99 protein-coding genes, 13 tRNA genes and 3 pseudogenes (2 of these 115 cut by a window edge) are annotated in these 112,607 nt (G+C 62.0%); 75 read left to right on the top strand and 40 right to left on the bottom strand.

The annotated features are described in order from the left end of the window. From aroC to LJX93_RS06725, 3 genes are all read left to right on the top strand, one after another. Positions 1–178, top strand: the final stretch of a protein-coding gene (gene aroC / locus LJX93_RS06715; RefSeq protein WP_033700649.1) for a chorismate synthase. It extends 914 nt beyond the left edge of the window; the window shows 178 of its 1,092 coding nt (coding positions 915–1,092); its start codon lies beyond the left edge, outside the window; it ends in the stop codon at positions 176–178. Positions 179–255: 77 nt separating this feature from the next. Next, positions 256–1,410, top strand: a complete 1,155-nt coding sequence (locus tag LJX93_RS06720) for an MFS transporter (protein ID WP_186663032.1) — start codon at positions 256–258, stop codon at positions 1,408–1,410. Further along, positions 1,410–1,946, top strand: a complete 537-nt coding sequence (locus tag LJX93_RS06725) for an oxidase (RefSeq protein ID WP_033700647.1) — start codon at positions 1,410–1,412, stop codon at positions 1,944–1,946. The genes LJX93_RS06720 and LJX93_RS06725 overlap by 1 nt, the downstream gene beginning before the upstream one ends. 58 nt (positions 1,947–2,004) lie before the next feature. On the opposite strand, the gene LJX93_RS06730 is transcribed toward LJX93_RS06725, so the two are convergent. Beyond that, complete coding sequence (locus tag LJX93_RS06730; protein ID WP_033700646.1) at positions 2,005–2,277, bottom strand: DUF3509 domain-containing protein; 273 nt, start codon at positions 2,275–2,277, stop codon at positions 2,005–2,007. A 266-nt stretch (positions 2,278–2,543) separates the two neighbouring features. On the opposite strand from LJX93_RS06730, the gene LJX93_RS06735 reads away from it, so the two are divergent. Together LJX93_RS06735 and LJX93_RS06740 are read left to right on the top strand one after the other, a co-directional pair. Next, positions 2,544–3,068: an ankyrin repeat domain-containing protein gene (locus tag LJX93_RS06735; RefSeq protein WP_227696871.1), complete on the top strand. Its 525-nt coding sequence runs from the start codon at positions 2,544–2,546 to the stop codon at positions 3,066–3,068. A 59-nt stretch (positions 3,069–3,127) separates the two neighbouring features. Next, positions 3,128–3,658, top strand: a complete 531-nt coding sequence (locus LJX93_RS06740) for a hypothetical protein (RefSeq protein WP_033700644.1) — start codon at positions 3,128–3,130, stop codon at positions 3,656–3,658. Between the two features lie 122 nt (positions 3,659–3,780). Here LJX93_RS06740 and LJX93_RS06745 read toward each other — a convergent pair whose 3' ends face one another. Beyond that, positions 3,781–4,719, bottom strand: coding sequence for a ZIP family metal transporter (locus LJX93_RS06745; RefSeq protein ID WP_033700643.1), 939 nt, complete (start codon positions 4,717–4,719; stop codon positions 3,781–3,783). A gap of 127 nt (positions 4,720–4,846) precedes the next feature. Here LJX93_RS06745 and LJX93_RS06750 point away from each other — a divergent pair, with 127 nt between their 5' ends. The 4 genes from LJX93_RS06750 (at position 4,847) to LJX93_RS06765 (ending at position 8,309) form a co-directional block, all read left to right on the top strand. Then, the gene (locus LJX93_RS06750) at positions 4,847–5,038 is read left to right on the top strand and encodes a PLDc N-terminal domain-containing protein (protein WP_033700642.1); all 192 of its coding nucleotides are present in this window, start codon (positions 4,847–4,849) and stop codon (positions 5,036–5,038) included. 288 nt (positions 5,039–5,326) lie between these two features. Beyond that, complete coding sequence (locus tag LJX93_RS06755) at positions 5,327–7,399, top strand: LTA synthase family protein (RefSeq protein ID WP_033700640.1); 2,073 nt, start codon at positions 5,327–5,329, stop codon at positions 7,397–7,399. A gap of 158 nt (positions 7,400–7,557) precedes the next feature. Further along, positions 7,558–7,794: a hypothetical protein gene (locus LJX93_RS06760; protein ID WP_033700639.1), complete on the top strand. Its 237-nt coding sequence runs from the start codon at positions 7,558–7,560 to the stop codon at positions 7,792–7,794. A 182-nt stretch (positions 7,795–7,976) separates the two neighbouring features. Next, positions 7,977–8,309, top strand: coding sequence for a ribonuclease E inhibitor RraB (locus LJX93_RS06765; RefSeq protein WP_033700638.1), 333 nt, complete (start codon positions 7,977–7,979; stop codon positions 8,307–8,309). A gap of 38 nt (positions 8,310–8,347) precedes the next feature. On the opposite strand, the gene LJX93_RS06770 is transcribed toward LJX93_RS06765, so the two are convergent. Further along, positions 8,348–9,148, bottom strand: a complete 801-nt coding sequence (locus LJX93_RS06770; RefSeq protein WP_033700637.1) for a c-type cytochrome — start codon at positions 9,146–9,148, stop codon at positions 8,348–8,350. A 528-nt stretch (positions 9,149–9,676) separates the two neighbouring features. Between LJX93_RS06770 and LJX93_RS06775 the strand changes: the two genes are divergently transcribed. Then, positions 9,677–10,408 carry an amidotransferase gene (locus tag LJX93_RS06775; RefSeq protein WP_227696872.1) on the top strand — a complete coding sequence of 244 codons (732 nt, stop codon included), beginning with the start codon at positions 9,677–9,679 and terminating at the stop codon, positions 10,406–10,408. A gap of 32 nt (positions 10,409–10,440) precedes the next feature. On the opposite strand, the gene LJX93_RS06780 is transcribed toward LJX93_RS06775, so the two are convergent. The 3 genes from LJX93_RS06780 to LJX93_RS06790 all read right to left on the bottom strand — a co-directional run bounded on the left by LJX93_RS06780 (position 10,441) and on the right by LJX93_RS06790 (position 12,965). After that, positions 10,441–11,412 (bottom strand): magnesium and cobalt transport protein CorA, encoded by a 972-nt coding sequence (locus tag LJX93_RS06780; protein WP_033700634.1) that lies wholly within the window; start codon positions 11,410–11,412, stop codon positions 10,441–10,443. 63 nt (positions 11,413–11,475) lie between these two features. Next, positions 11,476–12,195: a lysophospholipid acyltransferase family protein gene (locus LJX93_RS06785; RefSeq protein WP_033700632.1), complete on the bottom strand. Its 720-nt coding sequence runs from the start codon at positions 12,193–12,195 to the stop codon at positions 11,476–11,478. Positions 12,196–12,275: 80 nt separating this feature from the next. After that, the gene (locus LJX93_RS06790; protein ID WP_227696873.1) at positions 12,276–12,965 is read right to left on the bottom strand and encodes a crotonase/enoyl-CoA hydratase family protein; all 690 of its coding nucleotides are present in this window, start codon (positions 12,963–12,965) and stop codon (positions 12,276–12,278) included. Positions 12,966–13,254: 289 nt separating this feature from the next. Here LJX93_RS06790 and LJX93_RS06795 point away from each other — a divergent pair. Beyond that, positions 13,255–13,344 (top strand) — tRNA-Ser (locus tag LJX93_RS06795). A gap of 126 nt (positions 13,345–13,470) precedes the next feature. Here the strand turns inward: LJX93_RS06795 and LJX93_RS06800 are convergent. From LJX93_RS06800 to LJX93_RS06815, 4 genes are all read right to left on the bottom strand, one after another. Further along, the gene (locus tag LJX93_RS06800; protein WP_227696874.1) at positions 13,471–15,603 is read right to left on the bottom strand and encodes a TonB-dependent siderophore receptor; all 2,133 of its coding nucleotides are present in this window, start codon (positions 15,601–15,603) and stop codon (positions 13,471–13,473) included. 89 nt (positions 15,604–15,692) lie between these two features. Continuing rightward, positions 15,693–16,073 carry a hypothetical protein gene (locus LJX93_RS06805; protein ID WP_033700629.1) on the bottom strand — a complete coding sequence of 127 codons (381 nt, stop codon included), beginning with the start codon at positions 16,071–16,073 and terminating at the stop codon, positions 15,693–15,695. 61 nt (positions 16,074–16,134) lie between these two features. Next, positions 16,135–17,346, bottom strand: coding sequence for an MFS transporter (locus LJX93_RS06810; RefSeq protein WP_095064145.1), 1,212 nt, complete (start codon positions 17,344–17,346; stop codon positions 16,135–16,137). Between the two features lie 91 nt (positions 17,347–17,437). Then, positions 17,438–18,187 carry a 3-oxoacyl-ACP reductase family protein gene (locus tag LJX93_RS06815; RefSeq protein WP_033700627.1) on the bottom strand — a complete coding sequence of 250 codons (750 nt, stop codon included), beginning with the start codon at positions 18,185–18,187 and terminating at the stop codon, positions 17,438–17,440. 118 nt (positions 18,188–18,305) lie between these two features. On the opposite strand from LJX93_RS06815, the gene LJX93_RS06820 reads away from it, so the two are divergent. Next, complete coding sequence (locus LJX93_RS06820; RefSeq protein WP_047583830.1) at positions 18,306–19,244, top strand: LysR family transcriptional regulator; 939 nt, start codon at positions 18,306–18,308, stop codon at positions 19,242–19,244. 120 nt (positions 19,245–19,364) lie between these two features. On the opposite strand, the gene LJX93_RS06825 is transcribed toward LJX93_RS06820, so the two are convergent. Together LJX93_RS06825 and LJX93_RS06830 are read right to left on the bottom strand one after the other, a co-directional pair. Next, positions 19,365–19,835 (bottom strand): GreA/GreB family elongation factor, encoded by a 471-nt coding sequence (locus LJX93_RS06825; protein WP_095064146.1) that lies wholly within the window; start codon positions 19,833–19,835, stop codon positions 19,365–19,367. 2 nt (positions 19,836–19,837) lie between these two features. Further along, positions 19,838–20,221 (bottom strand): hypothetical protein, encoded by a 384-nt coding sequence (locus LJX93_RS06830; RefSeq protein ID WP_033700624.1) that lies wholly within the window; start codon positions 20,219–20,221, stop codon positions 19,838–19,840. Positions 20,222–20,352: 131 nt separating this feature from the next. Between LJX93_RS06830 and earP the strand changes: the two genes are divergently transcribed. Together earP and LJX93_RS06840 are read left to right on the top strand one after the other, a co-directional pair. Beyond that, positions 20,353–21,486 (top strand): elongation factor P maturation arginine rhamnosyltransferase EarP, encoded by a 1,134-nt coding sequence (gene earP, locus LJX93_RS06835; RefSeq protein WP_033700623.1) that lies wholly within the window; start codon positions 20,353–20,355, stop codon positions 21,484–21,486. A gap of 48 nt (positions 21,487–21,534) precedes the next feature. Then, positions 21,535–22,107, top strand: coding sequence for an elongation factor P (locus LJX93_RS06840; RefSeq protein WP_095064149.1), 573 nt, complete (start codon positions 21,535–21,537; stop codon positions 22,105–22,107). A 57-nt stretch (positions 22,108–22,164) separates the two neighbouring features. Here LJX93_RS06840 and LJX93_RS06845 read toward each other — a convergent pair whose 3' ends face one another. The 3 genes from LJX93_RS06845 to LJX93_RS06855 all read right to left on the bottom strand — a co-directional run bounded on the left by LJX93_RS06845 (position 22,165) and on the right by LJX93_RS06855 (position 24,201). Beyond that, positions 22,165–22,593, bottom strand: a complete 429-nt coding sequence (locus LJX93_RS06845) for an organic hydroperoxide resistance protein (protein WP_227696875.1) — start codon at positions 22,591–22,593, stop codon at positions 22,165–22,167. Positions 22,594–22,734: 141 nt separating this feature from the next. Continuing rightward, positions 22,735–23,190, bottom strand: a complete 456-nt coding sequence (locus LJX93_RS06850) for a MarR family winged helix-turn-helix transcriptional regulator (protein WP_033700620.1) — start codon at positions 23,188–23,190, stop codon at positions 22,735–22,737. Between the two features lie 54 nt (positions 23,191–23,244). Next, entirely contained in the window at positions 23,245–24,201 is a 957-nt protein-coding gene (locus LJX93_RS06855; RefSeq protein WP_033700619.1) for a LysR family transcriptional regulator, read from the bottom strand. 113 nt (positions 24,202–24,314) lie between these two features. Between LJX93_RS06855 and LJX93_RS06860 the strand changes: the two genes are divergently transcribed. Continuing rightward, complete coding sequence (locus tag LJX93_RS06860; RefSeq protein ID WP_186659388.1) at positions 24,315–25,064, top strand: sulfite exporter TauE/SafE family protein; 750 nt, start codon at positions 24,315–24,317, stop codon at positions 25,062–25,064. 45 nt (positions 25,065–25,109) lie between these two features. Here LJX93_RS06860 and LJX93_RS06865 read toward each other — a convergent pair whose 3' ends face one another. Beyond that, the gene (locus tag LJX93_RS06865) at positions 25,110–25,961 is read right to left on the bottom strand and encodes a LysR substrate-binding domain-containing protein (RefSeq protein WP_033701497.1); all 852 of its coding nucleotides are present in this window, start codon (positions 25,959–25,961) and stop codon (positions 25,110–25,112) included. Positions 25,962–26,057: 96 nt separating this feature from the next. Between LJX93_RS06865 and LJX93_RS06870 the strand changes: the two genes are divergently transcribed. Beyond that, entirely contained in the window at positions 26,058–26,276 is a 219-nt protein-coding gene (locus LJX93_RS06870) for a DUF1127 domain-containing protein (protein ID WP_033700617.1), read from the top strand. Between the two features lie 13 nt (positions 26,277–26,289). Here LJX93_RS06870 and LJX93_RS06875 read toward each other — a convergent pair whose 3' ends face one another. After that, a complete protein-coding gene (locus LJX93_RS06875; protein WP_033700615.1) occupies positions 26,290–27,636 on the bottom strand; it encodes a class II 3-deoxy-7-phosphoheptulonate synthase in 1,347 nt (448 codons plus the stop codon). 116 nt (positions 27,637–27,752) lie between these two features. On the opposite strand from LJX93_RS06875, the gene LJX93_RS06880 reads away from it, so the two are divergent. Both LJX93_RS06880 and LJX93_RS06885 read left to right on the top strand, forming a co-directional pair. Beyond that, positions 27,753–28,508, top strand: a complete 756-nt coding sequence (locus LJX93_RS06880) for a spermidine synthase (protein ID WP_033700614.1) — start codon at positions 27,753–27,755, stop codon at positions 28,506–28,508. A 298-nt stretch (positions 28,509–28,806) separates the two neighbouring features. Beyond that, positions 28,807–30,523, top strand: a pseudogene (locus LJX93_RS06885) (DEAD/DEAH box helicase). A gap of 148 nt (positions 30,524–30,671) precedes the next feature. On the opposite strand, the gene LJX93_RS06890 reads toward LJX93_RS06885, so the two are convergent. Both LJX93_RS06890 and LJX93_RS06895 read right to left on the bottom strand, forming a co-directional pair. Continuing rightward, positions 30,672–32,026 (bottom strand): IS3 family transposase gene (locus LJX93_RS06890; RefSeq protein WP_156056779.1). Its coding sequence is split into 2 segments (ribosomal slippage): positions 30,672–31,553 and positions 31,556–32,026, totalling 1,353 coding nucleotides; the frame shifts between segments, so codons are not numbered across the junction. 86 nt (positions 32,027–32,112) lie between these two features. Continuing rightward, entirely contained in the window at positions 32,113–32,880 is a 768-nt protein-coding gene (locus LJX93_RS06895; protein ID WP_227696876.1) for a DODA-type extradiol aromatic ring-opening family dioxygenase, read from the bottom strand. Between the two features lie 111 nt (positions 32,881–32,991). On the opposite strand from LJX93_RS06895, the gene LJX93_RS06900 reads away from it, so the two are divergent. Then, complete coding sequence (locus LJX93_RS06900) at positions 32,992–33,642, top strand: thiopurine S-methyltransferase (protein ID WP_033700609.1); 651 nt, start codon at positions 32,992–32,994, stop codon at positions 33,640–33,642. A 57-nt stretch (positions 33,643–33,699) separates the two neighbouring features. Here LJX93_RS06900 and htpX read toward each other — a convergent pair whose 3' ends face one another. Together htpX and LJX93_RS06910 are read right to left on the bottom strand one after the other, a co-directional pair. Next, positions 33,700–34,587, bottom strand: coding sequence for a protease HtpX (htpX, locus tag LJX93_RS06905; protein ID WP_016715101.1), 888 nt, complete (start codon positions 34,585–34,587; stop codon positions 33,700–33,702). Positions 34,588–34,897: 310 nt separating this feature from the next. Next, on the bottom strand, positions 34,898–36,109 hold the full coding sequence (locus LJX93_RS06910; protein ID WP_033700608.1) for a pyridoxal phosphate-dependent aminotransferase: 1,212 nt from the start codon (positions 36,107–36,109) through the stop codon (positions 34,898–34,900). A 167-nt stretch (positions 36,110–36,276) separates the two neighbouring features. On the opposite strand from LJX93_RS06910, the gene msrB reads away from it, so the two are divergent. Together msrB and LJX93_RS06920 are read left to right on the top strand one after the other, a co-directional pair. Beyond that, entirely contained in the window at positions 36,277–36,672 is a 396-nt protein-coding gene (gene msrB / locus LJX93_RS06915) for a peptide-methionine (R)-S-oxide reductase MsrB (protein ID WP_033700607.1), read from the top strand. Positions 36,673–36,685: 13 nt separating this feature from the next. After that, positions 36,686–37,174, top strand: coding sequence for a glutathione peroxidase (locus tag LJX93_RS06920; RefSeq protein WP_033700606.1), 489 nt, complete (start codon positions 36,686–36,688; stop codon positions 37,172–37,174). Here the strand turns inward: LJX93_RS06920 and LJX93_RS06925 are convergent. Next, on the bottom strand, positions 37,164–39,521 hold the full coding sequence (locus LJX93_RS06925) for a response regulator (RefSeq protein ID WP_047583825.1): 2,358 nt from the start codon (positions 39,519–39,521) through the stop codon (positions 37,164–37,166). The two genes, LJX93_RS06920 and LJX93_RS06925, sit on opposite strands and share 11 nt — an antisense overlap. Positions 39,522–39,584: 63 nt before the next feature. Here LJX93_RS06925 and LJX93_RS06930 point away from each other — a divergent pair, with 63 nt between their 5' ends. Continuing rightward, on the top strand, positions 39,585–40,472 hold the full coding sequence (locus tag LJX93_RS06930; RefSeq protein ID WP_033700604.1) for an ATP-binding protein: 888 nt from the start codon (positions 39,585–39,587) through the stop codon (positions 40,470–40,472). After that, positions 40,473–40,955 (top strand): GAF domain-containing protein, encoded by a 483-nt coding sequence (locus LJX93_RS06935; protein WP_033700602.1) that lies wholly within the window; start codon positions 40,473–40,475, stop codon positions 40,953–40,955. A gap of 49 nt (positions 40,956–41,004) precedes the next feature. Here LJX93_RS06935 and LJX93_RS06940 read toward each other — a convergent pair whose 3' ends face one another. Continuing rightward, on the bottom strand, positions 41,005–41,772 hold the full coding sequence (locus tag LJX93_RS06940) for a hypothetical protein (protein ID WP_033700600.1): 768 nt from the start codon (positions 41,770–41,772) through the stop codon (positions 41,005–41,007). Between the two features lie 354 nt (positions 41,773–42,126). Here LJX93_RS06940 and LJX93_RS06945 point away from each other — a divergent pair. The 5 genes from LJX93_RS06945 (at position 42,127) to LJX93_RS06965 (ending at position 42,688) form a co-directional block, all read left to right on the top strand. After that, positions 42,127–42,202, top strand: a tRNA-Glu gene (locus LJX93_RS06945). 3 nt (positions 42,203–42,205) lie between these two features. Next, positions 42,206–42,281 (top strand) — tRNA-Gly (locus tag LJX93_RS06950). A 92-nt stretch (positions 42,282–42,373) separates the two neighbouring features. Continuing rightward, positions 42,374–42,449, top strand: a tRNA-Glu gene (locus LJX93_RS06955). 3 nt (positions 42,450–42,452) lie between these two features. After that, positions 42,453–42,528, top strand: a tRNA-Gly gene (locus tag LJX93_RS06960). Between the two features lie 84 nt (positions 42,529–42,612). After that, a tRNA-Gly gene (locus tag LJX93_RS06965) sits at positions 42,613–42,688 on the top strand. Between the two features lie 103 nt (positions 42,689–42,791). Here LJX93_RS06965 and LJX93_RS06970 read toward each other — a convergent pair. From LJX93_RS06970 to LJX93_RS06985, 4 genes are all read right to left on the bottom strand, one after another. Beyond that, entirely contained in the window at positions 42,792–43,877 is a 1,086-nt protein-coding gene (locus LJX93_RS06970; RefSeq protein ID WP_033700598.1) for a fimbrial protein, read from the bottom strand. A gap of 28 nt (positions 43,878–43,905) precedes the next feature. Next, positions 43,906–46,422, bottom strand: a complete 2,517-nt coding sequence (locus tag LJX93_RS06975) for a fimbria/pilus outer membrane usher protein (RefSeq protein WP_227696877.1) — start codon at positions 46,420–46,422, stop codon at positions 43,906–43,908. A 210-nt stretch (positions 46,423–46,632) separates the two neighbouring features. Further along, on the bottom strand, positions 46,633–51,705 hold the full coding sequence (locus LJX93_RS06980; RefSeq protein WP_227696878.1) for an RHS repeat-associated core domain-containing protein: 5,073 nt from the start codon (positions 51,703–51,705) through the stop codon (positions 46,633–46,635). A 28-nt stretch (positions 51,706–51,733) separates the two neighbouring features. Further along, positions 51,734–52,186 (bottom strand): hypothetical protein, encoded by a 453-nt coding sequence (locus LJX93_RS06985; protein ID WP_143500831.1) that lies wholly within the window; start codon positions 52,184–52,186, stop codon positions 51,734–51,736. Between the two features lie 241 nt (positions 52,187–52,427). Here LJX93_RS06985 and LJX93_RS06990 point away from each other — a divergent pair, with 241 nt between their 5' ends. The 3 genes and pseudogenes from LJX93_RS06990 to LJX93_RS07000 all read left to right on the top strand — a co-directional run. Beyond that, complete coding sequence (locus tag LJX93_RS06990) at positions 52,428–54,293, top strand: hypothetical protein (RefSeq protein ID WP_227696879.1); 1,866 nt, start codon at positions 52,428–52,430, stop codon at positions 54,291–54,293. A gap of 166 nt (positions 54,294–54,459) precedes the next feature. Beyond that, a complete protein-coding gene (locus LJX93_RS06995) occupies positions 54,460–61,206 on the top strand; it encodes an RHS repeat domain-containing protein (RefSeq protein WP_227696880.1) in 6,747 nt (2,248 codons plus the stop codon). A 136-nt stretch (positions 61,207–61,342) separates the two neighbouring features. Beyond that, a pseudogene (locus LJX93_RS07000) lies at positions 61,343–61,675 on the top strand (autotransporter outer membrane beta-barrel domain-containing protein); the annotation flags it as partial. Between the two features lie 633 nt (positions 61,676–62,308). Here the strand turns inward: LJX93_RS07000 and LJX93_RS07005 are convergent. The 4 genes from LJX93_RS07005 to LJX93_RS07020 all read right to left on the bottom strand — a co-directional run bounded on the left by LJX93_RS07005 (position 62,309) and on the right by LJX93_RS07020 (position 66,771). Continuing rightward, a complete protein-coding gene (locus LJX93_RS07005; protein ID WP_227696882.1) occupies positions 62,309–63,034 on the bottom strand; it encodes a molecular chaperone in 726 nt (241 codons plus the stop codon). Positions 63,035–63,100: 66 nt separating this feature from the next. Then, positions 63,101–63,640 carry a fimbrial protein gene (locus LJX93_RS07010; RefSeq protein WP_162525133.1) on the bottom strand — a complete coding sequence of 180 codons (540 nt, stop codon included), beginning with the start codon at positions 63,638–63,640 and terminating at the stop codon, positions 63,101–63,103. Positions 63,641–63,844: 204 nt separating this feature from the next. After that, positions 63,845–64,255 (bottom strand): PA2817 family protein, encoded by a 411-nt coding sequence (locus LJX93_RS07015; RefSeq protein WP_047583576.1) that lies wholly within the window; start codon positions 64,253–64,255, stop codon positions 63,845–63,847. 68 nt (positions 64,256–64,323) lie between these two features. Beyond that, entirely contained in the window at positions 64,324–66,771 is a 2,448-nt protein-coding gene (locus LJX93_RS07020; RefSeq protein ID WP_047583575.1) for an acyl-CoA dehydrogenase, read from the bottom strand. Between the two features lie 188 nt (positions 66,772–66,959). Here LJX93_RS07020 and LJX93_RS07025 point away from each other — a divergent pair, with 188 nt between their 5' ends. The 3 genes from LJX93_RS07025 (at position 66,960) to LJX93_RS07035 (ending at position 69,424) form a co-directional block, all read left to right on the top strand. After that, positions 66,960–67,583 (top strand): glutathione S-transferase, encoded by a 624-nt coding sequence (locus LJX93_RS07025; RefSeq protein WP_033700589.1) that lies wholly within the window; start codon positions 66,960–66,962, stop codon positions 67,581–67,583. A gap of 132 nt (positions 67,584–67,715) precedes the next feature. Then, the gene (locus LJX93_RS07030) at positions 67,716–68,648 is read left to right on the top strand and encodes an ABC transporter ATP-binding protein (protein ID WP_033700587.1); all 933 of its coding nucleotides are present in this window, start codon (positions 67,716–67,718) and stop codon (positions 68,646–68,648) included. Then, positions 68,645–69,424, top strand: a complete 780-nt coding sequence (locus LJX93_RS07035) for an ABC transporter permease (protein WP_033700586.1) — start codon at positions 68,645–68,647, stop codon at positions 69,422–69,424. Before LJX93_RS07030 ends, LJX93_RS07035 begins: the two co-directional genes overlap by 4 nt. A 12-nt stretch (positions 69,425–69,436) precedes the next feature. Here the strand turns inward: LJX93_RS07035 and LJX93_RS07040 are convergent. Beyond that, positions 69,437–69,934: pseudogene (locus LJX93_RS07040) on the bottom strand (DUF2062 domain-containing protein); the annotation flags it as partial. Between the two features lie 142 nt (positions 69,935–70,076). Between LJX93_RS07040 and LJX93_RS07045 the strand changes: the two are divergent. From LJX93_RS07045 to murB, 8 genes are all read left to right on the top strand, one after another. After that, positions 70,077–72,287 carry a DNA internalization-related competence protein ComEC/Rec2 gene (locus tag LJX93_RS07045; RefSeq protein ID WP_227696883.1) on the top strand — a complete coding sequence of 737 codons (2,211 nt, stop codon included), beginning with the start codon at positions 70,077–70,079 and terminating at the stop codon, positions 72,285–72,287. Positions 72,288–72,400: 113 nt separating this feature from the next. Further along, complete coding sequence (locus tag LJX93_RS07050; RefSeq protein WP_047583574.1) at positions 72,401–73,036, top strand: MotA/TolQ/ExbB proton channel family protein; 636 nt, start codon at positions 72,401–72,403, stop codon at positions 73,034–73,036. Next, positions 73,033–73,467 (top strand): ExbD/TolR family protein, encoded by a 435-nt coding sequence (locus LJX93_RS07055; protein ID WP_033700584.1) that lies wholly within the window; start codon positions 73,033–73,035, stop codon positions 73,465–73,467. The genes LJX93_RS07050 and LJX93_RS07055 overlap by 4 nt, the downstream gene beginning before the upstream one ends. Further along, entirely contained in the window at positions 73,467–74,477 is a 1,011-nt protein-coding gene (lpxK, locus tag LJX93_RS07060) for a tetraacyldisaccharide 4'-kinase (protein ID WP_227696884.1), read from the top strand. Before LJX93_RS07055 ends, lpxK begins: the two co-directional genes overlap by 1 nt. A 43-nt stretch (positions 74,478–74,520) precedes the next feature. Continuing rightward, the gene (locus LJX93_RS07065) at positions 74,521–74,706 is read left to right on the top strand and encodes a Trm112 family protein (protein ID WP_003247142.1); all 186 of its coding nucleotides are present in this window, start codon (positions 74,521–74,523) and stop codon (positions 74,704–74,706) included. Then, complete coding sequence (gene kdsB, locus LJX93_RS07070; RefSeq protein ID WP_033700582.1) at positions 74,703–75,467, top strand: 3-deoxy-manno-octulosonate cytidylyltransferase; 765 nt, start codon at positions 74,703–74,705, stop codon at positions 75,465–75,467. Before LJX93_RS07065 ends, kdsB begins: the two co-directional genes overlap by 4 nt. After that, positions 75,467–75,931: a low molecular weight protein-tyrosine-phosphatase gene (locus LJX93_RS07075; RefSeq protein ID WP_047583571.1), complete on the top strand. Its 465-nt coding sequence runs from the start codon at positions 75,467–75,469 to the stop codon at positions 75,929–75,931. The genes kdsB and LJX93_RS07075 overlap by 1 nt, the downstream gene beginning before the upstream one ends. Beyond that, positions 75,928–76,947 (top strand): UDP-N-acetylmuramate dehydrogenase, encoded by a 1,020-nt coding sequence (gene murB, locus LJX93_RS07080; RefSeq protein ID WP_033700580.1) that lies wholly within the window; start codon positions 75,928–75,930, stop codon positions 76,945–76,947. Before LJX93_RS07075 ends, murB begins: the two co-directional genes overlap by 4 nt. Positions 76,948–77,053: 106 nt before the next feature. Here the strand turns inward: murB and rne are convergent, their stop codons facing one another. Continuing rightward, positions 77,054–80,269: a ribonuclease E gene (gene rne, locus LJX93_RS07085; RefSeq protein WP_047583570.1), complete on the bottom strand. Its 3,216-nt coding sequence runs from the start codon at positions 80,267–80,269 to the stop codon at positions 77,054–77,056. A gap of 800 nt (positions 80,270–81,069) precedes the next feature. On the opposite strand from rne, the gene rluC reads away from it, so the two are divergent. From rluC to LJX93_RS07100, 3 genes are read left to right on the top strand one after another with little or no spacing between them, the layout of a single operon-like run. After that, positions 81,070–82,026 carry a 23S rRNA pseudouridine(955/2504/2580) synthase RluC gene (gene rluC / locus LJX93_RS07090; protein WP_033700578.1) on the top strand — a complete coding sequence of 319 codons (957 nt, stop codon included), beginning with the start codon at positions 81,070–81,072 and terminating at the stop codon, positions 82,024–82,026. A 3-nt stretch (positions 82,027–82,029) separates the two neighbouring features. Next, positions 82,030–82,689 (top strand): HAD family hydrolase, encoded by a 660-nt coding sequence (locus LJX93_RS07095; protein WP_033700577.1) that lies wholly within the window; start codon positions 82,030–82,032, stop codon positions 82,687–82,689. Positions 82,690–82,712: 23 nt separating this feature from the next. Beyond that, positions 82,713–83,702 (top strand): S49 family peptidase, encoded by a 990-nt coding sequence (locus tag LJX93_RS07100; RefSeq protein WP_156311426.1) that lies wholly within the window; start codon positions 82,713–82,715, stop codon positions 83,700–83,702. Between the two features lie 93 nt (positions 83,703–83,795). On the opposite strand, the gene LJX93_RS07105 is transcribed toward LJX93_RS07100, so the two are convergent. Beyond that, a complete protein-coding gene (locus tag LJX93_RS07105; protein ID WP_047583568.1) occupies positions 83,796–84,374 on the bottom strand; it encodes a Maf family protein in 579 nt (192 codons plus the stop codon). 95 nt (positions 84,375–84,469) lie between these two features. Between LJX93_RS07105 and LJX93_RS07110 the strand changes: the two genes are divergently transcribed. From LJX93_RS07110 to LJX93_RS07165, 12 genes are all read left to right on the top strand, one after another. Further along, entirely contained in the window at positions 84,470–84,997 is a 528-nt protein-coding gene (locus LJX93_RS07110) for a YceD family protein (protein WP_077068576.1), read from the top strand. Positions 84,998–85,010: 13 nt separating this feature from the next. Next, positions 85,011–85,193 (top strand): 50S ribosomal protein L32, encoded by a 183-nt coding sequence (gene rpmF, locus LJX93_RS07115; protein ID WP_016485486.1) that lies wholly within the window; start codon positions 85,011–85,013, stop codon positions 85,191–85,193. Positions 85,194–85,196: 3 nt separating this feature from the next. After that, on the top strand, positions 85,197–86,207 hold the full coding sequence (plsX, locus tag LJX93_RS07120) for a phosphate acyltransferase PlsX (protein ID WP_077068575.1): 1,011 nt from the start codon (positions 85,197–85,199) through the stop codon (positions 86,205–86,207). Between the two features lie 126 nt (positions 86,208–86,333). Continuing rightward, entirely contained in the window at positions 86,334–87,272 is a 939-nt protein-coding gene (gene fabD, locus LJX93_RS07125; RefSeq protein ID WP_033700573.1) for an ACP S-malonyltransferase, read from the top strand. 15 nt (positions 87,273–87,287) lie between these two features. Further along, entirely contained in the window at positions 87,288–88,028 is a 741-nt protein-coding gene (fabG, locus tag LJX93_RS07130) for a 3-oxoacyl-ACP reductase FabG (protein ID WP_033700572.1), read from the top strand. A gap of 203 nt (positions 88,029–88,231) precedes the next feature. After that, the gene (gene acpP / locus LJX93_RS07135) at positions 88,232–88,468 is read left to right on the top strand and encodes an acyl carrier protein (RefSeq protein ID WP_008096410.1); all 237 of its coding nucleotides are present in this window, start codon (positions 88,232–88,234) and stop codon (positions 88,466–88,468) included. A 184-nt stretch (positions 88,469–88,652) separates the two neighbouring features. Beyond that, complete coding sequence (fabF, locus tag LJX93_RS07140; protein ID WP_033700571.1) at positions 88,653–89,897, top strand: beta-ketoacyl-ACP synthase II; 1,245 nt, start codon at positions 88,653–88,655, stop codon at positions 89,895–89,897. Beyond that, positions 89,897–90,712, top strand: coding sequence for an aminodeoxychorismate lyase (gene pabC / locus LJX93_RS07145; RefSeq protein ID WP_033700570.1), 816 nt, complete (start codon positions 89,897–89,899; stop codon positions 90,710–90,712). Before fabF ends, pabC begins: the two co-directional genes overlap by 1 nt. A 4-nt stretch (positions 90,713–90,716) precedes the next feature. Further along, positions 90,717–91,907, top strand: a complete 1,191-nt coding sequence (gene mltG / locus LJX93_RS07150; protein ID WP_047583567.1) for an endolytic transglycosylase MltG — start codon at positions 90,717–90,719, stop codon at positions 91,905–91,907. A 9-nt stretch (positions 91,908–91,916) separates the two neighbouring features. Then, positions 91,917–92,549 carry a dTMP kinase gene (gene tmk / locus LJX93_RS07155; RefSeq protein ID WP_033700568.1) on the top strand — a complete coding sequence of 211 codons (633 nt, stop codon included), beginning with the start codon at positions 91,917–91,919 and terminating at the stop codon, positions 92,547–92,549. Beyond that, positions 92,542–93,528 carry a DNA polymerase III subunit delta' gene (locus LJX93_RS07160; RefSeq protein ID WP_162525132.1) on the top strand — a complete coding sequence of 329 codons (987 nt, stop codon included), beginning with the start codon at positions 92,542–92,544 and terminating at the stop codon, positions 93,526–93,528. Before tmk ends, LJX93_RS07160 begins: the two co-directional genes overlap by 8 nt. A 32-nt stretch (positions 93,529–93,560) precedes the next feature. Further along, the gene (locus tag LJX93_RS07165) at positions 93,561–94,343 is read left to right on the top strand and encodes a TatD family hydrolase (RefSeq protein ID WP_227696885.1); all 783 of its coding nucleotides are present in this window, start codon (positions 93,561–93,563) and stop codon (positions 94,341–94,343) included. Positions 94,344–94,575: 232 nt separating this feature from the next. Here LJX93_RS07165 and LJX93_RS07170 read toward each other — a convergent pair whose 3' ends face one another. Beyond that, complete coding sequence (locus LJX93_RS07170) at positions 94,576–95,709, bottom strand: aminotransferase class V-fold PLP-dependent enzyme (RefSeq protein WP_047583566.1); 1,134 nt, start codon at positions 95,707–95,709, stop codon at positions 94,576–94,578. Positions 95,710–95,781: 72 nt separating this feature from the next. On the opposite strand from LJX93_RS07170, the gene LJX93_RS07175 reads away from it, so the two are divergent. From LJX93_RS07175 to LJX93_RS07195, 5 genes are all read left to right on the top strand, one after another. Further along, the gene (locus LJX93_RS07175; RefSeq protein WP_019473685.1) at positions 95,782–96,417 is read left to right on the top strand and encodes a TetR/AcrR family transcriptional regulator; all 636 of its coding nucleotides are present in this window, start codon (positions 95,782–95,784) and stop codon (positions 96,415–96,417) included. Between the two features lie 117 nt (positions 96,418–96,534). Beyond that, complete coding sequence (locus tag LJX93_RS07180) at positions 96,535–97,503, top strand: GTP 3',8-cyclase MoaA (protein WP_156311422.1); 969 nt, start codon at positions 96,535–96,537, stop codon at positions 97,501–97,503. A 66-nt stretch (positions 97,504–97,569) separates the two neighbouring features. Then, positions 97,570–98,175: a DUF4823 domain-containing protein gene (locus tag LJX93_RS07185; protein WP_033700563.1), complete on the top strand. Its 606-nt coding sequence runs from the start codon at positions 97,570–97,572 to the stop codon at positions 98,173–98,175. Between the two features lie 10 nt (positions 98,176–98,185). After that, complete coding sequence (locus LJX93_RS07190) at positions 98,186–98,743, top strand: DUF1285 domain-containing protein (RefSeq protein ID WP_095064822.1); 558 nt, start codon at positions 98,186–98,188, stop codon at positions 98,741–98,743. Between the two features lie 103 nt (positions 98,744–98,846). Continuing rightward, positions 98,847–99,263 (top strand): cupin domain-containing protein, encoded by a 417-nt coding sequence (locus tag LJX93_RS07195; protein WP_047583565.1) that lies wholly within the window; start codon positions 98,847–98,849, stop codon positions 99,261–99,263. Between the two features lie 56 nt (positions 99,264–99,319). On the opposite strand, the gene LJX93_RS07200 is transcribed toward LJX93_RS07195, so the two are convergent. Both LJX93_RS07200 and LJX93_RS07205 read right to left on the bottom strand, forming a co-directional pair. Beyond that, positions 99,320–99,395 (bottom strand) — tRNA-Asn (locus LJX93_RS07200). Between the two features lie 73 nt (positions 99,396–99,468). After that, a complete protein-coding gene (locus LJX93_RS07205) occupies positions 99,469–100,665 on the bottom strand; it encodes an amino acid aminotransferase (RefSeq protein ID WP_047583564.1) in 1,197 nt (398 codons plus the stop codon). Positions 100,666–100,953: 288 nt separating this feature from the next. Here LJX93_RS07205 and uvrB point away from each other — a divergent pair, with 288 nt between their 5' ends. Beyond that, positions 100,954–102,969, top strand: a complete 2,016-nt coding sequence (gene uvrB / locus LJX93_RS07210) for an excinuclease ABC subunit UvrB (RefSeq protein ID WP_033700558.1) — start codon at positions 100,954–100,956, stop codon at positions 102,967–102,969. A 68-nt stretch (positions 102,970–103,037) separates the two neighbouring features. Here uvrB and LJX93_RS07215 read toward each other — a convergent pair whose 3' ends face one another. After that, positions 103,038–104,528: an MDR family MFS transporter gene (locus LJX93_RS07215; protein ID WP_177326508.1), complete on the bottom strand. Its 1,491-nt coding sequence runs from the start codon at positions 104,526–104,528 to the stop codon at positions 103,038–103,040. Positions 104,529–104,577: 49 nt separating this feature from the next. Beyond that, entirely contained in the window at positions 104,578–105,633 is a 1,056-nt protein-coding gene (locus tag LJX93_RS07220; protein WP_033700556.1) for an HlyD family secretion protein, read from the bottom strand. A 142-nt stretch (positions 105,634–105,775) separates the two neighbouring features. On the opposite strand from LJX93_RS07220, the gene gltX reads away from it, so the two are divergent. The 12 genes from gltX (at position 105,776) to LJX93_RS07280 (ending at position 111,920) form a co-directional block, all read left to right on the top strand. Beyond that, on the top strand, positions 105,776–107,257 hold the full coding sequence (gene gltX / locus LJX93_RS07225) for a glutamate--tRNA ligase (RefSeq protein WP_033700555.1): 1,482 nt from the start codon (positions 105,776–105,778) through the stop codon (positions 107,255–107,257). Positions 107,258–107,502: 245 nt separating this feature from the next. Then, positions 107,503–107,578 (top strand) — tRNA-Ala (locus LJX93_RS07230). A 72-nt stretch (positions 107,579–107,650) separates the two neighbouring features. Then, positions 107,651–107,726 (top strand) — tRNA-Glu (locus tag LJX93_RS07235). A 53-nt stretch (positions 107,727–107,779) separates the two neighbouring features. Further along, positions 107,780–107,855 (top strand) — tRNA-Ala (locus LJX93_RS07240). Positions 107,856–107,897: 42 nt separating this feature from the next. Then, positions 107,898–107,973, top strand: a tRNA-Glu gene (locus LJX93_RS07245). 65 nt (positions 107,974–108,038) lie between these two features. Continuing rightward, a tRNA-Ala gene (locus LJX93_RS07250) sits at positions 108,039–108,114 on the top strand. Between the two features lie 42 nt (positions 108,115–108,156). Further along, a tRNA-Glu gene (locus LJX93_RS07255) sits at positions 108,157–108,232 on the top strand. Positions 108,233–108,395: 163 nt separating this feature from the next. Further along, positions 108,396–108,935, top strand: coding sequence for a TetR/AcrR family transcriptional regulator (locus LJX93_RS07260; RefSeq protein WP_047583563.1), 540 nt, complete (start codon positions 108,396–108,398; stop codon positions 108,933–108,935). Between the two features lie 25 nt (positions 108,936–108,960). Further along, a complete protein-coding gene (locus LJX93_RS07265) occupies positions 108,961–109,794 on the top strand; it encodes an alpha/beta hydrolase (RefSeq protein ID WP_095064827.1) in 834 nt (277 codons plus the stop codon). A 76-nt stretch (positions 109,795–109,870) separates the two neighbouring features. Then, a complete protein-coding gene (locus LJX93_RS07270; protein WP_033700551.1) occupies positions 109,871–110,305 on the top strand; it encodes an acyl-CoA thioesterase in 435 nt (144 codons plus the stop codon). Between the two features lie 51 nt (positions 110,306–110,356). Continuing rightward, complete coding sequence (locus tag LJX93_RS07275) at positions 110,357–111,328, top strand: tRNA dihydrouridine synthase (RefSeq protein ID WP_033700550.1); 972 nt, start codon at positions 110,357–110,359, stop codon at positions 111,326–111,328. A gap of 148 nt (positions 111,329–111,476) precedes the next feature. Continuing rightward, positions 111,477–111,920: an Hsp20 family protein gene (locus LJX93_RS07280; protein WP_033700549.1), complete on the top strand. Its 444-nt coding sequence runs from the start codon at positions 111,477–111,479 to the stop codon at positions 111,918–111,920. A gap of 58 nt (positions 111,921–111,978) precedes the next feature. Here LJX93_RS07280 and LJX93_RS07285 read toward each other — a convergent pair whose 3' ends face one another. Then, on the bottom strand, positions 111,979–112,607 hold the 3' end of the coding sequence (locus tag LJX93_RS07285) for a bifunctional diguanylate cyclase/phosphodiesterase (RefSeq protein WP_033700548.1). The gene runs 2,668 nt beyond the window's last position; the window shows 629 of its 3,297 coding nt (coding positions 2,669–3,297); the start codon falls outside the window, past its right edge; its stop codon occupies positions 111,979–111,981.

A 112,607-nucleotide genomic window follows, 5' to 3' on the forward strand; every position in this document is an offset into this window, starting at 1 on the left:
TGTGAATGGTAATCCGGTCGAAGTGATCACCAAGGGGCGTCATGACCCGTGTGTCGGCATCCGCGCCACGCCGATCGCCGAGGCGATGATGGCCATTGCGCTGATGGACCACCTGCTGCGTCACCGTGCGCAGAATGCCGAGGTCAAGGTCAGTACTCCGGTGCTGGGCCAGCTCTGATTCGTCGGTGCCAGCCTCTTCGCGTGTTTAGCCGCGAAGAGGCCGGCACCGGCAACAACAAAACTGGCTGAGCCACCATGCCCCCGATTCCCTACTGGCGCCTGTCCAGCTTCTACCTTTTCTACTTCGCCCTGCTGGGCTCCACCGCCCCCTTCCTGGCGTTGTACTTCGACCACCTGGGTTTCTCCCCGGCGCGCATCGGCGAGCTGGTGGCCATCCCCATGCTGATGCGCTGCATCGCGCCCAACCTGTGGGGCTGGCTGGGCGACCGTACCGGCCAGCGCCTGCTGATCGTGCGCCTGGGGGCGTTGTCCACCTTGGCCAGCTTCGCCCTGATCTTCTTCGGCAAGAGCTACGCCTGGCTGGCGCTGGTCATGGCCTTGCATGCGTTTTTCTGGCACGCGGTGCTGCCGCAGTTCGAGGTCATCACCCTGGCCCACCTGCACGGGCAAACGTCCCGCTACAGCCAGGTACGCCTGTGGGGCTCGATCGGTTTCATCCTGACCGTGGTCGGCTTGGGTCGGTTGTTCGAGTGGCTGAGCCTGGACATCTACCCGGTAGCCCTCGTCACGATCATGGCCGGCATCGTCGCCGCCAGCCTGTGGGTGCCCAATGCCCAGCCGGTAGAGCAGGGAGAGCGCAGCGGCGCGGGGGGCTTCGTGCAGCAGCTACGGGCGCCTGGGGTTATCGCGTTCTATGTGTGCGTGGCGCTGATGCAGCTCAGCCACGGGCCGTACTACACCTTCCTCACCCTGCACCTGGAGCACCTGGGCTACAGCCGTGGCGCCATCGGCCTGTTGTGGGCGCTGGGGGTGGTGGCCGAGGTGCTGGTGTTCATGGCCATGAGCCGGGTCTTCGCGCGGTTTTCCGTGCAGCGGGTGCTGCTGGCCAGCTTCCTGTTGGCCGCCGTGCGCTGGCTGTTGCTTGGCACCTTGGCGGATGACCCGGCAGTGCTCGTGCTGGCCCAGGTGATGCACGCGGCTACTTTCGGTTGCTTTCATGCCGCTTGCATTGCGTTCGTCCAGGCCAGCTTCGGCGCGCGCCAGCAAGGCCAGGGCCAGGCGTTGTACGCGGCACTGTCGGGCACCGGCGGTGCGCTTGGCGCCTTGTATTCGGGCTACAGCTGGAACCTGCTGGGGCCAGCCTTCACCTTTGGTATGGCCAGTGCCGCAGCCTTGGCCGCAGCCGTTATCATTGCCCTTTGTTCGCAATCGACCAGGACCCGCCACTGATGAGTATCCTCAGCGTTTTCCACCCGTCCAGCCCGGAGCTGCCGAACAAGCTGCTGACCCACCACGACGATATACAGGCCACGCTGGCCGAGCAGGGCGTGCGCTTCGTCCACCGCCCGCTTGAGCTAAGGGTTCGCCCCGGCAGCGCCACAGACGAGGTCATGGCCGCGTGCGGCGACTACCTCGATCAACTGATGACCGGCCATGGCAGTACGGTCTTCGCGGTACTCAACCGTGACGGCGCGGACCCGCTGCAGGCCGATGTGCGTGATGAACACGTGCATGACGCCGAAGAGGTGTTTGCGGTCGTCAGCGGGCGGGCGCAGGTGGGCTTGCGCCTGGGTGGGTTCGTGTATTCGGTGCTGTGCGAGAAGGGTGACCAGCTGGTGGTCCCGGCCGGCACGCGGCGCTGGGTAGAGCTGGGGGAGACGCCGTTCTGCGTGGCGTTGCGGTTGTTTGGCAGTGAGCAGGGGATGCAGGCGAGGCTTACTGGGGACGAGACTGCCCGAGCGTTCTTGGGCATCGACGAGCTGTGATACGTGTACCGGTTTCTTCGCGGAGCAAGTCTGCCCCGCGAAGAAACCGGCAAAAGAATCAGCGATAGGTCGGCAATGCAAACCGTTGCTGGCTCTGCAGCATGGTAATGACGGGCAGTTCGCTCGCCTGTTCAGCCAGGTCACGGCGAATGGCGCTGATCGCCCAGGACAGCTGCTCGGCGCTGTGCAGTTGCCCGTAGGTCAACACGCGGCGGGTAACCTTGCCATCAGCGGCACGCAGGGTCAGCAAGACACCACCATCGGGGCGGGGCTGGGTAGCGACCTGGTAGGCCGAAAACACCGAGACGAACTTTTCCTGGATGAGGTCCATATCAACTCCTGACTGTTGTGTGGCAGACGTGAGTTGATGGTTGCAGCGACCGTGCCAAAAAACTTTCTAGCTAAAAGTCCTTTAAAATCAATGTCTTGAGCTTATTTCGCCAGGGCTGTCTCGTGCAACCTGCATGGTCGTGCATTTTGCACAGTGCATTTTGCACGAGCCCTGAGTTAACTATCGGCTCGATAGAATCTGAACCTTTGACCCGCCGGGCTTGCCTGACAAAAAATTAGGCAATCATTTCTGCCAGGAGGTTCAACATGTCCACCCAACCCGCGCCCGCCGCCATGACCGATGACGAAACAGCGGCCTTTGCCGAGCAGGTCTTCGAGCGTGCCCGCCAAGGCGATGCCGACATGCTCGGGCGCTTGCTTGCCAGCGGTCTGCCGGCCAACCTGCGCAATCACAAGGGTGACACCCTGCTGATGTTGGCCAGCTATCACGGCCACCTCGACGCGGTTCGCGTGCTGCTGGAACACAGCGCCGACCCGCTGCTTGCCAATGACAATGGGCAACTGCCGATTGCCGGCGCTGCGTTCAAAGGCGACCTGGCGATGATCCGTCTGCTGCTGGAGCACGGCGTGCCGGTGGATGCCGCCGCCCAGGACGGGCGCACCGCGTTGATGCTGGCGGCCATGTTCAACCGCCGCGAGATCATCGACTACTTGCTGGCCCAAGGTGCCGACCCGGCGCGCCAGGATGCCCGTGGCGCCACCGCGCTGATGGCCGCGCAAACCATGGGCGCAGTCGATGCGGTAGCGCGCTTGCAAGCGCTGGCCGGCTAACCCTGAGGGGGCGTTTGCGGCTATCCTTGGCGACTTTTCACCCGCCGCAGGCCCCCTACATGAAAAACCAGTTGCTCGAACTCATCACCCTCATTGGCGCCGGCTGCATGCGCGAGGAAGACATCGAGCGCATCGCCGACGAGGCCGCACAGGCCTACGCCGACCCAGCCGCCTTCCTGGCGGCCAATCCGGACATCAACTACGACGACAGCTTCCCCATTGCCTTGGGTGAGTGGGTCGTGCTCGGCAGCCTGCCGGACACCGTGTTGTTCCAAGCAGACAGCTACCAAGAGCTGTTCCAGAACATCACCGATTCGTTCGACAAGAGCGTGCCATTCACCCTCAAAGCCAAGCAGCTGGCGCGCACCGAGCCGCTGACCGCACTCAATCGTATCCAGGTGCAGATGGGGGCCTTGAACAAGGAGGCTGGTGGTTATGTGCTGCTCAATTTCAGCCAGTTGCTGGATGATGAGTTGCAGATGGTGATGGTGGGCCAGCACGACTTGGCACGGGTGCAGGAGCTGGGGGCCGAAGTCGGGATCAAGGTCGAGCCGGCTTTGGAGGCTTTGAAGGTCGCGGTTCACGTTTGACCTGATCGCTTGCTGTACCGGCCTCTTCGCGGGACAAGCCCGCTCCCACAGGTTTAGTGCACCTTCAGACTTGTGGGAGCGGGCTTGTCCCGCGAAGAGGCCGGCACAGACAACCGAGCGCTTCAGCCCAGCGCGGTATCCAGGAACATCATCACCCCGAACCCGCCCATCAACCCCAGGGTCGCCGCCGTCTGGTGGCCGTTGCGGTGGGTTTCTGGAATCACCTCGTGGGACACCACGAAGATCATCGCCCCCGCCGCCAACCCCATGCTAATCGGGTAGGCCAAGGCGAAGCCGGTGGAAATGCCCAGGCCGATGACTGCGCCCAGCGGCTCCATCAAGCCCGAACCGATCGCCACCAGCGCCGCCTTCATGTTCGACAGCCCCGTGGCCCGCAGGGCCAAGGCCACGGCCAGGCCTTCAGGGATGTCCTGGATGGCGATTGCGCTGGTCAGCGGCAGGCCGATGTTCATGTCGCCATTGGCGAAGCTCACACCAATTGCCATGCCCTCGGGCAGGTTGTGCAAGGTAATTGCCAGCACGAACAGCCACACCCGGTTGATGCGTTCTGCCTCTGGGCCGCATCGGCCAGTGCTTTCATGTTCGTGCGGGGTGAAACGGTCCAGGCCCAGCATCAGCAGCACGCCCAGGCCCATGCCCAGCACCACGGTGAAGGCCGCCGCCGGGCCGTTGCCGGTGATCTCGCGGGCGGCGTCCAGGCCCGGCAGAATCAGCGAGAATGAACTGGCTGCCAGCATCATGCCCGCAGCAAAACCGAGCATCACATCCTGGGTGCGCGCGCTGACATCGCGCAGCACCACGGCCAGGACTGCCCCCAGGGCGGTGGCAGCAAAACCGGACAGGCCGCCCAGCAACGCCAGGTGCAGGTTGTCGGCATGGTCACCGCTGACCGCGTTCCACAGGCTCGCCGCCAGCAGCACGACGACCGCTAGCAGGCTCAAGCCCAGGCCGGCGCTGAGCCAGGGGGTGTTCACCACCTGTTGTCGCCAGGCGCTCAGCAACGAAGGGGAAGTGGCCGTTTCGGTATGGGCGGGTGGCATGCGAACCTCGAATCAGTGAATACAGGCAGTCTAAGCAAGGACCCGCGCAATCGGCCAAGGATTCCCTTCTATCGACGTGATAGCTGGCTATGCTGTGCTGCAACGTCTTTGCAGGGGAGTAACGGGCATGGGGTCCACATTCAATGGCCTGGTTGGGCTGATCATTCTGGCGCTGGATATCTGGGCGATCCTCAATGTGATCAAGAGCGGCAGCGAAGTGGGGGTCAAGGTGCTGTGGATTTTGCTGATCGCGCTGCTGCCGGTGATCGGGCTGGTGATCTGGGCGATTGCCGGGCCCAGGGGCAATATACGCATCTGACGCCCTGTGTGTAGGAGCGGCCTTGCGTCGCGAACGGGCTGCGCAGCGGCCCCGGCGATTTTTGCTGCGCCACAGAACCCGGGGCCGCTGCGCGACCCGTTCGCGACGCAAGGCCGCTCCTACACACGCACACACACACACACACAGGCAACGGTCGTGAAATAAGCAGAAATGCGGCCGTGACAAAATTTTCACATTGGTTTAAACAGAATCCGCACCCGCACAATGCTGCGTTGGTATAAGCCAGCGCCATCTCCGCAAACCCGCAATCCTAGGACCTTCCCATTCATGGCTAACACGGATGCCTTGAGACAGGGCGCGCGAGCGTCGTTCGCGCCGACCCTGAAATCCCACCTGGCCTACACGCTGCTCAGCGCCCTGGTCATCATGCTGATGCTCAGCCTCGTGCGCCTGGCGCTGTTGGTTTACAACAGCGACATGATCGGCGATACGCCCTATGCGACCGTCGCCGAAGGCTTCCTCAACGGGTTGCGCTTCGACCTGCGGGTGGTGGTGTACATCAGCATTCCGCTGCTGCTGGCCATTCTCAGCCCCTGGGCCATGGCCCGCCGTGGCGTGTTCCGGCTGTGGCTGACCATCGCCTCGAGCGTGGTGATGTTCCTCGGCCTGATGGAGCTGGACTTCTACCGCGAGTTCCACCAGCGCCTCAACGGGCTGGTGTTCCAGTACATCAAGGAAGACCCCAAGACCGTCATGAGCATGCTCTGGTACGGCTTCCCGGTGGTCCGCTACCTGCTGGCCTGGGTCGTTGGTACCTGGCTGCTGAGCCTGCTGTTCAAGGGCGTCGACCGCATGACCCGTGGCAGCCAGTCGGCCGGCGCTACCCTGCAGCGCCCTGCAGCAAAGTGGTACAACCGGCTGGCGGTGTTCATGGTGATCCTGCTGGTGGCCGTGGTTGCTGCCCGTGGCACCCTGCGCCAGGGCCCGCCGATGCGTTGGGGTGATGCCTTTACCACCGACTCCAACTTCGTCAACCAGCTTGGCCTGAACGGCACCCTGACCCTGATTGACGCAGCCAAGAGCCGCTTCGGCGAAGACCGCGCCAATATCTGGAAGCCTGTGCTGGACCAGCCGCTGGCCACGCAGACCGTGCGCGAGCAACTGCTGACCGCCCACGATACCCTGGTCGACGCCGACGAGGCTGCGATCCGCCGTGACTTCGTACCGCCAGCCGAGCGCACCCTGCCGATCAAAAACGTCGTGGTGATCCTCATGGAGAGCTTCGCCGGCCACTCGGTAGGCGCCCTGGGCAGCCCCAACAACATCACCCCGTACTTTGACAAGCTGGCCAAAGAAGGGTTGTTGTTCGACCGCTTCTTCTCCAACGGCACCCATACTCACCAGGGCATGTTCGCCACCATGGCTTGCTTCCCCAACCTGCCAGGCTTCGAATACCTGATGCAGACCCCGGAAGGCGGCCACAAGCTGTCTGGCCTGCCGGCACTGCTCAGCGCCCGCGACTACGACGATGTGTACGTCTACAACGGTGACTTCGCCTGGGACAACCAGTCCGGTTTCTTCGGCAACCAGGGCATGACCACCTTCATTGGCCGTAACGACTTCGTCAACCCGGTGTTCTCCGACCCGACCTGGGGTGTGTCCGACCAGGACATGTTCGACCGTGGCGCCGAGGAACTGGCCAAGCACGACGGCAAGAAGCCGATCTATGCGCTGCTGCAGACCCTGTCCAACCACACCCCGTACGCGCTGCCCAAGGACCTGCCGGTAGAGCCGGTCACCGGCCAGGGCCGCCTGGACGAGCACCTGACCGCCATGCGTTACTCCGACTGGGCCCTGGGCCAGTTCTTCGAGAAGGCGCGCAAACAGCCGTACTTCAAGGAGACGCTGTTCGTCATCGTCGGTGACCACGGCTTCGGCAACCACCAGCAGGTCACCGAACTGGACCTAGGCCGCTTCAACGTGCCGCTGCTGCTGATTGCCCCGGGCATCCAGGAGAAGTTCGGTGCGGTCGACCACACCGTCGGTACCCAGGTCGACATCGTACCGACCATCATGGGCCGCCTGGGTGGCCAGACCCGCCATCAGTGCTGGGGCCGCGACCTGCTCAACCTGCCTGAGGGCGACCAGGGCGTTGGCATGATCAAGCCGTCGGGCAGCGAGCAGATCGTTGGCCTGGTGCAGGGTGACCGCATCCTCATCGAGTCCAAGGACATGAGCCCGCGCATGTACCGCTACCAACTGGGCAGCGAGTTCAAGGCCGAGCTGATCGAAAGCCCGGACCAGCCGGAAATGCTGAAAAAGCTTGAAGCGTACATCCAGACCGCGACCAAGAGCCTGTTGGACAACACCGCAGGTGTCGTGCACGGCACACCGAAGTAACGCTGCAACAGGGGCCGCCGTGCGGCCCCTCGTCGGCAAGTGTGGAAGCGGCCCGAACGCCACCACAGAGTCCTGCCAACTGAACAATTGCCCCCGCCCAAGGTCAAGCTATACAGACGTCACACACCCGGCGTTGTTTGATTGAGAGGGCTCGTCCAATGAAAGAGTGGGAAGTCATCTTTGCCGACCAGAAAGGCGAACCGACGTCATTGAAGCTGCGGGCCGAGCAGTGCCCCAGCGAAGAAGACGCGGCCCGTGCTATTCGCTCGCAGCTGTTTCCGGTCATGGATGAGCTGGACCTCAACGACTTCCAGGACCGCACAGTATCCCCCACGGCACGCTGGCTCAAGGAGCAAACTGGCGTGACCATCACCGATATTCACGAAGCGCCCTGATCCGTGCGTTGACGTGGTGCCTGCCCAGGCACTACGCTGGAGCCAGGTGCCAGCCTTTTCTGCGGGCCGGCACCTTTCAATTCGCGTCTTGCATCAGCTCTATACAACTCGATCTGCCCGGCACCGCCGGCAGGTACGTAGTGCCCGGAAAGTCTATCCATTGCTTTGCAGGAGGACGATTCATGAGCAGCCAGAACGACGATATCAGCAGCAATGTCCTGCGCCAGATGAAAGCTGGCGGTTTCGATTTCACCCGTATCCATCCCATCGAGTTCTACGCAGTATTCCCAGACGAAGCCGGCGCACGTCGTGCAGCCGGGCAATTTCGTGGCGAGTCCCTCAACGCCCAGGTGCGCGAAATGAAAGACGGCGCCTGGTACCTTGAACTGAGCAAGGTCATGTATGCCACTTATGGAGGGATTGGCGACTTCGAAGATACGTTCGAGCAGCTCGTGTCACCCTACGGCGGCGAAGTCGAAGGGTGGGGTGTCAAGCACGAGCGGTTGTGCGCCTGACACTCATGGACCGGGGGCTGCCAAGCAGCCCCAGCATCTCAGCGCTTGCGCCCAGCCATATGCCCCAGATAAGCCAATAGCGCATCCAGCTCCTGGTCGCTCAGCACACCCTCTGTAAACCCCGGCATCTTCGCCTGTGGCCAGCGCCGCAGGCTCTGTGGGTCACGTATCAGCTGGCGCAGAAACGCCGGTTGGAAGTACTCGGTAGGGTTGTGCGGCAGGTTCAGGTCCGGCCCCAGCTGGGCGTCACCTGCACCATTGAGGCGGTGGCAGGCCAGGCAGTTCTGCTGGAACAGCGCAAAGCCCTGGCGCACCGGGTGCTCGGCCGGCAGCTTCGGGTCTGGCAATAGCGCGGGGAAACGCTGTTCGACCGAGGCCAGGCGGCGGATGGTGGCGATCTGAAACGGCCATTGTTCCGGGCGTATGCCACTGGCTTGCGGTGCCGTCCATACCAGATAGAACGGCCCGGCACTCGGTTTGCCTTTGCCCAGCCCTGGCCACGGTTTGGCGGGGTCTTCGATCGCCAGCCAGGCACGTGCCGGCCCTTCCTGCAGCAGTGGGGCGGCGGGCATTTCGGCAGCAAAACCATCCAGGGCCACGGCTTGCAGGTGGGCGCTGGCGCCTACCCCCTGCAGCAACGCAGCCAGGGGTACGGCCCGATAGTGCATGGGGCGCTTATAGGAAACGTCCTGCTCGATGCGGATGTCCTGGGCCTGCGGGTGGCCAAGCAGTTCAGCGCTGCTCCACTGGCGCGAGTGTGCACCCGCCTCCAGGTGCAGCTGCGCCGCCGACAGTGGCAGGCTCAGTAGCAAGGCGAGTAGGGCAAGGCATTGGCGCATGGTTAATCTCCGACCATCAAGGCCGGCAGGTTACCTGTGCGTTGCCTGTTGGCGCCACAGCCGCCGTCAGCCGAACAAACGTGTCAGGTTCGGCAGGATCAGCAGTAAAGTCGTGGCAAAGACAATGAGCCCCGCTTGGCGTATTTTTGATTGTCTGAACATGGCGGACCGCCTTCTTGTTGTTATTCCTGAATACCCGTTGGCTTCCTTGTCGCGTCTCGGGTCGATCGCAGTGGCGACTGTTGTCGCCTGGTCTGCTTGCCTCTTGAACGTGCATATACAACCAACAGTAGGGTGTGTGGCATCCATGTTTGAGAACCCTTTGTTCTAATTGTAAGGTCAGTTAATTTCATTGCGTTATGAGGCCAATTGCCAGCTGGCTGGCATGCTCTCACTAGACCGCTGCGTTGGCGCCAACGATACGCCGGCAAAATATGACCGTTCGTCAGTGCGGCCTACTTGCTTGTACGTGCCTTTCGCGGCAGTCTCTACAGCAGATTCCCACCCATGTCGTTCAGGACTATCCCTATGTCGTTACGCATCTGCATCCTGGAAACCGATGTCCTGCGACCGGAGTTGACGGCGCAGTACCACGGCTATGGCAGGATGTTCGAGCAGCTGTTCTCGCGTCAGTCGATCGCCGCCGAGTTTCGTGTGTACAACGTGATGAACGGCGACTACCCCGCCGACGATGAAGTGTTCGATGCCTATCTGGTGACTGGCAGCAAGGCCGATTCGTTCGGTTCCGATCCGTGGATCCAGCAACTCAAGGCCTACCTGTTGAAGCTTTACGCACGCGGCGAGAAGCTGCTGGGCGTCTGTTTCGGCCATCAACTGCTGGCCCTGACCCTGGGTGGCAAGGCTGAACGGGCGGAGCAGGGCTGGGGGGTGGGTATCCACCGTTACTCACTGGCGGCACATGCGCCGTGGATGGACCCGCAGATGTCCGAGCTGACCTTGCTGATCAGCCACCAGGACCAGGTGACCGAGTTGCCGCAAGGCGCTACCGTAATTGCCTCCAGCGACTTCTGCCCAAACGCCGCCTACCACATTGGTGACCAGGTGCTGTGCTTCCAGGGGCATCCGGAGTTCGTGCACGACTACTCCAAAGCGTTACTGGATGCGCGCCAGGCGTATCTGGGCGATGAGGTTTACCACAAGGCCGTGGCCAGCCTGGCCACCGAGCATCAGGGCGACCTGGTGGGGGAGTGGATGTTGCGGTTTATTGAGCAGCCGGTGAACAAGGGTAATCTGGCGTGAGGGTTTGGGGTCGCCAAGCGGCCCCGGCAATCTCACAACCAACCCGATTTCTTGAAGCTGGCATACAACCCCGTGCACCCCAGCCCAATCACCCCCAGCACGCCAAAATACCCGTACTGCCACCCCAGTTCGGGCATGTTCTGAAAGTTCATCCCATAGATCCCGGCAATCGCCGTAGGGAAGGCCAGTATCGCTGCCCAGGCCGCGAACTTGCGCTGCACGATGCTCTGGCGCGACGACTCCAGCAACATGCCGATCTCGATGGTCTGGCTGGCGATATCGCGAATGCCAGCCAGGTCCTCCATCTGCCGCGTAACGTGAATTTGCACGTCGCGAAAGTAAGGGCGCATGTTCTTGTCGATGAACGGGAAGCTCAAACGCTGCAGTTCCTCGCTCACCTCCACCATCGGCGCCACGTAGCGGCGTAAGCGCAGAATATCGCGGCGCAGGCTGTGCAGGCGACGGATGTCATCTTCCTGCAGCGAGCCACCGAGCACGCTCTGCTCCAGCTCCTCGATCTCGCCATGAATGGCTTCGCTGACCGGTTGGTAGTTCTCGGTCACAAAATCCAATAGCGCGTACAGCACGAAGTCCTCGCCGTGTTCCAGCAGCAAAGGCCGCGCCTCGCAGCGTTGGCGCACCAGGGCATAGGATTTGGAGTGGCCGTTGCGACAGGTGATGATGTAGCCATTGCCGGCGAAGATGTGGGTTTCGATGAACTCCAGCTTGCCCTCATGACGCACCGGCGAATAGGTGACGATGAACAGCGCGTCGCCAAAAGTTTCAAGCTTGGGCCGGCTGTGTTTTTCCAGGGCATCTTCGATGGCCAGCTCGTGCAGGTTGAACTGGCGCTGCAGGGTGGCCAGCTCCTCGGCGTTGGGCTCCTCCAGGCCGATCCAGACGAAGTGGCCAGGCTTGCACGCCCATTCGCTGCCTTCGTCGATGCTGATATTGGTGACTTTTCTGCCGGCGCTGTACACCGCCGATGCCACGACTCGACCCATGGTTGTCCACTTATTCGGTTGAACACGGTTTACAGCTTGGGCTGTAAGGCGCTTGAGGGCAACCTAGTGGCTCGCCAGTTCAGCTTCCATGCGGTCGATGCACTGCTGCATCTGGCTGCGGCACTGCTCGATCAGTGCGGGGATGTCCCGCTGGCTCAAGCCTGCCGTGGCAATCGGTGGCAGCGAGCGCACGATCACCGTTCGCCGCCGCCAGCTGTTCAGGCTCAGGCGCCGGGCATAACGGCTGACGCACACTGGCACGATCGGCACGCCGGCTTCGATGGCCATGTGGAAGGCGCCTTTCTTGAAGGCCAGCAGGTGCTCGTCCGGGTTGCGGGTGCCCTCCGGGAAGATCCAGATCGAGGTGTCGTTATGCAGAACATGCGTGGTCTTTTGCAGTGCCTTGCGCGCCTGGTAGGGGTTCTTGCGGTCGACCAATACGTTGCCGCCCAGCCAGAACAGCTGGCCGAACAACGGGATCCAGCCCAGGCTCTTCTTGCCGATGGCCACGGTGCGCTTCGGCACCACCTGGCCAATGACGAACAGGTCGAAATTGGACTGGTGGTTGGCGACGATGACGCACCCGGGAGGGTGATCGAACAGCGGGCCGACTTCGGCCTTTAGCCGGATACGCATCAGCCAGGTGGCCGGCACGCTATAGAGCCGGGCGAAGAGCCGGCTGTTGTCGGGGTTGAAGGGGCGGCACAGGCCGATCACCAGGCCTATGCCGCCCACCAGCAGAAAATGCAGGCCTAACAGGAGCATGCGCAACGAATAAAGCATGACGAGACTCACACCAGACAGTCGAATTCCAGTGTACGACTGTACACTGGAAGAGGCAAATGTCGGGGTGGGTCTTTGGCTTAACCCATCGGGTTCTGGTCCAGCTCGATGGCTTTATCCAGGGCATCGAGCAGGCCCTTGCGCACCTTGAGCTTGGTGTTCTTGTGCGCGAGCATGTTCAGCTTCTTCAATTCACGGGCAGCGGCCAGCGCTGCTTCGTGCAGTTGCTCGGCCGGCACCACCTTGTCGAGGAAGCCGGCGTCCAGCGCCCCTTGCGGGTCGAAGATCTCGGCATTGATCACCGAGCGGTGGAAGGCCGAGCGGCGCAGGCGGTCACGGGCCAGCTCGATGCCGGCATGGTGCATGGTCATGCCGATCTGCACTTCGTTCAGGCACACCTTGTACGGCCCTTCGACGCCGATGCGGTAGTCGGCCGACAGCAGCAGGAAGGCACCTTTGGCCACGGCATTGCCAGGGCAGGCGACGATCACCGGGAACGGGTGCGACAACAGGCGGCGGGCGAGGGTGGAGCCGGCGGTGACCAGGCTGATCGCTTCTTTGGGGCCGGCGGTCATGACCTTGAGGTCGTAGCCGCCAGAGAGTATGCCCGGCTGCCCGGTGATGATGACCACGGCACGTTCCTGCTCAGCGCGGTCGAGGGCGGTGTTGAAGGCGATGATGACATCCGGCGAGATGGCGTTGACCTTGCCGTTGTTCAGGGTCAGGGTGGCGATGCCGTCTTCGGCGTGGTAGGTAATCAGCTCGCTCATGGCAGAGTCCTTTGGGTGGCGTGCTTGCGACGTTACCCAGCACTGCCTGCCAGGTAAAGCAGCAAGGCTGACTGGCCGGTCAGCGTTTGCCCGGCATGCCTTGGCGCGCCGGGGCAGGGCCTGTGCAGGCGGTAAAAGCGCAGGCGAGAATGGCAGCATTGCCCTGGCGACCTCGGGTTTTCAGTGAATTTGCATAAACGCATGAAATTTCTGAAAAAAATGCTTGCCAAAGAAAAGCTCTTCCACTAAATTAGCGCGCCTCGACAGGCTGAAAGGCTTGAAGAGAAACGGTGAAGTGTCCGAGTGGTCGAAGGAGCACGCCTGGAAAGTGTGTATACGAGAAATCGTATCAAGGGTTCAAATCCCTTCTTCACCGCCACATTCTACAAAAAGCCCCCGCGCTGAAAAGCGCGGGGGCTTTTTGTTTTCACAGCACTAATGGCGCTGCTGCGTGGCCCCTTGCCATCCTGTGGGGGCGAGTAACCCCGCCCCCACAGGCGGTTGATCAGTAGCTCACGGATGCCGACAAGCGTGCCGTGCGCGGCGCGCCCTGGAACAGGTAGTTGTCCCCCAGGTAATCCCCCACATCGCGCCAGTAGCGTTTATCGAACACGTTATCCACGGTCAACCGCAGCACCGTGTCATACCCCCCGATGCGCGTGCGGTAACGGCTACCCACATCAAAGACGGTATAACCTCCCACCTCGACATTGCCCGCCTGGCTGGCATATTTGCTGGCGCTGTAGCGCGCACCTCCGAGTAACGCCAGGCCCGGTACCGGCAGGCTGTATTCGGCCTGCAGGGCCGCACGCAGCTTGGGCACGTTGATGGCCTGGTGGCCTTCGTAAGCATCGGTCCCGCTGTTTTTTACCCGCGCGCGGATGGCGGCGGCGCTGGCCTGAACCTGCAGGTTCGAGGTCACCCAGCCGCTGGCACCCAGCTCCAGGCCGGTGTTCTTCTGTTGGCCTTGCTGGACGTAGGTGAAGTTACCCTCGCCATCCGGGCGTGCGTATTGGTACGCCTGGCGGATCTGGAACAGCGCGGCAGTGAAACTTAAGCCCTGCCAGTCACGCTTGATGCCCAGCTCCAGTTGGCGAGACAAGGTCGGGGCGAGGATTTCGGCAGCGTTGCTGGCAAACCAGGGGGCGGTGCCACCGGCCGACAAGCCTTTTGAGTAGCTTGCGTACAGCGTGGTGTCCGGGCTCGGCTTGTAGATCAGCGCGGCATTGGGCAGCAATTGGTACTGACGGGTATGGCGCCCGGCAACACCGGTTTCGTCCCAGGTTTTTTCGTCCAGGCGCACTTCGCGAGCGCCGATCACGGTCTGCCACTGCTCGTTGAAGCTGATGCGATCATTGACGAACAGACCGTACTGGCGGCTGTCCAGGCGTCGCTCGCTTGAGCCGATCGGCTTGTCGGAGGGGGCGAGGGCTGGCGCGCCGGTGTAGATGTTGCCGGTGCCCAGCCACTCGTTGTAATAGGGCCGTTGATCCACGGTACGGCGTTGGGCGCTGCCACCGACTGTCAGGTCGTGCCCCACGCCCAAGGCATCGAAGCGGCCATTGAGCGTGGCTTGTGCCTCATCGGTGCGGCGCGTGTCATCCGGGCTGCGGTAGTCATAGATGTCGTAGTCGCCATTGCTGGCGAAGAACGCGCCCTCGCTCGAGCCCCACGCAAACGCGCTGTAATCGTCGATCACCACCTTGCTGCGCGATGCACTCAACGTCCCGGTCCATGTCTCGCTGAAGCGGTATTCGAAGCGCCCACCCAGGTTCAGCGAATCGTTCTGCACCGGCTTGGCCCACTGTTGGTAGGCCAGGCGATCATCCGGGTCGATACCGTGGGGCACCTGCGTGCCGCCGAGCAACTGGTAACCGGGAACCGAGCGCTGCTCGCGGTGCTGGTACTCGGCGTCCAGCTGCAAGGTAGCATCCGGGTTGATCTGCCAGTCAAAGGCCAGCGAGGCGAAGTCGCGCTTGCCGTCGGCATGGTCGACATAGCTGCGGATGTCCTCATGGGCCAGGTTGGCGCGCAGGCCGAACTGCCGCTCACTGCCGAACCAGCCGCCCAGGTCGGTGGCCAGGTAGCGCTCGCCCTGTTCGTTGGTCGACACCGTCACGCTACGCACGTCTTCGGCGCGTTTGGTCACGTAGTTGATCAGCCCGCCAGGCTCCGAAACGCCACTCAGCAGGCCGGACAAGCCCTTGAGCAGCTCCACTTGCTGCTTGTTTTCCAGGGCCACGTTCTGCTCGCCAGCGAGGGTCTGGCCATTGATCCGGTAGCTGCTGGCGGCATTGAGCGCGAAGCCGCGTACGTTGAAGTTTTCGTAATAGCCGATGGGCGCATAGCTTTCACCCACCGAGGCATCGCTTTGCAGCACTTCGCTGAGCTTGCGCACCTGGCGGTCCTCCAGCAGTTGCTGGCTGAACACGCTGACTGAGGCCGGGGTGTCGAGCAGTGGCGCGGCCTGCAAGCCTGCTACCGACGCCTCGCGTACCTGGTAGCCGTCGTCGCCATAGCGGTCGGAAACCCGCAGTGGCTCCAGCATGACGCTGTCTTCGGCAAGACCATGAGGGCAATGCAAGGCCAGGCCCAGGCTGAGCAAGCTCAGGGGCAGGCGGGGGCGAAGCGGGGGCATGCGGGGCTCCTGAAGGCCGGTACGGGCCGTGAAAAAGGCGGCATCTTAACAGTCGCCTTCACCCTGAAACGATCAGGGCCTCGCGATATTCAGTGGTTGCTGGCCGGGCGCTTGTGCTGGCGCCAACTGTCGTCGATCTTCGACCAGGTCTTGCCATCGGTGACGGCCAACAGTTTGCGCCCATCCTTGAAGGTGGCAAGGAAGGTGGCTTCTTGCTCCTTGCCGCCCAGCCAGAGCCCGGCCAGCAACCCCACCGGGCCGGCCACCAGGGCGCCCGCCACACCCCAGCCGAGGGCAGTGCCCAGGCTGCGGCTGGACTCCAGGCTGGCCAACCTGAGGTCGCTGATGCGCGTGAGGGAGATCCGCTCGCCCGGCGAAGGGCTGCGCGGGGTCTTGAGTGTGAGCGATCCGTTGCGATACTCGCCTTCACCTTGCAAGAAATCGCCGGATTGCACCGTGAGTCTTGTCATTGGGTCGTCCTGTCAGAAGGGCATTGTCCAGCGCCTACTGAGCGCTGCCTGCCCTGGCAAGTCAACGGCCAAGCGACGGAGGGTAGTGCGTTGCAGTGTCGCGGCTCAAGCGCTTGCGCTCGGCCAGCGCCCAGGCCAGCAGCGCCACTGTACCGATCACCAGCCCGGCAACGACGATGCCGATCCAGCCTTGGCGCTGGAACAGTTGCGTGCCCAGCAGCGACCCCAGCGCACCGCCGATGAAGTAACAGGTGATGTAGCCGGCATTGAGCCGCGTGCGTGCCTCTGGCCGCAGCGCGATCACCGCATTCTGGTTGCTGACGTGCACCAGTTGCACTGCCAGGTCGAGCATCAGCACCCCCAGCAGCAGGGCCGGCAGCGAGTATTCGGCAAAGCCCAGCGGCACCCACGACAGCAGCAGTACCACCAACCCCACCGTGGTGCCCAGCGAGCCCTTGCCGCGGTCAGCGAGGCGCCCGGCCCAGTTGGCCGACAGTGCCCCCGCCGCGCCGGCCAGGCCGAACAGGCCGATTACCGCATCCGAGTAAAAGTAAGGCTCTTGTGCCAGCAAAAATGCCAGCGGTGTCCAGAACAGCGCGAACAGGCTGAACGCCAACAGGCCGAGCAACGCCCGCAGGCGCAGCACCGGTTCTTCGTAGAACAGGCGGAATATCGAGCCGATCAGCGCCGGGTATTTCAGCCCGGCAGGGTTGTGATGCTGCGGCAAGCTGCGGTACAGGGCCAGGGCAGTGATGGCCATCAGCACGGCGGCCAGTACGTAGATACTGCGCCAGCCCCCCAGTTCAGCCATGAAGCCGGCCGCCGTGCGGGCCAGCAGGATACCCAGCAACAAGCCGCTCATCAGGGTGCCGATCGCGCGCCCGCGCTGATGCGGCTCACTCAGGGTTGCGGCCATGGGTACCAGGATCTGCGCCACCACCGAGAACAGGCCGGTCAGCGCGGTGCCCAGCAGCAACCACGGCAGGTTCGGCGCGCAGGCGCTGATGACCAGGCCGAGGGTGGCGATGGCGGTCATCACAGTGATCAGGCGGCGCTGTTCGAACAGGTCGCCCAGCGGTGCCAGCAACAGCAGGCCGGCGCCGTAGCTGAGCTGGGCGGCGATGACGATGCTGCCGGCGCTGGCGGTACTCAGCCCGAATTGCTGGGCGATGCTGTGCAGCAACGGCTGGGCATAGTAGTTGCTGGCCACGGCCAGGCCGGTGGCGGTGGCCATCAGCAGAATCAGGGCGCGACTGAGGGTTGGGGTGTTCATGGGGATCTCGAGGGCAGGGGGCTTTATTCTAGGGCCGGTAGGGGTAGGGCAGTTGAGTTTTAGTGCCCTGCACCCCGCCGCCTTCACCACATCAAGCCGCAAAGCCACCATCGGCCGTCAAACTGGCCCCGGTGATATACCCCGCCTCCGGCCCCGCCAGGTAAGCCACAAAACTGGCAATCTCATCCACCTGCCCATAACGCCCGATCGCCATCAGCGGTATCAGGCTTTCGGCAAACTCGCCGCTGGCCGGGTTCATGTCGGTGTCCACCGGGCCGGGCTGCACGTTGTTGACGGTAATGCCCTGCGGGCCAAGGTCGCGGGCCATGCCCCGGGTCAGCCCCACCAGTGCCGACTTGCTCATGGCATAGGGTGCACCACCGGCAAACGGCATCCGCTCGGCGTTGGTGCTGCCAATATTGATGATGCGCCCACCCTGGCCCATGTAGCGCACGGCTGCCTGGCTGGCGACGAACACACTGCGCACGTTCACCGCCAGCATGCGGTCGAAATCGGCCAGGTCGAACTCGGCAATCGGCGCCACGGTCAGCACGCCGGCGTTGTTGACCAGGATGTCGAGCCCACCGAAGGCCTTGGCGGTGTCATCCACCGCCAACTGCACGGCTGCGGCGTCGGCGCTGTCGGCCCGCAGGGCCAGGGCCTGGCCGCCGTTGCCGATGATTTCCTGGGCCAGCTGTTCGGCCGGGCCGGCCGAGCTCACGTAGGTGAAGGCAACCCGTGCGCCTTCGCGGGCCAGGCGGCGGACGATGGCCGCGCCAATGCCACGGGAACCGCCTTGGACCAGGGCAACTTTACCGTCGAGTGGGAGTTGTTTGGACATGCTGATCTCCTGCTGGGAAGCAAGGCCGAATGCCTTGGATGGGCGCAGTATCGGTGGCTAATTACCTGCTGATAAGATGGCAATCACTATCAGCAGAGTAAACCTTTGGTTGTGAATCATGGCCATGGAGTCTTTCAACGCCCTCGAGTGCTTTATCCGTAGCGCCGAGGTTGGCAGTTTTGCCGAGGCTGCCCGCCGTCTGAGCCTCACGCCTGCCGCAGTCGGCAAGCATGTGGCCCAGCTGGAGGCCCGGTTGGGCGTGCGCCTGTTCCAGCGTAGTACCCGCAAGCTGACCCTGACCGAAGCGGGCCAGCGCTTTCTGGGGGAGGTGAGTGACAGCTTTCGCACCATCCAGTATGCCGTGGCCAACCTGGCCAGTGCCGAAGGCCAGCCGGCCGGGTTGCTGCGGGTGAGCATGGGCACGGTGTTCGGGCGGCTCTATGTGTTGCCGCTGCTGGGGGAGTTTTTGCGTCGTTACCCTGCTATCACCCCAGACTGGCATTTCGACAATCGCCAGGTCGATTTGATCGGCCAGGGTTTCGATGCGGCCATTGGGGGTGGTTTCGAGCTGCCATTGGGCGTGGTGGCGCGCAAGTTGACACCCGCCCATCGGGTGCTGGTGGCGGCGCCTGGCTATCTGGACCAGCGCCCACCCATCGATGGCCCGCAGGCGTTGCAGCGCCATGACGGAATCCTGATTCGCTCACCCCAGACCGGACGGGTGCGCTCTTGGCCGCTGACCAGCCGCTGGCAGGAGCAGCAGCCGTTGCTGCTGCGTCAGGCGATGACCATGAGTGATTCGGATGCGGCTTGTGCGGTTGCGCAGCAGGGTTTGGGCATCGCATTGGTCAGTCTGCCGTTTGCGGTACCTTACCTGCAGGCAGGGCGACTGCAGCGGGTGTTGCCGGACTGGTATGTGGACGATGGGCATATCAGCTTGTATTACGCCGAGCACAAACTGTTGCCGAGGAAGACGCGGGCGTTCATCGATTTTGTCGTGGAGCAGTTTGCGCAGCAGGGGTTGGCGGGGCAATTCGATGCGTTGCAGCGCCTTTAGATGAATGTTGCCTAGCCCGGCCTTTTCGCGGGGCAAGCCCGCGCCCACAGGTACCGCACAAGTCTTGGGTTAAGTGAAGATGATCTTGTGGGAGCGGGCTTGCCCCGCGAAGAGGCCAGCTCAGACGACCTCACTAATGAACAGAACCTGTGCCCCCAGGCTCACCTCATCATCGACCCGCTTGCCCATCAGCTGTTGCCCCAGCGGCGAGCGTGGTGTAATCACCGTCACCAGCTCGTCCCCGTCGCCAATCTTCAACCCCGCCGCCTCGGGTCCGAGAAACAGCCGGCGCTGCTGGCCATCCTCATCCTCAAGGGTCACCAGATTGCTCACCTGTATACCCCGCAGCGGGTCGTAGTCGCGCAGCAGCAGTTGCTGGTAGATCTGCAGCGCCTGGCGGATCTCGGCCGTGCGGCGCGCCTGGCCGGTGGCGAGGTACGAGGCTTCCAGGCCTAGCGTGTCGTACTTGTTCTCGGCGATGTTCTCTTCGGCGGTGGCGGCTTCGTACGCGGTCTGCGCCGCGCGGCTCAGCACGTCCACGTCATGTTCGAGGGTCGCGACGATGCGCGTGAGAAGCAGGGGCTTGTCCATCTTCAGTAACAGAACTCCAGCACATTGGCCTGGCTTTTATCGGTAGGTGCGGTGCGGTTCTGTTGCAGCCAGAACTGGCACTTGGGGCTGTTGAGGTTGCGCGGGTTACCCTGGGCGGCCTCGGCGGCCTGTTGCCGTTCCTGTTGTTGCAGGATGCCCTTGTAGCGCTCGAACATCTCACCCTGCGCATCCACCGGGGGCGCGGCGGGTTGGCCGAGGGCAGGGGCCAGGGCCTGGGCAACCGGCTGCACCTGCTCGGGCCACAGTTGCACTGCCAGCCACAGGCTCACGGCGATGGCCACGGCACCCAGCCACAGGCCAATGGCCACGCACAGGGTCAGCTGCAAAGGCTTGAGGGTGATCTTCAGTTCGCGGTGGCGGGGCATGGCGGCCTCCTGGCAGGGTGGGGCGGCGTGCATTGTCGCACGCTGCTGGCGAATTTTACCCGCAGGTGCTTTTGTCGACGACAATTTATCCGCAGAATCCGCGGTTTTCCGCACCATGAGGGGGAGGGCACATGAAGGCCACCTGGGACATCTTTTGCACCGTCGTCGACAATTATGGCGATATCGGCGTGACCTGGCGCCTGGCGCGGCAACTGGTGGACGAGCACGAAATCGCAGTGCGCCTGTGGGTGGACGACCTGAATGCCTTCGTGCCGATGTGCCCCGGGGCCGATGCCGCAGCGTTGCAGCAGTGGCAGCAGGGCGTCGATGTGCGCCAGTGGCCGGCCGAATGGGTGCCGATTGAGCCCGCAGATGTGGTGATCGGCGCCTTCGCCTGCCAGTTGCCGGCGCACTATGTCGAGGCCATGCGCGCCCGGGCGAAGCCGCCTCTGTGGCTGAACCTCGAATACCTCAGCGCCGAGCACTGGGTGGAAGGCTGCCACGGCTTGCCGTCCCCCCAGGCCAACGGCTTGCGCAAGGTGTTCTTCTTCCCCGGCTTTACCGAGAAGACCGGCGGCCTATTGCGCGAGGCCACGCTGCTGGCGCGGCGCCAGGCCTTCGAACAGTCCGCCGAGGCCCGCCAGGCGTTCTTGCAACGGCTTGGTGTGTACCCCGAGGTGCAGGCGCGGCTGATCTCGCTGTTCGCCTATGAAAACACCCAGCTGGGCAATTGGCTGGATGCGTTGGCGGCAGGTAGCCAGCCGACCCACCTGCTGGTGCCGCAAGGGCGCATTCTGGCTGACGTCGGCAGCTGGCTGGGCCAGGCCCGGCTGGAGGTGGGCGATGTGCGCGTACGTGGGGCGCTGACCGTGCAGATTTTGCCGTTCGTCAGCCAGGACGATTATGATCGGTTGCTGTGGAGCTGCGATTTCAACGCCGTACGCGGCGAAGACTCGTTCGTGCGTGCGCAATGGGCCGGGCGCCCGATGCTGTGGCACATCTACGTGCAGGACGAGAATGCCCATTGGGAAAAGCTCGAAGCGTTCCTTGAGCATTATCGACACGGCCTGTCAGCCGATGCCTCTGCCGCCCTGGTGGCATTGTGGCGTGCCTGGAACATGGACCGTGACGTCGGCCAGGCGTGGCAAGCGGCCCAGCAACACTGGCCAGAACTGCAGCAACATGCCCGTGATTGGGCGGCCCGTCAGGCCACTCGGCCAGACCTTGCCATGGCGCTGGTACAGTTTTACCGAAATTGGCTATGATATGCGGCCTCGATTTTTATAAATCCATCCAGATTCGGATACTTCGCAATGAAAACTGGTAAAGAACTGAAACCCGGTACCGTACTGCGGATCGACAACGACCCGTGGCTGGTGCAAAAAGCTGAGTTCACCAAATCGGGCCGTAACAGCGCGATCATGAAGACCAAGCTGAAGAACCTGCTGACCGGCTACAAGACCGAAACCGTATACGGTGCGGACGACAAGCTGGACGACGTGATCCTGGATCGCAAAGAAGCGACCCTGTCGTTCATCAGCGGTGACACGTACACCTTCATGGACACCACCGACTACTCCATGTACGAGCTGAACGCCGAAGATATCGAAGCCGTTCTGCCGTTCATCGAAGAAGGCATGGACGACATCTGCGAAGCCGTCTTCTTCGAAGGCCGCCTGGTGTCGGTAGAACTGCCGACCACCATCGTGCGCCAGGTTGACTACACCGAAGGTTCCGCTCGCGGCGACACTTCGGGCAAGGTCATGAAACCTGCCAAGCTGAAGAACGGTACTGAGCTCAGCGTTGCTGACTTCATCGAAATCGGCGACCTGATCGAGATCGATACCCGCGAAGGCGGTTCGTACAAAGGCCGCGCCAAGAAGTAAGTGTTCTTGAGATGCAGCAAAAAACCCGGCCTCGGCCGGGTTTTTTTATACCTGTGTTCAGACCGTTACATGCAGCCTTACATCCACATTGCCGCGGGTGGCATTGGAGTAAGGGCAGACCTTGTGCGCCTTCTCCACCAGCCCTTCGGCATCGGCCTGGGCCAGGCCTGGCAGGTTGATGTGCAGGTCGATGTCCAGGCCGAAACCACCCTCAATCTGGCCAATGCCCACCTTGGCAGTGATCAAGGCATCTGCTGGCAGGGCTTTCTTCTCTTGCCCGGCAACAAACTTCAGGGCACCGATGAAGCAGGCCGAGTAGCCGGCAGCGAACAGCTGCTCTGGGTTGGTGCCTTGCCCCCCCGCGCCGCCCAATTCCTTGGGGGTGCTCAGCTTGACCTCCAGCTTGCCGTCGCTGGAGCGGGATTTGCCGTCGCGCCCGCCGGTGGAGGTGGCTTCGGCGATGTACAGCGGAGTGACCTTTTGCATCTTGAGCCTCGCTAACGTGCTGTGCGCGACCTGGGGTGAGGTGGCGCTGGGTGGGTGTGGGATTTAAATTAGCGCGCAATTAGTTTGCGCGCAAGATAAATATTCACCGCTCATCTGAATGGCCATCTCACAGCATAGCGCTCAGAGGTTTTTCTGCAGGTTTTCGCGCAGGTCCAGCAGGTCGGCTTGCAGCTGTTGCAGGCGCTGCAAGCTGCGCCCGCTGGCCTTGAGGATGCACGGTGGCACCTGTTTGGCCTGTTGCTGCAGGTCGCGGCCCTTGTCGGTCAACTGCACCAATACCACCCGTTCGTCCTCGCGGCTGCGGGTGCGCTTGAGCAGGCCTTCGCTTTCCAGGCGCTTGAGCAGCGGGGTCAGCGAGCCAGGGTCGGTGAGCAGGTGCTGGCTGATCTCGCCCACGGTCAGGCCGTCGCGCTCCCATAGCACCAGCATCGCCAAGTATTGCGGGTAGGTCAGGCCCAGCGCCTGCAGCAGCGGTTTGTAGACCTTGGTCATCAGCAACGAGGTTGAATGCAGGGCGAAGCAGACCTGGTTGTCCAGCAGCAGCTCGTCACAGGAGGCTTGGGTGTCGGCGTTCATGCAGGTCCTTGGAATCATCAATGGGAAAATCTAGCACGCTGATCATCAGTGCGTTCACTGCCAGCGCAGTTCACTGCGCAGCGCCAGGTCCCAGGGTGGAATGGGGCTGAAACGGCTCTTGAGAAATTCGAGCAGCAAACGGCTGCGAGAGTTCGTTTCATGTGCAAGGCGCAGCGCATAAATACCGCTGCTCTCGGCTGCCGGCAGGCCGCCGTCGCAGAACAGCGCAATCAGTTCGCCGCGCAGCAGGTATTCGCTGATCAGCCAGGTGGGCAGGTGGGCGACGCCTAAACCGGCCAGGGCGCCAAACAGCAGGGTTTCGGCGTTGTTGGCGGCCATGCGCATGCGTGTTGGCCGATACAGTCGGGCCTGGCCCGCCACGTTGAAGCGCCAGGCGAAAGGTGGTGCCAGGCCGTCCCAGTCCAGGCCGTCATGTTCAGGCAGTTCGCTGGGGCACGCCGGTACGCCACGGCTGGCCAAGTAGGCTGGGCTGGCGCAGGCGATGCGCACCATGTACGCCAGCGGCGTGGCCACCAGGCGGGTGTCGGCCAGGGGACCCGCGCGCAACACCAGGTCGACCTCGCCCAGGTGGCTGCCGTGCAGGTCGACGAAGCTGTCGATCAGGCGCAGGTGCACGTCCAGCCCCGGGTACGCCACCAGAAAGTCGGCGATGGCCGGGGCCAGGTGGCGGCGGCCGAACGCGGCGGGGGCGTCGATGCGGATCAAGCCTTCCGGGGCGCTGCTCAGTGACACGGCTTCGGCGCGGGCCAGGCGCAGTTCCTCGATGATACGCCGTGCGCGCTCGGCAAAGGCATTGCCTGCCGGTGTGGCACGCACCGCGTGAGTGCTGCGGGTGAACAGGCGGCTGCCCACCGCGTTTTCCAGGTTGTCGATGCGCCGGGCCACGGCCGAGGGCGTCAGCGGGTGGCGCCGAGCGGCGGCGGAAAAACTGCCGGTTTCCAGCACATCGAGGAATAGGCTGAGTTGGTCGGTAAGGATGTCAGGGCTCATGGCGGCTCGGCTTTGCAGAAAACGCACAGCCATTGTGCGCTGCTGTGCGTTTCCCCACCAGCCCCGACTCGGTAGCATGCGCCCATTGCTAAAGAACGGCACAAGAGGCCCTGATGATCGAGTGGTTGTTGTATAGCGTGCTGGGCGCAGCCCTGGGCACCATGGGCGGTTTGTTCGGCATCGGCGGTGGGCTGATTGCCATCCCGGCGCTGGGCGTGTTGTTCGGGCTGGACCAACAGCTGGCGCAGGGCACTGCGTTGGTCATGGTGGTACCGAATGTGTTGCTGGCGCTGTGGCGCTACCACCAGCGCAATCGCATCGAACTGCGCCATGCGCTGCCGTTGGCGTTGTGCAGTTTGCTGTGCGCCTGGCTGGGTTCGATCTGGGCGGTGGGCATAGATGCCCAGGCCATGCGCCTGGGGTTTGTCGGTTTTCTGGTGGCGCTGGCCATCTGGAACGTGGCGCGGATGTTCTTGAGGGTTGCGCCGCCAAGCCCTGAAATGCGCTATGCCTGGCCATGGCTGGGGGTGCTGGGCAGCTTTGCCGGAACCATGGGTGGGCTGTTCGGGGTGGGGGGCGCGGTGGTTGCGACGCCGATACTGACCAGTGTGTTCGGCACCACGCAGGTGGTGGCGCAAGGGCTCTCGCTGGCATTGGCGGCGCCCAGTACGGCGGTGACGCTGCTGACGTATGGCGTGCACCAGAGTGTCGATTGGGCGGTGGGAATACCCTTGGCGGTGGGTGGGTTGCTCAGCATCAGCTGGGGCGTGAGGTTGGCGCATGCCTTGCCAGAGAAAGTGTTGCGGGCGATGTTTTGTGTGTTTCTGGTGGTGTGTGCGGTGATGCTGGGGTTTGAGCTTTGAGCTTTGGGGGCCGCGGTGCGGCCCTTTCGCGACGCAAGGCCGCTCCTACTTGAAGCCTTCGACGATGTAGTCGGCCATGCAATCGGTGATCGGCGAAGGGTTCTGCGTACTGCGTACCAACATCACATTGGCAACCGGTAACTGCGGCAACCCATCGTTTTCGCCGAGAATCCGGATATTGCCGCCCACCAGGCTCTGCAACTGCGCCGTTACTGCCAGCCCCGCCGTGACGATGGCAAAGATCGCCGCCAGGCTAGGGCTAGTATAGGCAATGCGGTAGTCGATGCCCTGTGCCTCCAGCGCATTGCAGGTCCAGGCGCGGCAAAAACAGTCGGTATTGAACAGCGCCACCGGCATGGGCCGTTGCTCCTGTGGGCAAAAACCTTCGGCCGCAGCCCACACCAGGCGCTCCTGGCGCAGCAACTGGCCAACTTCGTTGCCCGGCTCGCGGGTCACGATGGTCAGGTCCAGGTCTTGGCGCAGCATCAACTGCTTCGACGAGTCGCAATGCACCTCCACCTGCACCAGCGGGTAGGCCTGGGCAAAACTCGACAGGATGGTCGGCAGAAAGCGCATGGCGTAGTCGTCCGGCGTGCCGATGCGCACTACCCCGACCATGTGCGGCATGCGCAAGGTATTGAACACTTCCCCGTGCAGCTTGAGGATGCGCCTGGCGTAGCCGAGCAGTACCTGCCCCTCGGCGGTAAGGCGCACCTGGCGGCCATCACGCTCGAACAGCTGGCGCTGCAGGATATCTTCCTCCAGGCGTTTCATCTGCATGCTCACCGCCGACTGGGTGCGGTTGACTACCTCGCCGGCGCGCGTGAAGCCGCCTTGTTCGGCAATGGCGACGAAAGTGCGCAACACGTCGGCATCGAGACTTTGATACTGGGACATAGCATCAATCTCCGAGATGCATGGCATCAGAAACATTCGTTGGATTGATCTTAAGCCCGGCGTGAGACTGGAGCCATCAACACGGAGGGCTTCACGATGAAAGGTCATGTCAGCAGCATTCAGCAACCAGTCGTCTCACTGAACCACCTGTGGCATGCAGCGCTGCAGCGCCCGGCGCGCTGGCTCGAGCTGTACCGTCAGCGTCGGGAACTGGCCCGGCTCAGCGATGCGACATTGCACGATCTGGGGTTGAGCCGGGCGGATATCCAGCAAGAGGCCGAGCGGCATTTCTGGGATGATCCGCTGCGTAAATGACGGCGCCCGAACCTCAGCGCCGAACCTGCTTGAGGGTTTCGGCAATCAGAAACGCCAATTCCAGCGACTGGTCGGCGTTCATCCGCGGGTCGCAATGGGTATGGTAGCGGTCCGACAAGCCATCCTCGGTAATCGGCCGGGCACCACCGATGCACTCGGTGACGTTCTGCCCGGTCATTTCGATATGGATACCGCCGGCATGGCTGCCTTCGGCCTGGTGCACCTGGAAGAACTGCTTCACCTCATCGAGAATCTGCGCAAAGTCGCGAGTCTTGTAGCCGCTGCTGGCCTTGATGGTGTTGCCGTGCATCGGGTCGGAGCTCCACAGCACCTTGCGGCCTTCGCGCTCGACGGTGCGGATCAGCCCTGGCAGATGGTCGCCAACCTTGTTGGCCCCCATGCGCACGATCAGGTTCAGGCGGCCAGGGTCATTGCTTGGGTTGAGGGTGTCGATCAGGCGGATCAACTCCTCGGGGTTCATGCTTGGGCCAACCTTGACCCCGATCGGGTTATGCACGCCACGCAGGAACTCCACATGGGCGCCATCGAGCTGGCGCGTGCGGTCGCCTATCCACAGCATGTGCGCCGAGCAGTCGTAGTAGTCGCCGGTCAGGCTGTCCTGACGCACGAACGCTTCCTCATAATTGAGCAGCAACGCTTCGTGGGCGGTGAAGAAGCTGGTCTCGCGCAGTTGCGGCGCGCTGTCCAGCCCGCAGGCCCGCATGAAGGCCAGGGTCTCGTCGATGCGGTTGGCCAGCTGATGGTACTTGTCGGCCAGCGCCGAGTTGGCGATGAAGTCCAGGTTCCATTTGTGCACCTGGTGCAGGTCGGCAAAGCCGCCCTGGGCAAAGGCGCGTAACAGGTTGAGGCTGGCGGTGGCCTGGTGGTAGGCCTGCAGCAGGCGGTCCGGGTCGGGGATGCGGCTTTTCTCGTCGAAACCGATGCCGTTGACGATGTCGCCACGGTAGGCGGGCAGGGTGACGTTGCCAATGGTTTCGTCGCCCGAGGAGCGTGGCTTGGCAAATTGCCCGGCCATGCGCCCGACCTTGACCACCGGGCAGCCGGCAGCAAAGGTCATGACAATGGCCATCTGCAGCAGCACCTTGAAGGTGTCGCGGATCTTCGCCGCCGAAAACTCGGCAAAGCTCTCGGCGCAGTCGCCGCCCTGCAGCAGGAAGGCGCGGCCTTCGGTCACCTCGGCGAACTGCCGGCGCAGCTCGCGCGCCTCGCCTGCGAACACCAGTGGCGGGTAGCTGGCCAGGGTCTGCTCGACCTTGAGCAAGTGCGCGGCGTCGGGGTAGGTCGGTTGCTGCTGGATCGGCAGGGCACGCCAGCTGTCAGGGCTCCACGGTGCGTTCATCTCGGGCTCGATGTTGTCGGTTATAGGCTTTTGGCCATGGTAACAGTTGCCGTCGTGCTTGTTGCATCGGGGGTGTTGGCGGACAATGCGCGTTTTTGCACGGGCGAGTGGCGAACATGACGGCGGAACGGGAAGAGCGGCTACTGGCACGGGTCGAAGATGCCTTTGGCGTCATCAGCGTGTACGAGGTGGACGACTACCGTTTTCTCGAATTCGGCGATGCCATCGAGCAGAGCTGCGTGTTCACCGCCGACCCGAGCTGGCTGGAATATGACTACACCCGCGCCATGCTGGTCGGTGCGCTGTGCCACGAGCAGCCAGAGAGTGCGCTGTTTCTGGGCCTTGGCGCGGGTACGCTGACGCAGGCGTGCATGAAGTTCCTGCCGCTGGAGGACATCGAGGCCATCGAGCTGCGCGCGGACGTGCCGCGCCTGGCCATGGAATACCTGGGCCTGGACGATGACCCGCGCCTTTACGTGCGGGTGGGAGATGCCCTCGAACTGCTGCCCAGCGCCGAAAAGGCCGACCTGGTTTTCGTCGACCTCTATACCGACCACGGCCCGGGTGTCGGGCACCTGGCCTGGACCTTCCTGGAAAACTGCCAGAAGCAGCTCAACCCAGGCGGTTGGCTGGTGATCAACCAATGGGCCTGCGATGACGGCAAGCCGCTGGGCGCGGCGCTGCTGCGCGGGTTGTACCACCGCCATTACTGGGAGCTGCCGGTGAAGGAGGGTAATGTGATCCTGCTGGTACCGGCGGACTTGGAACAGATGCTGGACCTGGACGGTTTGCGGGCGCGGGCCGAGGCGCTGACGCCGCAGTTGGGCTATAGCCTGGCCAGCCTGATCCGTGAGATCCGGCCGGCGACCTGAAGGCCGGTAGCGTAGGGTTGGCAGGAATCGATTCAGCCTGCGGTTCGCTGATGGCGCGATACTGGCCCTTGCCCCCGAAAATTTTCCTCACGTAACCCGTTAATTCGGGTATAGTACGCGCCGGTCTTTTAGCGGACCTCAAAATCAGGTGGTGCAAATCCTCCGAGTCCAGCTTCGGCTGTTCGTCCGCTAGGCGGACCTTCCCAAGTTTTTCTTTTTCAATCGTTTTCGCAAATCCCCGCCGCCAAAGCTGCCTGGGTGACCTTCTGGTCTTTCAAGGCATGTGCAGCTTTGGAGCATGGGTCTTTGCGGATGCACCTAGAGGCAGACCCATGACCCAGGAAACCGGCGGATTCGCCGCTCTCGAACTCAATCCGAATATTGTTGCTGCTGTGCTGGCTACCGGCTATGAAGAGCCGTCCGCCATCCAGCATCAGTCGATCCCGATCATCCTCGCCGGTCACGACATGATCGGCCAGGCGCAGACTGGCACCGGCAAGACCGCTGCCTTCGCCCTGCCGATCCTCAACAAGATCGACGTGAGCAAGCGCGAACCGCAAGCCCTGATCCTGGCGCCAACCCGTGAGTTGGCGCTGCAAGTTGCTACCGCTTTCGAAACCTACGCCAAGCAGATGCCGGGCGTTAACGTGGTCGCTGTTTACGGTGGTGCCCCGATGGGCCCACAGCTGCGTGCCATCCGTAACGGCGCACAAATCGTCGTTGCTACCCCGGGCCGTCTGTGCGACCACCTGCGTCGTGACGAAAAAGTCCTGTCGACCGTACAGTACCTGGTACTGGACGAAGCCGACGAGATGCTCAAGCTGGGCTTCATGGACGACCTCGAAGTGATCTTCGATGCCATCCCGGCCAGCCGTCAGACCGTACTATTTTCCGCAACCCTGCCGTCGTCGATCCGTTCGATCGCCGAGCGTCACCTGCGTGAACCCAAGCACGTCAAGATCCAGAGCAAGACCCAGACCGTTACCGCGATCGACCAGGCTCACCTGATGGTGCATGCCGATCAGAAGATCCCGGCTGTGCTGCGTCTGCTGGAAGTCGAAGAGTTCGACGCGCTGATCGCCTTCGTGCGTACCAAGCAAGCCACCCTGGACCTGGCCGCCGCGCTGGAAGCCAAAGGCTACAAGGCTGCTGCGCTGAACGGTGACATCGCCCAGAACCAGCGTGAGCGCGTCATCGACTCGCTCAAGGATGGCCGCCTGGACATCGTCGTCGCTACCGACGTCGCTGCCCGTGGCCTGGACGTACCGCGCATCACTCACGTGTTCAACGTTGACATGCCGTACGACCCAGAGTCCTACGTACACCGTATCGGCCGTACTGGCCGTGCCGGTCGCGAAGGCCGTGCGCTGCTGCTGGTAACCCCGCGTGAGCGCCGCATGCTGCAGGTGATCGAGCGTGTTACCGGGCAGAAGGTTGCCGAAGCTCGCCTGCCCAATGGCCAGGCCGTTCTGGATGCACGCATCAAGAAGCTGACCTCGAGCCTGGCGCCGCTGGTGGCCGAATCGGAAGCCACTCATGGCGACCTGCTCGACCGTCTGACCGCCGACCTGGGTTGCAGCCCGCGTGCCCTGGCTTCGGCCTTGCTGCGCAAAGCAACCAATGGTCAGGCGCTGGACCTGGCTGCGGTAGAGCGTGAACAGCCGCTGGTACCGGGCGTTGGTGCTCCGCGTGAGCGTACCGGTGAGCGTGCCGAGCGCAGTGACCGTGGTGACCGCGGTGACCGTGAGCGTCGCGCGCCAATGCCGCTGGCCGAAGGCCGTGTGCGTTGCCGTACTGCCCTGGGTGCCCGTGACGGCATCGCTGCCAAGAACCTGTTGGGTGCGATCCTCAACGAAGGCGGCCTGGCCCGTGACGCTATCGGCCGTATCCAGGTACGCGACAGCTTCAGCCTGGTCGAGCTGCCGGAAGACGGCCTGGAGCGTTTGCTGACCAAGCTCAAGGATACCCGTGTGGCTGGCAAGCAGCTGAAGCTGCGTCGCTACCGCGAGGATTGATCCTGGCGTAATAAAAAAATCCCCGGCATGCGCTGGGGATTTTTTTTGCCTGTGCCGGCTGCTTCGCGGGGCAAGCCCGCTCCCACAGGTATGGCATTGGGCTTGAAAGCACTATCCATCTGGACTGCCCCCAAAAAGTTGGACAGTTCTATGCTGCCGCCTGGGTCCTGTACTCGACAGGGCTCAGGCCATTGAGCCTCAGCTTGATGCGGTCATGGTTGTAGTAGTGGATGTACTCATCCAAGCCCGCTTTCAATTCATCAACATTCTCAAACCGCTTGAGGTAGAAAAATTCTGACTTGAGCGTGCCGAAGAAGCTTTCCATAGCTGCATTATCTAGGCAATTGCCTTTACGAGACATGCTCTGCTTCACTCCACAACTGCGCAGTTTCTGGCGATACTGAGCCTGCTGGTACTGCCACCCCTGATCGGTGTGGAGCACGAGTTTCGGCTTCTCCCCCAGGGTCTTGAGTGCCTTGTCGAGCATGTTCCCAACCAGGCTGTACTGTGGGCGACTGGCCGTCTCGTAGGCGATGATTTCCCCGTTATACAAATCCATCACAGGCGAAAGATAGAGCTTCTGTTGCGCCACCTTGAACTCGGTTACGTCACTCACCCATTTCTGGTTGGGGCGCTGGGCGACGAAATTACGCTCCAGCAGATTCATCGCTATCTTGCCGACAGTACCTCGGTACGACCGATATTTCTTGGGTCGCACCAGTGACTTCAGACCCAGCCCAGTCATCAGTTTCTCAACGACCTTCTTGTTGACTAGCGGCCCCTCTTTTCTGATTGCTAGTGCAACGCGCCGATACCCGTAACGCCCCTTCTCTTTGTGATAGACCTGCCGAATTCTCTCTTTAAGCTCCGCGTATTTATCCGGCTTCTGTTGGCTCTGTACCTGGTAGTAAAAAGTGCTGCGAGCCAGTCCGATCAGCCGCAGCAGGTCAGGCAAAGGGAATCTACGTTTGAGTTTGGAAACGATCAGGACTTTTTCGCCGGTATTCGTTCCTTTTCCTCGCGCAGAGCCTTGAGCTCCTTTAGGACAGCGTTCTCCATGCGCAGATACTCAAGCTCAGCCATCAGCTGGTCTCTGGGCTTTTGCGAATCGTCGGTATCTGTGGGCTTTGCTGGTTTAATCTTCTTCAACACTTTAATCGGCTTTTTCTGGCGGATGACAGGGGCTACAGGGCTACCACTGTAGTACTGCCGCTGCCAGTTGCCTATCTGCGAGGACTGGCCGAGGCCAAAATGCGCAGCGGTTTGGCGAAGAGAGAGACGATGCTCGTGCATGTGGCTCAGCACTTGGCGCTTGAAGTCGTCGTCATAGCGCTGCCCGTGCGAGCGCGGACTAAGGCTGGACTTGCTCTGATAGCTGGAGACCCACCGGCGCAGCAGACTGACGTCGATACCGAAACGCTGGGCTACTTTTCGGAAGCCATCGCTACCATCTAGGTAGGCTGAGATGGCTGTGAGTTTGAACTGCTCTGTGTATTTGCCCATCGGTCCCCCCAAGGGTTGGATTTTTTGTCCAACTTCTTGGGGGCAGTCCAATCTGTGGGAGCGGGCTTGTCCCGCGAAGAGGCTCGTCAGTCGAACCGATAGATATCCATTCCCAGTGCGCCCAAGGTGAACCTCTGGTGCACCACGCCGAACCCGCCCCCAGCCCCCAGCGCAAAAAACAGCGGCAACAAATGCTCATCGCTAGGGTGGTTACGCACTGCAAACGGCGCCTGGCGTCGGTAATCCAGCAACGCCGCGCGGTCATCCTCGGCCAACCGCTGCACTACCCAATCCCGAAACGCCAACGCCCAAGGCTCGATCGCGTCCGGCCCGGCATGCCAGTCCAGCTCGCCGAGGTTGTGAGTGATACTGCCCGACCCAATCAGCAGCACGCCCTGCTGGCGCAACTCGGCCAGCGCCTGGCCGACCTGTAACTGCAAGGCAGGCCCCTGTTGGCTGGGCAGCGAAACCTGAATCACTGGGATGTTGGCGCTCGGGTACATCAAGCTCAGCGGTACCCAGGCGCCATGGTCGAAGGGGCGGTGCGTATCGGTACGTGCCGGCAGGCCAGCAGCGCCCAGTAACGCACATACCTGTTCGGCCAGTGCAGGCTCGCCGGGTGCTGGGTACTGCACGGCGTACAGCGCCGGGGGGAAGCCGTGGAAGTCGTGCCAGGTCTCGGGCTGCTTGCTGCCGGTCACCACCAGCTCGCGGCTTTCCCAGTGCGCCGACACCACCACGATTGCCTTGGGCTGCGCCAAGGCATTGGCCAGCCCGGTCAACGCCGGCCCGCTGGCGCCCGGGTGCAGGGCCAGCATGGGGGAACCATGGGAAATGAAAAGGCTGGGCAGCATGGTGAGGTCCTGAGGGTTAAGATGCTGTCATCTTCGATCAGTTACCGATCGAAATCCAAACCAAGTTTTCTGCGCTTTCTATCGAAGCGCTCGATCAGTATAGGAGCAGTCATGGAGCCAGCGTTCTGGCACAAGCGGTGGGCCGACAACCAGATCGGCTTCCATCAAGCGCAGGTCAATCCCTACTTGCAGGCGCACTGGCCAGCGCTGGCGTTGGCGCCTGGCAGCCAAGTGCTGGTGCCGTTGTGCGGTAAGAGCCTGGACCTGGCCTGGTTGGCAGGGCAGGGCCATCGCGTGCTGGGCGTGGAGCTGTCGCGGCGGGCGGTAGAGGGCTTTTTCCGTGAGCACAGGCTTGAGCCCGAGGTGCTGCACAGGGGCGAATTCGAGGTTTGGCGCAGTGGCGGGGTAGAAGTGTGGTGCGGCGATTTCTTTGCCTTGCAGGCGCAGGACCTGGCCGATTGCGCGGGGTTCTATGACCGCGCGGCGTTGATTGCCTTGCCGCCCGAGATGCGCTTGCGGTACATGCAGTTACTGGCTGAGGGGTTGCCGTCGGGTAGCCAAGGGCTGTTGGTGACGCTGGGTTATGACCAGGCGCTGTTGCCCGGCCCGCCGTTTTCAGTGGCGGACGCTGAGGTTCGGCAGGGGTTTGCGGGTGGCGAGGTGCAGGCGCTGGAAGCCGTGGAAATTATCGAGCAGAGCGAAAAGTTTGTTCAGGCGGGTGCGACGAGCCTGCTTGAGCGGGTGTATCGCATACAGCTCTGATGGGGTAGCCGCGTAAAAAAGGGCGACCGAAGTCGCCCTTTGTTTTTAGCGGGTGGCTCAACCGCGGCGACGCAGCGCCTCGATGCGGTCTTCCAGTGGCGGGTGGCTCATCAGCAGGCCTGCCAGGCCGTGTTTGAGGCCGCCATTGATGCCAAAGGCCTTCATGGTGTCCGGCATGTGCACCGGCAGGCCTTGCTCCACGCGCAGGCGCTGCAGGGCGCCGATCATCGCGGCCGTGCCGGCCAGTTGCGCACCGGCTTCGTCGGCGCGGTACTCGCGGCGTCGCGAGAACCACATGACGATCATGCTGGCCAGGATGCCCAGGATCAGTTCGGCAACGATGGTCGCCACGTAGTAGGCGATGCCCTGGCCTTCTTCGTTCTTGAAGATGACCTTGTCGACGAAGTTGCCGATGATGCGGGCGAAGAACATCACGAAGGTGTTCACCACGCCCTGCACCAGTGCCAGGGTGACCATGTCACCGTTGGCCACGTGGCCGATTTCGTGGGCCAGCACCGCACGCACCTCATCGGGCGAGAAGCGCTCGAGCAGGCCCTGAGATACGGCCACCAGGGCGTCGTTACGGTTCCAGCCGGTGGCAAAGGCATTGGCCTCGTACGCGGGGAAGATACCCACCTCGGGCATCTTGATGCCGGCCTCGCGCGACAGCTCTTCGACCGTTTGCAACAGCCACTGCTCGTGGCGGGTGCGCGGCTGGGAGATGATCTGGGTACCGGTGCTCATCTTCGCCATCCACTTGGAGATGAACAGCGAGACGAGGGAGCCGGCAAAACCGAACACGGCGCAGAACACCAGCAGGCTGCTGAGGTTGAGGTCGACCCCGTTGGCGGCCATGAACCCGTTGAAACCGAACAGGCTCAGGGTAATGCTTGCAACCAGCACCACCGCGAGGTTGGTGGCTACAAACAACAGAATGCGCATCATGGTTGTTACGTTCTCCTGACGGATGAGTGTGTTGCTTACTGCGGGGTATATAAGGGGCAAGCCGTGCCGATTCAATCGGGCGACTATTTCAAACTGTGTACGGCGGAGTATGGCAGAGGAAAAGGCTGGGGCTGTGAGGCAGAGCGTTGCAGGATGTAAGAGACATCATATGGGATTGCGGGGGGCTGCTTTGCAGCCCATTCGCGGGGCAAGACGGATCGCCGCACCGCCGCTCCCACCGGAATTCCACAACCCTCAGGTGCGGGGTTGCATCAGTGGGAGCGTGCTTGCCCCGCGAACGCGCCGGAATTTACTGCGAATAACCCTTGAGGAAGTTCCCGATCCGCCCGATTGCCTGCTCCAGGTCATCTACCCGCGGCAAGGTCACCACTCGGAAGTGGTCCGGCCACGGCCAGTTGAACGCCGTGCCCTGTACGATCAGCAGCTTCTCTGACAGCAGCAGGTCGAGCACGAACTTCTCGTCGTTGTGAATCGGGCACACTTTCGGGTCGATCTTCGGGAACGCATACAGCGCGCCCATCGGCTTCACGCAGCTCACGCCGGGGATCGAATTGAGCAGCTCGTAAGTGCGGTTGCGCTGCTCCAGCAGGCGGCCTTGTGGCAGAACCAGGTCATTGATGCTCTGGTAGCCGCCCAGGGCGGTCTGGATGGCGTGCTGGGCCGGCACGTTGGCGCACAGGCGCATGTTGGCCAGCATGTCGATGCCTTCGATGTAGCTCTGGGCGTGGTGTTTGGGCCCGGAAATGATCAGCCAGCCTGAGCGGAAGCCCGCCACCCGGTACGACTTGGACAGACCGTTGAAGGTCAGGCACAGCAGGTCTGGCGCCAGCGAGGCGGTGCTGATGTGCACGGCTTCGTCGTAGAGGATCTTGTCGTAGATCTCGTCGGAGAACACCACCAGGTTGTGCTGGCGTGCCAGCTCCAGCATGCCCAGCAGCAGCTCTTTGGAGTAAACCGCGCCGGTCGGGTTGTTCGGGTTGATGATCACCAGGGCCTTGGTGTTCGGCGTGATCTTGGCCTTGATGTCCTCAAGGTCAGGGAACCAGTCGGCCTGCTCGTCGCACAGGTAGTGCACCGGCTTGCCGCCAGCCAGGCTCACCGCAGCGGTCCACAGTGGGTAGTCCGGGGCCGGAATCAGCACTTCGTCGCCGTTATTGAGCAGTGCCTGCATCGACATGACGATCAGCTCGGACACACCGTTGCCCAGGTAGATGTCCTCGATGGTGACGCCTTCGATCTCTTTTTGCTGGCAGTACTGCATCACCGCCTTGCGCGCGCTGAACAACCCCTTGGAGTCGCTGTAGCCCTGAGCGGTGGGCAGGTTGCGGATCACATCCTGAAGGATTTCGTCCGGCGCCTCGAAGCCAAACGGCGCCGGGTTGCCGATGTTCAGCTTGAGGATGCGGTGGCCTTCCTCCTCCAGGCGTTTGGCGTGCTTGAGCACTGGGCCGCGAATGTCGTAGCAGACATTGGCGAGCTTGTTCGATTTGCTGAACTGCATGATGGGGTCCCGGTTGAGAATACGCGCAACGCCCCGTCGAAAGGTTTGAAAGGGCAGGGCGCGGGTGCCAGACTGAACGCCTGGCACACGAAGCCAACTAATATACGTGCCACCCGCGTTACGGAAAAGACGGCGCGGGGTGAAATTAAGCCTGCCGAGGTCCCTACATGCAAAAGATCGACAAGACACTTGAACAATGGCAGTCGATGCTCGACCCCGAGCAGTACCAGGTGTGCCGCCTGAAAGGTACCGAGCGCCCGTTCAGTGGCAAGTACAACAGCGAGCGCCGCGACGGCATCTACCACTGCATCTGCTGCAACCTGCCGCTGTTCGATGCCCAGACCAAGTTCGATTCCGGCTGCGGCTGGCCGAGCTTCTACGCGCCGATCGAAGACCGCGCGATGATCGAAATCCGCGACACTACCCACGGCATGATCCGCACCGAAGTCACCTGCGCCCGCTGTGATGCCCACTTGGGCCACGTGTTCCCCGACGGCCCACCGCCGACCGGCCTGCGTTACTGCATCAACTCGGTGTGCATCGACCTGCAACCGCGCGACTGACCGGAGCCCGAACATGGCTGGATCGATGCTGGATATCCCCTGCGTGACATTGGGCGGCGAGCACAAGAAACTCGGTGACTTCCCAGGCAAGGCCCTGCTGGTGGTCAACACCGCCAGCCAGTGCGGCTTCACCCCTCAATACAAGGGCCTGGAGCAGCTGTGGCAGCACTATCGCGAGCGTGGCCTGGTGGTACTGGGCTTTCCCTGCAACCAGTTCGGCAAGCAGGAGCCGGGCGAAGCGAGGGAAATCGCGCAGTTCTGCGAGCGCAATTTCGGCGTGAGCTTCCCGTTGTTTCGCAAGGTCGAGGTCAACGGGCCCGGTGCGCACCCGCTGTTCGTCGAGCTCAAGCAACGTGCCCCGGGCCTGCTGGGCAGCCAGAAGATCAAGTGGAACTTCACCAAGTTCCTGCTCGACCCGGCCAGCGGCCAGGTCACGCGCTATGCGCCGACCACCAAGCCGCAGGCCCTGGAAGCGGATATCGAGCGCCTGCTCAGCCGCTGACGGGCACCCAGTGATCGACCAGTGCCAGTAGCTCTTCGCGGCGAAACGGCTTGGCCAGGTAGTCGTTCATGCCTGCGGCGCGGCAGCGCTCACGCTCCTCGGGCATGGCGTTGGCGGTCAGCGCGACGATCGGCAGCTCAGGCCAGCGCCCGCTCTGGCGAATGCGTCGGCTGGCTTCGTAGCCATCCATCACCGGCATGTTGCAGTCCATCAGCACCAGGTCGAACTCGTCCTGCTCCAGGCATTCCAAGGCCTCGGCACCCTGGCTGGCCACTTGCACCTGGCAGCCGAGCTTGGCCAGCATGCCCTTGGCCACCAGCTGGTTCACCGGGTTGTCCTCCACCAGCAAAATCCGCGCGCGGCCTTGTTCCGCAGCCGTGCTCGGGTTGGCCAGCGGGTGCTCGGGCTCATGGCCTTGAAGGGTGCGCCGCAGGGTCTGGTACAGGGCGTTGCGGGCCAGTGGCCGGGCCAGTTGATGCAAAGGCGCCAGGCTGACGGACTGCTCGCTGGAGAGGAAATTACCATAGGCGGTCACCAGCAGGAGGGGCGTTTTCATCGCTGGGCGCAGCTCGAACAGATGCTCCAGGTCATCGGTGATCAGCAGGTCGATCTGCGTGGCATCCAGGCCTGCGCTGCTGTCATGGCGCTGGTACGCCAGGCCCCAGGCGGGTAACAGGTCTTGCAACAGTTCATGCAGCCCGCTGCCGGCATTGCTCAAGGCCACCACACGCCCCTGCAGCAGCGCGGGCGGGATAGCCTCGGTGTGGACGGTCAGCGGCAACTCTGCGCTGAACCGGCTGCCAAAGCCCGGCTCGGACTGAATATGCAGATGGCCGTGCATGGCCTTGCACAGGTTGCGCGTCAGGGCCAGGCCCAGGCCGGTGCCGCCGTACTGGCGGGTAATGCCGGCGCCTGCCTGGGTGAACGGCTGAAAGATCCGCGCCTGGGCCTCTTCCGGGATACCTATGCCGGTATCGCGAACCTCCAGGCGCACACCGCCGACGATCTTTGCCAAACGTATGTCGACGCGGCCGAAACGGGTGAACTTGAGCGCGTTGGACAACAAGTTGCTGACCACCTGGCGCACCCGTGTCGGGTCGCCGAGCACGCTGCTGGGGAAGTCGCGGGCGATCAGGCAGGTCAGTTCGACGCTTTGTGCGGTGTTCTGTGACAGCAGGTTGGCGGTGTCCTCGACCATCGAGCCCATGTCGAAGGCGATACGCTCCAGTTCCAGCTGGCCGGCATCGAACTTGGACAGGTCGAGAATATCGTTGAGCAGCTCCACCAGCACCTTGCCCGAGTCGTGGGCGATGGTCATCTGCTGGCGCTGCTCGTTGGGCAGCGGGCTGTCCAGGGCCAGGGCGATCATGCCGAGCATGCCGTTGAGCGGGGTGCGGATCTCATGGCTCATGTTGGCTAGGAAGGCCGCCCGCGCCTGGGCCATGTCGAGGGCGCGACGGCGGGCTTCTTCGAGCTCTTGATTGGACTGGCTCAGGCTGCTGTTGCTGGCCTTGAGCTGGTCGGTGCGCGCCGAAACGATGTCTTCCAGCTCGTTGAGGTACTGGGTCAGGCGGTTCTCGGCGGTGCGCCGCTGCTCGATCTCGGTGGCCATGCTGACGAACTGCTGGTTGGCGACCTTGACCAGCACGCCGATTTCATCGTGCTCGTGGCCGTGGGGGCATTCCAGCCGGGTTTGCCGTGGCTTGCGCGGGTCGCTGGCGCTGAGCGCACCGATCACGTTCACCAGCGGCTTGGTCAGCATCATGTAGAACAGCGCCAGCAGAATGCCGGTCAGCACCAGGCTGCGGGCAAAACCGGTGAGCAGGGTGACGCCGGCGCGGTCGAGGAAGCGGCTGCCGAAGGCATAAGTGTCGACATCCAGGTACAGGGTGCCAAGGTATTCTTCGGGCATGTGGGCAAGGAACAGGCGGTCCTGCAGCTGGCGCTGTTCGCCGAACAGAAAGTCGCTCAGCGGCCGGTAGCGGTCTTCCAGGCGCGGGCGCTCGACGTCGGCCAGCACGGTGTCGTTGTTGTCGATCAGCCGCGCGCGGACCACCGCCGGCGATTGCAGCAGGCCGCGGGTCAGCTCCAGGGCCAGTTCCGCATCGATGTTGTAGGCGATGCGTGAAGCCGGGTTGTGGCTGATTTGCAGCAGTGCACGCACTTCGCGGTTGATGGACGCGTCTTCGCTGGCATAATCGATGCCGATCTGGATGAGACTGAGCAATGTTCCCAGGATGAAGCCGACCAGGACTGTCAACCGGGCTTGCTTGTATGACAGGCGATTGGTGAACTTTATATCCATGAGTCCCGAGCCGGTTTCTCGTCCCTTGCGCTGCGCAAGCATAGCCGATCAACCCCGGCTGCTGGCGGCTATTGCCGCCCCGAATCTGAATGTGTAGGAGTCGTCATGGACGCCCGCTTGATTGCTTTCCTGGACCGCGCCGAATCGGTATTGGCGCGCCTCGAACCCCTGTTGCCGGCACTGCGCCCGGACATCGACTGGCACACCACTCTGGCCGCCCGCTGGCAGCGCGATGGCCGCAGCGGTTACCTGATGCCGCTGGAAGTCAGCCTGGACATTCGCCTGTCCGACCTGATTGGCGTCGACCAGCAGCGTGACCAGTTGGGCCGTAACACCCACCAGTTCATCAACGGCCTGCCGGCCAACCACGCGCTGCTGTGGGGCTCGCGCGGCACCGGCAAGTCGTCGCTGGTGCGCGCCCTGCTGGCCGAGCACGCAGGTGCCGGCCTGCGCCTGATCGAAATCGAACGTGACCATTTGGCCGACCTGCCGCGGGTAGTCGAGCAACTGCAGAAACTGCCGCAACGCTTCATCCTGTTCTGCGACGACCTGTCGTTCGAAGCCGGTGAGGGCGACTACCGGGTGCTCAAGAGCGTCCTCGACGGCTCGCTGGAGCAGGCTCCGGACAATGTCCTGTTGTACGCCACCTCCAACCGCCGCCACCTGGTGCCCGAGAAAGAGAGCGACAACGAGAACTGGAAGCGGGTCGATGGCGAGCTCCACCCCAGCGAGGCGGTGGAAGACAAGATCGCCTTGTCTGACCGTTTTGGCCTGTGGCTGTCGTTCTACCCCTTCACCCAAGACCACTTCCTCAACGTGGTCGAACACTGGATCGGCCAGTTGGCGCGCCCTGCCGGGCTGAGTTGGCAGCGTGACGAAGCCCTGGACATCCTCGCCGTGCGTTGGGCCACCGGCCGCGGCAACCGTAATGGCCGTTGTGCCTATCAGTTCGCCCGCTACTGGGTCGGGCTGCAATTGCTGGAGCAGAAATAAATGATCGACCTCAATGCCAGTGGTACCGGCCTTGACGGCTACCGCCTGCTGGCTGCGCAAGTGCAGGCGCTGTTTGCCGACGAGCGTGACTTCATCGCCAACGCCGCGCAGTTTTCGGCGTTCTTGTATAACCAGGTGGATGACCTGAACTGGGCGGGGTTCTACCTCAACCGTAACGATGAGCTGGTGCTCGGGCCGTTCCAGGGGCAGGTGGCCTGTGTGCGGATTCCGTTCGGCAAGGGTGTGTGCGGTGCAGCGGCGGCTACGCGGCAAACCCAGCGGATCGAGGATGTGCACGCGTTCCCGGGGCACATTGCCTGTGACAGTGCGTCCAACAGCGAGCTGGTGATCCCGTTGGTGAAAGAGGGGCGGTTGATTGGCGTGCTGGACCTGGACAGCCCGAAGCTTGGGCGTTTCAGTGAGGATGATCAGCAAGGTATGGAGCGCCTGGTGGCGATCTTCCTGGAATTGACCGACTGCTGAGTGGGTTTGCCTGTACCGGCCCCTGTGGGAGCGGTACAGGATTACCGAATCAGTCGTACATTGCTTTTTTCTTCCAGGTCTCTTCCTCATCGGTCTTGAGACCTTCATTCAATTCATTCTGCTCGTTCTGTGCCGGCTCCATCTGGTCCAGCACCTGCGCATTGGCGCGGGCCAGCAGTTTCTCCAGGTAGGTCAACTGCTCTTCATACACTTTCGGCTCCGGCTGCTTGCGCAGGTACTGCACACCACGCTCGAAAGCCAGGCGCGCCTGGCCCGGCTGGCCCTTCTGCAGGGCCTGCTGGCCAAGGTTGTTGAAGAACTCGATGTGCAACAGCACCAGGATATGACGGACTTCCTTGACCCATTGCTTGGCCTCGCTGGCGGGCAGGAAGCCTTCCTGGGCGGCGCGGGCTACCTGGTTGTGCAGCGCTTCAAGCAGAAAACGCACGTCCTTGGCCTTGGCCTCGGCCTGGATCGGGTTGGGGGGGTTGTTCACCGGGATCTTTTCGCCCAGGGCAATCAGGCCTTCGAGTTCGGCAATCCGCGCCTTGAGCTCGGCGTTGTGCTTGTCCACCGCCAACTGCCGCTGGTTGAGGTTCAGCTCCAGGCGGGTCAGCAGCAGTTTGAGCGCCGGGGTCATGAACTGGCCGGGAAAGGTCTCGGTGATTTCGCCACAGCGACGCAAGCGATCGGCCAGCTCGACTTTCAGCCGCGCGCGTTCGAGCTTGCTGTTTTCGACCACATTGTTGAGGTAGCCGATCACGATCAGTAACGCGATACCCGCCACGATGAGCAGGGTGATCAGAAGTGGTGTCACCGTTAATGCCTCATGAAGAAGTTATGCATCAGTGTAGGAGCAGGCTTGCCCGCGAGAGGCCCTGGCAGGCAAATCTCTTTTTATATCGGCCACGTGCCCTATAACTACAATAGCGCTACCGGATGCCGGCACATTGATACCGAGCTTGCCGAGGTGCCGTCAGAAAATCAACGCCAAACCTCGGGTACTCCTTGGCAGGGGCACTCAGATGGACCGAAGTCATTGATTTAAATAAATTTCTACAAAGGGGTTGACGGCTCCCCGTCGCATCCATAGAATGCGCGCCACTTGCAGCGTAAAGCACACAGCGGAACGCGGCAGGAAGTGAAAGCAGCATGTAAATGCTTGCAGCGTGTCCCCTTCGTCTAGTGGCCTAGGACACCGCCCTTTCACGGCGGTAACAGGGGTTCGAGTCCCCTAGGGGACGCCATTTGCGGGAATAGCTCAGTTGGTAGAGCACGACCTTGCCAAGGTCGGGGTCGCGAGTTCGAGTCTCGTTTCCCGCTCCAGTTTCTCCGGCAACGCTTAACGGCGGGGCAGGAAAAGAAAGCCCAGGCTGAATCGTGAGGTTCAATACCTGGCGCACTGAAAAGTGTTGTGTGTCCCCTTCGTCTAGTGGCCTAGGACACCGCCCTTTCACGGCGGTAACAGGGGTTCGAGTCCCCTAGGGGACGCCATTTGCGGGAATAGCTCAGTTGGTAGAGCACGACCTTGCCAAGGTCGGGGTCGCGAGTTCGAGTCTCGTTTCCCGCTCCAGTTTAAATACTGTGGCGTCTATGCGGTACAGTGGTGGTGAAGGTCTTCAGTGCGTTCACGCCGGTAGCGGTAAAGCTTCACAATGCGGGAATAGCTCAGTTGGTAGAGCACGACCTTGCCAAGGTCGGGGTCGCGAGTTCGAGTCTCGTTTCCCGCTCCAAACACGTAAACGACAGAAGGGACGAAAGTCCCTTCTGTCGTTTTTGTCGTTTGGGTTTTTATCCTGTCCGGTGCTGCCTGGCAGCACTGGACAGGGGGCGCATTTACTTGTAGCTGATGGTGAAGTTCAGTGCGCCTTCAGCCAGGCCAGGCTCAACTTTCGAATCTGTTTGATAGTAGCGAGCCTGGAAGTCCAGGCGAGTCTCGCCGATTGCCAGCCTCTTCACTGGCACTTCCTCTTCCAGCAGCATGCTCGACCCGTCATCGCGTAGCAGCTGAATACCAATTCCCTTGGCTGTCGAGTTGCTGGTCAGGCTGAACAAGCCCTGGCTCCGGTCCAGGCTGCTCGATCCTCGGGCGCCGTCCAGGCGAATATGCGCCATGGCCACACTGCCTGAGCTGTCATCCTGGCAGTCGTTCAGGCGAATGTGAAAGGGCACTTTCACGGTGGTCGAGCCCGTCCCGGTGAAGTCGGCCAGCGTATGGTCACCGAGTTGCACGGGGTCGGCACTGACCGCATCGGGCCTGAGTGTGCACTGGGCATGATTGATCGTGGCCCTGAGCCTGAAATCCATGACATCGCCTCGCATATCGATGATGCCGCGGAACATTTCTTCGTCGATACGCTGTGGCCCGGGTGCGATGGGGCCAATCTTGATCAAGGTTACCGTTGGTTTGAACCAGTACATCTGCGCGGGGCTGGGCGTGCGTTTGCGCATGGCGCCGGAGTAAGGAATGGCGTTCGGCGTGCCTGGGTCGGCGCTGAATCGATTCGAGTAGCTCACCGCGTTGCCATCGAAAGGTTCACCTACCTCAATCGTTGCCCCAATACCGGGAATCTTGGTTTGCAGAATAGGGATCTGCCGGGCGCTATTGCCCGCCAACGGCGTGGACAGTACGGCGATAGGGGCAGTATTGGTCAATATGGCGAACACTTCTCTGCCACTTTCAAAGTGGCACATCAGGCGGGTGCGCGCCTCCAACAGTGGGCTTGCAGTGGCAATGACCGTGCCATTCGGTGCATCGCGGGGCATCCATACTGATCCCATGTCCACTTCATAGTTTATCGGGCCAGAATGGCCGGGATCATAGGTGCAGTCAGCCAGCGCAACCTGTGCGAACGGCCACAGCAGGAGCGCGTAAGCTGCCAGGGATACGGGGCGAAAACGTGGGCGTGAAGTAATGTGCATGGGAGTCTATCCGCAGAGCGTGATCGGGTCATTGAGGCTGGCACTGCACGGTTTGCAGGTAATAACCGCCATCCTGGTGCATGTCTTCGAGATTGATGTGTATCTGGCAGTGCGGCGTCTGCTGGTTGGTCCAGCTCACGTGCAGTGTCTGCTGCGGCGCCTCGATGGCGACCAGGGCCTGGCCTGCCTGGCCGACTACCGCCAATGTCTGGTCTTGCTCATCCTTGACCACCGAACCGAAGGGCATTGGGCGCCCATCGGGCTGTTGCAAGGTAAGCACCAGGCGGGTCACCCGCCGTGCCTCGAAGCGTGCCTTGACCAGCGCGCCGCGCTGCGGCACCACTTGCAGGGTCCCGGTTTCGATGATCGCGTCCGGGCCCAGATCATCGGTTTCGAGGATCAGCGTGTTGCTGCGGTAGGGCCGCAAGTGTGGGACCAACAGGTAGCCATCGCTATTGGTGCGCGCCTTGCCGGTGTTCTGCACGCCAACGCCGGCGATGTCCGGGACATGCACCAAGGCAGCCGTTTCGCCCAGATAGTTGCCCAGTGTCAGCCCTTGGCTATGGGCCAGCAGGGCGCCACTGGCATTCACCGATACGCTGCTGTAGTCGGCACCTTGCGTGTAACCGGCGCCAAGGCTGACTTGTTCGCCCAGGTAGCCGAGTGACAGTTCGGCGCTTTTGCGTTGCTGCTCGTCGTTGCTGGCCGAGAGGCGATAATCCAGGTTCTTGTCGTTGAGGCTGCCCCCCAGGCTTGCGCGCTGGTTATAGGCGCCATTGGAACGGCGCACGTCGAAGGTCGCGCTGCGATAGCGTGGTGAATCCAGCGGCAGTGAAAAACTCACGCCGAACAGCCTGTTTTCGGCGCGGTTGCTGCTTAAAGTCTGGGAGGCAAAAAAGTTGATACCCAAGTTGCTGTACTGGGTGTTGTACTGCAGCTGGTACTGGCGTCGCTGGAAGTTACTGTTCCAGTAATCGTCCTGGGTCAGGGTCAGGCTCAACGAGCCACGCTTGCCCAGGTTCTGATAGACAGAGGCCTCGAGGCGGCTGCGGCGGTTGCCCAGGTAATCGGCGGCGGCGTAGCGTTGTTGCACGGCTTCGTCGAAGTCTCTGTACCCTTCGGTGGAATAGCGATACCCAGCGAAACGTAGGTTGGTGTTGGTCTGGAAGCTTTTGCCGTAGCGCATGGCGAAGCTGTTGCCGGTAACCTGGCCGAGGCTGCTGCCCAGGTCACTACGGGCATGGGTGACATCCAACGACAAGCCGCCTATCGAACCGAAATCGCGTGCCAGGCCGAAGGCTCCGGCGCGGTAATAGTCGCTGTTCATCGCGCCGCCGTACAGGGTGGTGTCCCAGGCACCGCCGCGGGCAAAGGTGCCTTGCCAGAATTTGGGGGAGTCGATGTGTTCGGCGCCGTTGTAGCGGCCGAGGCTGGCGGTATAGCGCCAGATGCCTTCGCGCAGCAGGTTGCCCAGTGACGAATAGGGTTGGGTGAAGCGGCTCACCTGGCCATCGCTTTCGGTGAGAACGATCTCTAGCTCACCGTGGCCGGCGCCGACGCTCAGGTCGTCGATTGCATAGGGGCCTGGCGCGACGTAGGTGGCGTAGATCGGGTACCCGTTGTGCAGCACTTCCAGCTTGGCGCGTGTTTGTGCCACGCCGCGGATGACCGGCGCATAGCTCTGCATGGCATCGGGGAGCATTTCGTGGTCCGAAGCCATCTGCGCGCCCTTGAACGGTAGGCTGCGGAATACTTCGCTGTTGGTGAAGGTTTCGCCGAGGGTCAGGCTGGCGCGCAAGGCCGGCAAGTCGCGGCGGGCATAAGTGCTGCTGCGGGTCCAGCTGTGTTGGCCAGTGTGGTCCTGGCGCAATGCCTGGTTGCTGCGCAACTGCCAGGCGCCCAGGTTCAGGCCGCTGCTCAGGTACAGGTCCTGGCTGCTGCGGCTGCCACCTCGACCGCGGCTGTGCTGGGCGGACGCCTGGTAGTTGACGAAGGCTGCGTTGATGCCTGGGTCCCAGCGCTCTACGGGCACCTGCCCGCTGATGTCGCGGCGCAGGGCGATTTGTGGAATCGATATGCTCAAGCGCAGCAGCGCGGGGTTGAAGTCCACCTCCGCTTGCGGCACCAGGCTTGGCAAGTCGATGCAACTCGCGTCGCTGGGCAGTGGCACCTCCAGGGCCTGCTCGCGCAGCCCTAGTTCACGCAACAGGTCGGCGCTCAGGCACGCTTGCAGGCCCTGGCCGTTAAGGGGGGCGTGGAAGTCCAGTTCGTGCTGGCCTGCCGAACCCAGGTTGACGAGCAGCTCGACCCGGTAGCGTCCTGCGGCTAGCGGGGTGTTCGCCTGCAACCCCTGCAGCGCCTGTTGACCGGCGTCCTGTGGCTGGCCGGGGGCCTGACGCATGAAGGCAGTGTGGAACTGCGCCGGGGCGGTTGTGGCCAGTGCCGGTGGTGCGAAGGCCAGCAGCAGTCCGCCACCGGCAATGGGCAAAAGCGAGGCAAAACGCGGACGCGACGGCAGTGGCCTGCGCCGTTCAAGCTGTGGCATGGAGCTTTCCTGGTCGATTCAACTGCTCAAGACGTTGGGCAGGGGGGTGAGCTGATGGCCAGAGGATATGAAGGATGGGGAGGCGGGGGATGTAGGAAAATTCTGTTCTGAGGAGCGGAACATCTGTACTGTCGCGGCTTGCAGGTTAAGACGGGGGAAATCCCCTGCCGCTAAAGGCGGCAGGGAATCAAGAGCGGATTAGAGTAAAAGTTAAAGGGAGGACAAGGCGTTTAGTAAAGAAAAACTCCAGGGTCTAGTGACGGGAGCCCAAGGTGCCCCAGATGCCCCGGAAGTGGGTAAGGTGAAGTAGAATTCTCCCGGTGTTCCAGGTGAATAAATTGCCCTGTTTTTGGTAGTGAGGCTCCGCCATTGCGTATTATTTTCCATGTTCTTGAACACCTGACTGGAGGTTGAGCGAACACTTGAATTGCCTGCTGTAGTCTGAGCACTCATGGGAGTACCCCTAGTAATGATGGGATCTCCTCCCGTTGTTGATAGCTTTATCGGCGAGCGCGGTGAACTAAATTTAGGGCGTGGTAGCTTAAATTTAGAGCCTGGCTGCATAAGTGGGTGTTTGGTCCAATGCTTTAGCTCCTTCACTACCTTGAGAGCCATCCCTCGCCCAATCCCGAACATCAGCCCCCCCACGATCTGCAACGCGTTCGCGAGCATGTAGTACGTATTCGCCAGGTTTTCATCATCGGTATCTATCGCCGCGATCTGCAACCCGAGACCCGCCGCCTGCATGCCGAGCCCGGCAATGGCGACGACATAGCCAATGCTCAAGGGCGCAGTCCAAGGCATCGTCACGACGGAAATCACCAGGAACAATCCTGCGATACCTACGCCAAGCCATTGCGCCCAACCTCCTTTCGGTCTCTCGATTGGATCGATGTAAGGCGGGTGGTAGCTGCGGTCGGTGGGGTTTTCCTTGCCATAGCCATAGGCGCTGCGATGGCCGGTGGGGTCACGCCAGTTCACCGGGTCGCCGAGGCAGTACAGGTAAGGGTTGATGCCTGACTCTTCGGGGGCGAGCGAATCGGGGCTGTGGAAACGCATGAGGCTGGGGTTGTAGGCGCGATAACCTCGGCCCAGCATGTACCAGCCGAACAGCTCGTCGCGCAACTCGCCGAGGAACCCAAGCAGTGTGCGCAGGCCGTTATCTTCCGGGCGTTCGCCATAGGCGCTGTACGTGGTCGGGTGCAGTTCGCCGGTAGCCTCCTGTTTCGGCCGCAAGCCGTCGGCGTCATATTCGGCGAGGACAGTACCTTGGGCATCGCTGAGCAGCAGACGGCTGTCCTGCAACTGGTCCCCTCGCCATTGGTTGAGGCCAAGCGCCATCTCGTTCTGGTACAGGTAGTGGGTCAGCAGGCCGTCCTGCACGGTGCGGTCGACCTGGTTGCCCTGGTAGCGACGCAGTACTTCGGCTGCGGTGCCGTAGCGCGCGGCATACAGCTGGTCATGGCCGTCATAGCGATAACTGGCCAGGACCTGGTCGTCGTCATCGGCGTCGCGTACTTCCTGCAAGCGCCCCACACTGTCATAGACCAGGCGCCGCCCCCATTCGTCATTGAGAGCATTGCCCAGTTCGTCATACCTGAAGGCTTGGCGGGCCGGGTAATCGGTAACCAGCGTGTGGGCCACTGCGGCGAGCTGGAAGCTGCCATCGGCCAGGTAGGTGAAGTCGGCGTCATCCTGTTCGCCATCGTCGAACCAGGTTCGGCAACGGGTCAAGTTATCTTGTTCGTCGAAATCGAACTGCTGGCTGATGATCGGCCGGCCTTTGGCGTTGCAAGGCAGCAGGGTGCCTTCGCTGTCATGGAAGGCCAGGCGGTTGAGCGCGTCGTACTCGAAGTTCTCCTTGAGCAACACGGTGCCGTCTTTCTCCAGGCGGCGCTCAAGCAGCAGGTCGTCATCTCGCCACACCAGATGCAACTCATGGGCCACGCCGCCGTCAACGCTCAAGGTGCGTTTTACTTCGCGGCCGAGGGTGTCGTGTTGCAGCGAGCACAGCACGCGGCGGCCACTGGCCTCATCGACCGTTTCGGTGCTTTCAAGCAGCCCCTCTTCGTCGTAGCTGAATGCGGCTTTCAATGACTGCTGGCGAGTGTGGGCAATTCGCCCCTGGGCGTCATACGCATGCACGACTGCCTTGCCGTCACTGTCCTGGCGCGACAGCAGGCGACCTTGCGGCGAGTGCGCGTAGTCGACGTGATAGCCGGTGCTGTCCTTGCTGTCCCATTTTTCCTGGAGCAGATAGCCCAGTGGGGTGTACGTGTAGCTGCGCGTCCCTTGGGTATCTTCCTTGGCACTCGTGATCGCCGCACTTTCTTCGTAGTCGAAGCTTGCCAGGTTGGCTGCCGTCCCTTTGCCGCCCTGCTGGCGAGTCGTTTCGATCGTCTGCGGTTGTTCGGTCAGCTGAGGTTTGTAGCCATAGGTAATGACGCGCTTGTCCTGGCCGGGGTTGCCGTTTTCCATGCGGTAGGCGGTGCGCTGATGGACCAGGGTCTGAGAGCCTTGGTACGTGTAGTCTTCTACCCGTGGCCCTACGCTGATTTTCTCAAGACGTTCCAAGCCATCGTATTCACGTTTGCAGACAGGCCGAGCAACGCCGTTGGCAGCTTTGCGCACCTGGAACAGCGTGGTCAGCTCACTGAGGCTGTGCGCCGCGAATTGCCGCTCCAGCAGGCTGTCATCGGGGCGCTGGGTCTTGTGCATGCGGCCCCAGGCATCGTAATGGTAATGGGTCGAACGCAGGGTGGGCGCGTCGAGGTTGCCTTGGAGTGCGAGCGTCTCCTTCGTGCTGCGGCCAAGCCCGTCGTAATGGTAGTCGTGTCGGCCAACTTCGCGGTTGCCGTCCAGGCGATACTCATACACGGGCTTGTCAAACCGGTTGAACTCACTGACCTGCTGTCGGCGCTTAAGCGTCGGTTTTTTGGCGCTGGTGATCCATGTCTGGATACGGTTGCCATTGGCGCCGAAGGGTGAGAAGTCCCGGTGTTCGATTACACCATCGGGTCGCTCGACCTTGCAGCGCTGGCCCCAGCCGTCGTAGCTGAAGCTGAAGTCTACTGCCACTACCCGTTCTTCACCGTCTTGTGTGTAGTGGTCGTAAAGGGTCTCGCCGGCCTGGTTTCCTAGAGGGTCATAGCGTGCCTGGTAGTGCACAGGCAGTGTCTGCGGTTGCTTGTTTTCGTCGAGGGTTTGCAGTTCCTGGCGCAGTGTACGGCTAGCGCCGTCCAGATAAGTACGGGTGAGTACGCCTTTGACGTCGGTCGCTTCTTCGAAAGCCTGGCCACGATCGTTCTGGTTGAGCAGACGGTACGCGTAGTGGCGCGTTGCGGCCTCGGTGGTGTCTGCGCCCACGGTTTCTTCCTGCATCCGGTTGAGCTTGTCGTGGCGGTAGCGGGTGATGACGCCGTTGAGGTCCTGTTGCTGATACAAGCCACCGGTGGTGACATGCTGGATCTGTTCGATCTTGCGCTGTAGGGTGCCGCCTGGGGCTGTATAGGTATGCTCGGTCGACAGCAGCGTGGGCAGCCCGGCTTCGTCATCCAGCCGTTTGTATTTCCATTGACTGCGAGCGGTGGTGCCATTCAGGGTCGTTGACTGATGGTCCATGCGGCCATACAGGAACGCATTGCTGCTGTCCTCCAAATACCCGCATTCTGTCTTTTGCAGCGATTGCTCCTGCTCTTTGCTTTCATTGTCGATCAATACCTGGAAGATCTCTTCCTCGTTGCGTAGCAACCAGTCTTCCTGTGCTTTGTACCCCTGCGCAGGCGGTAGAGGTGCGAGCTGGCGGTATTGATAACGGACGCGAATAGTTTGTGCTGGCTCGTGACCTGGCTCCACCGAGCAGTCGGCTGGATATACCGTCAGGCTTTCCAGAGTGCCGACGAAACCTTCCGGATTGGCCGGGTGGTAGGTATTGACCGTACGGATGCCGTTGGCTTGGATCTCCTCGGTCAGGTTGCCGAACGCGTCGTAGTCGGTGGTGACGTTTTCTTCCCGATACTTCCGCGAATCATTCGCCAGTCTCCAGACCTTTGTCATGACGTGGGGTAGCTGGAACTTTTCCGGCTGGTTTTCGAAACGCTGGCCGGCCACTTCGTGGTAGGTGGTGCTGACGGTTTCGACGCAGTTGTCCTGGCGCGTGACCTGTTCGTTCAACAGATGGAAACGGTTGAACGTTCGGGTGATGGTGCGTGCGTCGACTTCGGTCGGGTTGCCGGCGTCATCCGGCTCGCCGGGCACTCTGTAGCGGGCGGTGGAGGTGTATTGGTAGCGGTTGCCGACGAGCTTGTACAGGTTGTCCAGGCCATCGTCCCTCCAGACGATGCCGGTGCCACCGTAGCCGAGGAAGTTCTCCGGGCTGTAGTCGTACTCGGTGACCATGTCTGGCTGGCCAGCACCGGGTTGCACCACATGCCGTTCGACGTTGGGCAGCCAGCGCGTCATGCCATCGGCAGCCGGCGGGAAGCGATGCCCTCGGGTACGGTAGTAGACCCGCTCGGTTCCACCGAGGGGGTTGTCCACCCTGCTGACGCAGCGCAGGTTGCCGAAGCGCTGATACTCGAAGTGCCAACTGGCCTGCTCGTCGGTCGGCAGCACCACATCGGTCAACTCGTCGGCACCGTTGCGCGACAGGGTGTAGCGGGCCCAGGGCTCGACCTCGGGGTCGTCGCTGGGGTGCAGGTCGAGCAGTACCTCGTGGTTGCTGCTGTAGTCGATGGCCAGCAGGTCGCGGCCACTGTCGTCGCTCACCCGAACCAGCCGTGGCCCGTCGACATCGCGCTCGTACTCCAGGGTCAAGCCGTGGCCCGAAGGCGCCAGCACGCGCACGGGCAAGGCAATATCCCGGTCGTTGTCCTGCGGCTCCAGCACCTCGACCAGGCCCGACTTGTGCACCAGGCGATAACGCACCCGCTGTTGGTCCGGTTCGCTTTCGTTATGGAAGTGGAAGCTCTCCAGTTTGCGCTCGGCGATCAACGGCTCCACACCCGGACCGTTGTCACTGACCTTGAAGCGCTCCCCGGAACCCAGGCTGAGCATGCTGGCGCGAATCTCGAACTGGCTGAGGTTCAATGCCCAGCCAATGCCAAAGCCTGAGTCCTGGTCGTTCATCGGGCTGAAGTTCAAGCGCAGGGGCAGGCGTGGGCCGCAGAGGTTGTTGCCGATCAGTTCGGGGAGTTCGATGCCCAGGTTGTATTGGCCCGTGCGCGGATCGACGTTGTTCTGGACGAAACTCATGAAGTTGAACGCATTGGAATTCAAGAACATTATTGTCATCTCCCATTCAAGATGAGCATTAGCGCTGCAGACGCTCAGCGCGCGGCGGCGCGGCCGAGGTAACGACGCGCACACTGCGAAGTTCGTCGCGCTGGATGGTGCCATGCTTGGCAATCACCATGACCCCGATACCCTGTTCGATGAAACTGCCAACGTCATAGGTGTTCAGGTAAGTAATTTCTTCATTGTCCAATGCGGCATTGTTGCGTGTGGTCTTGAGTTCAATCCACCAACTGGCATCGTCCGGCGTGCCATTATCATTTCGGGTCAGGAGGATCTTTGTTGCCGACGGAAAACTGTTAAGTTCAATGAAGCGAGGGTCTTTGTCTTTACAGTCCCCTTGGTTCATTCTCAATACGACAGTTTGATTGCTGCCGGCGTCCGGAATATGCAGGGAGCAGAAGTCGTTACTTTCTGTTGATTCCCTGATGATAATAACGCCCGTGGCCTGTGTGTCCTTCTTGCCTGTCATGAACACGCTCCTGAATATCTTGGATATCGTTGGATTCACGTACCCTTCCTGTCCTGAGCCTAGGGCAATGCGCAGTGCCGCGCACCTGTCAAAAATATCAGGTGTCACCCGTTTGTGTTTCGGTACGGGTGGGCGCCGTCGACCTGTTAATTATGCTAGTTGTCGCGCGTTGGCCGATTCGCTATTAATGCCTGCAACCGCTCCGCCACTAATCGTTTTTTGCATGATGGAGTAATGCGGCATGACGCTCATCCGTAACTTCGCCCACTGGTTTAAGCGTGCGTCTGCATCCACGACACTTCGTGATGCACGCCCACACAACAATGACCTGCCCAAACCTGAAATAGAAGGGTTGACGCGTTACGATGAAGTCGACTTGCTCGCGTTGGGCACCGACACGTTGAGGACATACATCAACTATCCCGGCATCAAGGCGGGGGATCTGATTTTTCCACGCTGGGTGGGAGCTGCGCCCAGTGGGGAGAGCTTTGACTATTTCAGAGACCCTTTCCGTGTCCCTAGTGGTGTCGATCCAACCGTGGGTGTGCTGTACACCATTGGCAATGATGAAGTGCAAAGCGCTGCCGGTGGCTGGGCGTTTTACTCCTACCAGCTCCATGAAGAACGGCCCGACATGGAGTCTATGCGGCGTTTTTGCTATGTGGGCGTGCGGCCACGGCCAAGTGCCGAAACCTTGTCGGTGGCCCTGGCCGCACCGTCGCATGACCTCGTCGTTGCCTGGCGGGCGCTGGGCGCCTCCATGGCGCTGGTAATACCGCCCTACCAGGCCATGCAACCCGGCGATAGGGTTGCGATAACGCTAACGGGTAAGAACAATCGCGGGGACCCGATCACCTGGAAAAAAAACCTCAATGTCGAGGTTCCTGGCCAACATTTGCAAGCCGCCGTTGACTCAACCTGGGTGCGCCGGTTGGAGGGAGAGTACTTCGATGCCGAGTATGTCATTGACTTCAAAGATGGCCGTTCGGCCGTATCGCCCGTACAGCGGTTTCGCGTGGACTCGAAGATTACCCTACCAGATCGCCTGCCGGCGCCCAGCGTGGATGGCCACGTGCCCGGTGCCCCCTTGGACCCTACGCGTTTTCGCGATGGTTTGACGATCAGGGTTCCACCTTACCTGGATCAGGGCATGGCTGTCTCGGACCGTCTGCTGCTGTATTGGCTGTCCAGTGACAATGTGTATCAGGTGTTGCGTGTTGACCCAAGTTCGATCGACAGCGGTGCCCTGGTGTTCACCCTCGAACCCCGTTGGCTGATGAGCAGCCAGGGGCAAGCGGCGACACTCGGTTACCAGTTCGCTCGCGAAGGCAGCAGCCTTGCCTCTGAGCTGCTGACCGTGCAAGTGCTGCGCTCGCGGGAGTTGCCAGCGCCGATAGTGCTTAATGCCGTGGCAGAAAAAGACGGTGGTCTGTTGGCAGCTTACCTTGTCACCTCTGGTGCACTAGTGGATGTGCCTGACGATGTCGACATTCTCAAAGATGAGCACATCGAAGTGCACTGGGAGGGGCATGCCGAGCGGGGACGGGAAATTGTTACCCAGCCGATCAATACCAACAAGCCACGCCGCTTTCACGTAAGTGCGGGCAGCATTGCGGCCAACATGGAGCGTAATGAAAACGCCGTGGCGAAGCGGTTCAAGGTGTTTTATCGCCTGGTGCGGGATGACGGCAGCTATGTCGAGTCAGAGCACTTCATGCTGCGCATACTGCCTATTGAACCCACCCAGTATCCGCAGCTTCAATGCCCGGTCGCGAGGGGAAGCGACTTGTATCTGGGGGACGTCCCAAGCGGGGCAAGCTGCACCCTCGCTCCCTGGGTGTTCATTGCCGAAAAGCAATGGGTGACGGTGTGGGTCACAGGCGTTTTTCGCGCTGAGGTGGAAGAGGTTATATGGGACGCTGAAGTGACCCCCCAGCAAGTCCGCAACGGCCTTGAACTGCTAATACCCAGGAATCTGCTTGAGCAGCAAATGCTCAATCAAAGTTTGACTGTACATGCACATGTCAGTTTCGACGACAAATACCATTATTTTGAAATGCGCTCACTGCGCTTGACGCTGCGCGGCGGACGTTCAAGTACGCGCTGAAGAGCAGCAGGGCGACAAACATTGGAGAAGGAACCATGGCCAGAATGACCCATTCGCAAAAGCTCGTTCATCTCGCACAAGCGCCACGCACTCTCGGCTGGGGCGAATTACGTTTGGCCAGTGCGATGGCGCATGACAAATCTTGCCACAGTAAAGGGGCATGATCATGATCAACAATTCCAAGGAAGCCCTGCTGGCTCGTCTGGAAGAGGGTGATGTCATGCATGGCTGGGGCGCGATCATGGCATTGGGCCGTGAGCCGCTCGAGCAATTGCTCATGCTGCGTTATCTCGAAGGCCTCAGCCAGTCGAATTTTCTTGAGCACATCACTGGCAGCTACTTTACCGACGGTCAGCGTAATGACCAGGCAGTGTTCGAAGGGCTGGTGCTGGGGCCACCACAGCTTTCCTTTGCTGGGGTCTCGGGGGCAGGAAATCGCTTGACGGTGATCATGCCGTTTATCTCTGGCGAATACGCGTCGTATTCACGGGTTGTCGCCCAGCCACCCAGGCTCAAGAGCAGCCATGGCCTGCGTGAAGAGATGGGCTACCACGTGCAGATGTCGGTTGCCTTGCTGACCGTCGATGATCCTGCAGCCAATCAGGCCCGGCTGGTGCTCGACCTGAGTCAAGCCGAAGAGTTTGTCACCAACCTGGGTGAAAGCGAGACGGCTCGGCGGGCCATGGGGCGCTTCATACAGGCTGAAATGGCGAAGCATGAGGTGTTCAACCATCAGTTCGTGCTCTTGACCTGTGAGCTTACCGGGCAGGATGCGTTCGCTGTGCGTGGCCTCAATGTGCGCACCCAGGCTGCACCAGAGGGCACGGGGCGTGAAGGTGATGGGGCCGCGATTGTGCAACTGGACCTGCGTGGCCGCCGCTTTGGCGGGACATGGCCGGGGCCAGGCGTGTTTCCTTATCTGCTGCCCGATGGCAGTCAAGGCGTGACGGTGCTGGCCGAGCAGTTGCGCGTCCCTTTGCTTGGGGAGCTTGGGGAGCTTGGGGAGCTTGCCGAGCGTTTGCTGCGGCACTTGAGCTTGCCGAAGGCGTGGCGGTTTGCCATGAAGGAGGAGCACACCCCACATGACAGGGTAGTGTTCGGGAGCATTGAGGCCAGTTCCGCAACGCGTCAGGTCGAGCCGATGCAAGCGCGCCTTGGCCGCGAACAGACCACGGATTTCAAGGTGCAAGGCCAGGCTGTGGCGCAATGGACGGCAAGGAACATCAGCCACCCTCGGTCGACCGGGCAAATCAATGCGCAGGGGCAGTACCAGGCGTCGGATATTGCGCACTTCGCACGGGAAAGTCAGGTCATCCTGGTCAGTGCGCAGCTGGGCGAAGAAGAACCCGGAAGCGTCAATGCCGCGCTGGTGGTCGAATCTATCGATTCTTTGGTAGTCACGCCACGGGTTGCGGTATGGCGTAGTGGGGAAAGAGCGATTGAGTTCAATGTTGCGGGTCATGCTGGCCTGACCTGGGAACCGACGCTATACGGTGAATTGACCCTCCAGAGCGATGGCTCGCTAAGCTATGTGCCCCGTGAGCCTGAGCAGAGTCCTGCCGTCCTGTTGGAGCGCATCCGTCTCACTGATGGGATTAGCGGCGACACAGCCGAGGTCACGGTGGTGATTCTCGCCTACCCGGCTGTGCTGAACGTCTTGCCATTCCACGTGCCTAAAGTGCCCCATGGCAGCTCGGTGCCCTTCGAGGTGCAAAACGACGAGGCCGATGCCTGGCTCTTGTTCGGCGAGGGGCACATCGACCCTGACTCAGGCGTATACACGCCGCCGGAATCGCCTTCAACCTCGGTCGCCGTGGTCATGGCCAATATCCGTGACCGTGATGCGGGGTATGCCATCATCGAGCTGATGCGCGAGGACGCGCAGGTTTCTATGATCAGTGAACGCTACAAGAAAGTTTTGATCTTCACGGTGACGCCCGTGCCGATTAACGGCACCGTGGCCTATGCCAACGGGTTGCAGCAGATCGCCCTGGATATCGTCATCCAGACTGAGGACTTCCGCAACAGCGAGGGTGACTTGGTCAAGGATCCGGTCAGCGACCTTGAGCTGTCCACATTGCGGGTGCTCGCGGAGAACGGCAACCCGATCGAGTATGTGCTGGAGGGGGGGGAGGGCTTGGACCCGGCGCAAGGGCTGCGCTGGGGGTGGAGCAAGTCACGCAATCGCTATGACTATTACCAAGGGGCTCGGCAGGTGACGGCCAAGCCCATGGCAGATGAAGGCAAGGTCTCCTTGCGCGTATACGTGCAAAGCACTGAAGCCGAAATCAGGAAGTTCCATGCCGAGTTCAAGGGGTATGACAACCGTACGCAGAACTCAAGAACCATCGGCAAGGAGGCAGGTGAAGTCGAGTTGACCGGGCGCCCAACGCCTTTCTGGGCACTGAACAACTACGAATTCAAACCCAGGCGGGTTGCTTCGGAGGGAGGCAAGATCGTCGGGCAGGACACCTTCAACTATTACAAGTACACCACTGACTATTGGGAACTCTCCGGTGCCACCCAGGAATATGGCAATCTCAGGTTTTACCAGGTCAGTTTCGACCATGCGTCGATCGTTCGTTGGGAGAGCGAGCAGCTCGCCGAAACGTTCTGCAGTTACGTAGGGTATGCCTTCAGGCCGGTATTGCCACCCGGTTCACCTGGTGTGCCGTTGGGCGTGTCGTACGAGTCGGCCTTGGAACTGCTGACGCTAGAGCGCGCCGTGAACTACCACGGCAAGCTGGATTACAACCTCAAGCCAGGCGAGGACCTTGCTCAAGGTACCCTGCTGTTGACGCTGGACAGGGTCTGGGACATGCCGTACTGGTACGACGGCATGGCGCCCGGTGGGGACTATCGCTCGTCCCTCGAAGGGGTCATGCGTTTCACCTTGATCGACCATCAGGGCAATCGGCACCAGTTGAATGTCAACTTCCTTCCTGAGGGTCAACCTGACAGCCGCAACCAGCTCGAACTCAGGATGGGTAGCGCGAAGGCAGCAGCCATTGACTCGGCCGTGCATTCCAACGCCTTCAACTTCATGAGCTTCATCGAGAATGGCGTCGACCCACGCACGGGCCAGTACAGCCTGGGTATTCAACTGCCCGAACTGATCGGCAACAACCTCTGCGGCCCACGCCTGCCCCTGCGCTTGAACTTCAGCCCGATGAACGACCAGGACTCAGGCTTTGGCATTGGCTGGGCGTTGAACCTCAGCCAGTTCGAGATTCGCGCCAGCATGCTCAGCCTGGGTTCCGGGGAGCGCTTCAAGGTCAGTGACAACGGTCCGGGTGTGGAGCCGTTGATCGCCGAGCGCAAACTGGAGAGCTTCCACTTCCATAACGAAAGCGAACCGGACCAACAGCGGGTGCGTTATCGCCTGGTGCACAAGTCGGGCCTGGTCGAGGTGCTGGAGCCGCAGGACAACGACCGGGATATTGCCTTGCCCGTGCGCGTGCTGGCGCCTTCGGGCCACGGCTTGACCCTGGAGTACGAGCGCGATGTCGACGGGCCACGGCTGGTTCGGGTGAGCGACGACAGTGGCCGCGACCTGCTGGCCATCGACTACAGCAGCAACCACGAGGTACTGCTCGACCTGCACCCCAGCGACGACCCCGAGGTCGAGCCCTGGGCCCGCTACACCCTGTCGCGCAACGGTGCCGACGAGTTGACCGATGTGGTGCTGCCGACCGACGAGCAGGCCAGTTGGCACTTCGAGTATCAGCGCTTTGGCAACCTGCGCTGCGTCAGCAGGGTGGACAACCCCCTCGGTGGAACCGAGCGGGTCTACTACCGTACCCAAGGGCATCGCTTCCCGCCGGCTGCCGATGGCCTGACGCGCTGGCTGCCCAACGTCGAACGGCATGTGGTGCAACCCGGTGCTGGCCAGCCAGAAATGGTCACCGAGTACGACTACAGCCCGGAGAACTTCCTCGGCTACGGTGGCACCGGCATCGTCTGGAGGGACGATGGCCTGGACAACCTGTACAAGCTCGTCGGCAACCGCTACCAATACACCTCCACCGCCCGCTACAGAGTGCCCGGCGAGCCGGATGACGCCGGCAACCCGACCGAAGTCGACGCACGCACCATCACCCGAACGTTCAACCGCTTCCATCTGTTGAACGAACAGGTCACGCGCCAGGACGACTGCGTCGAAACCGTCAGCACCACCTACCACGAAGTGGCCGGCCAGCGTTTCGAAAACCAGCCGGAAAAGTTCCAGCTACCCCACGTCATGACAAAGCATTGGAGCCTGGCGAATGATCCGCGGCAGTATCGGGAAGAAAACGTCACCACCGACTACGACGCGTTCGGCAACCTGACCGAGGAGACCCAAGCCAACGGTATTCGTACGGTGCATGAATACTACCCCGCCGATGCTGAAGGGTTCGTTCAACATCCGCAAAAAAACTGGGTGTATCCCGCCACTGACGGCGAAGCAGGCGCCGATGTTCTGCGGACCGATTATGCGTACTACGTGCTGGCGCCTCTGGACAACCTTGCTGGCGGTGAATGGTTGCCTGAGCGTGAAACGCTGGTGCGCGATACCGATGGCACGACGCTGCGCGAAACCACCACCAGGTACTACCAGGATGCGGCTGACCGCTTGAGTTACGGACGGCGACAGAGCGAAGAACGCTGCCATGGCGAGGCGGTGACCAAGGTGGGGTATGTCTATGTCGAAGACACCTTCCACTACGATAAAGACGATAAGGTCGGCCACCCGGTTGTCAGGACCACCGAGACCCTCGAAGGGTTCGATCATGGTCAGGATCATGGGGATGAGCAGGGTGTGCGTGATACGCGCAAGGAACTGACACTGCTGCAATCTGTGCTCATTGGCGAGCCGGTGCTCAATCGTGACGATAACGACGTGGAAATCAGCTACTTCTACGATCGGGTGGGCAGAGTGTTACGTGAGACCGTGTCACCGAACGATTCCAAGTACAAAGCGAGTCGTCATTACACCTACGCGCTGGCGGCTGCTCCAGGCCAACAGGCGGTGCAGACGCAAGAGGACGTCAAAGGGGTCGTCACCTGGAGTTATGTCGATGGCCTCGGCCGTGAGGTCCGGGAAGAGCGCCAGGATACTGACTTCGGCCTGACTCCGCTTGCTCGCAAGGCCCCGCGCATCAGTTTTACGGTGGCGTTCGATGCCTTGGGCAACAAGGTCGAGGAGGTCGAGTACGACTGGTTGGAGCGCAAGAACTTGAAGTTGATGACCCGGTATGAATACGACGGATGGGGGCAGCCGTGCTGTGTCATCGGCCCGGACGGGGTGCGCGTTCACGAGCGAATCGATCAGCAGGGCAGTACCCAGTGGCGCAATGGGCCGGTGGTGACGCAGTATCGCGAGTCGGCTGACGGCGAGACGCTCACCGGCGAAACGGTAACCTGGTTGAACCGCTTCGGCGAGCCTGCTCGGGTGGAGCGTTTCTACACCGACGGCAAACCGTACAGTGTTGATCAATCCTTCCATGACGGCCTGGGCCGCCTGGCGCGTGAGGTCGACGCCCGTGGCGAGCAGGTGACGTTCACCCGTGATGCTTTTGACAGGTTGGTAGACCACACCCTGGCCAATGGTGCAGTGGTGCATCGCGACTATGCAGCACACAGTGGTGAGGACTTACCGACCCTGATCAAGGTTGTCCATCAGGATGGTGCAACCGAAAGCGTGCTGGGCCATCAACTGTTCGACGGCCTTGATCGGATGATCGTTTCGATCACCGGAGGGCGCCGCCGGGCCATGCAATATGAGCATGGTCAGCGTCAGCCCAGGTTCGTGAAGACGCCGAAACAGCACATGATCGAGTATGAGTATGCGCCACCATTGGGTGAAGAACCTTTGGGGCGGCGCCTTGTCGACGCGAACGTCAATGCGCGGTACGAATATGATGCGCAGAACGCCAGGTTAATATCCTGCCTCGAACAGCCCGAAATGGAGGGGCGAGCGCTGAATCCGGCCCAGTTCCAAGGGCTGGCGCGTGAGTATTTCTCCAACGGCGAGCTTAAATCGGAAACGCGCACGCTGGGGCAGGAAGCACCTTTCGAGATGCACTATGTGCACAGCCTGCGCGGTCGTCTCGTGGCCTATACCGATGTGCTGGGGCAGTTGCAGTCCTATGAGTACGACGACAAGGGGCGGCTCGAGAAGACCTCTCTGGGGGCAACGTCCAGCGTATTTGAATATGACGAACTCGGGCGCACTCGGCGTTTCACCACGGTGGAGGGCGATGAGGGTGCAGGTCAGCGCCTGACGACCGAGTTGGAATATGATGATTTCGAGCGGGAGCATCTGCGGCGCTTTATTTTTACCGATGCCGTACAAGAACTGGAGCAGGAATACAGTGTGGTTGATGCCATCGTGCGCAAGGCACTGACGGACATTGGAAACAAACCGGCGGAGAACGCGTTATTACGTGAGGAACACTTCGAATACGACGCGCGGGCCAGGCTCGTGTATTACACCAGTGAGGGGCCATTATCCCCCGTCGATCCTTACGGTGTGGTCATTGAATCTCAGGACTTCTACCTGGATGACCTTGATAATATCGAGGAAGTGCGCACCTGGCATGCCGATGGGCGTATCGATGTTGTTTACGCATTCGACAACCCGGACGACCCGGCACAATTGACGGGCCTTGAGGTGACGAAATTGCGCGGCGAAAAGTATGTTAATGCCGCCGGGCGCTGGGAACTTTCAGAGGGGACAGTTGAAACCCTGGCACGTCAGGACATTGTTCTTGAGTACGACCCCGATGGCAATCTTGTTCGGGATGAAGCCGGTCGTATCCTTGGCTACGACCCTTTGGGGCGTCTCGTCAGTGTTGAACTGCCTGAGGGAGGGGAAGTCGGCAGTTACGGTTACGATCCAATTGATCGGTTGGCAGATCAGTCGACCCTTTAGTACACCGTTATCTATAAGCGTGCCGTCGGCCAGTCGAGGGGGCGGCTGGCCTGCACGTGATCGTGGAAGTCAAACTCTCATATAGGTGTAGCCATGAAGATTATTATCTACTCTGAAAAAGCCCGCTGACGCGGCTAATAGTTTGCAACTGGTGCACGCGGCTGCTGGCGATGCGCAATTTTCGTTGCGCGATGGGCCGGTCGACCTCGGCGCCTTTTCATACGACTTGGTACAGCGGGGCAACGACTGGTTCCTGGACGGCGCCAGCAAAGTGATCAGCCCGGGCACAGCGTCGGTGCTTGCCCTGTACAGCGCGGCACCAACCGTGTGGTACGGGGAGTTGAGTTCGTTGCGCAGCCGCATGGGTGAACTGCGCCTGGATGAGCGCAAGTCCGGCGGCTGGGTCAGGGCCTATGGCAACAAATACAACGTCGCACAGGCCAGCGGTATGGGCTACCAGCAGCTTGAGGTAAAAGCCAAGCCTGTGCCGCGCAGTTTCACTTGGCCATTGGTGCCCAAGGCCACGGGAACAGCAGAAACCGTCAGGCTGGCGCTGGACGGGATTGGCGCGCCGCTCGAATACCAAGGGCAGAGCAGGCGATACGAGATCCCCTTGGCCAAGGTGGTGGCCCATGCCGGCAAGATTGTCGAGGTGCGCTATCGGGTTGTAGCAAAGGAGGGCGAATTGCTTTCGGCTGTGCGTAAGGTGAACGTGCAGGCGCCACCTACCAGTGCTTATCGAAGCCCGTATGTGCAAGGCGCCGGCGTGTCGGGGACGCAAGTTTACCTCAGCAAGGTTGGCACCTGGACCGATGTGTTGATGGACCCCTGGTACCTGATGTTCCCTGAGCAAAAAGTAACAATCGAAGTATCAGGAGTCTTGCCGGGGAGCGGCGAGGTCAAGGAAACGCTGCTGGATGAGTATGAGGTCAAGGCGTCTGATTTGACCGCAGGCATCAAGACACGCCTTGATAAGGCATTCTTGCAGAGGCTCGTGGTTCCCAGTTCGTTCACGATCACGTCAAAATTGAGTTTCGATGGCGGGGAGAGTTGGCGGATGACCAGGTCGATCAATCTAAGCCTGTTCAGTTGAGCGAGTGGCCTAATGGCGCGTCACGGTTTGGCTCGTGGGGGCGCTCAAACCACCGTAATCGTTGATGATGGTGAACGTGAGCGCTATGTCCTGATTACCTGTTTGCGCCGGTAATGGAAAGTGCTGTCGCCCCATGGGGATGGCCATTGCCTTGGCGTCGAGCTGTTCGCCGTTGACCTCGAGGCGGCCGAATGTGAAATGGAAGGGGGTCGGGTTGTCCACGACCAACTGCCAAGCACCATCGAGCTGTTGAGCAGACCACTGCAGTTCGTCGAGCCGGGTTTCAGGTTTTTCCTTGAGCTGGCTTGGGCGGTAGAACAGCTTGATGCGTGTGCGCAGGGCAATGTTCAGCACGTTGCGGGCATCAGGGTCGACCTGCGGTAACTCCTGGACATTGAAGTAGAACAGCGACTCGCGATCGGTTGGCAGGTCGTTCGGCAGGACATTGATCTGTACCAACTGCTCACGGCCAGAGTCCAGGCGGAACAGTGCCGGTGAGGCGAGCAGCGGGACACTCGTGGTGGTGTCATCACTTGCCGTGTTGACCCAGACTTGAGCTGCATAGGCAGCTTTGCTGGGGTTGGCGACTACCAGCGAAGCGCTGCGCTTGTTGCTGGGCAACACGATGCGTGTGCTGTCGATGGTCAGTGCTGCCTGGGCAATGGGGGCCAGCAAGCTCAGGCATGTGGCGGCCACTGTGGCACGAAGTGCGGAGAAAAGAGGAGGCATGGACATGCGGAAAACCTGGACAGATGTGGCTTGATAGCGGTCCAGGCGCCTGTAAGCGCCTGGATTGAACATTTAGCGGATGTCGACTAGGAAATCGACGCTGGTGTCGATTCTCCCTTCAGGCACGCTATCCTCTGTAGTTTTCAGTCGGGCGGTAAAGTGCATATCGGTTGGAAGGTTTTCGTCCAGGTCATGGGCTTTGGATTCGGTCTCCGGTGGCAGCGGGGTGCTGCTCCGGTCGAGGATCTCCAAGGCTAGGTTGCTGGTGTAGCCCACACCACTTTGCAATGCGTACAGCTTGCCAGACGGGTCGGCACCGAAGCGCGGAGAGAACTTCACGAAGGCCTTCTTGGTGGGGTCGATGTTACAGGAGGCGTCAGGCGTGATGCGCAGGGAGAACGGCACCATTGCGGTGTTTTGATCCGCAGCAGTGAAGTCCCGCGAGCGGAAGTGGCCCAGATGGATAGGCTGGCTTGGGCCGCCTGGGTGTACCACTTCGATAGGGCAAGTGCCGCCAGTGGTGACGGTGCCCTGGAAATTGATAATGCCTGTATTGGCCATGGCCGCGGTGCTGGATAAGCTGATGGCTAATGCCACAAAGTGTTTTTTCACAATGATGTCCAAATGACGTGTTAAGTAAGGCCTCAAGCTGAACAACAACGATGCTCCGCTCGATGGCACGGCTGCAGAGTAGGCTGAATCAAGCACCTGATCTGTAGGAAAGTTCGCGTTGCTTGCCTGAATTTTACGACACGTCATTCGGTTTTTTACGAGCCCTGCCCGCCGCTGAAGCGAGTGGATAACAGCGCTTGGCGGTCAGTGAGTACTGCCGTGCCCTGGCTTGCTCAACAACTGCTTTTCCTGATGCCAGTCAAAGGGCTCGCCATTCTGTTCGGCTTCAAATCGATGCTCTTCCAATTGCTGGTACAGCGCCAGTTCTTCGTCTGGCATGAAGTGCAGGCAATCGCCAGCAAAGAACCACAACAGGTCGCGCGGTACCAGGTGTGCGATTTGCGGGTAGCGCTGGATTACCTGGCAGATCAGGTCTTGGCCCAGGTATTGGCTCTCCAGTGGGTCTTGTGGCAACAGCTTCAGCAGTTCGTCGAAGCGTTCGAGGAACAGGGCGTGGCTTTCTTCCGGCACCTGCTCTGCGTCACCCAGTGCAACCAGGATGGTGCGCAGGTGCTGGAGCAGTTGCAGGTGGTATTCCAGGTTGGGGTTAGCCATGGAATGGGTCCTCGGTATGGCTGAAACGGGGGGCGGAGTATACGCCGCGCCCCCTTTCGAGCGAAGGGTCAGCGCACCTTGCCCGGTTCAGCCAGCAACTGCGCCTTGTCGAATGCATCGACGTCGATCACTTTTCTGCGCGCGTTCTCGGCTTCGTGCAGACGCAGGCCTTCACCAGGCTGCAGCACTCCGGCCGCGAGGGCTGCGTCGATGGCGGACTGGCCGGCGGTTGATTGGACGTCCCCCTCCTTGATGGCTTGATGCAATGCCTTGCGCAGTGGCGCCGTGTCGTCCAGTAGATCGCTGGCTCGCTGCAGCGCTGCCACCGGGTCGCCTTCTGCCTGGGGCCTGTAGCAACCGGCCAGCAGCTCTTCCAGTGCAGGGTCACCCTTGCTGCGGCCGATCAGTTCGGCTACTTCGGCATCCAGTTCATCACTGGGGCCTGTATGACGACGGCCGAACGGAAACACCAGCACGCGCAGCGCGCAGCCCATGAAGCGGTTGGGGAAGTTGTCGAGCAGACGGTCCAGCGCATTTTCCGCCTGGCCGAGACTCTCCTCCATTGCCCAGCGCAACAGCGCTCGCATGTGCTCCGGGGAACCCAGATCGTGATAGCGCTTGAGCGCGGCAGAGGCCAGGTACAAGTAGCTCAGCACATCACCCAGGCGTGCGCTCAGGCGTTCGCGGCGCTTGAGTGCCCCGCCCAGCAGCATCATCGACAAGTCGGCCATCAGTGCAAAGGCTGCCGCCTGGCGGTTGAGGGCGCGGAAGTAGCCCTGGCTCAGGGCATCGCCCGGCACTTTTTCCAGGTGGCCCAACCCCAGTCCATACACCAAGGTGCTGGCCGCATTGCCGGCGGCGAACATGATGTGCTTCAACAGCAGTTCATCGAACTCGATCAGCGCCTGGTCACGGTCTTCGCGAGCGGCCAGTGCCATCTCCTTGAGTACGAACGGGTGGCAGCGGATGGCGCCCTGGCCAAAGATCATCAGGTTGCGCGAGAGGATATTGGCGCCTTCGACGGTGATGAAGATCGGCGCCCCTTGCCAGTTGCGCCCCAGGTAGTTGTTGGGGCCCATGATGATGCCCTTGCCGCCGTGTACGTCCATGGCGTGCTGGATGCATTCGCGGCCACGTTCGGTCAGGTGGTACTTGAGAATGGCCGACAACACCGAAGGTTTCTCGCCCAGGTCCACGGCCTTGGCCGTCAGCAAGCGGGCGCTGTCCATCAGCCAGGCGTTGCCGCCGATGCGGGCCAGCGATTCCTGGATACCTTCGAAGGCGGCCAGCGGCACGTTGAACTGTTCGCGAATATTCGCGTACTGGCCGGTCACCAGGCTGGTGTACTTGGCCGCGCCTGTGCCTACGGCTGGCAGCGAGATGGAACGGCCCACCGACAGGCAGTTCATCAGCATCATCCAGCCCTTGCCGAGCATGTCCTTGCCGCCGATGAGGAAGTCCAGGGGCACGAACACGTCCTTGCCACTGTTAGGGCCATTCATGAAGGCCGCGCCCAGTGGCAGGTGGCGCTTGCCGATTTCAACGCCAGGGGTATCGGTCGGGATCAGCGCCAGGCTGATACCGAGCTCTTCTTCTTCGCCAAGCAGATGGTCTGGGTCATAGGCCTTGAAGGCCAGGCCCAGCAGAGTAGCGACCGGGCCCAGGGTGATGTAGCGCTTCTCCCAGTTCAGGCGCAGGCCGATGACCTCTTTACCGTGCCATTGGCCTTTGCAGATGACACCCGTGTCAGGCATGGCGCCCGCATCGGAACCGGCCAGCGGGCCGGTGAGGGCGAAGCAAGGGATATCGTCACCGCGGGCCAGGCGCGGCAAGTAGTGGTTGCGCTGTTCGTCGGTACCATAATGCAGCAGGAGCTCGGCCGGGCCCAGTGAGTTGGGGACCATGACGGTGGAGGCCAGGTCGCCGCTGCGCGTGGCCAGTTTCATGGCCACCTGGGAATGGGCATGGGCAGAGAAGCCCTTGCCGCCGTACTCCTTGGGGATGATCAGGGCGAAGAAGCCATGCGTCTTGATGTGCTGCCAGGCCTCGGGCGGCAAGTCCATGTCCTGGCCGATTTGCCAGTCACTGACCATGGCGCAGAGCGCTTCGGTCGGGCCATCGATGAAGGCCTGTTCCTCTTCGGTGAGTTTCGGCGCCGGGTAGGCGAGCAGGGTGCGCCAGTCTGGGCGGCCGCTGAACAGCTCGCCATCCCACCACACGGTGCCAGCATCGATCGCTTCGCGTTCGGTTTGCGACATAGGCGGCAAGGTGCGCTGGAACCATTTGAACACAGGGCCCGTGAATACCTTGCGGCGCCAGTCAGGCAGCACCAGCAGCGCGGTTTTGGCTGCGAGTATCAGCCAGATCACCGCTAGCAGCCAGCCGGGGGCCTTGCTGAAGATACCCATCAGCAGCGTATAGATGGCGATGATGCCGAGTATCTGCAAGGGCGGCAGGCGCCGGTGCGTGAGGTACGCAGCGCCGATCACCAGAACCACCAACCACAACAGCAACATAATCACTCCTCCTTGGAACCAGGGGCTAGAGCTAACCCACAGAGCTTAGACGCAACGCTATGAACGGCATCGTCAGAACAGTGACAGGGTGTGGCAGCAGGAGTTTCAGGGCATCGTCTGTCTATGCTGGTACAGGCGGCGCAGGTCTGGAGTAGACTTCAGGCCTCTGCACTCATAAGGACGTTGCCATGCTGAAGATCTGGGGCCGCAAGAACTCGAGCAATGTGCGCAAGGCGCTGTGGATCGCCCACGAGCTGGGCCTCGACTTCGAATCCATCGATGCCGGCGGCGCTTTCGGCGTGGTCAACGAGCCGCACTACCGTGCACGCAACCCCAATGGCCTGGTGCCGATGCTCGAAGATGGCGACCTGACCCTGTGGGAGTCCAATACCATCGTGCGCTACCTCTGCGCCGAATATGGCCAAGAGCAGGGTTGGTACCTGGACGACCCGCGGCAGCGGGCCCTGGCAGACAAGTGGATGGACTGGACCACCTCGTCCTTCGCCACCCCGTTCCGCCCGTTGTTCTGGGGCCTGCTGCGCACGCCTGAAGACCAGCGCGACTGGGTGGCGATCAACGCCGCACACAAGCAGTGCGCGCAATTGCTGGCGATTGCCGATGAAACCCTGGCCAGGCAACCCTACCTTTCCGGTGACCAGATCGGCATGGGCGACATCCCACTGGGTAGCTTCATCTATGCCTGGTTCGAACTGCCCATCGAACGCCCAGCCATGTATCACCTGGAGGCCTGGTACGCGCGCCTCAAACAGCGCCCCGCCTATCAGGCAGCGGTGATGACAGCGCTGACTTGAACCTGCCTCGATAGTCACTATCAATACACATGACTGTACTTGTGCGGCCAGCCCTAGCACCATGGCCGCACTCACTGCGCCAGTGATTTGCCCTGGCGTGTCCTGACCTTTTCACTCGGTACGTGACCCGCTATGAGTTCTGCCCTGTCCATTCGACAGCTGACCAAAACCTACGGTAATGGCTTCCAGGCCCTCAAAGGCATCGATCTGGACGTCGCCGAAGGTGACTTTTTCGCCTTGCTCGGCCCCAACGGCGCCGGTAAATCCACCACCATCGGTATTCTTTCGACCCTGGTCAACAAGACCAGCGGCACGGTCAACGTGTTCGGCCACGACCTGGACCGCGAGCCTTCTGCGCTCAAGCGCTGCCTGGGCGTGGTGCCGCAGGAATTCAACTTCAACCAGTTCGAAAAGACCTTCGATATCGTCGTCACCCAGGCCGGCTATTACGGCATCCCACCCAAGCTTGCCAGGGAGCGCGCCGAGCAGTACCTGACCCAGTTGGGCCTGTGGGACAAGCGCGACGTGCAGTCGCGTTCGCTGTCGGGTGGCATGAAGCGCCGGCTGATGATTGCCCGTGCGCTGATCCATGAACCGCGCCTGCTGATTCTCGATGAGCCCACCGCTGGTGTGGACATCGAGCTGCGCCGGTCGATGTGGAGCTTCCTCACCGAGCTCAACCAGAAGGGCATCACTATCATCCTCACCACGCATTACCTGGAAGAGGCTGAGCAGCTGTGCCGTAACATCGGCATCATCGACCACGGCACCATCGTCGAGAACACCAGCATGCGCCAGCTACTGGGCAAGCTGCATGTCGAAACCTTCGTCCTCGACCTCAAGCAGGACCTGCCCGCCGCCCCTGTGCTACAGGGCTACCCGTGCCGGTTGATCACCCCGCATACCCTGGAGGTGCAGGTGGACAAGGACATCGGCATCACGGCGCTGTTCGGCCAGCTGGCGCTGCAGAACATCGAAGTGCAGAGCTTGCGCAACAAGACCAACCGACTTGAGGAGCTGTTCGTGTCCCTGGTGGAAAAAAACCTGTCGAAGGTGGCCGTATGAGTGTGGAACTGCGCACCAACTGGGTCGCCCTCAACACCATCGTCTACCGTGAAGTGCGGCGCTTCCTGCGGATCTGGCCACAGACCTTGCTGCCGCCAGCGATCACCATGGTCCTGTACTTCGTCATCTTCGGTAACCTGATCGGCCGGCAGATCGGCGACATGGGTGGTTTTACCTACATGGAGTACATCGTGCCCGGGTTGATCATGATGTCGGTCATCACCAACTCTTATGGCAATGTGGTGTCGAGTTTCTTCGGCAGCAAGTTCCAGCGCTCGATCGAAGAACTGATGGTGTCGCCGGTATCGCCGCACACCATTCTCGTCGGCTATGTGCTGGGCGGCGTATTGCGTGGGCTGGCAGTGGGGGTGATCGTCACGATCCTGTCGATGTTCTTTACTCACCTGCAGGTGCATCACCTTGGCGTCACTGTCGTCGTGGTGCTGCTGACGGCCACGATTTTCTCGTTGCTCGGCTTCGTCAACGCGGTGTTCGCACGTAACTTCGATGACATCTCGATCATCCCCACTTTCGTGCTGACGCCGCTGACGTACCTGGGCGGGGTGTTCTATTCGATCAATCTGCTGCCGCCGTTCTGGCAGGCCGTGTCAATGGCCAACCCGGTGCTGCACATGGTCAACTCGTTCCGCTACGGCATCCTAGGGGTGTCGGATATCAGCATTGGCACGGCGATCACCTTCATGCTGGTCGCCACTGCGGTGCTCTACACCCTCTGCATTCGCCTGCTGGTCAGCGGCCGCGGCATGCGTGCATGAGCATTTGAGCTTGCGCCGGCGCCACTGCCGGCCAACCCACCAGCGCCAGTACAGCATGGTGGTGAAGTAGGCGAGGATGCCCAGCACCACGCCGCACACCACCGAGCCCAGCAGGAAGGGTTGCCACACGGTCGACAGCTGGTCGGTGATCCATTCGAAGGTCAGTTCGTCGGGCAGTGTGCGCGGCGGGATCTGCAACAGCCAGGCGCCGGTCATGTAGGTGATGAAGAACACCGGTGGCATGGTCAGCGGGTTGGTCAGCCATACCAGGCTGACGGCGATTGGCAGGTTGCCACGTACCGGGATCGCCAGCGCAGCGGCCAGCAGCATCTGCATGGGGATGGGGATCAGCGCTGCGAACAGCCCCACGCCCATGGCCCGAGCCACCGAGTGCCGGTTCAGGTGCCAGAGGTTCGGGTCGTGCAGCAATTTGCCGAAAAAGCGTAAGGACTTGTGTTCCCGAATGCTGGTCGGATCCGGCATGTAGCGTTTGAAAAGACGGCGCGGCATGTAGGCTCCCGGGGCGTTTATCGGGGCAGTATGCCTTGAATCCCTAACCGCCTCGTTTAGAGTTTGTGACAATTGTTGAGCAAGGTTTGCCAGCATTTGCGCTATGCCTCAGAAGGTCATTTCGCTTCTGGGGCTCTACCTTATGCGCACAGGGATGTTTGCGCTCGCACTCGGGCTGCTTTGCCTGGGTTTTCTTCCCGTATTGCCATCGGTCGGATGGCTGCTTGTACTGTTGCTCGGCGCCGTCGCCAGCCTGTTCACCCGGTTGTGGCCATTGGGCTGCTTTGTGCTGGGGCTGTGCTGGGCGTGCTGGTCGGCCCAGCTCGCGCTGGACGATCGGCTCGCGCCTGGGCTTGATGGCCGCACAGTGTGGCTGGAGGGCAGGGTAGCCGGCCTGCCGAGCCGCACTGCGCAAGGTGTGCGGTTCGAGCTGGAGCAGGCCGCTTCGCGGCGTGGCGCATTGCCACGGCGCTTGCAGCTGAGCTGGTACGACGGGCCGCCACTCAGGGCGGGCGAGCATTGGCGTTTGGCGGTGACCTTGCAGCGCCCTGCCGGGCTGCTGAACCCGCACGGGCCTGATCGCGAAGCACAGTTGCTGGCCCGGCGGATTGGCGCCACTGGCACGGTCAAGGCTGGGCAGGTGTTGAGCGCAGTGGCCGGTGGCTGGCGGGACGAACTGCGCCAACGCCTGCTGGCGGTCGATGCCAACGGCCGGCAGGCGGCGCTGGTGGCGTTGGTGCTTGGGGATGGCGGGGGCCTGGCCCGCGAGGATTGGCAGACGTTGCAGGCCACGGGTACGGTCCACCTGCTGGTGATCTCTGGGCAGCATATCGGCCTGGTCGCGGGCCTGCTGTATGGCTTGGTCGCCGGGCTGGCGCGGTGGGGGCTTTGGCCCGCACGGCTGCCCTGGTTGCCCTGGGCGTGTGGCTTGGCCATGGCGGCAGCACTGGCCTATGGCTGGCTGGCCGGCGCTGGCGTACCGGTACAGCGCGCCTGCCTGATGCTGGCCGTGGTGCTGCTCTGGCGCCTGCGTTTTCGCCACCTCGGCGCCATGCTGCCGTTGCTGCTGGCGCTGGTCGCGGTGCTGCTGGTTGAACCGTTGGCGGGGCTGTTGCCTGGGCTCTGGCTGTCGTTTTCTGCTGTGGCCATTCTTATCTATTGCTTCGGCGCCCGGTTGGGCGGCTGGCGGCCCTGGCAGGCCTGGACGCGGGCGCAATGGGTGATCGCTATCGGTTTGCTGCCGGTGCTGCTGGCCACTGGTTTGCCGGTGAGCCTGAGCGCGCCGCTGGCCAACCTGCTGGCGGTGCCGTGGGTCAGCCTGGCGGTTTTGCCGTTGGCGTTGCTGGGTACGTTGCTTTTGCCCCTGCCGGGCTTCGGGGAGGCGCTGTTGTGGCTGGCTGGTGGCTTACTGGATGTGCTGTTCAGGGTGTTGGCCGTGGTAGCGGGCTGGCGGCCAGCCTGGGTGCCGCCGGCTCTGCCGCTGTGGGCCTGGGCGTTGGTTGGCGTGGCCGCGCTGTTGGTGTTGTTGCCCCGTGGCGTGCCCATGCGCGGGTTGGGTGGGGTCATGCTGCTGGCCCTGTGGGTACCCAGAGAGCCGGTGGCGGCAGGGCAGGTGGAAGTCTGGCAGTTGGATGTCGGCCAGGGGCTGGCGGTACTGCTGCGTACCCGTCATCACAGCCTGCTCTACGATGCCGGGCCGGCCAAGGGTGAGTACGACCTGGGCGAGCGGGTGGTGCTGCCAACCCTGCGCAAGTTGGGGGTGGGCAGCCTTGACCTGATGTTGATCAGCCACGCCCACGCCGACCATGCGGGCGGTGCTGGGGCTATCCACCGTGGGCTGCCGGTCAGGCGGATGCTGGGTGGCGAGGCGCTGGAGGGCCTGGCGCTGCAACCATGTGTCAGTGGGGAGCAATGGGAATGGGATGGCGTGCGCTTTTCGCTATGGCGTTGGGCTGAAGGGCAGAGCAGCAATGACCGCTCTTGTGTGCTGCTGGTCGAGGCGCAGGGGGAGCGGCTGCTGTTGGCGGGGGATATGGAGGCGGGTGCCGAACGGTCATGGCTGGCGGCCCACGGGGCGACACGTATCGATTGGTTGCAGTCACCGCACCATGGCAGCCGTAGTTCGTCCACCGAGGCGTTTATCCGCGCTACGGCGCCGCGCGGGGTACTGATTTCGCGGGGGCGTAACAACAGTTTTGGTCATCCACATGCGCAAGTGGTCGAACGTTATCGGCGGCATGGGCTGGCGATTCATGATACGGCGGTGGAAGGCGCGTTGCGGTTGGTGTTGGGGGCGCAGGGGGCGGTGGAAGGTGTGCGCGGGCAGCGGCGGTTTTGGCGGGGTGGGGAATGAGTCCCTGAAGCGCTACCGCTGAAAACCCGGCAGCCAATTCCCTGACCTTCGGCAGATGAGCCCCCTGCGCTCCTATGATAGAGTGGCGGCCTTTTTCCGAAGGGGCGTTTACTGTGTGGGAATTGGTCAAGTCCGGTGGTTGGATGATGCTGCCGATCATTCTGAGTTCCATCGTTGCCATGGCTATCGTCGTCGAGCGCCTGTGGACCCTGCGCGCCAGCCGCGTGACCCCGCCACACCTGCTGGGCCAGGTCTGGATATGGATCAAGGACAAGCAACTCACCAGTGACAAGCTCAAGGCCCTGCGCGCCGATTCGCCGTTGGGCGAAATCCTCGCTGCGGGCCTGGCCAACTCACGCCATGGTCGCGAGATCATGAAAGAGTGCATCGAGGAGGCCGCGTCGCGCGTCATCCACGACCTTGAGCGCTACATCAGCACCCTCGGCACCATTGCCGCGATGGCCCCGCTGCTGGGCTTGCTGGGCACCGTATTGGGCATGATCGACATCTTCAGCGCCTTCATGGGCTCGCAGATGACTGCCAATGCCGCTGTGCTGGCCGGCGGTATCTCCAAGGCACTGGTCACCACCGCAGCGGGCTTGATGATCGGTATCCCGGCGGTGTTCTTCCACCGCTTCCTGCTGCGCCGCATCGATGAGCTGGTAGTCGGTATGGAGCAAGAGGCGATCAAGCTGGTGGAAGTGATCCAGGGCGACCGCGAAGTCGAAGTGGCCGGAGGCAAGGCGTGAAGTTTCGGCGCAATCGCCAGCGGGAGAACGTCGACATCAACCTGGCGTCGTTGATCGACGTGGTGTTCGTCCTGCTGCTGTTCTTCGTGGTCACCACCACCTTCACCCGCGAGACCCAGCTGCGCGTCGAGCTGCCCGAGGCCGCCAGTGCCGAGCAGCCGCCGGCCGATGAGGGCAAGCGGGTGGAGATCACCATCAGCGCCGAGGGCGTGTATTCGGTGAACAACAACCTGCTGCCCAAGAGCGACCTGGCCACCTTGAGCGAGGCCATCGAGCAGGCGGCGGGCGGTGATCACAGCTTGCCACTGGCGATCAGCGCCGATGGCAAGACCCCGCACCAGGCCGTGGTTACCGCGATGGATGCGGCCGGCAAGCTCGGCTTCAGCCAGTTGCGCATGACCACCGTCGAGGCCGCCCAGGGGACGCCTTGATGGCCTTCGCCGACCGATTGCTCGCTGCCTGGTACGCCGGGCATCCGGCCCTGGCGCTGCTGCGCCCGCTCGAAGCCCTGTACCGCCGTGTGGTGATGCGCAAGCGTGCGCGTTTTCTCAGGGGTGAAAGCGTCAGCTACCGAGCCCCGGTGCCGGTCATCGTGGTGGGCAATATCACTGTGGGCGGTACTGGCAAGACGCCGATGATCCTCTGGCTGATCGAGCATTGCCGAAAGCAGGGGCTCAAGGTCGGGGTGGTCAGCCGCGGTTATGGCGCCAAGCCCATGCATCTGCCCTGGCGCGTCGAGGCCGATCAGCGCGCCGAACAGGCCGGTGATGAACCGCTGTTGATCGTGCGGCGCACCGGCGTGCCGCTGATGATCGACCCTGATCGGTCCCGCGCCGTACAGGCGCTGCTGGCCAGCGAGCCGCTTGACCTGATCCTGTGCGATGACGGCATGCAGCACTACCGCCTGGCGCGCGACCTTGAGCTGGTGCTGATTGATGCCGCACGTGGCCTTGGCAATGGGCGTTGCCTGCCGGCCGGGCCACTGCGTGAACCGGTCGAACGCCTGCAAGAGGCCGATGCGGTGCTGTTCAACGGTGCCAGCGCTGATTCGCAGGCAGGTTTTTCCTTCCGCTTGCAGCCGTCCGCGCTGGTCAATGTGCGCAGCGGCGAACGTCTCGGCCTTGATCTGTTCCCGGCAGGCCAGCGCCTGCATGCGGTGGCGGGTATCGGTAACCCGCAACGTTTCTTCAATACCCTGCTGGGGCTAAACTGGCAGCCGGTGCCGCACCCTTTTGCCGACCACGCACAATTCAGCGCCGACCGCCTGTCGTTCACACCGCCATTGCCGCTGGTGATGACCGAGAAGGACGCGGTCAAATGCCGTGCCTTCGCTGCCAACGACTGGTGGTACCTGGCCGTCGAGGCGCAGCCGTCGCCGGCGTTCAGCGCCTGGTTCGACAGCCAGCTGCGACGCTTGCTGCCCGGGCACCGTAAGCCCTGAGCCCCTATTCAATTGCCGGCCACCTGGCCTCAAGGAAGCTTCCATGGACACCAAACTGCTCGATATCCTGGCCTGCCCGATCACCAAAGGCCCGCTCAAGCTCAGCGCCGACAAGACCGAGCTGATCAGCAAGGGCGCGGGCCTGGCCTACCCGATCCGCGACGGCATCCCGGTGATGCTGGAAAGCGAAGCGCGTACCCTGACCGACGACGAGCGTCTGGACAAATGAGCCTGGACTACACCGTGGTGATTCCCGCCCGCCTGCGCTCCACGCGCCTGCCGGGCAAGCCGCTGTTAATGATCGCCGGCAAGCCGATGATCCAGCACGTGTGGGAACAGGCACGTAAAAGTGCTGCCAGCCGTGTAGTCATCGCCACCGACGATGCCAGTATCGTCGAGGCCTGCCAGGCGTTTGGCGCCGAAGTGCTGCTGACCCGCGCCGACCATGAGTCCGGCACCGATCGCCTGGCCGAAGTGGCGGCGCGTCTCGGCCTGCCTGCCGACGCCATCGTGGTCAACGTGCAGGGCGACGAGCCGCTGATCCCGCCGGTGATCATCGACCAGGTGGCGGCGAACCTCGCGGCCCACCCGGAAGCCGGCATCGCCACCCTGGCCGAGCCGATCCACGAGCCGCAGGCCGTGTTCAACCCCAATGCGGTCAAGGTCGTCAGCGACAAGAACGGCCTGGCCTTGAGTTTCAGCCGTGCGCCGCTGCCCTGGGCGCGTGATGCCTTCGCCAAAGGCCGCGACCAACTGCCCGAAGGTGTGCCCTACCGCCGTCACATCGGCATGTATGCCTACCGCGTGGGCTTTTTGCAGGACTTCGTTGGCTGGGGCCCGTGCTGGCTTGAGCAGACCGAGGCGCTGGAGCAGTTGCGCGCCCTGTGGCATGGCGTGCGCATTCATGTCGAAGACGCCATCGAGGCGCCCGCCGTGGGTGTCGACACCCCTGAAGACCTGGAGCGCGTAAGGCGCCTGCTGGAGGCTTGATGCGCGTCCTGTTCGTTTGCCTGGGCAACATCTGCCGCTCGCCCACCGCCGAGGGCGTGCTGCGTCATCAGTTGCAGGCCGCAGGGCTTGCCGAGCAGGTGCACGTGGCGTCGGCTGGTACCGGTGACTGGCACGTCGGCAAGGCCCCTGACGGCCGTACCTGCAAGGCCGCGCTGGCCCGCGGGTATGACCTTTCGCAGCAACGCGCCCAGCAGGTGAGCGTGGCGCACTTTGCCGAGTACGACCTGATCCTGGCCATGGACGAGAGCAACCTGAACCACTTGCGTGCCCTGCGCCCGCATTCGGCGTCAGGTGAGCTCGACCTTTTCCTGCGCCGCTATGGCGCGGAGCTGGATGAGGTGCCAGACCCGTACTACGGTGGCGCCGCCGGTTTCGAGCAGGTGCTGGACCTGATCGAGGTGGCGTGCCAGGCATTGGTGGTGGAAATCAAGGGGCGGTTATGACAGCGCTGTGGCAGGAGCAGGTTTCGCTCAAGCCTTTCAATACCTTCGGCATTGACGTCAAGGCCCGGCATTTCAGCCAGGTGCATGATGATGACGAGGTGCGCGAAGCGCTGGCCCAGGCGCAGCAGCGCGGGCTGCCGGTGCTGGTCATCGGCGGTGGCAGCAACCTGCTGTTGACCGGTGATATCGATGCGCTGGTGCTGCACATGGCCAGCCGTGGCCGCCGCGTGCTGAGTGATGATGGCGAGCGCGTGGTGGTTGAAGCCGAGGCGGGTGAACCCTGGCATCCGTTCGTGCAGTGGACGCTGGCGCAAGGTTTTTGCGGGCTGGAAAACCTCAGCCTGATCCCGGGCACCGTGGGCGCAGCACCGATGCAGAACGTGGGCGCCTATGGCGTCGAGATCAAGCATGTGTTCGCCGGCTTGACCGCGCTGGATCGTCAGACCGGTGAGTTGCGTGACTTTGGTCTGGAGGAGTGCGCCTTTGGCTATCGTGACAGCCTGTTCAAGCGTAACCCTGGCCGCTGGTTGATCTTGCGGGTGCGCTTTGCACTGAGCCATACGCTGCAGGCTCACCTGGATTATGGGCCGGTGCGCCAGCGCTTGGTGGAGCAGGGCGTTGAGCAGCCCAGCGCGCAGGCGATCAGCGACGCTATCTGCAGCATTCGCCGGGAGAAGTTGCCGGACCCGGCCGAATTGGGCAATGCCGGGAGTTTTTTCAAGAACCCGGTGGTCTCTGCTGAGCTTGTCGAGGGTATTCGTGGGCGTTTCCCGGGCGTTGTGGCTTACCTTCAGGCTGATGGCCAGGTGAAGTTGGCGGCGGGGTGGCTGATCGAGCAGGCGGGCTGGAAGGGGTATCGCGATGGCGATGCGGGCGTCCATCGGCTGCAGTCGTTGGTGCTGGTCAACTATGGCCAGGCGAGCGGGGCGCAGTTGCATGACTTGGCGCGGCGCATCCAGGCGGACATCCGCGAGCGGTTCGGGGTTGAGCTCGAGATGGAGCCTAATCTGTACTGATTGTTTGGCGCGGGCCGTTCCTGCGGCCGCGCAACCACCAGGCCACTAGGCAAGAAAAAGCCCCGCCAGTTCGCACTGGCGGGGCTTTTTCATTCAGCCGTTGGCATCAACCGTGATGAGGCTTGTGCTCATCAGCGGTTTCCAGGGCCGGCTCTGCAGCTTCCTGCGCGGCCTTGGCAGCAGCTTCAGCTTCACGCTTGCGGCGACGCACTTCACGTGGGTCGTTCGGCGCGCGGCCGTTGGCCAGCATGACGGTAGCAGCTTCAACCACGGCAGGTGCTTCGACCGGTGCAGGCTCGACAACAACTGGCGCTGGCTCCACGACCACTTCGGGTTGCGCTTCGACAACCACGGCAGCCTGCTCGGCAACCACGGCTTCTTCAACGGCTACCGGCGCCTGCTCGATTTCGCCGGCTTCAACTGCTGGCGCTTCGACTGGGGCTTCGACAGGCGCTTCGGCAACGACCACCGCTTCAGCGGCAGGGGCCGCTTCGACGACTGGCTGCGGCGTCACTTCGACCACGGGCTCGGCGCTGGCCTCGACCACGGCGACAGGCTCGCTGAAAGGCTGCTCGACCACTGGGGCAACAGCAACTTCCTCGGCCTGTGTAACAGCTTCGGCCTGCTCGGACGGTTTTGCCGCTTCGCTGTTGTCGGTTTCGACGACTTCGGCGGTGGCGCGCTCGGCCTGCTGGTTGGCTTGCGCTTCGGCATCGGCGCTGATGTTGCTGCTGGCAACAGCTGCGGTGACGGCCAGGCCGGCAGCCAGTTCGGCACCCAGCTCGGTGGCCTGGTGCTGTTGTGGCTGCTCTTCGCTGCCTTCGTCTTCGCTGCCTTCGATCAGCTCACCGTTGGCATTGCGCTGACGCTCGCGACGGTTGCTGCGACGACGCTGGCCGCGGGAACGGCGACGTGGACGCTCGCCATCTGCGCCTTCCTGCTCGTCCTGCAGCAGTTCATCGTTCGGCAGTTGCTCTTCGGCAAGCTCAGCAGCCTGCTCGGCCGCTTCTTCGGTGGCACGTGGCTGGCGCTCTTCACGCGGCGGGCGTGGGGCACGCTCTTCGCGTGGGGCGCGTTCTTCACGAGGGGCACGCTCTTCACGCGGTGCACGTTCTTCGCGAGGTGCACGCTCCTCACGCGGTGCGCGTTCCTCACGAGGGGCACGTTCTTCACGCGGTGCACGTTCCTCACGTGGTGCACGTTCTTCACGGGCTACACGCTCTTCACGTGGCTGACGCTCTTCGCGTGCAACCGGTGCCGGCATGGCCTCCAGTGGCTCGCGCAATTCGCGTACCGGGCGCTCTTCGCGGTTGCCACGACGGTCTTCGCGTGGCTGGCGTGGTTGGCGCTCTTCGCGAGGTGCGCGTTCTTCACGCGGGGCACGTTCTTCACGTGGCGCGCGTTCTTCGCGAGGCTGGCGCTCTTCACGCGGGGCGCGCTCGGCACGCTCTTCGCGTGGTTTGCGCTCTTCGTCGCGGCGGCCATTGCGGTTGCGGCTCTGCTGGCGGCCGTTACGGCGTTCTTCGTTGCGTGGCGTGCGATCAGCGGCTGGCTTTTCGGCCGTGACGGCCGGTGCGGCGACCGGTTCGTCCTTGCCGGCGAACAGGCTGACCAGCGACTTGACCAGGCCTTTGAACAGGCTCGGCTCTGGGGCGCTTGGCGCTGGGGCTACCGGTGCGGCGGGCTGCTGAGGCTCTTCGACAGCGCTCGGCACCGGCGCACTGGTGCGGGCCGGGGCGGTCTTGACCGCAGCCTCCTGGCGAACCAGGGTGCGCGTGGCGGCGGGTACCGGCGTCGCTTCTTCGGTCTCGGTGGCGGCGATCTCGTAGCTGGACTGGTTGTTCAGCACTTCCGGGTTGTCATCGCGCAGGCGCTGGACTTCGAAGTGCGGGGTTTCCAGGTGATCGTTCGGCAGGATGATGATGCGTGCGCGGGTGCGCAGTTCGATCTTGGTGATCGAGTTGCGTTTCTCGTTGAGCAGGAACGCGGCGACCGGGATCGGCACCTGGGCGCGCACTTCGGCGGTGCGGTCTTTCAGGGCTTCTTCTTCGATCAGGCGCAGAATGGCCAGCGACAGCGATTCGACGTCACGGATGATGCCGGTGCCCGAGCAGCGTGGGCAGACGATGCCGCTGCTTTCGCCCAGCGATGGGCGCAGGCGCTGACGGGACATTTCCAGCAGGCCGAAGCGCGAGATGCGACCCACTTGCACGCGGGCACGGTCGGCTTCGAGGCATTCACGCACACGCTCTTCAACGGCGCGCTGGTTCTTGGCCGGGGTCATGTCGATGAAGTCGATGACGATCAGGCCGCCGATGTCGCGCAGACGCAGTTGGCGGGCGATTTCCTCGGCCGCTTCCAGGTTGGTCTGCAGGGCGGTTTCCTCGATGTCGCTGCCTTTGGTGGCGCGCGCCGAGTTGATGTCGATGGAGACCAGGGCCTCGGTCGGGTCGATCACGATCGAGCCGCCGGACGGCAGGTCGACGACACGCTGGAAGGCGGTTTCGATCTGGCTTTCGATCTGGAAGCGGTTGAACAGTGGCACGCTGTCTTCGTACAGCTTGACCTTGCTGGCGTACTGCGGCATCACCTGGCGGATGAAGGTCAGGGCTTCTTCCTGGGCGTCGATGCTGTCGATCAGCACTTCGCCGATGTCCTGACGCAGGTAGTCGCGGATGGCGCGGATGATGACGTTGCTTTCCTGGTAGATCAGGAACGGCGCAGCGCGGTCAAGGGAGGCTTCCTTGATGGCGGTCCACAGCTGCAGCAGGTAGTCGAGGTCCCACTGCATTTCTTCGCTGCTGCGGCCAAGGCCGGCAGTGCGCACGATCAGGCCCATGTCGCCCGGCACGGTCAGGCCGTTCAGGGCTTCGCGCAGTTCGTTGCGCTCTTCGCCTTCGATGCGGCGGGAGATGCCGCCAGCGCGTGGGTTGTTGGGCATCAGCACCAGGTAGCGACCGGCCAGGCTGATGAAGGTGGTGAGGGCGGCGCCTTTGTTGCCGCGCTCTTCCTTCTCGACCTGGACGATGACTTCCTGGCCTTCGCTGAGGACGTCTTTGATGTTGACGCGGCCTTCGGGGGACTTCTTGAAGTACTCGCGGGAGATTTCTTTCAGCGGCAGGAAGCCGTGACGTTCGGAACCGAAGTCGACGAAGGCGGCTTCGAGGCTAGGTTCGATGCGGGTGATCTTGCCTTTGTAGATGTTGGCCTTTTTCTGCTCACGCGCGCCGGACTCGATGTCCAGGTCGTAGAGGCGTTGGCCGTCCACCAGGGCTACACGCAACTCTTCGGGTTGAGTTGCGTTAATCAGCATTCTTTTCATGTTGTACCGTCGGTTTCCGGGCTGCCGGAAACGGCGTTCGGCACACACGACGTCTCATGGTCGGTGCCAAGGTGCGCAAAGGGTGGCGGGCCACCCCCGTGTCGAGCGACGTTCGGCACCAGCCGGTTGCCCAGCCTGCCGTTGTCACGACGACGCGTCCTGTTTGCTGCGGTGCCTACCAGGCCCTTGTGGCTTTCGAATAGGTATCCGAATCAACCCAGCGGGCCAAGTGCACTCAGTCAGGAGGAGGAATCAACCTTCAGCCGTGGACGCCCGGAGGCATCTGTTTCAGGACCTTATCCGCTCGCCGGCCATTTCAGTGGGCCGGTGGCCGGACGCGGTGCTACACGGTCCGAGGGCTGTGCATCTCCACCCTGCACGTATCCCTGATAATTCGGGTGCTGCCGCGCGCTGAATCCGCAACGGGTTGCATTTTTCGCCAGCGCAGGTTGAGCGCTGGCGCCATTCATGTCCAAGGCAGGTATTTCCGAAGCATTCGCCGTGCGTTGCGTGCAAACGTCGGGGCGGGCAGAGGTGCAGCGAAAAGAAGCGGGTAAGCAGGTGAAACACCGCACTTGTCGTTTTTTTTCAGTCTTCTCTACACAGCGCTGGTGGCGATTCCAGGCAATTCGGTAAACTGGCGAAAACCCCGTAGGACGGCCTCGCGTCCTGGAGAATTGCGAAGGTCAGGGACCGGCGAAGAGCCTGGTGCCGCTGGCCTGCCGCTTTTGGCGGCGTTCGCGACTATAGCAGCAATGATTAAGTGCTTCAATTCCATAAAAAATTGTTATGATCCCTTGATGACGACCAATACCCCTCCGACTTCCGGCGTTCAGCTGATCGAAGTCGCGCCGGAGCTTGCCGGCCAACGCATCGACAATTTCCTCATCACGGCGCTCAAGGGCGTGCCCAAGACCTTGGTTTACCGCATCCTGCGCAAGGGTGAGGTGCGGGTCAACAAAGGGCGCGTCAAGCCTGAATACAAAATTCAGGCTGGCGATATCGTACGGGTACCGCCCGTCCGCTTGCCTGAGCGTGATGCACCTGCGCCCGTAGCCCAGGGGCTGCTGCAGCGCCTTGAAGCGGCGATTGTCTACGAAGACAAGGCGCTCATCGTGATGAACAAGCCGGCGGGTATCGCCGTGCATGGCGGCAGTGGCCTGAGTTTCGGGGTGATCGAGGCGTTGCGTCAGCTGCGTCCGGATGCCAAGGAGCTTGAGCTGGTGCATCGCCTGGACCGCGACACGTCCGGCCTGCTTATGATCGCCAAGAAGCGCAGCATGCTGCGCCACCTGCATGCCGCCCTGCGCGGCGACGGTGTCGACAAGCGCTACATGGCGTTGGTGCGTGGCCACTGGCCGACCGCGAAGAAGCAGGTCAATGCGCCGTTGCTCAAAAGCAACCTGCGCTCTGGCGAGCGTATGGTCGAGGTCAACGAGGAGGGCAAGGAGGCGCTGACCCTGTTCCGCGTGCTGCGCCGTTTCGGTGAGTTCGCCACCATTGTCGAAGCGCGTCCGATCACCGGCCGTACCCACCAGATCCGCGTGCACACCTTGCATGCCGGGCACATGATCGCCGGCGACAGCAAGTACGGCGACGAAGACTTCAGTCGCGAGATTCGTGAGCTGGGTGGCAAGCGCCTGTTCCTGCATGCCTATGCCCTGACCGTGCCACTGCCTGACGGTGGCGAGCTCAAGCTGGAGGCGCCGGTGGATGAAGTGTGGGCCAAGACTGTAGAGCGTTTGAGTGCGTCCTGAGCGATGAAAAAGTCTTATGAGCTGCTGATCTTCGACTGGGACGGCACCTTGGCCGACTCCATCGGGCGCATCGTCGAGGCCATGAATGCTGCCGCCGAGCGCGCCGGTGAGGCGCCGAGTCACGATGACGCGGTCAAGGGCATCATCGGCCTGGCCCTGGGCGAGGCGATCCATACGCTGTATCCGCACCTGACACCCGTGCAGCTCGAGCGTTTTCGGCAGCACTATGCCGACATCTACACGGCGCTTGATCAAAAGCCGTCGCCGTTGTTCGAGGGTGTGGTCGAGTCGCTGGATGCCTTCCGTGCCGAGGGTTACCGCTTGGCGGTAGCAACTGGCAAGGCCCGTCGAGGCCTGGATCGGGTGCTCAGGGCCAATGGCTGGGAGCAGTTCTTCGATATCACCCGCGCCGCCGACGAGACCCGTGGCAAGCCACACCCGCTGATGCTCGAGGAGATTCTCAGCCATTGCGGTGTCGAACCTGGGCGCGCGTTGATGGTCGGTGATTCGGCGTTTGATCTGCAGATGGCCAGCAATGCGGGCATGCACTCGGTGGCTGTCGGCTATGGCGCGATGTCGCTGCAGGCACTGGCCGAGTTCGGCCCGCAGGTGTGCATTGATCATTTCTCCCAGTTGCGTGAGTGGCTGGTCGGTTCCGCGTAATTTCACTTCCAAGGCAGGTGAGCATGGCAGACGAATGGAAAGCCCCTGAGTCCGAACCCGAGGAGCGCGAAGAGCGCAAGAGCTGGAAGCTGTTGGAAAAAACCCTGCTGGCGAGTGTCCAGGAGCAGCGCCGCGCACGGCGCTGGGGGATTTTCTTCAAGCTGCTGACCTTCGTTTACCTGTTCGGCATGCTGGTCTTGTTCACGCCGTTGATGGACATGGACAAGGCCGCCTCGCGCAGCGCCAGCCATACGGCATTGATCGAGGTGCGCGGCGTGATTGCCGATCAGGAGGCCGCCAGTGCCGACAACCTCGTCAAGAGCCTGCGTGAGGCGTTCAAGGACGCCAAGACCAAGGCCGTGGTGCTGCGAATCAACAGCCCGGGTGGCAGCCCGGTGCAGGCGGGCTATGTCTATGACGAGATTCGCCGGCTGCGTGCCGAGTACCCGGCGATCAAGCTGTATGCAGTGATCACCGACCTGGGGGCTTCCGGTGCCTATTACATCGCCAGTGCGGCGGATGAGATCTATGCCGACAAGGCCAGCCTGGTTGGCTCCATTGGGGTGACGGCGGCGGGTTACGGGTTTGTCGGTTCGATGGAGAAGCTGGGGGTCGAGCGGCGCACCTATACCGCAGGTGAGCACAAGGCCTTCCTTGATCCGTTCTCGCCAGAGAAGCCTGATGAGCGGGCTTTCTGGCAGGGCGTGCTGAATACCACGCACCAGCAGTTCATCGCCATGGTCAAGCAGGGGCGGGGTGATCGGCTGAAGGATAAGGAGCACCCGGAGCTGTTCAGTGGGCTGATCTGGTCGGGCGAGCAGGCCAAGGCGCTTGGCTTGGTGGATGGCTTGGGCAGTGCCAGCTATGTGGCGCGGGAAATTGTCGGCGAGAAGGAATTGGTGGATTTCACGGTTCAGGAATCGCCGTTTGACCGGTTCTCCAAGCGGATCGGCGCCAGTGTGGCGGAGCACCTGGCCATGTACATGGGGTTCCAGGGGCCTTCTTTGCGCTGAGGGTTGGCCGTTGGTTGTACGGCACCCTTTTGCAGTACCCATGGAGGTCGAGCACCGCTCGATCTCCATGGGTGCTAAAAATGCGGGATCGAACTACGGAATCACCACCCCTTCCTTGGTCAGCATGTCTACCAGCCGAATCAGCGGCAACCCGACCAGGCTGGTCGCATCGCACCCATGCGTGCTTCGAAACAAACTCACCCCCAGCCCTTCGGCCTTGAAGCTCCCTGCGCAATCCAGCGGCTGTTCCGCCGCCACGTAGCGCTCCACGCGCTCTCGGCTCAGTTCCCGCATCGTCACCGTAAACGGCACGCAATCGACCTGGCATTGCCCTGTAGCGCTATTGAGCAGCGCCAGCCCGGTCAGGAAGGTGACCTGCTGCCCGCTGGCCTCCAGCAGTTGCTCGCAGGCCCGCTCGAAGCTCAAGGGCTTGCCAAGGATCTGTTCGCCCAGCACGGCCACCTGGTCCGAGCCGATGATAAGGTGCCCGGGGTGGCTGCCCGCCAGTGCCTCGGCCTTTTGCCTGGCCAGGCGCCGAACCAGCTCCACGGCAGGCTCGTCACCCAGGCGCTGCTCGTCTATATCGGGGCTTTCCCAGGTGAAGGGCAGGCGCAGGCGGGCGAGCAGTTCGCGTCTGTAAGGTGAACTGGAAGCCAGTAATAAGGGCAGCATGGTAGACTCCTGATCTGTTGTACTCATCCTATCACGCGATTTGCCGCCGAATTTCCTTTGACAGGGGCGGGGGCCATCCCTAGAATGCTGCGCCTATGTTGAATGACCCGATTCCACCTCACGTTGACCCGCGCAAATTAGCCGATCGTGGCGTAACCCTTAACGGTTCGCTGCAACTCGCTGATTTGGAAAGACTCTGCGACCCGCTTTCCGACAATGTCGGTACGGTGCAGGCGAAATTAAATTTTGAACGAGATGAACAGCACGTGGTGGTTATCCACAGCGAGCTTGACGTCGAGGTCAAGATGGTTTGCCAGCGTTGTCTTGAGCTGGTCACCCTGCCGATCCACAGCGAATGTACTTACGCCGTGGTAAAGGAGGGTGCGAATACCCAGTCGTTGCCGAAAGGCTATGACGTGCTGGAACTGGGCGAAGATCCATTGGATCTGCAGGCGTTTATCGAGGAGGAGCTTCTGCTCGCCTTGCCAATCGTGCCTGCTCATCATCCGGAAGAATGCCAGCAGCCGGCGGGCGCAGACGAGCCCGATTCGAGCAAGGACGAGGTATCGCGGTCCAACCCGTTCAGTGTTTTGGCGCAGTTAAAGCGTGACCCAAACGTTTAGGAGTTAATCAATTATGGCTGTTCAGCAGAACAAAAAATCCCGCTCTGCCCGTGACATGCGCCGTTCGCACGACGCCCTGTCGGAAAACGCGCTGTCGGTAGAGAAAACCACCGGTGAAATTCACCTGCGCCACCACGTATCGCCAGAAGGCGTATACCGTGGTCGCAAAGTGATCGACAAGGGCGCTGACGAGTAATCCTTGTCCGCTCAGATCATCGCGATCGACGCAATGGGCGGGGACTTCGGTCCCCGCAGCATTGTCCAGGCTAGCATTGCCTGCCTTTCGGCTACCCCCTCGCTGCACCTGACCCTCGTCGGTCAACCCTCCCTCCTTGAAGATCTTGTCAGCGGCCTTGCAGCTGCGGATCGCGCGCGCCTGCAGATTGTCGCGGCAAGCGAGGTGATCGGTATGGACGAGCGGCCTTCACAGGCGTTGCGCGGCAAGCCGGACTCGTCGATGCGCATTGCGCTCGAACTGGTGCGTGACGGCAAGGCCCAGGCCTGCGTGAGTGCCGGAAATACCGGGGCGCTGATGGCGTTGTCGCGCTTCGTGCTCAAAACCCTGCCGGGTATCGATCGGCCCGCCATGGTGGCGGCGATCCCGACCCAGGCGGGGTACTGCCAGTTGCTCGACCTGGGCGCCAATGTCGATTGCAGTGCCGAGAACCTTTACCAGTTCGCCGTGATGGGCTCGGTGGCTGCCCAGGCCTTGGGCGTTCATCGCCCGCGCGTGGCGCTGCTGAACATCGGCACCGAGGACATCAAGGGCAACCAGCAGGTCAAGCTGGCGGCCACGTTGCTGCAGAACGCCCGCGGCCTTAACTATGTGGGTTTCGTCGAAGGCGATGGCCTGTACCGTGGCGAGGCGGATGTGGTGGTGTGCGACGGCTTTGTCGGCAACATCCTGCTCAAGTCCAGCGAAGGCCTGGCGACGATGATCGGTGCGCGCATCGAGGCGTTGTTCAAGGGCGGAGTGCTGGCCCGTGCTGCCGGCGCCTTGGCCATGCCATTGCTCAAGCGCCTGCAGGCCGACCTGGCGCCCGCGCGGCACAATGGTGCAAGCTTTCTGGGGTTGCAGGGTATCGTCATCAAAAGCCATGGCTCGGCGGGCGTGCAGGGGTTTCAGAGCGCCATTCAGCGCGCGTTGATCGAGATCCAGGAAAACCTGCCCCAGCGGCTGCATGGTCGCCTTGAAGACCTGTTGCCTTAGGCATTTCGCCGATGAAGTGCTTAAATGTGACCGCTTGGTCCGCGTATCCATCCAAGTTTTCAGATTCCGCGCCAGGCTAACGCCCGGCGTACCCTATCCGACGACAAGATCATAAGGGCTTGTTCAATGTCTGCATCCCTCGCATTCGTCTTTCCTGGTCAAGGTTCCCAGTCGCTGGGCATGCTCGCCGAACTCGGCGCCCAGAAGCCGGTGATCGTCGAAACCTTCAAGGAAGCTTCCGAAGCTTTGGGCTACGACCTGTGGAAGCTGGTCCAGGAAGGTCCGGAAGAGCAACTCAACCAAACCGACAAGACCCAGCCGGCCATCCTTACCGCCTCTATCGCCTTGTGGCGCCTGTGGCTGGAAGAGGGCGGCGCAAAGCCTGCGTTCGTTGCGGGCCATAGCTTGGGTGAATACAGCGCGCTGGTCGCCGCTGGCAGCCTGTCGCTGAAAGACGCAGTCAAGCTGGTCAAGCGCCGTGGTGAACTGATGCAGGAGGCTGTGCCGGCCGGTCACGGCGCCATGGCCGCAATTCTTGGCCTGGGCGACGATGAAGTGAAGGCCATTTGCGTCGAAGCGGCCGAAGATGAAGTGGTCAGTGCAGTGAACTTCAACTCTCCGGGCCAGGTAGTCATTGCCGGTAACGTTGCGGCGGTGAACCGTGCCATCGAGTTGTGCAAGGCCAAAGGCGCCAAGCGTGCCTTGCCGCTGCCGGTCAGCGTGCCATCGCACTGTGCCTTGATGAAGCCTGCCGCCGAGCGTTTTGCCGAGTCGGTCAACGCCATCGAGTGGAAGGCCCCGCAGATCCCGGTGGTGCAGAACGTCACCGCCGCCATCGCCGCCGACCTCGATGCGCTCAAGCACGACCTGCTGGCGCAGCTGTACCAGCCCGTGCGCTGGGTCGAATGCGTACAGACCCTGGCCGCCAATGGCGCCGTCAATCTTGTTGAATGCGGCCCAGGCAAAGTCCTTGCCGGCCTCAACAAGCGTTGCGCCGACGGCGTGACCACCTACAACCTCAATACCCCTGATGCCGTCGCCGCCACCCGCGCGGCGCTGGCCTGAATTGGAGAAGCTTGCATGAGCCTGCAAGGTAAAGTTGCACTGGTCACCGGCGCCAGCCGTGGCATTGGCCAGGCCATCGCCCTCGAACTGGGCCGCCAGGGCGCGACCGTGATCGGCACCGCCACGTCCGCCTCCGGTGCCGAGCGCATCGGCGCTACCCTGAAAGAGCACGGCATCACCGGTACCGGCATGGAGCTGAACGTGACCAGCGCCGAGTCCGTCGAAGCGGTGCTGGGCGCCATCACCGCGCAGTTCGGTGCACCGGCCATCCTGGTCAACAACGCAGGTATCACGCGCGACAACCTCATGCTGCGCATGAAGGACGACGAGTGGTTCGACGTGATCGACACCAACCTGAACAGCCTCTACCGTCTGTCCAAGGGCGTGCTGCGCGGCATGACCAAGGCGCGTTGGGGTCGTATCATCAGCATCGGCTCGGTCGTCGGTGCCATGGGTAACGCTGGTCAGGCCAACTATGCCGCCGCCAAGGCTGGCCTGGAAGGCTTCAGCCGCGCCCTGGCGCGTGAAGTGGGCTCGCGAGGCATCACCGTCAACTCGGTGACCCCAGGCTTCATCGACACCGACATGACCCGTGAGCTGCCAGAAGCGCAGCGTGAAGCCCTGCAGACCCAGATTCCGCTGGGCCGCCTGGGCCAGGCCGAGGAAATCGCCAAGGTGGTTTCCTTCCTGGCGTCCGACGGCGCAGCCTATGTGACCGGTGCTACCGTGCCGGTCAACGGCGGGATGTACATGTAAAACTGCAACTCAATGTGACGGATTTCGTAAAAAAAGAGTCATACTGCGAGCCTAAAATCCGTTATAAAGCTGCAACCAGATTCCAGGCAGAGGGTCGGGTGACTAATTCGAAGGTGCGTTTAGCTTGAAAAGCGAACGTCTTTCTATAAAATTGGTCACCGGCCAGCTGCCTGACATATGTCCATTAGGAGTGAAAACTAGGTATGAGCACCATCGAAGAACGCGTCAAGAAAATCGTCGCCGAGCAACTGGGCGTCAAGGAAGAGGAAGTGACCAACGAGAAGTCCTTCGTCGATGACCTGGGTGCCGATTCGCTTGACACCGTTGAGCTGGTGATGGCTCTGGAAGAGGAATTCGAGACCGAAATCCCAGACGAAGAAGCCGAGAAGATCACTACCGTTCAAGCCGCTATCGACTACGTCAACAGCCACAAGGCCTAAGACGTTTTAGTCGACGCTACTTGTCGGGAAAAACCGCACTGCCTTTGCTGGCGTGCGGTTTTTTCTTTGCGAGCCCCCCTTGGCTCAAGGGTATCGTTCACCGCGCACCGAGAGCCTGTTGTCATTTCATTCCATCGCATGAATGCAATGCCAAGAGACTCTGTTATTAGAAAAGGAGAGTACTGTGTCGCGTAGACGCGTCGTGGTCACCGGTATGGGTATGCTGTCACCACTGGGTACAGATGTACCGAGTACCTGGCAGGGCATTCTGGCTGGCCGCAGTGGCATCGGTCCGATCGAACATACGGATCTGGCTGCCTACTCCACCCGTTTCGGCGGCTCGGTGAAAGGCTTCGAGGTCGAGCAGTACCTGTCGGCCAAAGAGGCCCGCAAGCTTGACCTGTTCATCCAGTACGGCCTGGCGGCCGGTTTCCAGGCGGTGCGTAATGCCGGCCTGGAAGTGACCGACGCCAACCGCGAGCGTATTGGCGTGGCCATGGGCTCAGGCATCGGCGGCTTGACCAACATCGAAGAAACCAGCCGGACCTTGCATGAGCAAGGCCCGCGGCGCATTTCGCCGTTCTTCGTGCCGGGTTCGATCATCAACATGATCTCCGGCTTCCTGTCGATCCACCTGGGGCTGCAGGGGCCGAACTACGCCATTGCCACCGCCTGCACCACGGGCACCCACTGCATCGGCATGGCCGCGCGCAACATCGCCTACGGTGAAGCCGACGTGATGATCGCCGGTGGCGCCGAGATGGCCGCTTGCGGCCTGGGCATGGGCGGCTTCGGTGCCTCGCGCGCGCTGTCGACCCGTAACGATGAGCCAAGCCGTGCCAGCCGTCCTTGGGACAAAGGCCGTGACGGCTTTGTGCTGTCCGACGGTGCTGGTGCGCTGGTTCTCGAAGAGCTTGAGCACGCCAAGGCCCGTGGCGCGACCATCTATGCCGAGCTGGTTGGTTTCGGCATGAGCGGCGACGCCTACCACATGACCTCGCCACCCGATTCCGGTGAAGGTGCTGCCCGTTGCATGGCCAATGCCCTGCGCGACGCCGGCATCCAGCCTGAAGAGGTCAGCTACATCAACGCCCATGGCACCTCGACCCCGGCGGGCGATGTGGCCGAAGTGGCTGCGATCAAGCGTGTGTTCGGCGAGCATGCCTACAAGCTCGCGGTCAGCTCGACCAAGTCGATGACTGGCCACTTGCTGGGGGCTGCGGGCGCGGTGGAAGCGATCTTCAGCGTACTGGCAATCAACAGCCAGATGGCGCCGCCGACCATCAACCTGGATGAGCCGGACGAGGGCTGTGACCTCGACTTCGTGCCGCACCAGGCGCGCAGCATGCCGATCGACGTGGTGCTGTCCAATTCGTTTGGCTTTGGTGGCACCAACGGCTCGCTGGTGTTCCGCCGGTTCGCTGGTTGATGCACAGCTGGCTCGACGGCCAGCCGGCGGATGCAGTCAATCTGCAGAACCGCGGCCTGGCCTACGGCGATGGACTGTTCGAGACCATCGCCGTGCGAGGCGGCCGGCCGAGCTTGATGGCCGGCCACCTTGCACGCCTGGCGCTGGGTTGCGGGCGCCTGGCCATCGACGTCGACCTGGCGTTGGTCGAAGACGAGATCCGGCGTTACGCCAGCCAGCTAGGTGATGGCGTTGCCAAGCTCATCCTCACCCGTGGCGACAGCCAGCGAGGCTATGCCCCGGTTGCCGGTGCGGCGCCACGGCGCATCCTTCAGGGCGGCCCGCTGCCCAGCTATCCTGTCGAACATGCCGAACTCGGTGTGCAATTGTTCCCTTGCCAGACCCGGCTTGGGGAACAACCGCTGCTGGCCGGCCTCAAACACCTCAATCGCCTGGAGCAGGTGCTGGCGCGTGCCGAATGGCAGGGCGGCGAGCATGCCGAAGGCCTGATGCGTGATGGGCAGGGCAGGGTAGTCGAAGGGGTGTATAGCAATTTGTTTCTGGTGCGTGACGGTGTGCTGCTGACCGCAGACCTCAGCCGCTGCGGCGTCGCCGGCGTGATGCGTGCCGCGTTGCTGCAGCAGGCCCAGGCAATGGCCATCCCCGTACAGGTCCGCGACCTGGCATTCGATGAACTGGAGCAGGCGGATGAGGTATTCGTGTGCAACAGTGTCTATGGTGTCTGGCCTGTGCGGGGTTTTGCCGCGCTGAACTGGTCGCCGGGCCCACTCACCCGTAAACTGCAGGCCGTTGCCCGTACGTTACTGGATACCTGAATTCGTGAGACGCAAATTCCTGCTGCTGCTGGAAATGGGGTTGATCCTGGCCGGCCTGGCTTTGGGCTGGTCGGCCTGGAAGGTCAACTCGGTCCTGGAGCAGCCCTTGCACGTGACGCAGGAGCGCCTGCTCGACGTGCCCAATGGCACCAACCCCAACCGCATGTTTTACCGCATGCAGAACGATGGGCTGCTCGATGACGCCTTCTGGTTGCGGCTTTATTGGCGCTTCAATATGGCTGGCACGCCCTTGCACACTGGGGAGTACCGCCTGACCCCGGGGATGACGGTCGAGCAGTTGTTCGACGCGTGGCGCCGTGCCGATGTGGTGCAGTACAACCTCACCCTGGTCGAAGGCTGGACCTTCCGCCAAGTGCGCTCGGCCGTTGCCAAGCACGAAAAGATCAAGCACACGCTGGACGGCCTGACGGACGCCGAGGTGATGGACAAGCTTGGCCACACCGGCGTGTTCCCCGAGGGCCGCTTCTTCCCGGATACCTATCGCTTCGTGCGCGGCATGAGCGACATCGAGTTGTTGCAACAGGCCTACATGCGCCTGGACGAAGTGCTGGCCAAAGAGTGGTCGGAGCGCACCACCGACCTGCCGTATCGCGACCCTTACCAAGCGCTGATCATGGCCTCGCTGGTGGAGAAGGAAACCGGCATCCCACAAGAGCGTGGGCAGATTGCTGGCGTGTTCGTGCGGCGCCTGCGTCTGGGCATGATGCTGCAGACCGACCCGACCGTGATCTATGGCATGGGCGAGCGCTACAACGGCAGAATTACCCGTGCCGACCTGCGCGAACCGACGCCCTACAACACCTACACCATGACTGGCTTGCCGCCGACGCCGATCGCGATGGTCGGGCGCGAGGCTATTCACGCTGCGCTCAATCCGGCCACTGGCACCAGCCTGTACTTCGTTGCCCGCGGCGATGGCAGCCATGTGTTCTCCGACGACCTGGACGACCACAATTCGGCGGTGCGCGAGTTCCAGCTCAAGCGGCGTGCGGATTACCGCTCGAGCCCGGCGCCGCAGGCCCAGCCGGGTGCCAGCGAGGCCACCGAGCCCGATGCGCCCGCAGCGGACCAGCCGTCTGCGCAGCCTGAGCCCGACGCGGCCCCCGTGCAGCAATCGGCCCCGGCCGGCGACCCCGCAGCGGCCGATGCACCGACGCCCGAAGAACAACCTTAAGGACTGCCTGTGAGCGGCTTGTTTATTACCCTGGAAGGCCCCGAAGGCGCGGGCAAGAGCACCAACCGCGAATACCTGGCGGCGCGCCTGCGCGAACATGGCCTGGATGTGCTGCTGACCCGCGAGCCGGGCGGTACACCGCTGGCCGAAAAGGTGCGCGAGTTGCTGCTGGCGCCAAGCGATGAAAGCATGGCGGCGGATACCGAGCTGCTGCTGGTATTCGCTGCGCGCGCCCAGCACCTGGCGCAGGTGATCCGGCCTGCCCTGGCCCGGGGGGCGGTGGTGCTGTGTGACCGGTTTACCGATGCTACCTACGCTTATCAGGGCGGGGGGCGGGGATTGTCCGTCGAGCGCATCGCCACACTGGAGCAGTTCGTCCAAGGCGACCTGCGCCCAGACCTGACCCTGGTCTTCGACCTGCCGGTCGAAGTCGGCCTTGCCCGTGCTGCCGCACGTGGCCGCCTGGACCGTTTCGAGCAGGAAGGCCAGGCATTCTTCGAGGCGGTGCGCCAAGCCTACCTGCAGCGTGCCCATCGCGCGCCGCAGCGCTACAGCCTGCTGGATGCCGCGCAGCCCCTGGAGGCCGTGCAGCGTGCCATCGACGCACTGCTGCCGGGTATCCTGGAGCGTTGCCGTGGCTGAGGCCTACCCCTGGCAGCAAGCCATCTGGCAGCAGTTGGCCGGTCGCAGCCAGCACGCACACGCCTACTTGCTGCATGGGCCGCAGGGTATCGGCAAGCGAGCCCTGGCCGAGCGCCTGATGGCGCGTTTGTTGTGTCAGCACCCTCAGGGGCTGGATGCCTGCGGCACCTGCAAGTCCTGCCTGTTGCTCAAGGCCGGTAGCCACCCGGACAACTACGTACTGGAGCCGGAGGAGGCCGACAAGCCGATCAAGGTCGATCAGGTGCGCGACTTGGTGGCCTTCGTGGTGCAGACTGCGCAGTTGGGCGGGCGCAAGGTCGTGTTGATCGAGCCGGTCGAGGCGATGAACGTCAATGCGTCCAATGCGTTGCTCAAAAGCCTTGAAGAACCTTCGGGCGATACCGTGCTGCTGTTGGTTACCCATCAGCCCAGCCGCCTGCTGCCGACCATCAAGAGCCGCTGCCAGCAGGTCGTCTGCCCGCAGCCCAGCCTGGACCAGAGCCAAGCCTGGCTTGCCAATGCGCTGGCCGACAGCGATGAAGCCGAGCGCGAAGAGCTGCTGACCCTGGCCGCAGGTTCGCCGTTGAGGGCGGTCAGCCTGCAGGCACAGGGCATACGTGAACAGCGCGCGCTGGTCACCGATGGAGTGAAGAAACTGCTCAAGCAGCAACAGTCCCCCAGCCAACTGGCCGATGCCTGGAGTGGTGTGCCGCTGTTGCTGCTGTTCGACTGGTTCTGCGACTGGTCGCACCTGATCCTGCGCTATCAGTTGACCCAGGACGAAGAAGGGTTAGGCTTGGCCGATATGCGCAAGGTCGTGCAGTACCTGGCGCAAAAGAGCCGCCAGGCGAAGGTGCTGCAGGTTCAGGCGTGGGTCCTGGAGCAGCGCCAGAAGGTGCTGGGCAAAGCCAACCTCAATCGCGCCCTGCTGCTCGAAGCGCTGCTGGCTCACTGGCAGCAGTTGCCGGGCGCCCGCTGACTTTCCCTTTTATTCATGTGTGCCGTTATCCCATGCTCGTAGATTCCCATTGCCACCTTGACCGTCTTGACCTGAGTGCCCACCAGGGCTCGCTCGATGCTGCCCTGCAGGCTGCGCGTGAGCGCGGGGTCGGGCATTTTCTGTGCATTGGCGTCAGTGCCGACAACGCCGGGGCGGTCAAGGCCCTGAGTGAGCAGTACGCCGATGTCGACTGCTCGGTGGGGGTGCACCCACTGGACCTGGCGCCGGGCGAGACCCCAGCGCTGGAGTGGCTGTTGCGTGAGTTGGCGCACCCGCATGTTGTGGCGATCGGCGAAACCGGCCTGGACTACCACTACGAGCCGGAAGCGGTCGAGTTGCAGCAGGCATCGTTTCGCCTGCACTTGGAGGCATCGCGCCAGACCGGCAAACCGATGATCGTGCATACCCGTGCAGCGCGGGCCGATACCCTCGCGCTGCTGCGCGAGGCGAACCTGCCTCAGGCCGGTGTGCTGCACTGCTTCACCGAAGACTGGGACATGGCCAAGGCGGCGCTGGACCTGGGCTATTACATTTCGTTGTCGGGCATCGTCACCTTCCGCAATGCTGACGCCTTGCGTGAGGTGGCACGCCAAGTGCCGGTCGACCGCCTGCTGGTGGAAACGGATTCGCCTTACCTGGCGCCGATTCCGTATCGGGGCAAGCCGAACCTGCCGCAGTACGTGCGCGAAGTGGCCGAGTATGTCGCCTCGTTGCGTGGGGCCAGTTATGAGCAGTTGGCGGAGCAGACCACGGCGAACTTCAAGCGCTTGTTCCCCTTGGCACGTGTGGTCTGAGGCACCCCTTCAAACAGGCAAAAAAAACCCGGGTTCTGGGGGAGGGAATCCGGGTTAAGACCATTAGGAGTAAAACAAAGGTACGCGGTCCCTGAGCACCTTTATCGGCGCGCCACTTGGGGGGGATGCGCCGCGCCAACAGTTCAAGTATTGGTCAGGTTTGGCGCAGTGCCAGTCCCTATTGGTCGTTTTTTAAACAGATTTGGAATACGCCCGGTATCCATCCCCGCTCTCAATGCATGGCCAGCCGGCGAACCTGCTGCACAGCTTCGTCAATTAGCTGCTCGCTGGTATAGAAATGCGGTGAAAATCGCACGCCAGCGCCCCGTAGAGCACAAATTGTGCGCTCAGCCATCAATGCCTTTTGAATCTGCACGCTATCCTGCCCTTTGATACTGAATGTGACGATGCCCGCCCGCCTGTCGGGATCAGCGGGTGTCTGCAGCAAAACGCCAGGCACCGCAGCCAAGCCTTGATAGAGCTGCGCCACGCGCTGCTGCAAGCGCTGCGCTACCGTGCTGATCCCGACCTCCTCCAGCAGCGAAAGGCTCGCCTCCAGGGCGCAGGCACCGAGCATGTTCGGGCTACCACATTCAAAACGCCGCGCGCTACGCGCCGGCTGCCATTGGCGCCGCTCGAAATCGCCCAGGTGCTCCAGCATGTGCCAGCCATACGCATTGAGCTCAAGCTGCGGGCGTATTTCGGCGCGGCAATAGAACAGCCCCAACCCCTCGGGGCCGAGCATCCACTTGTGGCCATCGGCCATGGCGAAATCGCATTGAAAGCGCTGCACGTCGAAGGGCAGGGCGCCGACCTGCTGGATGGCGTCGACGCAAAACAGCACATTGCGTACCCGGCAACCTTCACCAAGGCGGGCCAGGTCAAGGCGCAGGCCGCTGCCGAATTGCACGGCGCTGATCGCCAGCAAGCGGGTGCGTGGCCCGCAGGCCGCCAGCAACGTGGCCTCGGGGTCGGGCCCCGCCAGGCTGGCCTGGATCACCTGCACGCCACGGTCGGCCAGGGCTTCCCATACGACGCGGTTGGAGGGGAATTCCTCGTCGCTGATCACCACTTGGTCGCCGTGCGCCCAGTCCAGGCCAAAAGCGACCAGCGACAGCCCTTCGGAAGTGTTCTTCACCAGGGCGATGTCGCCGGGCGAGGGGGCGTGGATCAGCCGCGCCAGCCGCTCGCGCAGGCGCCGCTCGGTCGCCAGCCAGGTCGGGTACTCGCTGGCACCCAGGCAAACGTTGTCGCGGGCAAAGCGTGCCACCGCCTCGGCAGCCCGGCGTGGCCAGGGGGCGATGGCCGCGTGGTTCAGGTAGCGCAGCCCCGGGGTTTGATCGAACTCATCATGAAACATAGACATGGTTGGATGATCCGTGCAATTTCCCGCAAGTTAGGCATAATAAACCGCTTCGATCGTCAACCAGTCCTTCCTATGCAGAAAGAACCTCGTAAGGTCCGTGAGTTTCGCCGTCGCGAACAGGAAATCCTCGATACGGCGCTCAAGCTGTTTCTCGAACAGGGTGAAGACAGCGTCACCGTCGAGATGATCGCCGACGCCGTGGGTATCGGCAAAGGCACGATCTACAAGCACTTCAAGTCCAAGGCGGAGATCTACCTGCGCCTGATGCTCGACTACGAGCGCGATTTGAACGAGCTGTTGCATTCGGCCGACGTCGACCGTGACAAGGAAGCCCTGTCGCGCGCCTACTTTGAGTTCCGCATGCGCGATCCGCAGCGCTACCGGCTGTTCGACCGCCTGGAAGAAAAGGTGGTCAAGGGCAATCAAGTGCCGGAGATGGTCGAGCAGTTGCACAGCATCCGCGCCTCCAACTTCGATCGCCTGACCCAGCTGATCAAGGGCCGTATCAGCGAAGGCAAGCTCGAAGACGTACCGCCGTACTTCCACTACTGCGCGGCCTGGGCCTTGGTGCATGGCGCCGTGGCGCTGTACCACTCGCCGTTCTGGAGCAACGTGCTCGAAGATCAGGAAGGTTTCTTCCAGTTCCTCATGGACATCGGCGTGCGCATGGGCAACAAGCGCAAACGCGACCCAGAACCCGCCAACTGACAGAGCAGGGCCGCTGCGGGGCCCTTGCAGTTGACCCGGCATGAACAAGGGGCTTGCAAAAACCTGATTTATGAGTCAGGTTTTGCCAGCCCCGCTTCATCCATGCCGGAGTCATCCATGATTGTCGATCGTCAAGGCAGGCGCTTTCGTAACCTGCGTGTCAGCCTGACGGCTGCCTGTAATTATGCCTGTACCTACTGCGTGCCCGATGGCAAGCGCCTGGTGGCGGCGCAGCACGAGTTGCCTGCCGAGGCGTTGGCGCGGGGCGTTGCCTACCTGATTGAAGCCGCTGGCATCGAGCGTTTGCGCATTACCGGCGGTGAGCCGTTGGTCAGCCCTAGGCTGGACGATTTTCTGGCTGCCCTGGCCAAGCTCCCCCTCGACGATATCTCGCTGACCACTAACGGCCAGTTGCTTGCGCGCAAGTTGCCACAGCTACGCGCAGCAGGCATCCGCCGTCTGAATGTTTCCCTCGATACCCTGGACCCACTGGCCTTTCGCCGCATCGCCCGCGGTGGCGACCTTGTCAGCGTGCTGGCGGGCATGCAGCAAGCCAGCGCGCAGGGTATGCAGATCAAGGTGAACATGGTGCCGATGCGCGGCCAGAACCTCGACCAGGTTCTGCCGATGCTCGATTACTGCCTGGCGCGGGGTTTTGAGCTGCGCTTCATCGAGCTCATGCGCATGGGCCATCTGGCCAATGACCGCAATGCTTTCCTGCAGCAGTTCGTTGGCCTTGACCACTTGCTCGGGCTGATCGGCGCCGAGCATGCCTACGAGCAGGTGGACGCGGCGGTGGATGCCACTGCCCTGCGCTACCAGGTCCCCGGTAAAGGCCATTTCGGTGTGATCGCCAACGAGAGCGTGCCGTTCTGCCGGAGTTGTTCGCGGCTGCGTTTGTCATCCACCGGTTGGCTGCATGGCTGCTTGTCGTCGAGCAATCGCCACTTTGTCGGCGACCTGTTGGAAAAGCCGCGTCATCAAGCGCTTCCCGCCTTGCAGCGGCTGCTGGTCAAGGCCTTGGCAGACAAGCAGGATGTGGCGTTTTCCGGGGGGGTGACAGTGATGAAGGTGATCGGCGGCTGAGTCTGGCGCAAAAGCTGCATCCGCCGGCTATTCGCCGGTTTTTCGTCGCCGGCCACTGGAGGAAAGATGCGTAGCCTGGTCTTGCTGCTGGCGCTGATGGCGTTGGGCGGCTGCATGAATGTCAGCGATATGGGCGAGGGCGTCCGTTACCACATGAGCGATGCCGGTCTGCTCGACCACAGCGATACCCGCCGGACCCTGTCGATCCGTCTGCAGCCCGACTCGTTCATCTTCATTGGCCAGGGCGCGTTCATGCCCCCCGGTAAAGGCCCGTTGCCGCGGCAAAATGTGGTGGCCGACGAGGCGTTCAAGAGTTTCGTCGAGTATTTCCCGCTGGTGCGCCGTGCCCAAGGCCCGCTTGGCCTGGAGGAAGCGATGGCCGAGGCGCGCTCGGTGGGCGCGGACTATGTGCTGTACACCCGTTTCGCGCGCACCGACGACCGTATCGGCAACGGTGATGAGTGGTATGACGAGCAGGCGGTCGACCGGCTGGGTTGGGATACCGGAGTGGTGCAGATGATGCTCATCGAAACCAATACCCGCTACCTGATCGACACGGCCCGCATCAAGAGCCGTGGCGGTTTGTTGACGTTCCACGACAACACGCCGGAAGATTTGCTTGCCGCGCCGATGCGCGAGTACGCTCGTAGCCTTCTGGGCATGAGCGAATGAGGCAAGTGTGATGAGCGATTCCGGCAAGGCCAATGATCTTCTGGCACAAATTCCCAAAGCAAAGGGGCTGCCGCCGGTGCATCTGTGGAACCCGGACTTTTGCGGCGACATCGACATGCGCATCGCCCGCGATGGCACCTGGTATTACCTGGGTACGCCAATCGGTCGCAAGCCGATGGTGCGGCTGTTTTCCACGATCATCCGCCGCGATGGTGATGACTACTTCCTGATCACACCGGTGGAGAAGGTCGGTATCCGTGTCGATGATGCGCCCTTTGTCGCGATTGCCCTGGAGGTGCTGGGCAGTGGTGAGCAACAGGTGCTGCGCTTTACCAGCAATGTCGATGACCAGGTCGAGGCGGGCCCGGCTAATCCGTTGCGGGTCGAGATCGATCCTGTTACCCAGGAGCCTTCACCCTATGTGCTGATGCGCAGCAACCTCGAGGCGCTGATTCATCGCAATGTGTTCTATCAGCTGGTCGAGCTGGCGATGCCGCGCATCATCGACGACGAGGAGTGGTTAGGGGTCTGGAGCCAGGGTGAGTTCTATCTGATCGGGCGTACCTGAGATCATGGGCCGTAATAGGCCTCCTTGTTTTTCGCTGCATTGGCCATTTTCCCCAGGCACCACCGGGCCTAACCTGCTGGCAGTCGCCCATCAGGAGTAACCCATGAAACCCTCATCTTTTGCCATTGCCTCGCTCATCAGCATTGGCCTGCTCGCTGGCCATGCCCCCGCCTGGGCACATGGCGATGCCCCCGATCAGGTTCAGGTCCTGCAAGAAAAACTGCCCAGCAACGCCCCCGGTAAAAAGGCGGTGATGCTCACCGTCAGCTATGCCCCCGGCCAGGCGTCGCCCGCCCACCAGCACCCAGGGGCAGTCATGGCCTACGTAGTGGAAGGTGCGGTGGTATCAAAGCTCAATGATGAACAAGAAAAGACCTACAAGGCCGGCGAGTACTGGTACGAGGCGCCTGGGACCGTGCACAGCGTGTCGCGCAATGCCAGTAAAAGCCGGCCTGCCAAGCTGTTGGTGTGGAGCCTGGTGGATGAAGGCAAGCCTGTGACCGAGCCGCTGCAGCAGTAGCAGTCCCGGAAATGAAAAAACCTCCAGTGCTTGCGCAACTGGAGGTTTTCAGTGTTTGGCTCCGCGACCTGGACTCGAACCAGGGACCCAATGATTAACAGTCATTTGCTCTACCGACTGAGCTATCGCGGAATCTGCGTCCATCTTACTGATCACCAAGGGGAAGTCAAGCTTCCCCTCGGTAAACTAGAGCAGAATCAAACAGTTACAGTACTTCGACGATGGCCTTGGTGACCACGTGGATGTTGCTCTGGTTCAGTGCCGCTACCGCGATACGGCCAGTGTCCAGCGCGTAGATGCCGAACTCGTTCTTCAGGCGCGCGACCTGCTCAACGGTCAGGCCCGAGTACGAGAACATGCCAACCTGGCGGCCGACGAAGCTGAAGTCGCGCTTGGCACCGTAAGTCGCCAACAGCTCGACCATCTGCTTGCGCATGCCGTGGATGCGCTGGCGCATTTCACCCAGCTCGTCTTCCCACATCTGACGCAGCTCATCGTTGTTGAGCACGGTGGCGACGATGGTCGCGCCATGGGTCGGCGGGTTGGAGTAGGTGGTGCGGATCACGCGCTTGACCTGCGACAGCACGCGGGTGCTTTCGTCCTTGGAGCCGGTCACGATCGACAGTGCGCCCACGCGCTCGCCATACAGCGAGAACGATTTGGAGAACGAGCTGGAGACGAAGAAGTCCAGGCCCGACTCGGCGAACAGGCGTACGGCGAAGGCGTCTTCGGCGATGCCGTCACCGAAGCCCTGGTAGGCCATGTCGAGGAATGGCACGTGGCCTTTGGCCTTGACCACTTCAAGGACGTTTTTCCAGTCGTCCAGGGTCAGGTCGACGCCGGTCGGGTTATGGCAGCAGGCGTGCAGGACGATGATCGAGCCGGACGGCAGGCTGTTCAGGTCTTCGAGCATGCCGGCGCGGTTGACGTCGTGGCTCGGGGCGTCGTAGTAGCGGTAGTTCTGTACCGGGAAACCTGCGGTCTCGAACAGCGCGCGGTGGTTTTCCCAGCTTGGGTCGCTGATGGCCACCACGGCGTTGGGCGACAGGCGCTTGAGGAAATCGGCGCCAATCTTCAGAGCACCGGTGCCGCCAACGGCTTGCACAGTGACGACACGGCCGGCGGCCAGCAGCGGCGACTCGGCGCCGAACAGCAGCTTTTGCACGGCCTGGTCATAGGTGGCGATGCCGTCGATCGGCAAGTAGCCGCGCGAGGCATGCTGGGCAGCACGCTGGGTCTCGGCTTCGATCACGGCGCGCAGCAGCGGAATGCGGCCTTCCTCATTGCAGTAGACGCCCACGCCAAGGTTGACCTTGTCGGTACGTGGATCGGCGTTGAATGCTTCGTTGAGGCCCAGAATAGGGTCGCGGGGTGCCAGCTCGACAGCGGAAAACAGGCTCATTGTTACCTTGGCTCTGAATGGAGAGTGATAGGACGTACACGCTCCAGCCCGAATGCACTGAAGCGGTGCACAAACGGGGAGTCAGTATAGTGATACCGACCGGTCACTGCGACACTCTGGCACAGCTTTTCCAGGCATTTGCGCAAATATTTTTTGACCATTGGTCTATTTGCCGTGTCCACAGCAATAAGCGTTCACACCCGGGGCTTGAAACCGGCCCCGAATGGGCGCATTTGGGTATAGACTACTGGCTAAATTTACAGTTGCTGCAGCACCGCGAGGTCCCTCATGTCCGAGTTCCAGCTCGTCACCCGTTTCCAGCCGGCCGGCGATCAGCCCGAAGCCATTCGCCAGATGGTCGAAGGCATCGAGGCCGGGCTGTCGCACCAGACGCTGCTCGGGGTGACCGGCTCGGGCAAGACCTTCAGCATCGCCAACGTCATCCAGCAGGTGCAGCGCCCGACCCTGGTGCTGGCGCCTAACAAGACCCTGGCCGCGCAGTTGTATGGCGAGTTCAAGGCGTTTTTCCCGAACAACGCGGTCGAGTACTTCGTTTCCTACTACGACTACTACCAGCCCGAAGCCTATGTGCCGTCGTCCGACACCTTCATCGAGAAGGACGCGTCGATCAACGACCACATCGAGCAGATGCGCCTGTCGGCGACCAAGGCATTGCTCGAGCGGCGTGACGCGATCATCGTCACCACCGTGTCGTGCATCTATGGCCTGGGCAGCCCCGAAACCTACCTGAAAATGGTCCTGCACGTGGACCGCGGCGACAAGCTCGACCAGCGCGCCTTGCTGCGCCGCCTGGCCGACCTGCAGTACACCCGCAACGAGATGGATTTCGCCCGTGCCACCTTCCGCGTGCGGGGCGATGTGATCGACGTGTTCCCGGCCGAGTCCGACCTTGAAGCCATCCGTATCGAGTTGTTCGATGACGAGGTGGAGAACATCGCCGCTTTCGACCCGCTCACCGGTGAGGTCTTTCGCAAGCTGCCGCGTTTCACCTTCTACCCCAAGAGCCATTACGTCACCCCGCGCGAAACGCTGCTGGGTGCAGTCGAGGGCATCAAGGAGGAGCTCAAGGACCGCCTCGAATACCTGCACAAGGGCAATAAATTGGTCGAAGCGCAGCGGCTGGAGCAGCGCACTCGTTTCGACCTGGAGATGATCCTCGAGCTGGGCTACTGCAACGGCATCGAAAACTACTCCCGCTATCTGTCCGGCCGCCCCTCGGGCGCACCGCCACCCACCCTCTACGATTACCTGCCAGCGGATGCGCTGCTGGTGATCGACGAATCGCACGTCAGCGTTCCCCAGGTCGGCGCCATGTACAAGGGTGACCGCTCGCGCAAGGAAACCCTGGTTGAGTACGGTTTTCGCCTGCCCTCGGCGCTGGACAACCGGCCCATGCGTTTCGATGAATGGGAGGCGGTCAGCCCGCAGACCATTTTCGTTTCGGCAACCCCCGGCCCTTATGAAGCGGAACATGCCGGGCGGGTGGTCGAGCAGGTGGTGCGACCGACCGGTCTGGTCGACCCTCAGGTAGAAATCCGCCCGGCGCTGACCCAGGTCGATGACCTGTTGTCGGAGATCCGCAAGCGTGTCGATGCCGGCGAACGGGTGCTGGCGACCACGCTGACCAAACGCATGGCCGAAGACCTCGCCGATTACCTGGCCGATCACGACGTGCGGGTGCGCTACCTGCACTCGGACATCGACACTGTCGAACGGGTAGAAATCATCCGCGACCTGCGCCTGGGTACCTTCGATGTGCTGGTGGGCATCAACCTGCTACGTGAGGGGTTGGACATGCCGGAAGTGTCGCTGGTGGCGATCCTCGATGCCGACAAGGAAGGCTTCCTGCGTTCCGAGCGGTCACTGATCCAGACCATCGGCCGGGCTGCGCGTAACCTCAATGGCCGGGCCATCCTCTACGCCGACCAGATGACTGGCTCGATGCAGCGGGCCATCGACGAGACCGAGCGGCGTCGGGAGAAACAGATTGCCTTCAACCTGGCCAACGGTATCGTGCCCAAGGGGGTGGTGAAGGACATCACCGATATCATGGAAGGTGCCACGGTGCCTGGCTCGCGCAGCAAAAAGCGCAAAGGCATGGCCAAGGCCGCGGAGGAGAGCGCCCGCTACGAGGCAGAGCTGCGCACGCCGGGCGAAATCACCAAGCGTATCAAGCAGCTGGAAGAGAAGATGATGCAGTTCGCCCGCGACCTGGAGTTCGAGGCTGCGGCGCAGTTGCGCGACGAGATTACCCAGTTGCGCGAGCGGCTGATTACCAGCTGATGCTTCGCCACCTGCACTGGCTTTTTCGCGGCATTACCCGCGAAGAGGCCAGTGCAGCCAACGCCCATTCAATGCGCTTCGCCAGCCTTCAACCCCTCCGGCAGCTTGCGCGTCAGCAGCACTGCCACCATGCTCACCGCCAAGCCGATCCCGACAAAATGGAAGGCGTCGTTGTATGCCATGATCTGCGCCTGCTGATGGGTGATTTCACTGAGTTTGCCAAGCGCCGCCGTATCGCTGCCCAAGCGCTCCGCCAGTTGTGCCAGGCGCTCTGCCACCTGCGGATTGCTCGGCACCAGTGACTCGCGCAGGTAGTCGAAGTACACCTTGGTCCGCGCATCCAGCAAGGTGGCAAGTAGCGCGATGCCGATGGCGCCCCCCAGGTTGCGCAGGATGTTGAACAGGCTCGACGCCGACCCGGCATCCTGCTGCTGAATGTAAGCGGTGGCGATCAGCGAAATGGTCACCATGATCATCGGTTGCCCCAGCGCCCGAATGATCTGGACTTGATTGAACTGCGGCCCTGCAAAGTCCGGGTTGAGCACCCCCGAGCCAAAGCTGGCGGCGCCGAACAGGCAGAAGCCAATCGCGCAAAGTATCTTCGGCGAAATCACCTTCATCAGCAGGGGCACCAGCGGAATCAGAAATAGCTGCGGCACGCCCATCCACATGATCACTTCGCCGATCTGCAAGGCGTTGTAGCCCTGGATCTGCGCCAGGTACAGCGGCAACAAGTAGATCGAACCGTACAGCCCGACGCCCATGCCCAAGCTGGCGATGCTCGACAGGCCGAAATTGCGATTGCCCAGGATGCGCAGGTTGATCAAAGGGTGCGGCTTGGAAAACTGCAGGATCACAAAGGTAATCAGGCTGATCAGCGCGACCGTGCCCAGGCTGACGATCAGGTTCGATTCCAGCCAATCCTTGCGATGGCCCTCCTCGAGGAAAACCTGCAGGCAGCCCAGGCCCACGCCGAGCGTGACGATGCCGGCATAGTCAGTGCTTTTCAGCAGTTCCCAGTGTGCTTCTTTCTTTTCCAGCCCATACAGCAGGCCCGCGATCATCACCAGGCCTGGCGGGATGTTGATGTAGAAGATGTACTCCCAGCCCCAGTTCTCGGTCAGCCAGCCCCCCAAGGTCGGGCCGATCGAAGGCGCGAAGGTGGCGGTCATGGCGAACATGGCCATGCCCTTGGCACGGTGGTGTTCGGGCAGTTTGATCAGGGTCAGGGTGAACGCGAGCGGGATCAAGGCGCCGCCGGTAAAGCCCTGCAAGGCACGGAACATGATCATGCTCTCCAGGTTCCAGGCCATGGAGCAGAGCAGCGACGACAGTAGAAAACCGGCCGAAACCCACACCGCCAGGCGCCGGGCGGATAGCAGCTGCACCAGCCAGGCGGTCAGCGGGATCATGATGATCTCCGCAACCAGGTAGGAGGTGGAGATCCACGAGCCTTCTTCCAGGGTCGCGGAAAGCGCGCCCTGGATGTCCTTGAGCGAAGCGTTGGTGATCTGGATGTCGAGCACGGCCATGAAGGCGCCGAGCATCACGCTCATCACCGCAATCCAGTCGCGCCGGCTCGGCTCGGCAGTGGGCCTGAGCAGTTGATCACCGGCCATTGCGGCCATCGTCCTCGGCGCGGATATCGACGGTGGCGGTAACCGACATGCCGGGGCGGATGCGGCCGTGCAGCGGGTTGTCGGCACTGAAGGTCAGCTTCACCGGAATGCGCTGCACCACCTTGGTGAAGTTACCGGTGGCGTTGTCGGGTGGTAGCAGGCTGAACTGGGCGCCGGAGGCTGCGAACAGGCTGTTGACCCGACCCTCGACAGGCGTGTCCGGGTAGCTGTCGAACAGCAACTCGGCACGCTGGCCAGGTTGCATGTGGCCAATCTGGGTTTCCTTGAAGTTGGCCTGCACCCAGATGTCTTCGTCGGGCACGATAGACAGCAGGTAGGCGCCGGCCTGCACCACCTGGCCGTTGCGCGCGCTGCGCTGGCCGATGGTGCCGCTGATCGGGGCGCGGATCTCGCAGCGGGTCAGGTTCAGTTCGGCCTGGGCAAGGTCGGCGCGTGCATTGGCGATCTGCGCGTCGAGGCGTTTGAGCTCGGCAGCCAGGGCATTGACCTGCTGGCGCTGGCCTTGCAAATCGGCGCGTGCCTTGTCGACCTGGGAGCTGGCCACATGGCGTTCTGCCGAGAGTGTGGTAACCCGCTCTTCGGACACGAAACCCGGCTTGCGCAGGGCCTCTGCGCGGTTGAGGTCCAGCCGTGAGCGGTCGAGCGTGGCCTGGTTGGCGGCGACCTGGGCCTGGCCAGCGGCGATCAGGCTGCCCTGTTGCGTCAGGCGGCTTTCGGCCTGTACGTGTTCCGCTTCACGGGTGGCCAAGGCCGCACGGGCGCGCTCGACGGCGAGCTGGAAGTCAGCGGCTTCCAGGCGTACCAGCAGTTCGCCTTGGACGACGTGCTGGTTGTCCTGCACGCGCACGTCATCGATGCGTGCGCCAAGTTGGCTGGAAATACGGGTGATCTCGCCTTGAACGTAAGCGTTGTCGGTACTTTCATAAAAGCGCCCCTTGAAATACCAGTGCGCCAGGAAGGCGAGGGCGATGGCCGCCACCACGACGAAGAAGATCAGCAGGCGGCGTTTGAGTTGTGCAGGCATGAGACGATGGTTCCAGAAATGTAAGCAAATTTAACAGTGAGCGACGGCCCTTCGACAAGTGTCGTTCGCGCCATTGCTGGAGCCCGGTGCCTGCTCCCTGCTAACATCCCGCCTTTGTTTCATCTTTCGTTCGAGACCTTCCATGACCACCGTACGCACGCGCATCGCGCCATCGCCCACGGGCGACCCCCATGTTGGCACCGCCTACATCGCCTTGTTCAACTACTGCTTTGCCAAGCAGCACGGCGGTGAGTTCATCCTGCGCATCGAAGATACCGACCAACTGCGCTCCACCCGCGAGTCGGAACAGCAGATCTTCGACGCCCTGCGCTGGCTCGGCATCGAATGGAACGAAGGCCCGGATGTTGGTGGCCCGCACGGCCCTTACCGGCAGAGCGAACGTGGCGAGATCTACGCCCAGTACGCCAAGCAACTGGTCGATGCCGGCCACGCGTTCTACTGCTTCTGCACCGCCGAAGAGCTGGAGCAGATGCGCGCCGAGCAGATGGCCCGTGGCGAGACCCCGCGCTACGACGGCCGTGCCCTGTTGCTGAGCGCCGAGGAAGTACAGCGCCGCCTGGACGCCGGCGAGCCCCACGTGATCCGCATGAAAGTGCCGAGCGAAGGCATCTGCGTGGTGCCGGACATGCTGCGCGGTGACGTCGAAATCCCGTGGGACCGCATGGACATGCAGGTGCTCATGAAGAACGACGGCCTGCCGACCTACTTCCTGGCCAACGTGGTCGACGACCACCTGATGGGCATCACCCACGTTCTGCGTGGCGAAGAGTGGCTGCCGTCGGCTCCGAAGCTGATCAAGCTGTACGAGTACTTTGGCTGGGAGCAGCCGAAGCTGTGCTACATGCCGCTGCTGCGTAACCCGGACAAGTCCAAGCTGTCCAAGCGCAAGAACCCGACCTCGGTGACCTTCTACGAGCGCATGGGCTTCATGCCCGAGGCGATGCTCAACTACCTCGGTCGCATGGGCTGGTCGATGCCGGATGAGCGCGAGAAGTTCTCCCTGGACGAGATGGTCGAGCACTTCGACCTGTCGCGAATCTCGCTCGGTGGGCCGATCTTCGACATCGAGAAACTGTCCTGGCTCAATGGCCAGTGGCTGCGTGAGCTGCCGGTCGAAGAATTCGCCACACGCCTGCAGAAATGGGCGTTCAACAGCGACTACATGATGAAGATCGCCCCGCACGTGCAGGGCCGGGTCGAAACCTTCAGCCAGGTTGCACCGCTGGGTGGTTTCTTCTTCGAAGGCGCGCTGAAGCTTGATGCCAAGCTGTTCGAGAGCAAAAAGCTGTCGGGCGACCAGGTGCGTCAGGTCATCCAGTTGATTCTGTGGAAGCTCGAAAGCCTGCGCCAGTGGGAGAAGGACCGCATTACCGGCTGCATCCAGGCGGTGGTCGAGGCGTTGGAGCTGAAGCTGCGTGACGCCATGCCGCTGATGTTTGCCGCCATTACTGGCCAGGCCAGCTCGGTGTCGGTGCTCGATGCCATGGAAATTCTCGGCCCGGACCTGACGCGCTACCGCTTGCGCCAGGCCCTGGACCTGCTCGGTGGCGTGTCGAAGAAAGAAAACAAAGAGTGGGAAAAGCTGCTGGCGACTATCGCCTGACGTGGCGTTAGCGCGAACCTGTGGGCGCAGGCTTGCCCGTTACCACAGGTTCAAATGCTTAGAAAACCATGGGAGAACAAAGGGCAGGGCGGTAAGTGATTGTTATCTGTGAAAAAATTTTTGGATAATTTCAAAAATTCGTTTGACAGCCGTGCAATCCGATCTTAATATGCGCCCCGTCCACAGCGATGAGCGAAACGAAACGCCAGCCACCCAGCCAGCGATTCTGCTCAGAGCGACATTGTGGGGCTATAGCTCAGCTGGGAGAGCGCCTGCATGGCATGCAGGAGGTCAGCGGTTCGATCCCGCTTAGCTCCACCAAATTCCGCTTAGCAGCCAAGGCTGATAAGCAAGACCGGGTCCAGCAACCGGGTCTTGAAGGTAAGAAGGTTCGTCCCCTTCGTCTAGTGGCCTAGGACACCGCCCTTTCACGGCGGTAACAGGGGTTCGAGTCCCCTAGGGGACGCCAGTTTTGCACAAGCGATGTTTCATTGTGTCGCTGGGCCGAGAGGCTAGAAATCCGGGGCTATAGCTCAGCTGGGAGAGCGCCTGCATGGCATGCAGGAGGTCAGCGGTTCGATCCCGCTTAGCTCCACCAATTTTGCCGCGGTACGTGAAAACGGACCGGCACGAAGGTTACGTCCCCTTCGTCTAGTGGCCTAGGACACCGCCCTTTCACGGCGGTAACAGGGGTTCGAGTCCCCTAGGGGACGCCACTTTTACCCGCGTTTTGCGGGGCTTAAAGAGGCTCATTCGTATATTGGATGAGCCTTTTGTTTTCGGGGCTATAGCTCAGCTGGGAGAGCGCCTGCATGGCATGCAGGAGGTCAGCGGTTCGATCCCGCTTAGCTCCACCAATTTTGCCGCGGTTTGTGAAAATGAACCGGCACGAAGGTTACGTCCCCTTCGTCTAGTGGCCTAGGACACCGCCCTTTCACGGCGGTAACAGGGGTTCGAGTCCCCTAGGGGACGCCATGTTTACCCGCGTTTTGCGGGACTTTAAAGGCTCATTCGCTTATTGAATGGGCCTTTTGTTTTTTCCCCTCCAAATATTCCCGGTACCGACAGGTGGCTGAGAATTTCGCTTGCCAAAAAATATTATGCCTATCATATTACGAGCATAATATTTGAGGTGGCCATGAACGACAAAAAGAGCAAGACCCGCGAACGGATTCTCGAGGCAGCGCGCAGTGCCTTGATTCAACATGGCCCGGCAGAGCCGAGCGTCAGCCAAGTCATGGGCGCCGCCGGGCTTACTGTCGGGGGGTTCTATGCCCATTTCGACAGCAAGGACGAGCTGATGCTCGAAGCGTTCCGCCAGTTGCTGGGCGAGCGGCGGGCCTTGCTGGCCCAGGTCGACCCTAGCCTGGATGGCGAAGCACGCCGCGCCTTGGTGTCGGCCTTCTACCTCTCGCGCAAGCACCGCGACGCTGAAGTTCATGCCTGCCCGCTGCCCAACGCCCTGGGCGAGATGCAGCGGTTGCCAGAGGTGTTCCGCGAGGTGCTGGCCGAGCACATCGAGCTGATGACCGCGAAAATGGTCGATCGCCCCGAAGACAGCGACAAAGCCCTGGCCGACCTTGCACTGATGGTCGGTGGCCTGGCCCTGGCGCGTGCCCTGGGCACTGGCGAGCTGTCCGACCGTGTATTGCGTGCCGCCAAGTCGGCGGTGATCTGAATAACCACAAGGCGGGAGCAAGGCGATGACTACCCTGAGCTGGATTCGTGGCATCAATGGCACCCTGGGCCACCTGGCGCCGGAGCATGTGGCCGGCAAGATGCGCCGCGCCTTCATGACCCCGCGCACGCTGCCGCCAAGAGCGTGGGAACTGCCACTGCTGGCCAAGGCCGAGCGCATCACCCTGCGCTTCGGGCTTTCGGCGTTGCGCTGGGGCAAGGGCCCGACGGTATTGCTGATGCACGGCTGGGAAGGGCGCCCCACGCAGTTTGCCGCGTTGATCGAAACCCTGGTCCAGGCTGGGCACACGGTAGTTTCGTTGGAGGGGCCGGCGCATGGGCGTTCGCCTGGCCATCAGGCTCACGTGGTGCTGTTCGCCCGCGCGCTGCTGGAAGCGGCGGCCGAGCTGCCGCCGCTGCGTGCAGTGATCGGGCATTCCATGGGCGGTGCCAGTGTGCTGCTGGCGCTGCAGATGGGCTTGCGCGCCGAGGCGGCGGTGAGCATCGCGGCACCGGCGCGATTGCTCGGCGTGTTGCGCGGCTTCGCTCATCACCTGGGGCTGCCGGCGCGGGCGCGGGCAGCGTTCATTCGCCAGGTCGAGCGGGATGTCGGGATGCAGATCGCACGCCTGGATGTCAGTGGTTATCAACTGGAGCTGCCAGGCTTGGTGGTGCATGCCGCTGACGATGGCCTGGTGGCCGCCGAAGAGGCCCAGATCATCCACAAGGCCTGGTTCGACAGCCGCCTGATGCTGTTGGAGGAGGGCGGGCACCAACGGGTGCTGGCCGACCCGCGTTTGGGCGAGGCAGTGCTCGAGCTGTTGAGCCGTGCCAGTGCGCCGGCGCGGCAAAGCGCCTGAGCATCCGTTACACTCGCCAGGACTGTGGAGCGCAAAGCGCCGCAATCTCCCCCAAAGAAACCTCTCAGGAGCGCGCATGAGCTGGGACCTGGCAACACCCTTCATCATCGACCTGCGCGTCGGCAGCGAAGACATCGACGGCCTCGGCCACGCCAACAACGCCGCCTACGTCACTTGGCTCGAGCGCTGTGCCTGGCGCCATTCCCAGCGCCTGGGTCTGGACCTGGCCGAGTACCGGCGCCTGGACCGCGCCATGGCCGTGGTACGCCACGAAATTGACTACCTGGCCGCCGGCTACGAAGACGACGAGCTGCAACTGGCAACCTGGATCATCGAATGGGATCAGCGCTTGCGCATGACCCGCCGCTTCCAGCTCAAGCGCCCACGCGATGGTGTGACCCTGCTGCGTGCGCAGACCACCTTCGCCTGTATCGAGTTGTCCAGCGGCAAGCCCAAACGCATGCCGGTCGAATTTATCGAGGGTTACGGCCAAGCGCTGATCGGTGCCTGAAGGCGTACGGTTTTTTGCTAAACTGCCGCCTTTTCCCGCCGAGACCCACACATGCAAATTGCCCTGGCCCCCATGGAGGGGCTGGTCGACAACATCCTGCGCGACGTCCTGACCCGAGTGGGTGGCATCGATTGGTGCGTCACCGAGTTCATCCGCGTGTGCGACCGCCTGTTGCCGCCTTCCTCGTTCGACAAGCTGGCGCCTGAGTTGCGCCAGGGCGCAAGGACTGCGGCCGGCGTACCGATGCGTGTGCAACTGCTGGGCTCTGACCCGGTGTGCCTGGCCGAGAACGCTGCGCTGGCCTGTGAGCTGGGGGCGCCGGTAATCGACCTGAATTTCGGCTGCCCGGCCAAGACCGTGAACAAGTCGCGTGGCGGCGCGGTGCTGCTCAAGGAGCCTGAGTTGCTGCATGCCATCGTCCGCGAGGTGCGCCGAGCGGTACCGGCGGACATCCCGGTCACTGCAAAGATGCGCCTGGGCTTCGACAGCCCCGACGGTGCACTGGAGTGCGCCACGGCCCTGGCCGAGGGCGGTTCGGCGCACCTGGTGGTGCATGCGCGGACCAAGGTCGAGGGCTACAAGCCGCCGGCTCATTGGGAATGGGTGGCGCGGGTGCAGGATGTGGTCAAGGTGCCGGTGTTCGCCAACGGCGAGATCTGGACCGTGGACGACTGGCGGCGCTGCCGCGAGGTCAGTGGTGCCGAGCACATCATGTTGGGGCGCGGGCTGGTGTCGCGGCCCGACCTGGGCCTGCAGATCGCCGCTGCCCGCGACGGCCGAGCGTACCAGCCCATGAGCTGGGATGACCTGCTGCCGCTGCTGCGCGAATTCTGGCGCCAGGCCCAGGCCAAGCTGTCCCCGCGCTATGCGCCGGGGCGGATGAAGCAGTGGCTGGCGATGCTGACCCGCAGCTACCCGGAAGCGGTGGTGCTGTTTGCCGAGCTGCGTCGGGAAGATGATTGCGCGCGCATCAGCCGCTTGCTGGGGGTTGAGGCGCAGGCCTTCGAGGCATGTGTGGCCTGATCTGCCGCTGTGCAGTAAAAGCGGGAAAACAGAAAATTTTTTTGTAGCCCCTCTTGAAAGCCGTTTCACCGGCCATATCTTTTGAGTACGCGATGCCGAAGTCGGGTCGCGTAGTGACTTACTTGCTGAATCTCAGGAGTTTATGACCATGACTACCGCTTTCTCTCTCGCTCCACTGTTCCGTCATTCCGTTGGTTTCGACCGTTTCAACGACCTGTTCGAATCCGCGGCACGTAACGAGGCCGGTAGCAGCTACCCGCCCTACAACGTGGAAAAACATGGCGAAGACCACTACCGCATCGTGGTTGCCGCTGCCGGTTTCCAGGAGCAGGACCTCGACCTGCAGGTCGAAAAAGGTGTCCTGACAGTCTCCGGTGGCAAGCGCGACAGCAGCGCCGCTGAAGTGACCTACCTGCACCAGGGCATCGCCCAGCGCGCCTTCAAGCTGTCGTTCCGCCTGGCCGACCACATCGAGGTCAAGGCCGCTGGCCTGGCCAATGGCTTGCTCAGCATCGACCTGCTGCGCATCGTGCCTGAAGAAGCCAAAGCCAAGCGCATCCCGATCAATGGCGATAAGCCAGCGCTGAACTAACAGTCAGCCGGTCGGTAACGAGAAGGGCACCTCAGGGTGCCCTTTTCGCATTCCGGCATCAGAAATCTGCCGGTGCCTCCAGCAACATTTGGCGGAACTCCGACAATGGCAGTGGCCGGCTGTGCAGATACCCTTGGTACAAGTGGCAGCCCAACTGCTCGAGAAACGCCAGTTGCTCGGTCAACTCCACGCCTTCGGCGATCACCGCCAGGTCCAGGCTGTGGGCCATGGCGACGATGGCGCGGACGATTTCGGCGTCATTGGGGTCGATCGGCGCATCGCGCACGAAGGTCTGGTCGATCTTCAGGGCATCCACCGGCAAACGCTTGAGGTAAGTCAGTGACGAATAGCCCGTGCCGAAGTCGTCCATGGCAAAGCTCACCCCGTGGCGCTTCAGTTCGCGCATCTTGCTGATGGTGTCTTCGAGGTTCTGGATGACGATGCCTTCGGTGATCTCGAGCTTGAGCATCTGCCGTGGCAGGCGGTAGTCGTCCAGGCTGCGCAGGACCCGCCCGACGAAATCGTTCTGGCGGAACTGCCGCGGGCTGATGTTCACGCACAGGCTGAAGTCATTGGCGTCGATCAACCCATCCATGAGCATGTGCGCGCACGCGTCGCAGGCTTCGTCGAGGATCCAACTGCCCACTTCCAGAATCAGCCCGCTTTCTTCCAGCACCTGGATGAACT

This window comes from Pseudomonas sp. HN2-3, from assembly GCF_020691745.1.
GTDB classification, from domain to species: domain Bacteria; phylum Pseudomonadota; class Gammaproteobacteria; order Pseudomonadales; family Pseudomonadaceae; genus Aquipseudomonas; species Aquipseudomonas capeferrum.

Bases quoted from the DNA above. Each gene is read 5' to 3' on its own strand.
- LJX93_RS06720 (WP_186663032.1), top strand. From the start codon at position 256: ATGCCCCCGATTCCCTACTGGCGCCTGTCCAGCTTCTACCTTTTCTAC.
- LJX93_RS06725 (WP_033700647.1), top strand. From the start codon at position 1,410: ATGAGTATCCTCAGCGTTTTCCACCCGTCCAGCCCGGAGCTGCCGAAC.
- LJX93_RS06730 (WP_033700646.1), bottom strand. From the start codon at position 2,277: ATGGACCTCATCCAGGAAAAGTTCGTCTCGGTGTTTTCGGCCTACCAG.
- LJX93_RS06735 (WP_227696871.1), top strand. From the start codon at position 2,544: ATGTCCACCCAACCCGCGCCCGCCGCCATGACCGATGACGAAACAGCG.
- LJX93_RS06740 (WP_033700644.1), top strand. From the start codon at position 3,128: ATGAAAAACCAGTTGCTCGAACTCATCACCCTCATTGGCGCCGGCTGC.
- LJX93_RS06745 (WP_033700643.1), bottom strand. From the start codon at position 4,719: ATGCCACCCGCCCATACCGAAACGGCCACTTCCCCTTCGTTGCTGAGC.
- LJX93_RS06750 (WP_033700642.1), top strand. From the start codon at position 4,847: ATGGGGTCCACATTCAATGGCCTGGTTGGGCTGATCATTCTGGCGCTG.
- LJX93_RS06755 (WP_033700640.1), top strand. From the start codon at position 5,327: ATGGCTAACACGGATGCCTTGAGACAGGGCGCGCGAGCGTCGTTCGCG.
- LJX93_RS06760 (WP_033700639.1), top strand. From the start codon at position 7,558: ATGAAAGAGTGGGAAGTCATCTTTGCCGACCAGAAAGGCGAACCGACG.
- LJX93_RS06765 (WP_033700638.1), top strand. From the start codon at position 7,977: ATGAGCAGCCAGAACGACGATATCAGCAGCAATGTCCTGCGCCAGATG.
- LJX93_RS06770 (WP_033700637.1), bottom strand. From the start codon at position 9,148: ATGCGCCAATGCCTTGCCCTACTCGCCTTGCTACTGAGCCTGCCACTG.
- LJX93_RS06775 (WP_227696872.1), top strand. From the start codon at position 9,677: ATGTCGTTACGCATCTGCATCCTGGAAACCGATGTCCTGCGACCGGAG.
- LJX93_RS06780 (WP_033700634.1), bottom strand. From the start codon at position 11,412: ATGGGTCGAGTCGTGGCATCGGCGGTGTACAGCGCCGGCAGAAAAGTC.
- LJX93_RS06785 (WP_033700632.1), bottom strand. From the start codon at position 12,195: ATGCTTTATTCGTTGCGCATGCTCCTGTTAGGCCTGCATTTTCTGCTG.
- LJX93_RS06790 (WP_227696873.1), bottom strand. From the start codon at position 12,965: ATGAGCGAGCTGATTACCTACCACGCCGAAGACGGCATCGCCACCCTG.
- LJX93_RS06800 (WP_227696874.1), bottom strand. From the start codon at position 15,603: ATGCCCCCGCTTCGCCCCCGCCTGCCCCTGAGCTTGCTCAGCCTGGGC.
- LJX93_RS06805 (WP_033700629.1), bottom strand. From the start codon at position 16,073: ATGACAAGACTCACGGTGCAATCCGGCGATTTCTTGCAAGGTGAAGGC.
- LJX93_RS06810 (WP_095064145.1), bottom strand. From the start codon at position 17,346: ATGAACACCCCAACCCTCAGTCGCGCCCTGATTCTGCTGATGGCCACC.
- LJX93_RS06815 (WP_033700627.1), bottom strand. From the start codon at position 18,187: ATGTCCAAACAACTCCCACTCGACGGTAAAGTTGCCCTGGTCCAAGGC.
- LJX93_RS06820 (WP_047583830.1), top strand. From the start codon at position 18,306: ATGGCCATGGAGTCTTTCAACGCCCTCGAGTGCTTTATCCGTAGCGCC.
- LJX93_RS06825 (WP_095064146.1), bottom strand. From the start codon at position 19,835: ATGGACAAGCCCCTGCTTCTCACGCGCATCGTCGCGACCCTCGAACAT.
- LJX93_RS06830 (WP_033700624.1), bottom strand. From the start codon at position 20,221: ATGCCCCGCCACCGCGAACTGAAGATCACCCTCAAGCCTTTGCAGCTG.
- earP (WP_033700623.1), top strand. From the start codon at position 20,353: ATGAAGGCCACCTGGGACATCTTTTGCACCGTCGTCGACAATTATGGC.
- LJX93_RS06840 (WP_095064149.1), top strand. From the start codon at position 21,535: ATGAAAACTGGTAAAGAACTGAAACCCGGTACCGTACTGCGGATCGAC.
- LJX93_RS06845 (WP_227696875.1), bottom strand. From the start codon at position 22,593: ATGCAAAAGGTCACTCCGCTGTACATCGCCGAAGCCACCTCCACCGGC.
- LJX93_RS06850 (WP_033700620.1), bottom strand. From the start codon at position 23,190: ATGAACGCCGACACCCAAGCCTCCTGTGACGAGCTGCTGCTGGACAAC.
- LJX93_RS06855 (WP_033700619.1), bottom strand. From the start codon at position 24,201: ATGAGCCCTGACATCCTTACCGACCAACTCAGCCTATTCCTCGATGTG.
- LJX93_RS06860 (WP_186659388.1), top strand. From the start codon at position 24,315: ATGATCGAGTGGTTGTTGTATAGCGTGCTGGGCGCAGCCCTGGGCACC.
- LJX93_RS06865 (WP_033701497.1), bottom strand. From the start codon at position 25,961: ATGTCCCAGTATCAAAGTCTCGATGCCGACGTGTTGCGCACTTTCGTC.
- LJX93_RS06870 (WP_033700617.1), top strand. From the start codon at position 26,058: ATGAAAGGTCATGTCAGCAGCATTCAGCAACCAGTCGTCTCACTGAAC.
- LJX93_RS06875 (WP_033700615.1), bottom strand. From the start codon at position 27,636: ATGAACGCACCGTGGAGCCCTGACAGCTGGCGTGCCCTGCCGATCCAG.
- LJX93_RS06880 (WP_033700614.1), top strand. From the start codon at position 27,753: ATGACGGCGGAACGGGAAGAGCGGCTACTGGCACGGGTCGAAGATGCC.
- LJX93_RS06895 (WP_227696876.1), bottom strand. From the start codon at position 32,880: ATGCTGCCCAGCCTTTTCATTTCCCATGGTTCCCCCATGCTGGCCCTG.
- LJX93_RS06900 (WP_033700609.1), top strand. From the start codon at position 32,992: ATGGAGCCAGCGTTCTGGCACAAGCGGTGGGCCGACAACCAGATCGGC.
- htpX (WP_016715101.1), bottom strand. From the start codon at position 34,587: ATGATGCGCATTCTGTTGTTTGTAGCCACCAACCTCGCGGTGGTGCTG.
- LJX93_RS06910 (WP_033700608.1), bottom strand. From the start codon at position 36,109: ATGCAGTTCAGCAAATCGAACAAGCTCGCCAATGTCTGCTACGACATT.
- msrB (WP_033700607.1), top strand. From the start codon at position 36,277: ATGCAAAAGATCGACAAGACACTTGAACAATGGCAGTCGATGCTCGAC.
- LJX93_RS06920 (WP_033700606.1), top strand. From the start codon at position 36,686: ATGGCTGGATCGATGCTGGATATCCCCTGCGTGACATTGGGCGGCGAG.
- LJX93_RS06925 (WP_047583825.1), bottom strand. From the start codon at position 39,521: ATGCTTGCGCAGCGCAAGGGACGAGAAACCGGCTCGGGACTCATGGAT.
- LJX93_RS06930 (WP_033700604.1), top strand. From the start codon at position 39,585: ATGGACGCCCGCTTGATTGCTTTCCTGGACCGCGCCGAATCGGTATTG.
- LJX93_RS06935 (WP_033700602.1), top strand. From the start codon at position 40,473: ATGATCGACCTCAATGCCAGTGGTACCGGCCTTGACGGCTACCGCCTG.
- LJX93_RS06970 (WP_033700598.1), bottom strand. From the start codon at position 43,877: ATGCACATTACTTCACGCCCACGTTTTCGCCCCGTATCCCTGGCAGCT.
- LJX93_RS06975 (WP_227696877.1), bottom strand. From the start codon at position 46,422: ATGCCACAGCTTGAACGGCGCAGGCCACTGCCGTCGCGTCCGCGTTTT.
- LJX93_RS06980 (WP_227696878.1), bottom strand. From the start codon at position 51,705: ATGTTCTTGAATTCCAATGCGTTCAACTTCATGAGTTTCGTCCAGAAC.
- LJX93_RS06985 (WP_143500831.1), bottom strand. From the start codon at position 52,186: ATGACAGGCAAGAAGGACACACAGGCCACGGGCGTTATTATCATCAGG.
- LJX93_RS06990 (WP_227696879.1), top strand. From the start codon at position 52,428: ATGACGCTCATCCGTAACTTCGCCCACTGGTTTAAGCGTGCGTCTGCA.
- LJX93_RS06995 (WP_227696880.1), top strand. From the start codon at position 54,460: ATGATCAACAATTCCAAGGAAGCCCTGCTGGCTCGTCTGGAAGAGGGT.
- LJX93_RS07005 (WP_227696882.1), bottom strand. From the start codon at position 63,034: ATGTCCATGCCTCCTCTTTTCTCCGCACTTCGTGCCACAGTGGCCGCC.
- LJX93_RS07015 (WP_047583576.1), bottom strand. From the start codon at position 64,255: ATGGCTAACCCCAACCTGGAATACCACCTGCAACTGCTCCAGCACCTG.
- LJX93_RS07020 (WP_047583575.1), bottom strand. From the start codon at position 66,771: ATGTTGCTGTTGTGGTTGGTGGTTCTGGTGATCGGCGCTGCGTACCTC.
- LJX93_RS07025 (WP_033700589.1), top strand. From the start codon at position 66,960: ATGCTGAAGATCTGGGGCCGCAAGAACTCGAGCAATGTGCGCAAGGCG.
- LJX93_RS07030 (WP_033700587.1), top strand. From the start codon at position 67,716: ATGAGTTCTGCCCTGTCCATTCGACAGCTGACCAAAACCTACGGTAAT.
- LJX93_RS07035 (WP_033700586.1), top strand. From the start codon at position 68,645: ATGAGTGTGGAACTGCGCACCAACTGGGTCGCCCTCAACACCATCGTC.
- LJX93_RS07045 (WP_227696883.1), top strand. From the start codon at position 70,077: ATGCGCACAGGGATGTTTGCGCTCGCACTCGGGCTGCTTTGCCTGGGT.
- lpxK (WP_227696884.1), top strand. From the start codon at position 73,467: ATGGCCTTCGCCGACCGATTGCTCGCTGCCTGGTACGCCGGGCATCCG.
- LJX93_RS07065 (WP_003247142.1), top strand. From the start codon at position 74,521: ATGGACACCAAACTGCTCGATATCCTGGCCTGCCCGATCACCAAAGGC.
- kdsB (WP_033700582.1), top strand. From the start codon at position 74,703: ATGAGCCTGGACTACACCGTGGTGATTCCCGCCCGCCTGCGCTCCACG.
- LJX93_RS07075 (WP_047583571.1), top strand. From the start codon at position 75,467: ATGCGCGTCCTGTTCGTTTGCCTGGGCAACATCTGCCGCTCGCCCACC.
- murB (WP_033700580.1), top strand. From the start codon at position 75,928: ATGACAGCGCTGTGGCAGGAGCAGGTTTCGCTCAAGCCTTTCAATACC.
- rne (WP_047583570.1), bottom strand. From the start codon at position 80,269: ATGAAAAGAATGCTGATTAACGCAACTCAACCCGAAGAGTTGCGTGTA.
- rluC (WP_033700578.1), top strand. From the start codon at position 81,070: ATGACGACCAATACCCCTCCGACTTCCGGCGTTCAGCTGATCGAAGTC.
- LJX93_RS07095 (WP_033700577.1), top strand. From the start codon at position 82,030: ATGAAAAAGTCTTATGAGCTGCTGATCTTCGACTGGGACGGCACCTTG.
- LJX93_RS07100 (WP_156311426.1), top strand. From the start codon at position 82,713: ATGGCAGACGAATGGAAAGCCCCTGAGTCCGAACCCGAGGAGCGCGAA.
- LJX93_RS07105 (WP_047583568.1), bottom strand. From the start codon at position 84,374: ATGCTGCCCTTATTACTGGCTTCCAGTTCACCTTACAGACGCGAACTG.
- LJX93_RS07110 (WP_077068576.1), top strand. From the start codon at position 84,470: ATGTTGAATGACCCGATTCCACCTCACGTTGACCCGCGCAAATTAGCC.
- rpmF (WP_016485486.1), top strand. From the start codon at position 85,011: ATGGCTGTTCAGCAGAACAAAAAATCCCGCTCTGCCCGTGACATGCGC.
- fabD (WP_033700573.1), top strand. From the start codon at position 86,334: ATGTCTGCATCCCTCGCATTCGTCTTTCCTGGTCAAGGTTCCCAGTCG.
- fabG (WP_033700572.1), top strand. From the start codon at position 87,288: ATGAGCCTGCAAGGTAAAGTTGCACTGGTCACCGGCGCCAGCCGTGGC.
- acpP (WP_008096410.1), top strand. From the start codon at position 88,232: ATGAGCACCATCGAAGAACGCGTCAAGAAAATCGTCGCCGAGCAACTG.
- pabC (WP_033700570.1), top strand. From the start codon at position 89,897: ATGCACAGCTGGCTCGACGGCCAGCCGGCGGATGCAGTCAATCTGCAG.
- LJX93_RS07165 (WP_227696885.1), top strand. From the start codon at position 93,561: ATGCTCGTAGATTCCCATTGCCACCTTGACCGTCTTGACCTGAGTGCC.
- LJX93_RS07170 (WP_047583566.1), bottom strand. From the start codon at position 95,709: ATGTCTATGTTTCATGATGAGTTCGATCAAACCCCGGGGCTGCGCTAC.
- LJX93_RS07175 (WP_019473685.1), top strand. From the start codon at position 95,782: ATGCAGAAAGAACCTCGTAAGGTCCGTGAGTTTCGCCGTCGCGAACAG.
- LJX93_RS07180 (WP_156311422.1), top strand. From the start codon at position 96,535: ATGATTGTCGATCGTCAAGGCAGGCGCTTTCGTAACCTGCGTGTCAGC.
- LJX93_RS07185 (WP_033700563.1), top strand. From the start codon at position 97,570: ATGCGTAGCCTGGTCTTGCTGCTGGCGCTGATGGCGTTGGGCGGCTGC.
- LJX93_RS07190 (WP_095064822.1), top strand. From the start codon at position 98,186: ATGAGCGATTCCGGCAAGGCCAATGATCTTCTGGCACAAATTCCCAAA.
- LJX93_RS07195 (WP_047583565.1), top strand. From the start codon at position 98,847: ATGAAACCCTCATCTTTTGCCATTGCCTCGCTCATCAGCATTGGCCTG.
- LJX93_RS07205 (WP_047583564.1), bottom strand. From the start codon at position 100,665: ATGAGCCTGTTTTCCGCTGTCGAGCTGGCACCCCGCGACCCTATTCTG.
- uvrB (WP_033700558.1), top strand. From the start codon at position 100,954: ATGTCCGAGTTCCAGCTCGTCACCCGTTTCCAGCCGGCCGGCGATCAG.
- LJX93_RS07220 (WP_033700556.1), bottom strand. From the start codon at position 105,633: ATGCCTGCACAACTCAAACGCCGCCTGCTGATCTTCTTCGTCGTGGTG.
- gltX (WP_033700555.1), top strand. From the start codon at position 105,776: ATGACCACCGTACGCACGCGCATCGCGCCATCGCCCACGGGCGACCCC.
- LJX93_RS07260 (WP_047583563.1), top strand. From the start codon at position 108,396: ATGAACGACAAAAAGAGCAAGACCCGCGAACGGATTCTCGAGGCAGCG.
- LJX93_RS07265 (WP_095064827.1), top strand. From the start codon at position 108,961: ATGACTACCCTGAGCTGGATTCGTGGCATCAATGGCACCCTGGGCCAC.
- LJX93_RS07270 (WP_033700551.1), top strand. From the start codon at position 109,871: ATGAGCTGGGACCTGGCAACACCCTTCATCATCGACCTGCGCGTCGGC.
- LJX93_RS07275 (WP_033700550.1), top strand. From the start codon at position 110,357: ATGCAAATTGCCCTGGCCCCCATGGAGGGGCTGGTCGACAACATCCTG.
- LJX93_RS07280 (WP_033700549.1), top strand. From the start codon at position 111,477: ATGACTACCGCTTTCTCTCTCGCTCCACTGTTCCGTCATTCCGTTGGT.